Genomic DNA, 115,343 nt, shown 5'->3' with positions numbered 1-115,343 from the left:
ACAAGTAGATAGTGGTGCATACCCACAATTTGCTGGAATTTCAATGGTCGTTGACCGTACTGCACAAAAAGTCTCTGATGTAAAAATCGGTGGTAAAGCGCTTGATTTAAACAAAAAATATAAAGTTTCCGTACCAGACTACTGTGCAGGTGGTGGTGATGGCTATCCCGTATTGAAAAGACACCCAAGTTACGTCAATACTGGTTTTATCGATGCAGAAATGCTGAAAAAATACTTTGAAGAAAACAAAGTATTAGATGCTTCTAAATACGATCCAAAAGATGACATCATCTTCAAATAAGATGACAACAAAAAGCGTCTATGATGCCCCGCAATTTTTTGAGCTATACCAAAAATTGCGGGAAAATCCCCACAGTTTAAATGAGGTCGTAGAAAAACCAACAATGCTTTCACTCTTGCCTACTCTAACAGGAAAAAAACTGTTGGATTTAGGTTGTGGTTGTGGTGAACATTTACAACTTTATTTACAGCACAATGCCCGCTATGTAGTGGGCATTGACCTCTCTGCGAATATGCTTCAACAAGCAGAGCGAAATTTATCAAAATTTGCTAAAAATCGACCGCACTTTGCTCTCTACCAGCTCGCTATGGAACAACTTTCTCAGTTGCCTGAAAATGGGTTCGATGTGATTTGTAGTTCTTTTGCCTTTCATTATATACAAGATTTTCCCCAATTATTGAACGATATCTATCAAAAACTCAATGCCAATGGGTATTTGCTCTTTTCACAGGAACACCCGATTGTGACCTGTTATCAAGGTGGTGAGCGTTGGGAAAAGGATCACAATAAGCAACAAATTGCTTATCGTTTAAATTATTACCGTGACGAAGGTGAACGTGATCGCAATTGGTTTAAGCAGCCATTCAAAACCTATCACCGTACAACTGCTACTATCATCAATAATTTAATTCAAGCAGGTTTCCAAATTGAACAAATCGAAGAACCCATGCTTGCGAATCAACCCAAATGGCAAAATGAATTTAAAGATCTTCAGCATCGCCCTGTATTACTATTTATTAAAGCAAAAAAAATATAAATTTTTTGTAAAAAATACTTGCCAGTTCATTTTTTTTACAGTAATTTGAATAGCAATTAACCAACAAGGAAAATCTCATGACTTTTGAACGCATTACTCATCATCACCATTTAACCTGATTGTCTTTCAGGCGTTTTATGGTGCTTGGAAGAATATGACATCTTCCGAGTGTGCGGCAAAAAGTAGCAAACAATATAAACCTCTCGGGAGCCATTTCGAGAGGTTTTTTTTATAGCAAAATTTCACAACATTAAAATAGGACAATAACATGATAGACAGCACAAGACTTCGCATCGCAATGCAAAAATCAGGACGTTTAAGCCAAGAATCACAAGCCTTATTAAAACAATGCGGTGTAAAAATAAATTTACAGGAACAGCGCTTAATTGCTTACGCTGAAAACATGCCAATTGATATTTTACGCGTACGTGATGATGATATCCCCGGTTTAGTTTTCGATGGCGTCGTTGATCTTGGTATTATCGGCGAAAATGTCTTAGAAGAAGAGGAATTAGCACGCCAAGCAACTGGTGAATTAGTTAATTACCAAAAATTACGCCGCTTAGATTTTGGTGGTTGTCGTTTATCTATCGCCATACCACAAGATGAAACTTACAATGGAATTAGTGATCTCAAAAACGCTCGAATCGCTACCTCTTATCCTCACTTACTCAAACGCTACATGCAACAACAAGGTGTGAATTTTAAACCTTGCTCACTCACAGGATCAGTCGAAGTCGCCCCGCGTGCTGGGCTTGCTGATGCAATTTGTGATCTCGTTTCTTCAGGCGCTACATTAGAAGCAAATGGCTTAAAAGAAGTTGAAGTAATTTATCAATCAAAATCTTGCTTAATTCAGCGTGCAACGCCCCTGCCTCCTGAAAAACAAGCTTTAGTAGATAAATTACTCGTGCGCATTCAAGGTGTACAACAAGCTCGTGAATCTAAATATATTATGTTACATGCAGCAAAAGACAGACTGGAGGAAGTCATTGCTTTATTACCTGGTGCAGAACGCCCGACAATTCTCCCTTTAGCTAATGATGAGAATCGTGTCGCTATGCATATGGTCAGCCAAGAAGCACTATTCTGGGAAACGATGGAACGACTGAAAGAAGCGGGAGCGAGTTCCATTTTAGTCTTACCAATCGAAAAAATGATGGAGTAAAAAGATGCCATTCACTCCATCACAGCAACAATCACTTTTAGCACAAAAAGGCATCGGTACCACCATTTTGAAGCGTTTACAGGAAATGGGACTAGATGATGTCAAACAGCTCGCTCATACTAACCCAGAATTCATTCTCCAAAGAGGTGCTGAAATCACAGGGTCAACCTGTTGGCGTAATAGCCCACAAGCGCGCAAAGCGATTGAAACTGCAGTGAATTGGGCACGAACACAATTAATCAGAGAATAAGTAAGTTACTGATATAGCAAATCACATTAACGAAATTGAAGAGAAAAAAAATGCAGACACACATTTGGAATAATTTGAGTTTTATCGAAAAACAAACCGCTCTTTCTCGCCCCACACAAACCACTGGTGAGCAAATTACGCAGGCTGTGAATGCAATCAAAACCAATGTCATGAACAATGGGGATAAGGCATTGTTTGAACTTGCAGAAAAATTCGACAAGATAAAACTCGAAAACCTTATCATCTCTAAAACACAAATTGAGAAAGCAAGTCAGCGTATTTCTACAGAATTAAAACAAGCCATTCAAACGGCAAAAAGCAACATTGAACGTTTTCACCAAGCACAAAAAAATCAAATAGTAGACATCGAAACTCAAGCGGGAGTGCGCTGCCAAGTTGTCACTCGTCCTATCCAAAAAGTGGGGTTATATATCCCAGGCGGTTCTGCTCCACTTTTTTCAACTGTGTTAATGCTTGCTGTACCAGCACAAATCGCAGGTTGCAAAACGGTCGTGCTTTGCTCACCACCACCGATTGCTGACGAAATTCTTTATACAGCTAATTTATGTGGTATAGAAACTGTTTATGCTATTGGTGGCGCACAGGCAATTTTTGCTCTAGCAAATGGCACTGAAACAGTACAAAAAGTAGATAAAATTTTTGGACCAGGTAATGCATTTGTTACTGAAGCTAAACGCCAAGTACTCCAACAAGGCACCGCCATTGATATGCCAGCAGGTCCTTCTGAAGTACTGGTGATCGCTGATGAATTTGCCGACCCAGACTTTGTCGCCAGTGATCTTCTTTCTCAAGCAGAACATGGTGCGGACTCACAAGTCATTTTAGTCACTAATTGTGAAACTGTAGCAAAACAGACCGCACTTGCTATCGAACAACAACTAACACGCTTACCGAGATCAGAAACTGCACGCAAAGCGCTGTCACACAGCCGTATTTTTATTGCTGAAGATTTGCAACAATGTGTGGAAATTAGCAATGCTTATGCGCCTGAACATCTAGTTGTGCAAGTGGAAAATGCGCGTAATTTACTCCCCTTCTTAGATAATGCAGGTTCAATTTTCTTAGGTGCTTATTCTCCTGAAAGTATGGGCGACTATGCCAGCGGCACTAACCACGTACTGCCAACTTATGGCTACACTCGTACCCATTCCAGTTTAGGTCTAGCCGATTTCAGTAAACGCATGACAGTACAAGAACTCAGTCCACAAGGCTTTAAAAATCTTGCTAACACAGTGATGCTAATGGCAGAGGCTGAGCAATTAGAAGCTCATAAACAAGCAGTGGAAATTCGCTTACAAAAACTAAAATAACGAGAAAATAGGAACACAATATGTCAATTTCACAACTGTCACGTAAAAATATTCAAGCCTTAACGCCCTATCAATCCGCACGTCGTTTGGGGGGGAAAGGCGATATTTGGTTGAATGCGAATGAATACCCAACCTCACCTGATTTTAATTTAACCAATCGCACATTTAACCGTTACCCCGAACCACAACCGCAAGCAGTAATTGAAGGCTATGCAAACTACGCAGGTGTTCAGCCAGAAAATGTGTTAGTCAGCCGTGGTGGCGATGAAAGCATTGAATTGATTATCCGTGCTTTTTGCGAAACCGAAGATAGTGTACTCTACTGCCCACCCACTTATGGGATGTATGCCGTCAGTGCCGAAACTTGTGGTATTGCGTTAAAAACGGTGCCATTGACTACGGATTTTCAGCTCAATTTGCCTGAAATCGAACGCAATCTTGCAGGTGTGAAAGTAGTGTTTGTATGTAGCCCAAATAACCCAACAGGCACACTAGTCAACCGTGCGGATTTGTTAGCCTTATTAGAAATGACACGAGGTAAAGCTATTGTGGTAATTGATGAGGCTTACATTGAATTTTGCCCGCAAGCAACAATGATCTCTGAGCTGAAAAATTATCCCCATCTTGCTATTATCCGTACTCTATCCAAAGCCTTTGCTCTAGCAGGCTTACGTTGTGGTTTCACGCTTGCCAATAAAGCGTTAATCGACGTGCTACAAAAAGTGATCGCTCCTTATCCATTACCCGTACCTGTGGCAGATATTGCAGCACAAGCTTTACAAACAGAAGGCTTGAAAGCGATGCAAAAACGCGTAAAAGAAATTCTGCAAAATCGTACCGCACTTCAAGTTGAATTAAGTAAATTGGCTTGTGTCGAGAAAATTTTTGCAAGTGACGGCAACTATTTATTAGTGAAATTTAAAGATGGACCTAAAATCTTCAAAGCCCTCTGGGATCAAGGCATTATCTTACGTAATCAACATAGTGCTTTAATGTTAGAAAACTGTATTCGTATTACTATTGGTTCACAAAAAGAAAATGAAAAACTTGTAACTTTAATAAAATAATAAATTTTTTCAAAGGTTTTATAAAATGGATAATAAACAAATTAACACAAAGCAATATTTATTAAAAATCACAAAAAATGCTTTATTAGGAATATTATCAGTTATTATCGCTATATTAGCTATTGCTTTTGTAGTAACAATTCTTGAGCAGCGAGAGATTGCTATGAGAGAAATGCAAGGAATAAGTGATAATAGAATGCTTCCTGCATATATGATGATTTTTATAATGGGTATAATATACCTCATAAATTCTATTATTATCATGATCCCATCAATAATTTTTATAATATATAGGAAATTAACCAAAAATTGGAAAAATATTTTTTATGCTTTGATAATTTATATAATCACGTTGTTACTATTCTTTAAATTTGTTCTTCCATTTATTGGTATTTTTCTATTTATATACTATTTTTCTAGTTATGCTTTATATATTCATATAGCTATTGCATTAATTATATTTTGGTTTATGTTACCAAAATTAAATGATTTTTGATAAGGGTAATAATATGACACAACAAGCTATTCTTTTTATCGACCGCGACGGCACGTTAATTGATGAGCCAAAGACAGATTTCCAAATTGACAGTTTAGAAAAATTACAATTTGAACCGAATGTCATTCCAGCGCTGTTGAAGCTCAAACCCTTTTACCGTTTTGTGATGGTTAGCAACCAAGATGGCTTAGGCACGGCTTCTTTCCCACAGGAAAATTTTGACAAACCACATAATGCGATGATGGCGTTCTTTAAATCGCAAGGTATCGAGTTTGATGAGGTGTTAATTTGCCCGCACAAGCCAGAAGACCAGTGCGATTGCCGTAAGCCCCAAACCAAGCTGTTGAAAAAATATATTGATAAAAAACTGTTCGACCCAGCCACCAGTTTTGTAATTGGCGATCGTACGACTGATGTACAACTGGCAGAGAATCTTGGGGTTCGTGCCCTACAATATGATCGTGAAAAACTCAATTGGGATCTGATTGTGGAAAAACTTTTACCAAAACAGACCGCACTTTTAGACCGCAAACTACGCTATGCCGAAGTAGTGCGCACCACCAAAGAAACAGACATCAAAGTACAAGTTTGGTTAGATGAAACTGGCATAAATGAAATCAAAACTGGCGTTGGTTTCTTCGATCATATGCTCGATCAAATCGCTACACACGGCGGTTTTAGAATGAACGTGAACTGCAAAGGCGATTTATGGATCGACGAACACCACACTGTTGAAGACACCGCCCTCGCACTTGGCACAGCCTTAAAACAAGCGCTTGGCGATAAACGCGGCATTCAGCGTTTCGGTTTTGTGTTGCCAATGGACGAATGTAAAGCGGAATGCACGATGGATCTGTCTGGTCGTCCTTATTTCAAATTCAAAGCTAAATTTAAACGCGATAAAGTGGGTGATTTCAGCACTGAAATGACAGAGCATTTTTTCCAGTCGATCGCTTATACCTTAATGGCAACCTTGCACCTGAAAACCAAAGGCGACAACGACCACCACAAAATCGAAAGCCTGTTTAAAGTGTTTGGACGCACGTTAAGACAGTGTATTAAAGTGGAAGGGAATGCATTGCCGAGTAGTAAGGGGGTTTTGTAATAATGAAACTTAACTAAATTCTAGCCATATAACAATTGATAAAAATAAGGAAGAAAAATGCTTGATAAAACCTCATTACAAAGAGCGATCGATTTCTTAACCCAACAAGACATATCAGAAGGAAAAAGTAGATATCACTCCTGTAAAGAATTCTTAGAATTTCTATTATATAACCAAGATGAACTGAAAGAAATAGCCCCATTTAATTATCATTATATTGGAGAAAGATTTGAAAATTATTTATTAAATGGCACATATCATAATAAATTTGAAGATTTCTACTTATTATGTATGAGATTTTTGAGAGAGATTATATTTTACATAAGAAGAAATAAAGATGAGGGTTTCTTTTTAGAATCCGCTTGGAGTTTTTTTGATAATGAAACAATGAATTCATTTGATGATAACAACCACCAATATGTTCACTATATAAGAGAAAAAATGGGAATTGATATTCTTAATTTCTACTTTGGACAAGATGGATTTAAAGCATTTAAAGAATACGGAAAATTCAAGATTGACATTGATAAAAGTAATAAAAACCTTCTGAAAAATAAAGAAAATTTTGAGAAATTTCTTTCTGAAAAAGAAGAAAGTGTAAAAAGGTTAGAAAGTGTATTAAATGAACAAAAAACAGCATTTAACTTTGTAGGCTTATCAAAAGGATTTGAAAACCTTTTAGATAAGAAAATTACTGCAAGAAACTGGACATTCAGATTTTTGATAGGGATAAGCATTGCCTTACTTGCAACGCCCCTAGTTTATATATGTTTATTATTGAATAACCCAGAAATAATTAAAAATCCTGAATTATGGAAACCATTATTACCTTTTATTGGTCTAGAAATTATTTTCTTATATTTCTTCAGAGTTATTCTTAATCACTACAATTCAATTCAAACACAAATAATGCAACTTGAATTAAGGCAATCACTCTGCCAATTTATTCAAAGTTATGCTGATTATGCAAAAGAAATCAAAGAAAAAGATGATATATCTTTAGAGAAATTTGAGAACATTATTTTTAGTAATATCTTATCCGATGGTAATAAAGTACCAGGAACTTTTGATGGAATAGAAACATTAGCTAGTTTAATTAAAGAAATTAGAGGTGGTAAATGAACCGACTAAAAATAATCAACACCGGCTGCGCCAACCTATCCTCAGTCAAATTTGCCTTTGACCGCTTAGGGTATCGCGCAGACATTACCGATAATATCGAGAAAATTAAATCCGCCGATAAATTGATCTTACCCGGTGTGGGTACAGCGAAAGTAGCGATGCAAAATCTAGCGAATTTAGGTTTAATTGAGGTTATCCAAAATCTCAAACAGCCTGTTTTAGGCATCTGTTTGGGGATGCAATTAATGACCGAGTTTTCAGAAGAAGGCAATTTGGAGTTGTTAAAGCTGATGTCTGGCAAAACAGAAAAATTGCCTGATTGTCATCTGCCTTTGCCACATATGGGTTGGAACAAAGTGCATTATTCAACCGATCACCCGCTATTTGCAGAGATTGAGCAAGACAGCTATTTTTATTTTGTGCATAGCTATGGCGTGTTGCCGAATCCACACACGATTGCCACTTGCGACTACGGTGTGCCGTTCTCTGCGGCAATCCAAAATAACAATTTTTATGGCGCACAATTCCACCCTGAGCGTTCTGGCAAGGCGGGGGCGCAGTTTTTGCGTAACTTTGTGGAAAATATTAAATAAGTGCGGTCGATTTTTTAAAAATTTTGCCAATACAGGAAAACATATGAAAACATCACAAATTATCCCCGCCCTTGATTTGATTGACGGTCAAATAGTGCGCCTTTATCAAGGTGATTATGGGCAGAAAACCCTTTATTCCGATAACCCAATTGCCCAATTTCAAGATTATGTGGCACAAGGGGCGAAGCAATTGCATTTAGTGGATCTCACTGGTGCGAAAGATCCCAATAAACGTCAAACTCAACTGATCGGTGAAATTATCCGTGCGGTGAATTGCCCAATTCAAGTGGGTGGCGGTATTCGCAGCGAACAAGATGTAGTGGATTTATTCGCAGCTGGCGCCAATCGAGTGGTGATTGGTTCAACAGCCGTAAAGCAGCCGAATATAGTCAAGCAGTGGTTTAATAAATATGGCGCAGAAAAGTTTGTGCTGGCATTAGATGTAAATATCAACATACAAGGTGAAAAACAAATTGCGATAAGCGGTTGGCAAGAAAATAGTGGTATAACACTAGAAACGTTGATCAGTGATTTTAGTACAGTCGGTTTACAGCACGTTTTATGTACTGATATTTCTAAAGACGGCACATTACAAGGCTCAAATGTTGAGCTTTACCGTGAAATCTGTACACAATTCCCTCATATCATATTTCAATCTTCAGGTGGGATTGGCTCACTTTCTGATATTGAAGCATTAAAAGGTACGGGCGTGGCAGGCGTGATCGTTGGACGTGCGTTGTTAGAAGGAAAATTCAGCGTGCAGGAGGCAATTCAATGTTGGCAAAACGGATAATTCCTTGCTTAGACGTGCGTGATGGTCAAGTAGTCAAAGGCGTACAGTTTCGTAACCATGAAATCATTGGTGATATTGTGCCGCTGGCACAACGTTATGCCGAAGAAAGGGCGGATGAATTGGTATTCTATGATATTACCGCTTCGTCAGACGGTAGAACTATTGATAAAAGTTGGGTTGAACGTGTAGCACAAGTAATCGATATTCCATTCTGCGTGGCTGGTGGTATTAAAAGTGTAGCAGATGCCGAAAAACTCTTTGCGTTTGGTGCTGACAAAATTTCGATAAATTCACCTGCATTAGCTGATCCAAACTTGATCAATCAGTTAGCAGATCGCTTTGGAGTACAGGCAATTGTGGTTGGTATTGACAGCTGGTTTGAAAAACAAACAGGTAAATATTGGGTCAATCAATATACGGGTGATGAAAGTCGCACTCGTCAAACCAATTGGCAATTACTCGATTGGATAAAAGAAGTACAACAGCGCGGTGCGGGGGAAATTGTATTAAATATGATGAACCAAGATGGTGTACGCCAAGGCTATGATATTGCTCAACTTAAATTAGTGAGAAAAGCTTGCTATATTCCATTGATTGCCTCTGGTGGCGCTGGTGAAATGATCCATTTCCGCGATGCCTTTATGGAAGCAAATGTGGATGGTGCATTGGCAGCCAGTGTATTTCATAAGCGAATTATTGATATTGGGGAATTGAAAACATATTTGAATAAAGAAAATATCGAGGTAAGAAAATAATGTGGCAAGGTATATTAAGCCAGTTTTATTCTTCTTTGTATCCATTGTTTGGAATAGTAATAATAGCTATTTTTTTGAAGGCTACTATTATCATTCTCACCAAAAAGAGAAAGAAAAACAAATATATATGCTCTAATTCAAATACCTTCAATAAATTAGAAATACTATCAAAAGCTAAATTTCGAAAATGTTCTTTAATGAATAAGAGTGAATATACATTATATTCTAGATTATCTCATTTATTAGATGTACAGCATGCAAAACAAGGATTCAAGTTATTTTCTCAGGTTTCAATGGGTGAATTTATTCAATCAAATGATCAAAATGCATTTAATCTAATTAACAACAAAAGAGTAGATTTTCTAATCATCGATAAAGATTGTAACCCTATTGTAGTGATTGAATATCAAGGAAGTGGTCATTATCAAAGCAATGCTATCGAACGAGATACAATAAAAAAAGAAAGCTGTCGTCAAGCAAATATCGAATATATCGAATTTAAACAAAACTATGATGAACTTGATTTTCAAAGAATTTCGAAAATATTAAATGTAAATCATCGTATGTTTATAGCAAATGAGGAACTTTATGTTAACAACCCAAATCAATTGGCAAAAAGTCGATAATCTACTCCCTGTGATTATTCAAAATGCTACCACTTGTGAAGTGTTAATGCTCGGTTATATGAACCAAGCAGCGTTAGAAAAAACCTTGACAGAAAAACGCGTCACCTTTTTCTCACGTACTAAAAACCGTTTGTGGACTAAAGGGGAAACTTCAGGACATTTTTTAAATGTAGTGGATATGAGTTTAGATTGTGATAACGATGCGTTGCTTATTTTAGTCAATCCAAGCGGCGAAACTTGCCACACCGGAGCGGAAAGCTGTTTTTATCAGTTTGAAGATTCTGTACAGCCTGATTGGATTTTCTTTAGCAAATTGGAGCGTTTAATCGCTAGTCGTAAAGGCGCAGATCCAACTAGTTCTTACACCGCTCAACTTTATGCCAAAGGCACTAAACGAATCGCACAAAAAGTTGGTGAAGAAGGAGTAGAAACAGCACTTGCCGCGACAGTGAAAGATCGTAATGAAACCATTTGTGAAGCCGCAGATTTAGCTTATCATTTAACAGTCTTACTGCAAGATGCGGAACTGTCGTGGACAGACGTAATCACAAAGCTTAAAGCACGCCATGCAAAATAATTAAAAAAACGACCGCACTTTAAGTTTAAATATGCCTAAAAGTGCGGTCTGCTTTTAGGAAGTTTATTGGCTTAAACTACAATTTTCTTATAGGATATTACTTGCTTTTATGCTATTTTAAAGCCCAAATTTTCTTATTTATTTAGGTCAATTATCATGGAAAAAATCATTATTGATGAAAACCAATTTCTCCGTACCATTTCTCGTATCTCTCACGAAATTATTGAAAAACACCAAAATTTAGATAACCTTGTTATTGTCGGTATTAAGCGCCGTGGCGCAGAGATTGCTGAACTAATTAAAAAGAAAATAGCTGATTTAGCTAAAGTCGAATTACCTTCTATTGATTTAGATATCACTTTTTATCGTGATGATCTTGAATACGCTGAGCCTAATGCGCCCACACCAACCTATAGTGGTGCTTCAAACTTCATCAGCATCCACAATAAAGAAGTTATTTTGGTTGATGACGTGCTCTATACAGGTCGAACCATCCGAGCAGCACTAGATGCATTAGTTGATTTTGGACGTGCTGCAAAAATTGAGCTGGTTATTTTCGTTGATCGGGGACACCGTGAATTGCCAATTCGTGCTGATTATGTTGGCAAAAACGTCCCAACTAGTCGCAGTGAAGAGGTACAAGTACGTACAATAAAATTTGACAATTGCTACGAAGTTGCACTGATTTCACCAGCTAAATAAAGTTTGTGAACCTTTTACAAAATTGATACTCTAACCAATGTCATTTTTAATTAATTAAAATAATGGAATAGATAATGAAAACCATTAATATGAAATCTATTTTCTTCACACTACTCGGATTATTTATGGTTTCAACAACACAAGCTGCTGAACGTGTTGTTGCAACAGTGAATGGTACCCCTATTCTAGAAAGCCAAGTAAAAAAACAAGTAGGTAAAAATGGAGATCGCCAAGCTGCATTAGATAAAGTCATTGACGATATTTTAGTGCAACAAGCTATCGAAAATTCAGGTATCAAAGTGGACTACGCACAAGTAGATCAAATCATTGAAGGTATTGCTGCACAAAATGGTTTAACTTATGGGCAATTACTCGATGCATTAGATTATCAAGGTATTAGTTATAACGCTTATCGTCAACAAATTGCGAACCAAATTTTAATGACAGAAGTGCGTAATCAAGCAATTGGGCAAAGCATTGATGTGACAAGAGAGCAAGTAGAAGCATTGAGCCAACAACTGCTAAATCAAGCAAAAGAAAAAGGCACTGAGAAAAAAGTATCTGCTAAGCAATATGAAGTTCGTCATATTTTATTAAAATTAAACCCATTATTAAATGATACACAAGCAAAAGCACAATTAACTCAAATTCGTGCTGATATTTTAGCTGGCAAAATAACTTTTGCTGATGCTGCACTAACATATTCAAAAGATTATCTTTCTGGAGCCAATGGTGGCAGCTTAGGTTTTGCTTTTCCTGAAACCTATGTTGCGCCATTCCAAAAAACCGTATTAAACAGTAAAAAAGGTGTTATTTCAGCGCCATTTAAAACAGAGTTTGGTTGGCATATTTTAGAAGTAACAGATACACGTGAAAGTGATCGAACAGTTGATGCATATCGCCAAAAAGCCTATGAACAATTAGTGAATGAACAAGTAAAAGGTGTTGAAAATGATTGGGTTAAAGCATTACGTAAACATGCAGATATTCGTTACTTAAAGTAACCACAAATTAATCCTTAAATCCCAGCACATAAGCTGGGATTTTGCTTTATAATAGACCACACTTTTGACACGATGATAAACCCCATAATTGAGAATATATGAATTCAAAAAAACATTTAGGTCATACTGCTCGTAAACGTTTTGGACAAAACTTTTTACATGACAATAATGTAATCCAGAGCATTGTTGCTGCGATCTACCCACAAAAAGATCAATTTCTAGTCGAAATTGGACCGGGATTAGGTGCCTTAACTGAACCCGTGGGTGATTTAGTGGATCATTTGACAGTAGTTGAATTAGACCGTGATTTAGCAGAACGTTTACGTCACCATCCTTTCTTACATCACAAAATTACTGTGATCGAAACTGACGCAATGCAATTCGATTTTGCACGACTTTATCAAGAAGCCAATCTGGCAGAAAAAAAGCAAAAAATACGTGTCTTTGGTAACCTGCCGTACAATATTTCTACTCCATTAATGTTTCACCTGTTTAAATATCATGACTTAATTCAAGATATGCACTTTATGTTGCAAAAAGAGGTCGTGAAACGTTTATGTGCGGGACCAAATAGTAAAGCTTATGGACGTTTAACCATTATGGCACAATATTTTTGCCAAGTGATGCCTGTACTTGAAGTACCACCAACTGCATTCAAGCCTGCGCCTAAAGTTGATTCTGCAGTTGTTCGTTTAGTACCACACAAACAATTACCACATCCAGTGAAAGAGCTATACTGGTTAAACCGTGTATGTAGCCAAGCTTTTAACCAACGCCGTAAAACCCTTCGTAATGCTCTATCGACGCTATTCACGCCCAAACAATTATCAGAATTAAACATTGATTTAACTGCGCGTGCAGAAAATTTATCTATTGCAGATTATGCTCGTTTAGCAAATTGGCTTGCCGATAATCCACCAACAGAGATAAATACAGATCAGTTGATTGAGAACCTAGATGATTAATGAAATAAGTGCGGTGTAAAATGGCGACATATTTAGTAGGTGATTTACAAGGCTGTTATGATGAGTTGCAGCTTCTACTTGAGCAAGTACAATTCGAACCAGATAAAGATCAACTTTATTTAGTTGGAGATCTAGTTGCTCGTGGCGATAAATCACTTGAATGCCTGCGTTTAGTTAAATCTCTGGGTAACTCAGCCAAAACAGTACTAGGTAATCACGATTTACATTTAATTGCTACCGCACTTGGTATCAAACCTATAAAAGCACGTGATCGCGTTGATGAAATCTTCAAGGCAGATGATTTTGATGAACTTATCCATTGGCTGCGCCACCAACCTCTACTCATTCACAATCAACAACTCAATTTTATCATGGTACATGCTGGTATTTCGCCTGATTGGAATCTTAATATGGCAAAACAATGTGCTCATGAAGTAGAGCAAGTACTACAACATGGCGATTATCACTATTTAATTAAAAATATGTATGAAAACCATCCTGAGCGTTGGAATGATAATTTACAAAGTTTAGATCGCCTGCGTTATAGCATTAATGTATTCACTCGCATGCGTTTTTGTTATTGGGATCATCGTTTAGATTTTGCCTGCAAACAGCCACCACAATCTGCACCAGCTGAATTAACACCTTGGTTTAATTTGGATAATCCACTTTATCAAACGACGCCTATTATCTTTGGTCATTGGGCGAGTTTAGTCGATACACTAACACCAACGAATATTTATGCATTAGATACAGGCTGCGTGTGGGGCAATCGTATGACTATGTTACGCTGGGAAGATAAACAATATTTCACACAATCTGCAGTAAAAAATTACAATAGATAGCAACATAGCAACCTATAAAAAATTATGAGCGTCATCTTATCCATATCTCGTTCTTATAACCTATTTTATATAAAATGCCATACCCAAGAAGCAGTGAACTATAATCATATTTTTCTACGATCAGCAAACTGATTGATTTTAATTAATTTTCATAAATCTAACCTCAAAAATATCTGTTTATTTCCCACCCATTTTCGGGTAATCTTGATCAGGTTCATTACGTATAATGAAGCGGATGAACAAAGATGCATATAACATGTTATGTTTATTTATCTACAAGGACAATTCAATGAAAAAACTTCTTGCTACACTTCTAGCTAGTTGTTCAACGATCGCATTTGCGACATCAAACCAGCCAAACTATCACACTGATGTACATACATACGAACTCATTAAATCCTTTAATTTAGCTGTGCCTAAAGGCTCTAAAGGTGAAACCAATCTCTGGGTGCCATTACCTTTTAACAATGAATATCAAGAAGTGAAATCGATTCAGTTTGACGGGAATTATAAAAATGCCTATCTCACTGAAAACAACCAATATGGCGCAAAAACCTTATTTGCTAACTGGGATGAAAATGCCGATAAACGTGATTTAAAAATCAAATTAGTTATTCAAACAAAAGACAGAGAACCAATGGCACAAGGCGCTTTAAAAGATTATCAAGTGCCAGCTCAAATTAATTATTCTGTCGATGTTCTAACATATTTGAAACCAACAACACATATTAAAATAGATGGCATTGTGAAAGAATACGCCGATAAAATCGTGGGCACAGAGAATAATCCATTACATAAAGCTAAATTAATCCACCAATGGATCATCAATAATATGGAGCGCGATAATTCAGTATTAGGCTGCGGTGATGGTGACGTGGAAAAAATTTTAACTGCAGGCATACTTAAAGGCAAATGTACTGATATTAACTCGGTATTTGTCGCATTAGCCCGAGCATCAAACATTCCAGCACGCGAGATTTTTGGAATTCGCTTAGGACAAGCCGTAAAAATGGGCAAATATTCGAAAAGTGCATTTGGTAGTGCGGATACAAATAAATTTGCTAACGTAAGTGGTGGACAACATTGCCGCGCTGAATTCTATTTAGCGGGCTTTGGTTGGGTACCTGTAGATTCAGCAGATGTGACAAAGATGCGTTTAGCAGAGAAAAAAGCAGTCAGTGATCCTGATACACAGGCCGTATCTGATTACTTATTTGGTAACTGGGAAATGAATTGGGTTGGCTTTAACCATGCTCGTGATTTCAATTTGTATCCAACCCCTGAAATCACACCATTGAATAATTTTGGCTATCCTTATGCTGAAATTGGTGGCGACCCATTGAATTTCTTTGATCCAAAAGAGTTCAGCTATGAATTTACTGCAAAAGAATTATAACAAAAGCTTCATTGCAACCTGTGTTACTGCGGTGCTCGCTGCAGTAACTTCTACACTGTGTTGTATTGCACCATTAATTTATCTAATGTTTGGTGTTTCATCTACTTGGTTAGTTAGCTTAAATGAGTTAGATTATTTACGCCTTCCCATGCTCATTTTATCTCTGACTGCCTTTGGTTATGGTTTTTGGCTACTGGTTTTTTCTAACAAAATCATTTGTACTGCTTATATTTCTCGCAAAGGCTTGATTATTTTATACAGCATCGTGTTTGTAATCATATTGTTTTTTCTGCTTTATCCAAACATTTTGCCTTATTTTCTCGAATAAAAGGTTTATTATGAAAAAAATACTTTGCTTATGTCTGCTCCTTTTTCCACTCTTCAATATCAGCTATGCAACACCCTCTGTTTTAAACACAGATGAAAAACAAGTCATGATTCATATTAAAGAAATGACATGCCAGCTTTGTGTTTATTTAGTCAATAAAGAACTGCGCAATATTGAGGGTGTCATTTCTACTAAAGCGAATTTTAAAGATCGCATCGTCAATATCGTGGCAAAAAAAGAAGTAGACAATCAACACTTACTGCAAACGATTAAAAAATTGAAATATACCCCTGATATCATACAGCTCCAACAATAGCTTAAAGTACGGTCGAAATTAATAAAATTTTATGCAACAGAAAACAAAATTGATCAATTCAGCTTCTTGTGAAATATTCAAGATCCCTTTTTATCAATTTGCGCAGATGAAAAAGTTCTGCCCTGCTGATATTGATAAAATCAAAAGCAGTTACAAACAAGAATGGGAAAAATGGAAGTATACTATTTTACAAATATCCAATGCACTTGGTACGCCTTTTACCAAACCTCATATTGAAAGTTGGACCAATGGCTGGCAAGTCAGAGCACATTTTTTCGCTTATTTTAAATATGAATATCAACAAAACTCCGCTGCTATTTTATCGATTATCTTAAATCGACGTCGCCTCTCTATTAGCCTAGATTGGCATTGCTATCGAGCAGATCGTTCACAAATCAAAATTGAACAATACAATCAATGGCTAGAAGCTATCGATCTTGAAAAATATAGCAATTTTGAGCTTTGGCGTGGTGATGAAAGTGAATATGCTGATTTCAAAAAAGCCACTGAATTTCAAGTACAAGAATTAATATTACGTCATGACGACGATTTTTGGTGTATTGGCAAAAATATTGAACAGCAACAGTTAGATTATATTGATATTGTTCAGTTTAGTACTGAAACTATTAAAGAATTATTGCCTTTATATGATCGCTGTCACCAATAATACTCAAAATATTATGAGAATATATTTCCCCTCTAACAGCATACAAACTATATAATCTTTTAACTGCAAATATAACCCGTTATATATCAATAAAGTTGTTTAAAAAAAAATCAAAAAAAGCTAAACTTGAGTCATAAAAACAAGTATTGATTATTTAATGCCCTGAAAGTATTCATTTATACTCAAGAAAATATCTATATTAACTCACATGGTTAGAACAAATTTTATGCAAAAGCCACATCAAACTGATTTTATATCTAAATTACTGTTACCTAAAAGTCATACACGGAAACTCTCTACAATAGCGATTTTTCTCTCTAACATAGCCATTTTACCTCAAATAGCTTATGCCAATTGTCCGACTCCAATAGCAGGAGGTGCAGTGGTACAATCTGGCAGCATCTGTAATTATGTAGGCGATAATTTTAAAGATACAAACCGAGACAATGCGGTAATTGACATAAGTAAAGGTGGTACAGCGACTTTCACTGCACCCCATGTTGATTTACATAAAATTAGATATGGCACTAGTGATGGCACTTATGCAGCTATTTTTTTACGCCCAGAGCAAAGTTTAACTAATACTATTATTTTTGAAGGAGATGTTACAGTGCGTAAAGCAACATCTTCTCGAAGCCCTAGAGATATCATTGTGGGTGGAGGAAATCACCTACATATTAAAGGCAATCTTAATATTTCACATGCAGAAAATGTCAATGGGGGTTCATTATTTGCTTTAAACGCAGATGGTAATTGGGGTAATGATCGTACTGATACCTCAATGATTATTGAGGGTAATGTTATAGCAGACACAGAAGGATCCAGTTTTATTCGAATGGGCAATGGTAAGTATATTTTTAATAAAAATGTCTCATTAAATGCAATCGGGGGGGCAATTAGAGCTTTTGACAATACATCAGGTCAGCTTTTATTCCAAGGAAAAACAACTATTGTGAATGATAAGACGTTCTTGCATATTCCATCTACTGCTACACCAACAATTTTATTTAATCAATTTACTATTACGAACCAAAATGACGAGGAAATTTTTGCTTTAGGTAATGGTAAAACTACTATGAACGGCAATAGTATTTTTAATACACCAAATGCCGATGCGATCAAACTCTATAGTAACGCAACTTTTGAAAATAATGGTCAACTATCAGTAACAAGTAAAGATGGTATTACTATTCATGCTATCCCAGAAGAAAATAGAACAACTATTTTCAATAATTTAGCTCAGGGTACTATAAATACTAATAAGCAAATCATTGTTAATGATGGCACAGGAACACTCGTCATTAATAACCAAGGTAATTTATCTTCAACAGCCGCACTTTTTCAAAATACACAAAATGGTCATATCCATGTGACAAACTCGAATATATTAACAGGCTTTTTAGAGAGTAGTAATACCGATACTCTCAATCTAATGAATAGTGGAAATTGGTATAATACGGCAAACTCTAGATTAGATAATTTGGTTAATACAGGTACAATTACATTTATTTCTCCTAGCAATGATCAACCACTTATGCTTACAACAGATAACTATAGTGGAGGTGGTACTTTGCTCATCAATTCCCATTGGGACGATTTAGGCAATATACTAAATGGGATATCAAAAACAGATGTACTAAAAATTAAAACGATTGATGGCAATGCTATTACTACGATTAAAATCCATGGTAATAAAATAGGTAATATTACTGCAAAAAATCAACAGCAATTTTCAACAAACGTGATTGAAGTAGAAAACGATCACAGCGGTAATTTATTTATTGGAACAGCTGAAACCTACGGCCCCTATGAAGCACAACTTAAACGCGATGGTAATAACTATCGTTGGGCATTACAATCCTTACCAAATATAGAAATCATCAATCAACCTATTGTCGGTTATATACAACAGCCATTCATTAATCGCCAAATGATATACTCACAACTTGGTAAATTACATGAACGCATTGGTGAACAACCTCATTTATTGTTTGATAAAAATGATATTAACAAACGAATCTGGACTCGAGTACGTTATGACTATGATATGTTCCAAGGTAAAAAGTGCTTTGGTACCAAAACACAATCTGGTTTTATCCAATTTGGTCAAGATTTAATGTTCAAGCTAAGTGAAGAAAAAACACAGCAATATACAGGTATTACATTTACTTATGGCTGGGCAAAAAATAGTTTCTTTGATAAATATCGTGCAGAAAACGCTATTGTTACATTAGATAAGTTTACTGGTAGTGCCAAAACAGATATGCTCTCACTTGGTAGCTACCATACTTACTATAGTTCAACGGGTTTATACATCGATACTGTTGGACAAATTTCTTGGCTACAAAACCGTTATCGTAGTCAAAATACGCAAGCTAAACAAAATGGTTATGCTTTTGGCACATCAATAGAAATAGGTAAACCATTTCCATTACTTAATCCAAATATTGCCATTGAACCACAAGCTCAAATCAGCTATCAATCTTTATGACTAAAAAGTTTTAACGATGGCATTAAAACAATACAGAAAAACCATCAAGATAGCTGGATAACTCGCATTGGTACTCGTGTCACATGGAATAACAATAAACAGAACCATGAGCCTATCTTTTATATTAGTGCTAACTTACTTAAAATGTTAAAAGGTGAAAAAAGCCAAATAAAAATTGATAACCAAATAGCAAGTGAACACTTCAGTGATTTAGCCGTAGAATTTGGTCTTGGAGGACAACTTCCACTGACACAAAATCTCACCCTTCACGCCAATATGCATTATATATTAGGTATTCAAGATCGTAATAAAGTCTATCGCAATTCAACGCTTTCACGTGAATCTTACAATAGCTACTTAGGTATTCGCTATACTTGGTAATGAATTTGCGAGTAAAAGCTCTCTATTATCTAATAAAATAATAGAGAGCTCTTATCCCTATCTTAAAAAACTTGCTTGCAAATTAAGAAAAAAATACCACGTATTATAGGATACAAAACAAGCAAATTATTTACTCAAGTACTTCCGCTATCCCACTATTTTTCAGGGAAATAAAAGTATTTAAGCTGTCAATTTTCCCCATTTTACGCTATTCTATGCAGTATTTTCTCAAATAAATTCTTTCCGCAAATTGCGGTTAAAATCATAAGGTAAAACTATGCAAGAACAATACCGTCCCGATTTGATTGAGCCAGAAGTTCAACAATATTGGCAACAAAATAAAACATTTAAAGCGATTAAAGATACAAATAAACCGAAATATTACTGCCTTTCTATGTTCCCTTATCCTTCAGGTCGTCTGCACATGGGACACGTGCGTAACTATACTATTGGCGATGTCGTTTCACGTTATCAACGTATGAATGGTAAAAATGTGTTACAACCAATGGGTTGGGATGCATTTGGTTTACCTGCGGAAGGTGCTGCAATCAAAAATAAAACTGCACCAGCTAAATGGACTTACGAAAACATTGAATATATGAAAAATCAGCTCAAAATTTTAGGCTTTGGTTTTGATTGGGATCGTGAAGTGACAACTTGCAAACCAGAATACTACAAATGGGAGCAATGGTTTTTTACTGAATTATACAAAAAAGGATTAGTGTATAAAAAAACCTCAACCGTAAACTGGTGTCCAAACGATGAAACCGTATTAGCGAATGAACAAGTTCATGAAGGTTGCTGCTGGCGCTGTGATACTCCTGTAGAACAAAAAGAAATCCCACAATGGTTCATTAAAATTACCGACTATGCAGAACAATTATTAGGTAGCTTAGATTATTTACCACAATGGCCAGATCAAGTAAAAACGATGCAACGTAATTGGATCGGTCGTTCTGAAGGGGTGGAAATTACCTTTAAATTAGATGGGTTAGATCAACATTTAACTGTTTATACTACACGTCCCGATACTTTCTTTGGTGTTTCTTATGTCGCAGTTGCGGCAGCACATCCTATTGCAGAGCTTGCGGCTAAAAATAACTCAGAATTAGCCCAATTCATTCAAGATGCAAAAAATACTAAAGTAGCAGAAGCTGAACTGGCTACAATGGAAAAGAAAGGTATGCCAACGGGACTATTCGTCATTCATCCATTAACTGGTGAGAAATTACCCGTTTGGGTCGCAAATTTTGTTTTAATGCATTATGGTACTGGTGCAGTCATGGCAGTCCCAGGACATGATGATCGTGATCATGAGTTTGCACAAAAATATCATTTGGCGATCAAACAAGTGATTGAGCCACTTGATGGCAGTGCATGGGATGTCCAAAAAGCTGCTTTTACTGAATATGGTCGTGTTATTAATTCTGCTGAATTTAATGGTTTAGATTTTGAGACCGCCTTTAATAACATTGCGGCTAAATTAACACAAATGGGAGTGGGTAAAAAGCAAGTAAATTATCGCTTACGCGATTGGGGTGTTTCTCGCCAACGTTACTGGGGAGCACCAATCCCAATGCTCACCTTAGAAAATGGTGATGTCGTGCCTGCACCATTGCAAGATTTACCTATTGTGTTGCCTGAAGACGTGGTCATGGATGGCGTAAAAAGCCCAATTAAAGCCGATCCTGAATGGGCGAAAACAACTTATAATAACCAAATTGCCTTCAAAGAAACCGATACTTTTGATACCTTCATGGAATCCTCTTGGTACTATGCACGCTATACTTCACCTACCTTTGCGGAAGCAATGTTAGATAAAGAAGAAACAAATTATTGGTTACCAGTAGATCAATACATTGGAGGTATCGAACATGCCACAATGCACTTATTATATTTCCGCTTCTTCCATAAATTATTGCGCGATGCAGGTTTTGTCACCAGCGATGAACCCGCAGATAAATTGCTCTGTCAAGGCATGGTATTAGCTGATGCATTCTATTATACCTCACCAACTAATGAGCGTATTTGGGTTTCGCCAACAGAAGTGACCTTAGAGCGTGATGAAAAAGGTCGAATCATTAAAGCATTTGATAAAGAAGGTCGCGAACTTGTGCATTCAGGTATGACCAAAATGTCAAAATCCAAAAATAATGGGATAGACCCACAAGAAATGGTAGAAAAATATGGTGCAGATACCGTTCGTTTATTTATGATGTTTGCTTCACCAGCTGAAATGACATTAGAGTGGCAAGAGTCAGGTGTAGAAGGTGCTAAGCGTTTCCTCGGTCGTTTATGGAATCTCGCTTTTGAATACAACAAAAATCCTGCAGAAACATCTATAGAACCAACCGCACTTTCAGCTAACCAAAAGGCATTACGCCGTGATGTGCATAAAACAATTGCTAAAGTAAGCGATGACATCGGTCGCCGTCAAACATTCAATACTGCAATTGCAGCAATTATGGAGCTAATGAATAAATTAACTAAAGCACCATTAGAAGAAGCACAAGATCGCGCTATTATGGCTGAAGCATTAAGTGCAGTAGTGCGTATGCTTTATCCAATCACACCACATATCTGTTTCCAATTATGGAAAGAATTAGGCAATCAAGAAACTATTGATTTTGCACCTTGGGTGGAAGCAGATGCTACAGCAATGATTGATGATGAAAAATTAGTCGTTGTACAAGTAAATGGTAAAGTACGTGCGAAAGTCACTGTGCCTGCCAACATGGGTGAAGAGGAAATTAAGCAAGTTGCCTTATCAGACAATAATGTAAGTAAGCACTTAGAAGGTTTAACTATTGTAAAAACCATCTATGTACCAGGTAAATTATTTAGCTTTGTCGCGAAATAATTTATGATTTATCTTAACTTTTCCCTCTAGTTTCAGAGGGAAATGAAGGATCTAACTATGTTGAAACAACTGAAACACATTTTGCTCATAACAAGTGTCTGCCTGATAAGCGCTTGTGGTTTTCAATTCCAAAATGGTGGGTTAATTCCGCAAGAATTGCAAACTTTGACTTTAGAAAGTAGTGACCCTTACAGCGAAATGACCATTGTACTAAGAAAGCAGTTGCAGCTAAACAACATTAATTTAGTTGATGCTCAACAAACTATCCCAGTACTACGCTTAAATAAAATCACAATGAGTGACAAAGTCGCGTCGATTTTTAAGCGTGGACGTGAAGCAGAAAAAGTTCTAATTTTAGAAGTAGACGCGATGGTAAAATTGCCAAATCAGGCACCATTCCCAATTTCTGCAAAAGTAAACCGCACTTTCTTTGATAACTCACGTGCCGCTTTAGCTAAATCAGCAGAAAAAGAGGTCATCTGGCATGATATGCGTGAACAAGCTGCACGCCAATTAATTACTAAAATGGTCGCGCTACAACATCAAGTCAAGCCAAAATAATGAATCGTATTTCCACTGAACAACTCGGGTCTTCTCTCCAGCATAGACTGGCAAAGCTCTATTATTTAGTGGGGCAAGATCCTTTATTGCTTAGTGAAAGCCAAGATCTAATCAGCCAAGCCGCCCTGATGCAAGGGTTTGATGAAAAAAATGTCATTTCTGTTGATAGTAACACAAATTGGAATGATTTATTTGAACGCTGCCAATCAATGGGGCTATTCTTCAATAAACAAATTCTCTTCCTCAATTTGCCAGAAAATCTCTCGACAACGTTGCAACAACAGTTGCAAGAACTGATTTCGCTGTTAAATGAAGACATATTACTTGTTTTGCAATTAACCAAGCTGACAAAAACAACGGAAAAACAAAAGTGGTTTATACAAAGTCATGATTACGATCCACAAGCAATCTTAGTCAGCTGCCAAACGCCAAATATTGAACAATTACCACGTTGGATCAGTAATCGTGCTAAAACGATGGGGCTGACGATTGAAGAACAAGCGATTCAATTACTTTGTTATAGCTACGAAAATAATTTACTTGCCTTAAAACAAAGCTTACAACTACTGGCTTTGCTCTATCCTGATAGCAAATTAACTTACCAGAGAGTACAAGCTACTGTTGAGCAATCCTCCGTATTTACGCCGTTTCAATGGGTTGATGCGTTATTAGAAGGTAAAATAAAACGTGCACAGCGTATTCTAATGGGGCTACAAGCTGAAGATGTGCAACCTATTATTTTATTACGTACTTTACAACGTGACTTAATGACATTGTTAGTATTATCAAAACCGCAACATAAAGCACCAATTCGTTCCAACTTACCTGTCCAGCAATTACGAGAACAATTTGATAAATTAAAGGTATGGCAGAATCGACGACCACTATTTAGTCAGGCTTTTCAACGCCTGACTTATAAACAACTTTACCTTATTTTCCAACAACTTGCTCAACTTGAACGTGCAGTAAAACAAGAGTTCAGTCAAGATATTTGGGATAAGTTGGCAGAACTTAGTGTAGTTATTTGTCAGCCAAACAATATGGCATTACTTTCTCACTAAAGAGAGTTTCACTCAATATCCCTCTCAATTTAGACAAAATTTTAATCAATAAAATTAAAATTAAATTGTTTATTTATTCAACAACAAAGGTATAATGCATTGCCTTTTGGCATTTTTTATACAAAATTAAACTATTAATTAAGGATGAACTTATGAAAAAATTATTCGCAGTAATCACTTTATCAGGTATTGCTATGACCGCTTCTGCTGCTGATTTAGCACCAACTTGTGAAAAATACTTCACAGAATATGAAGGCTTCCTTAAAAATGTACCAGCTGAACAAGCGGCTGTGATTAAACAACAATATGATGCTGCAAAACAGCAACTTGCCGCGATGCCAAAAGACATGCAAGAACAAACTTGTAATCAAGCCGTTGAGCAGCTTAAACAAATGAAAGCAGCAATGGGGCAAAAATAGTTTGCTTAAATAACAAACAATATAACCAGTTACTTCTAATTGATAATAATAAACCCTGCTATTGCAGGGTTTATTGATAGGAATAATACCACTATTCTATCGCAGCTTCTGCCAATAAACGTTGGATCAATTTCGCATTTGCTGGTGGAAATTGCCCTGCATCTAACTCACTTTGCGCGAGCCAAAAACCTTCTTGTCCCTCACGTCCAAAAGGTTCCCCAAACCATTCATCCACTAAATAAAAATAAAATGAAATGACTTTGGTAGGATACTCAAACTGAAAACGTTCATATAATTCTGCATGTAAAATATGAATACCAATTTCTTCTTCCAATTCTCGTTTTAGGGCTTGTTGCGGCGTTTCTCCAGTATCGACTTTACCGCCAGGGAATTCCAAAGCTTGTGCAAAATCCTGCCCTTCTAAACGCTGAGTCAAATATATTTGACCGAACTCATTACGAATGATACCAGCAGCCACTTGAACTAATGGTTTTGTCATAGCCACTCCTTAAATTGAAAAAGTGCGGTACTATTTTCAAAAATTCTGCAAAATCAGACCGCACTTTTCATCCCCATTAAAGTTAAACAATAAAATTAATATTTTGCTTTACTGCCATGGCAATGTTTATATTTCTTACCTGAACCACAAGGACAAGGCTCATTACGCCCCACTCTACGTTCACTGACCGATTCATCATTCTGATTATCCTCAGAATTATAATGCATTGCTGCATTTTCACGACGAGCCATTTCTTGGCGCATGCGTTCTGCTTGTTCAACTTCCTCTTGAGTACGCACTTGAACTCGGCTTAAAGTAGTAACAACACTCAGTTTAAGTGCATCAAGCATATCAGTAAACATTTGGAAGCATTCTTTTTTGTATTCTTGTTTTGGATCTTTCTGTGCATAACCACGTAAATGAATCCCACGGCGCAAATGATCCATTGCTGACAGATGCTCTTTCCAAAGCTCATCTAAAGTTTGCAGCATAACCCCTTTCTCAAAGTGACGCATAGTCTGCTCACCAACAATGGCTTCTTTTTGTTTATACTCCGCAACAGCCGCTTCTAATATACGCTGACGTAATGCATCTTCATCAAAATGATTATCTTCTTCTAACCATCTTGCCAGCGGTAAATCTAAAGCAAAGTCCTGTTTCAAACGTTGCTCTAATGCTGGTACATCCCACATTTCCTCCAATGATTGTGGCGGAATATATTGATCAATCACTTGATTAAATACATCTTCACGAATAACATCAATCGTTTCTGAAATATTCTCGTTATCTAATAATGTATTACGCTGTGCATAAATGGCATGACGTTGATCATTTGCCACATCATCAAACTCAAGCAGATTTTTACGTCCATCAAAGTTATGTGCTTCCACTTTAGCTTGAGCTGAAGCAATCACTTTCGTCAACATTTTTGACTCCATGGCTTCACCAGCAGTACTAAATGCTTTACGCATTAAGTTCAATTTACCTTCATTTAAGTAAATACGCATTAAAGCATCATCAAGTGATAAATAGAAGCGTGATGATCCGGGATCACCTTGTCGCCCAGAACGGCCACGTAACTGATTATCAATACGACGTGACTCATGGCGTTCTGTACCAATAATATGCAAACCACCAGCTGCTTTCACAATATCATGACGTTCTTGCCATGCACTATGAATAGCATCTATTTGTTCCTGTGTTGGGTTGTCTAACTTAGCGATTTCCGCTTTCCAGTTACCCCCTAAAACAATATCAGTACCACGACCCGCCATATTTGTCGCGATTGTCACTGCACCAGGATAACCTGCGTTAGCAACAATTTCAGCTTCTTGTGCATGGAATTTTGCATTTAATACATTATGTTTAATCCCTGCTTTTTTCAGCGCATGAGAAAGTAATTCTGATTTTTCAATAGAAACGGTTCCTACTAAAACAGGTTGATTACGCGCAACACAATCTTTGATATCATCAATAATCGCATTAAATTTATATTCTTCATTTTCAAACATAATATCGGTACGATCATCACGAATCATAGGGCGGTTAGTCGGTACGACAATAGTTTCTAAGCCATAAATTTGTTGGAATTCAAAAGCTTCAGTATCCGCTGTCCCTGTCATCCCTGCCAATTTTTCATACAAACGGAAGTAATTTTGGTAAGTAATGGAAGCAACTGTTTGGTTTTCACTTTGAATACGTACACCTTCTTTGGCTTCAATGGCTTGATGCAACCCATCAGACCAACGACGACCAGCCATTGTACGACCAGTGTGTTCATCAACAATGACTATTTCTCCATCTTTTACAATGTAATCAACATCACGCTCAAACAACGTATGCGCACGTAATGCAGCATAAACATGATGTAACAAAGAAATTTTAGAGGGTGAATAAAGTGATTCTTCTGCTGACATTAATCCTTGCGCGGTCAACCACTGCTCAACTTTTTCCTGTCCTCTTTCAGTTAAATGCGCTTGTTTAGTTTTTAAATCTAACGTGAAATCACCATCACCCTGATATTCTTCACTGTCTTCTTTATCCTGCTTAATTAAGTTTGGAATTAACTTATCTACAGTAATATAAAGCTCAGAGCTGTCTTCTGCTTGCCCTGAAATGATTAACGGTGTACGCGCTTCATCAATTAAAATTGAGTCAACTTCATCCACTAAAGCATAGTGCAAATAACGCTGAAAACGTTCTTCAGCAGCATGTGCTAAATTATCACGCAAATAATCAAAGCCTAACTCACTGTTTGTCGCATAAGTCACATCGGCGGCATAGGCTTCACGTTTTTGCTCTGGTGATAGACCTGGTACATTGACACCCACCGTCATCCCTAAGAATTCAAATAATGGACGATTTGTTTCGGCATCTCGACGAGCAAGATAATCATTAACTGTTACGACATGAACACCTTTACCCGTTAGTGCATTTAAATAACACGGCAGCGTTGCTGTTAATGTTTTTCCTTCCCCAGTACGCATTTCAGCAATACAGCGATTTGTTAATACCATACCACCTAATAATTGCACATCAAAATGGCGCATACCTAACACACGCTTGCTCGCTTCACGTACAGTAGCAAAAGCCTCTGGTAGAATTTGCTCTAAGCCTTCACCCTGCGCTAAACGCGCTTTAAACTCATTTGTTTTCGCCTTTAGTTCCTCATCATTTAATGCTTCGAACGCTGGCTCTAATTTATTAATCTTAACTACAATTTTATTTAAACGACGTAAAATACGATCATTACGGCTACCAAAAACTTTTGTGAGAATACTTCTAAGCATAATTTTTTTCTTCTAATTAAAAATAAATAATAAAAACATTCTGTTTCATTTTTTAATAAAAACAGAATTCATACTACAAAGATGGGAGTTAAGAAAAATAAGGGCCCGCTCGAATCGGTGGAACTGAATAGACAAGAACAGCCTCAAAGTGCGGTTCATTTTTTAGAAGGTTTTGTTTTTGTTGAGGAGTAACAGCTGTTTTACGCTGCTGTTGCTGAACTTGTTGAACTAATGCAACAACACGTGAAATTTGTTGTTGAACAAACTGAGGATTTTGATAATTCTCACTCGCGATATTAGATTGATTTGCCAACCCTTGTGCTTCAGGTAATGCCAAAATCGCAATCATACTTAACAGTAATTGCGACCAAAAACTATGCTTACCTTTCGTTAAAATCATCATTACGCCTGCTACCAAAAAATCTTTCGTATTGTAGCGGAAATTCGCTACAATGTCATAGATATTGGGGTAAAAAGTGAGAAAACAAGCCTATGAGATATGAAAAGCCAGTCAATGTGAAAGAATTACTAGAAAATTCCAGTTTAGCCAAAATAATGAAAAAAGGATTGTTTTTAAACGAGCTAAATTTACACTTACAACAACACTTTCCAAAACAATATCAGGGGCTATATAAAGTAGCAAATTTGGAGCAAGATACACTTTATTTAGAAGTTGCGAATGCTATTGTTCGCCAAGCACTTATGTTTCAGCAAAAAAGTTTATTAGCTTTAGTCAATATAAATTATCCTGAAGTAAAAACGATTAAATTTCATATCAATCCAAGTCTACTATCCGTATAATCTAGCCTTGTTAAAACAGCAAAATTGCTAGGCTTCCTCGTCACTTATTTGTTAATTCGATTTTGTTTTCGCGCTGAATACTGCAATTAATTCAGACACTTTGATTCGTCTATCGGGTTGTTGACTAATTGAACGTTGTACTTGAACAGCTTTTAATTTAGCTTTCTGATAAATATCACGTGTAAATGCCGTATCATGATTTGAAATTACAACAGAAATTTTCCGTTCTTCTGCTGTACGTTTTGCTAACTCTGCTAGCGTTTTTTGATGCTGAGAAGAAAACTCATTACCTGCATAACTGGTAAAATTGCTTTCTTGAACTAACGGCGCATAAGGTGGATCGCAATAAATGATGGATTTTTCATCGGCCAGAGAAAAAGTATGCTGAAAATCGGCACAGATAAACTCCGCATTTTGCGCTTTTTGCGCAAAATAACGTAATTCCACTTCAGGAAAATAGTGCCTTTTATAAGAACCAAATGGGACATTAAATTCATTTTTTGAATTGTAACGACATAGCCCATTAAAACCAAAACGATTGAGATATAAGAAAATTACTGAACGCTCAAATGCATCAGTTGAACGATTAAACTGCTCTCGCTGTGCATAATAATACATGCTTGTATTGGCTTCTGGATGAAAAAAAACCACTTTACAAGCTTCAATATAACGTTCCACATCTGCCTTAACCAAATTAAATAAATTAATTAAATCTGGATTAATATCTGCCAAGATATAACGCTCAAAATTTGTATTTAAAAATACTGCTCCTGCACCAACGAAAGGCTCAACTAAGCATTTATTCTTTTTAGGCAATACTTTATTAATTTCTTCTGTTAAACGAAATTTCCCACCTGCCCATTTCAAAAATGGACGGTATTTTATTGCAGGTAATCTAGCATTTTTTTTGAAGCCTAAATGTTTTGCTTTAATAGGCTGTTTTCGACGAGGAGGCATGGATTAATCAACCTGAGTACAACAACGTATCGCGTCTAACACCAGTTGTTGGTCAGTATCTGTTGCGACATAAGCTTTGCCTAATGCTTTCAATAAAATAAAACGTAATTTTCCAGCTAATACTTTTTTATCGCGCATCATATGCGGCAAATAATCTTCTGGTTGCATAATATCAGGCGAAGTTGTTGGTAAATTAGCACGCACAAGCAATTTTTCAAAACGAGCAACATCATCGCGCATTAAATACCCTAATTTCTCTGAAAGCACTGCTGCCATCAGCATGCCTACTGCAACAGCTTCACCATGTAACCAATTTCCATAACCTAAGTGTGTTTCAATTGCATGACCAAAAGTATGTCCTAAATTCAATAATGCACGATCACCTTGCTCAGTTTCATCACGTGCAACAACATCTGCTTTAATTTGGCAACAACGAGCAATACATTGCTGTAAATAAACTTGTTCTAAAGCGACAAGACTATCAATATGTTGCTCTAGCCAATTAAAAAATTCACTATCGAGAATAGCACCATACTTAATCACTTCAGCCAAACCCGCATTGACTTCACGTTTTGGTAGGCTATTTAAGGTTAAAGTATCAACAATTACACAACAAGGCTGATAAAAAGCACCAATCATGTTTTTTCCTAGCTCATGATTTACTGCTGTTTTTCCACCAACTGAAGAGTCCACTTGTGCTAACAATGTAGTTGGAATTTGGATAAAACGAACACCTCGTTGATAACTTGCTGCTGCATAACCAGCAATATCACCAATCACACCACCTCCCAATGCAATAATCGTGGTATCTCTCCCATGATTAGCCTGTAAAAGAGCGGTAAAAATCAAATTCAACGAATCTAAAGTTTTGTATTTTTCCCCATCAGGCAATAATACATTTTCAACTAAGCATCCTTTTTTCTCTAAGATTTCTGTGACTTGGCGAAGGTAATATTGTGCAACTGTTGGGTTAGTCACGATCATCACTTTATCACCCGATTTTAATGGGTAACAATTCTCATCTGACAATAAACCTGCACCAATATAAATTGGATAACGGCGCTCTTTTAACTCAACATTCACACATTGCATTGTTTATCCTATTTTTTAACCATTAAGATTATCAATTAAATCCATAATTTGTGTTGCCATTACTTTTGCACTTTGCTCATCTGTTGGCAAAGTAATATCTGCAATTTCTTCATACAAAGGATTACGAATTTTAGCCAAATCTTCTAATACCTGGCGAGGATCATCTACTTCTTGCAATAACGGGCGTTTTTTATCACGTTGTGTACGCTGATACTGTTTCTCAACTGTCGTTTCTAAATAAATCACGATACCACGTGCAGATAAATGGTTACGATTTTCTTTTGACAATACCGCACCACCACCAGTTGAAAGCACAATACCTTGTCTTTGTGTTAGTTCATTAATAATACGCTCTTCACGCTTACGAAAACCCGCTTCGCCTTCGACATCAAAAATCCAACTGATGTCCGCACCAGCACGTTGCTCAATTTCACCGTCCGAATCCACAAAGTCCATATTTAATAGCTGTGCTAGTTGGCGACCAATTGTGCTTTTTCCAGCGCCCATTGGTCCAATTAAGAAAATATTACGCTTTTCTGCCATCTCTAATTTTTCTTCTTGTTCATTAAAATATTGATAATTATGATCTTTTACAAAATAGAGAAACGACCTAAATCGGTCGCAAAAAGATCACCCAAAAAATAATTTCGATTATCGCAATAAATCACCCTATTTTTCAACCTTCGTGGGCGATTTATTTGCGATATTTACTTGGTTAGAACGAAAGTGCGGTCTATTTTGAGAATTTTTTATCAGGGCGTTTCTGCTCTAACTTCGCCACTGCTTCATTTTGTCTTAAAATATGTGGAGTCACAAAGATAACAAGTTCTCTTTTTTGATGGCGTTCACTTTCTTTACTAAACAAACGTTTTAATACAGGTAAATCACCAAGCACTGGAACTTTGTCTACACCTTTAGTTATCGTATCATGAAATACACCGCCTAAAACAATAGTTTCACCATCTTTTGCAAAAACTTGCGTATTAATTTCTTGTTTATCTATCGAAACAATCTCGCCTTTATCATAAGCCACTCTCGGTCCTAACGAATTTTGACTCACAACCAAATCTAACAAAATAGTGTTATCTTTTGAGATCTGTGGTGTAACATCTAAGCCTAATACGGCCTCACGAAATTCTATAGATTGCGTATTATTCTTGCCACTCGTAATGACATAGGGAATTTCCGTGCCTTGTTTAATACTGGCACTTTTCTTATTTGTCGTCAGCAAGCGCGGGCTAGCGATAATTTCAACATTGTTTTCGCGTTCAAGTGCCGTTAATTCCAGGTCCAATAAGCGCCCATTAATTTTGGCTAATTGTAAAGCAACAGTTCCTGCTGGCGTGACATTCGTTGCAAAATTGACATTGAGATGATCCTGAATATTTACCAATCCATTGCCTTCTAAACTACCTGACACCGAATGCACATTTTGTGTTGGCTCAAACATTCCCCAGCGTACGCCTAACTCTTTTAAGCTCTCATCCGTCATAGTCACAATTCTTGCTTCAATCACAATTTGCTCAACGGGTTTATCCATTTCCATCACTAATTGTTTAATATCTCGGACAGATTCAGCTTGATCTTGGATTAGCAATAAATTACTACGCTCATCAAAGCTGATACTGCCATTCGCCGACAATAAAGAACCATTACCCGTAGTTAATGATTTCATCACTTCTTCTGCCTTAGCAAATTGCAATTTTACTGACGTAGTAACTAAATTAGTCGCGACTGGAGCATTGTCATTTACTACACTGTCAGTTTTAAAGCTGCGGCTTAAATAGTACAACTTGCCTTCTTTGTGTAATTCCAGTTGTTTAATCTTAGCAACAGCGTGTAGAAGCTGATCAAAAGTAGTTTGTTCTAATTGCAGTGATAATGCGCCATCTAATTCATCATCAATGACGAGGTTTTTATTTTGTTGTAATGCCAATTGTTGTAAAGTTTCTACTAACGGAGCTTGCTTCAAGCGAATATAAAAAGTATCACTAGGTTGAGCTACTGCACACCAAACAAAACTTAACCAAAATAGACCGCACTTAATACTAGGCTTAATCCATGTCTGCATATTATCTTCCTAAAGCTTAATGAATAATGTGGCGCTGTCAGTACAACTTTGTTTATTTTTCCAATAAGTAAGAGTGACACCTTGTTTGCTAATTTGCTGAATCAGAAAGCCTTCTGGCGTTAATAGTTGATTAAGAGAAGCACTCTGAAGCTGTTTCCCTGCATTGACAAAAAGCGCTTGCCATTCTGTTTGCTGCTGTAACACCCCAATTAACTTCAATTCATCTAGACTATCCGTTGGGAACAATGCTGACTGTGCAATATTACAAGAAGTAAGTAACATTGATTTTTCGGTTTTCAAAACAACATGTCTCTGCTCTTGTCGTTGAGTTCGATCAAAGGGATCTGCTTGTACACTAAGTGCAAAGCTAAACACAACAAGTGCGGTCAATTTTTGCATTATTTTCACTCCTCTATTGGCTGTAATTGCAACAAAATATCCGCTTGTATTGATCCTCCCTCTACATATTCACTTTTCACTAATTGCAATTTATTAAGTCTTAATTGTGGATACTGAAGTAAAAGTGCGGTTAAAAATTGTTGAAAATCGGCAAAATAGCTTTGAAATTGCAAATTAAGTTGTGGAAAAGAATGAAATGCCCATTCAGTAGAATGCAATATGATTTTGTCAGAATATTGCTGAATATATTGATTTATTTTCACAACTTTATTTGTCAATATTGGAGTTAAAGCAGACTGTGCCATATGTTGTTTTAAACTGGCTAAAATCTGCTGTTTATGCTGTAAATGTTGTGTTTGCTCAGTTAACTCAACTCCAATTTGCCTAATCTGTTGATATTGCTGGCTAATTTGAAATATCGTATATACCCATCCAACAATAACCAAGAGAACAAGTAAAATTGTTCGTCGAATAAAAGATAAACTCAATAGCTTGCCAAATAAAGTATCTGGATTAGTTAAATAGTTCAACATATATGATTTACTCCTCTGCTAATTGCAGCTCAAACTGAAAAGAAATTTGTTGTGACTCGGGTTGAAAATGAGTTAGCTTCACTTGCTTAAACAAGGAATGAGATGAAAGAAACTGATTTAAACGCTCAAATTCTGCCTGACTCACGACATCCCCTGTCAAAATGAGCAACGTAGTCTGCCAATTTAATTCAACTAGCTCCCCTTGCTCTAATGGTAATTTTGCTATGCACTCTAAAAGCATACGGAGCTTTTCTGTAGAGAGTAAAAATGTTTTTTCTTGCACTGCATGACGTTGCCGTAATTGTGACAATTGATAGTTCACTTGTTGCAAAGTTGCAGTAATTTTCTGTAAATTAGCTCGCTCTGATATTTGCTGTTGTGTCAATGATTCAGATAATAATAACAAGGCAAAATTGCCTGCAATGAAGCAAGTGAATACAACGAAAAATTGTATCGCAAATATTATTAAACGTTGCTGATATTGCTTCTGCCGCCAAGGTAATAGATTCAAATGGTATTTCACTTTTTATCCCGTCAAAATTATTTATTGCTTCAAACAACACTGGACAATTGTGTACCCCACAATGCATTGCCTAGCGCAATTACAGGTAAATCGGTATGCAACTCGATCCAATCTGGCGGCACAGCAGTTTGTGAATGACAGTAAACTATCACTTGCTTGGGTCGATGCTCATAACGTTGACAAAATTGGGTATAAAGTGTGATCAAATCTGAATGGGCTTGTTGCAAGACAAGATGTTGATATTTTTGTTCCTCAATAGCAATACAGCCTTGTTCGTCTTGATATAAAAACAATGTCGCTGCGCACTTCACTTGAGGCATGAGAAATTGGAAAGCGCGTAAAATCGTATGTGCTAAATTGTCTAACACGTCAATATTTAGTGCCGATAACTCGGCTAAATATTGTTGCACAATCGACTTTTGAATGGCAAAAAGACTGAGTTGGAAGCCTTGTTGTACTATGCCTGCACAATAATCAAACCAAAGTGTAGATATAGGAATTGATAATTCTTGTTCTAATAGAAAGTGACATTGCTGTTCACATTCTTGATCATTCAATTGTTGTGGTAATAATATACTTTTTGTCCAAATTTGATGAGGCGAAATCGCGGCAACAAAAGATAAACGCGTTTTTTGCTTGCTTTCCAAACAAGCAAGAATCTTATTCTTAGCCTCTGCTAACATTGCTACCTTTGTACAAAATCTATGCGGCTTATGTTGCATATCTAACCAGACAAATTCAACATTGTGTCCACGTTGCCACACACCCACTTGAGTTAAAGTTGTCGAAAATCCCCACATTTCATGCCTCTTCTTTACTGATTATTTACATTTTTGCTGAACTTTTAGCTTTGGATTTAGTCTTGTTATCTTTATACTGTGAATAATTTTTTGAGTTTTTTAATAAACGAGCATTAACCAAGAGAGAATTTTTCGATGCGGATCGCAAAATTAATATTAAGTACCCTATTAACGTTAATTGTATTGGGTTGTGTCGCGGTAGGTGCGGTATATGTCTATTTGAAAGCAGATTTACCTGATGTAGAAAGCCTAAAAACGGTTGAATTACAACAACCTATGCAAATTTATACTGCGGATGGGAAACTTATTGGTGAAGTCGGTGAACAACGCCGTATCCCTGTGCCATTAGCACAAATCCCACAGCCTCTTATCAATGCAGTCCTCGCAACAGAAGATAATCGTTTCTATGATCATCATGGTTTAGATCCTATTGGGATTGCTCGTGCCATTATAGTAGCAGTCACCAAAGGCGGAGCCTCTCAAGGAGCAAGTACGATTACACAGCAGCTAGCGCGTAATTTCTTCTTAACTCCAGAAAAATCTATTGAACGTAAAGCAAAAGAAGCGGTTTTAGCAATTGATATTGAAAATACGCTCACTAAAAATGAAATTTTAGAGCTGTATTTAAATAAAATTTATCTAGGCTATCGCTCTTATGGTGTTGCTGCTGCGGCAAAAACCTATTTTGGTAAAGAGTTAGATCAATTAACCCTATCTGAAATGGCAGTTATTGCAGGTTTACCAAAAGCACCTTCTACAATGAATCCAATCTATTCATTAAAACGGGCGACCGAACGACGTAATATTGTGTTAGGGCGTATGCTGACCACAAAATACATCACGCAAGAAGAATATGATGTAGCAATTAAAGAACCTATTGTTGCGAGTTATCATGGCGCACAAATTGATTTCCGTGCAGATTACGTCACTGAAATGGCACGCCAAGAAATGGTAAGACGCTTTGGTGAAGAAAAAGCCTATACTAGTGGCTTTAAAGTTTACACAACTGTGCTGTCAAAAGATCAAGCAGAAGCACAAAAAGCGCTACGTCATAATTTAATTGATTATGACATGCGTCATGGCTATCGTGGGGGAGCACCACTCTGGCAAAAAGAGGAAACGCCTTGGGAACAAGATCGCATTATTGGATTCTTAAAGAAACTGCCAAATTCTGAACCGCTCTTACCTGCAGCAGTATTAGCTACAAATAAAACAGGCGCGGAATTACTGCTATCCTCTGGTGAAAAAATGATTTTATCAAATAATGCAATGCGCTGGGCAGGTAAAAAAACACCCAAAGTAGGCGATCAAATTTGGGTTCGCCAACGTGATAATGGCGAATGGATTTTAGGGCAAGTGCCAGAAGTAAATTCTGCTTTAGTATCATTAAATAGTGATAATGGTGCTATTGAAGCCTTAGTCGGTGGTTTTAGCTTTGAACAAAGTAAATTTAATCGTGCAACGCAGTCTTTAGTACAAGTCGGCTCCTCAATTAAGCCTTTCATTTATGCTGCCGCATTAGAAAAAGGACTCACCTTATCCAGTGTATTACAGGATTCGCCTTTAGTATTGAAAAAAGCGGGTCAAAAGCCTTGGGCACCTAAAAATTCTCCAAATCGTTTTGACGGTCCAATGCGCTTGCGTGTAGGTCTAGGTTTATCAAAAAATATGATTGCTATTCGTGCAATGCAAATGGTCGGTGTGGAATTTACTGCTGAATTTTTACAACGCTTTGGTTTCAAAAAAGAACAATTCTTTGCTAGTGAGGCATTAGCATTAGGTGCGGCTTCATTCACGCCACTAGAGATGGCTCGAGGTTATGCTGTATTTGATAATGGTGGCTTTTTAATTGAACCTTTTATTATCAACCGTATTTTAGATAACACAGGTAAGGAGATTTTCCTCGCTAATCCCAAAATTGCTTGTATTACTTGTCATGATATTCCTGTGTTATATGGCGAAACAGAAAAATTAGATGCATTCAAAAATTATGATTTAAGCCTGACTGAAAATCTCAATATCGATGTGTCTGATGAAGGAGGTGATGAACTTGGTGATATCATACCAGATATTCCAGATCTACAACCTATTAGCACTAACACAATTGATGAAAGTAATTTACATTTCATGGCAGCGGCTAAAACAGATAATTCAGAAACACAGTATGCTCCACGCGTAATCAGTGGTGAATTAGCCTTTTTAGTGCGTAGTGCTTTAACATCAGCAATTTATGGTGAAGCAGGTAAAAGCTGGGTTGGAACAAGCTGGCGCTTATCCAAAGCATTCAAACGCCAAGATATTGGCGGCAAAACGGGTACAACCAATAATTCTAAAGTCGCTTGGTATGCGGGATTTGGCGCACATTTGACTACAGCGGTTTACGTTGGGTTTGATGATAATAAACGCAACTTAGGTCGTGGCGAAGCAGGTGCTAAAACGGCTATGCCAGCTTGGCAAGCTTACATGCAAGCCAGTTTAGCCGATATCCCTGAACGTAAATTAACACCGCCACCAAATATTGTAGAAAAACGCATTGACACAGGCTCTGGTTTATTAACAGGCAGTGGCGGACGGATTGAATACTTCATCAATGGTACCGAACCTAAACGTACTTACGTTGAAGAACAAGGCTACTACATACCTTCTGATTTTACTAACCCTGATAGTAATTCATCAGTAGGCGACCGAGAAGAACTCTTCTAAAATCTACCGCACTTTTGACAATAAAAGTGCGGTCTCTTTTTTATAATTTCTATTTTTAAGGCAATATTTATGCTCAGTTATCGTCACAGTTTTCATGCAGGTAATCACGCCGATGTATTAAAACACATTGTATTAATGCTAATTATTGAAAATCTCCAATTAAAAGAAAAGGGCTTCTATTATTTAGATACACATGCTGGCGTAGGACGTTATCGCTTATTTAGTGAAGAAGCAGAAAAAACAGCAGAATTTGCCGAAGGTATTGGACGGCTTTGGCAACGTGATGATCTACCCGAAGAAATTGCACGCTATGTTAAAGTAATTAAAAAATTCAATTATGGCGGTAAAGAATTACGTTATTACGCAGGTTCACCATTGATTGCTGCAACGATGCTACGCGCACAAGATCGTGCCTTATTCACTGAATTACACCCTAGCGATTTTCCACTGCTGCGTAACAATTTTAAAGATTTTCAAAATGTGACAAGCAAAAGAGAAAATGGTTTTCAACAATTAAAAGCTACTTTACCCCCAAAAGAAAGACGTGGTTTAGTCTTAATTGATCCACCTTATGAATTAAAAGAAGATTATGATTTAGTGGTGCAGGCTGTCGAGGAAGGTCATAAACGCTTTGCGACGGGCACTTATGCAATTTGGTACCCTGTTGTGTTACGTCAACAAATTAAACGTATGCTACGCAACTTCGAAAATACTGGGATTCGTAAAATCTTACAAATTGAATTAGCTGTTCGTCCAGATAGCGAACAACGCGGAATGACAGCCAGTGGTATGATTGTGATTAATCCACCTTGGACACTTGAACAACAAATGAAAAAAATTCTGCCTTATTTAACTCAAACGCTAGTCCCAGAAGGAACCGGCAGTTGGTCAGTTAGATGGGTAGTGCCAGAATAAGCTATTACCAATTAAACTGATTTACAATGTCATTTTGCTTTATGTTTGTTTATTCGGCAAAATGATGACAGATTTATTGTAATTATGTGAATTTAGAAAGGAATGCAACAATGACAAAACATTATGATTATATTGCTATCGGTGGCGGTAGCGGTGGTATTGCCTCAATCAATCGTGCAGCAAGCTACGGCAAAAAATGTGCCATCATCGAAGCTAAACATTTGGGTGGTACTTGCGTCAATGTGGGCTGTGTGCCAAAGAAAGTCATGTGGTATGGCGCACAAGTAGCTGAAGCAATCCATCTTTATGCGCCAGATTATGGTTTCGATCTGAATGTGAATAAATTTGACTTTGCCAAATTAGTTGAAAACCGACAAGCTTATATTAGTCGTATTCATACTTCTTACAATAATATTTTAGCCAAAAATAATGTTGATGTTATTCAAGGATTTGCTAAGTTTGTTAATGCTAATACAGTAGAAGTGAATGGCGAACACATTACAGCGGATCATATTTTAATCGCCACGGGTGGTCGCCCAAGCCGCCCAAACATTGTGGGTGCAGAATATGGAATCGATTCTGATGGTGTATTTGCATTAACACAATTACCAAAACGTGTTGCTGTTGTTGGTGCAGGTTATATCGCCGTTGAACTTGCTGGTGTAATGAATAGTTTTGGAGTTGAAACCCATCTATTTGTCCGTCAGCATGCACCATTACGTCATTTTGATCCACTCATCGTAGACACATTATTAGAAGTCATGGCACAAGATGGTATCCATCTGCATACCCATGCTATTCCAAAACAAATCATAAAAAATGCAGACGGTTCATTAAACTTACAACTTGAAGATGGACGGACACAAGAAGTCGATTGCTTAATTTGGGCAATTGGTCGCCACCCTGCAACAGATGTAATTAACTTAGCTGTGACAGGGGTAAAAACTAACGAACGTGGATTTATTAAAGTAGATAAATATCAAAATACGAATATAAAAGGTATATATGCTGTCGGTGACATTATTGAAGGAGGTATTGAATTAACTCCTGTCGCCGTTGCTGCGGGTCGCCGTTTATCTGAGCGCTTATTCAATAATAAGCCAAATGAACATTTAGACTATAATTTGGTACCAACCGTCGTATTTAGCCACCCGCCAATTGGTACAGTGGGACTAACAGAGCCACAAGCAATTGAACAATACGGTGCAGAAAATGTAAAAATTTATAAATCAGCTTTCACGCCAATGTATAGTGCTGTTACACAGCATCGTCAACCTTGCCGTATGAAGCTAGTTTGTGTAGGTAAAGAAGAAAAAATCGTTGGTTTACACGGAATTGGCTTTGGCGTAGATGAAATGATTCAGGGTTTTGCTGTCGCCATTAAAATGGGGGCAACTAAAACAGACTTTGATAATACCGTTGCAATTCATCCAACGGGTTCGGAAGAATTTGTGACCATGCGTTAACACAAAAAACTACTCAAATTAAAAGGCGATATAAATCAATCAAATATCGCCTTTTTAATGAAATTTAGTAAAAATCGACCGCACTTTAGCATATCAAGCTAAGCAATCTTCTCTTTATAATGCTGACGACAAACGGATAAATAGCTGTCATTACCACCAATTTGAATTTGCGCACCATCACGCACAACTTCTCCCTGCGCATTTAAACGCAACACGAAATTAGCTTTACGTCCGCAATAACAAATGGTTTTAAGCTCTTCTAATTGATCTGCCCATGCAAGTAAGTACTGACTTCCCTCAAATAACTCTGCTTGAAAATCGGTACGCAAACCATAGCACAATACAGGAATATTAAATTTATCCACCACTTCACTGAGCTGGTGAACCTGTGCCTTAGTTAAAAATTGGGCTTCATCTACTAAAATACAATTAAGCTTTTCACGTGTTAAATGTTGTTCTATTTCAGCAAGCAAATTGCTTTCTTTATGAAAAAGCTGCGCATCCTGACTAATGCCAATACGTGAGGTCACTTTGCCTACCCCAAAACGATCATCAATTGCCGCAGTGTAAACAAGCGTATTCATATTTCGTTCTTGATAGTTATATGAAGATTGCAATAAGGTCGTCGATTTCCCTGCATTCATCGTCGAATAATAAAAATAGAGCTTTGCCATATGATTCCCGTTGTTATTTTAGTGCCCATTTCCAAAGATAATAAAAAATTGTGCCCGTTAAAGGCGGTAATACCGCTAACATCAAAATGCCAAAAGTTGTCCCACCACCGACTAAACTTCCAGCAATAGTCAAATAATCCATGAGCAGCTCTGTCGGCATTGTAAACACAACTATTGCAATTAATACTAGCATCAAAACACAGCCTACCCCTGCCGCATGTATTGCTTTTAATTTATTTTGTTCCATGTTCATTCCTTCTGAATTAACTTGTTGTGATTGGAGATAAAGTTGTCATTGCCCAACGTGGTTTAACTTCAATAGCAAGATCTTGTTGTTCACCTTGTTTCAAACGTAAAAAACCAGTATAAGCAATCATCGCCCCATTATCGGTACAAAATTGAGGCTGTGGGTAAAAGACTTCGCCGTTGAGCTGCTGCATTAATTCTGCCAACTGTTGACGCAACTGTTTATTTGCACTCACCCCCCCCGCAATCACTAAACGTGTGAATCCCGTTTCTTTTAAGGCACGGCGGCATTTAATCGCTAAAGTATCTACCACCGCTTGCTGGAAAGCATAAGCAATATCCGCTTTCGTTTGTTCTGTCAGTTCACCTTCTTCCTTGACCGCTTGTGTAATCGTATTTGCGGCGAAGGTTTTCAATCCTGAAAAACTAAAATCTAAGCCTGGATGATCTGTCATAGGACGCGGAAAAATAAAACGATCAGGATTTCCCTTTTGTGCTAAACCTGAAAGTGCTGCACCTCCAGGATAATCCAGCCCTAACAATTTTGCTGTTTTATCAAAAGCTTCTCCTGCCGCATCATCAATAGACTCACCTAATAATTGATACTGTCCTACTGCATCTACTCTGACTAACTGGGTATGCCCACCAGAAACTAATAATGCAATAAAAGGAAATTGCGGTACATTTTCTTCTAACATTGGCGCCAATAAATGCCCCTCCATATGATGAACACCAATCGCAGGTACATTCCATGCATAAGCTAAGGATCTCGCAATGGTGGATCCTACTAATAATGCACCAACTAAGCCAGGGCCTGCTGTATAAGCAATACCATCAATATCTTCTGCACTTAAGTTTGCTTCAGCTAACGCGGCTTGAATTAGAGGCGCTGTTTTACGAATATGATCACGTGAGGCAAGTTCTGGTACTACCCCACCATAATCTGCATGCAATGCAATTTGGGTATACAGTTGATTAGCTACTAACCCTTTTTCTTCATCATAAATCGCAACTCCTGTTTCATCACAAGAGGTTTCAATGCCTAATACTCGCATTTGTTTTTCCTTTCTGCTTCTTTTTGTGGCGAGATTTTACCTTGTTTATTATTCTTTCACCAGTTTGGGTAATGATTTTTACAGAAAAGAGCAAACTTCCCTTTGCTTTTAAGCGAAAAGTAGATTAAAATTGCGACCTTTATTGAATAAGCCGTTTATTCCAAACGGTAAAAATAAATTAGCAATTGCAAAATTAATTCCATTGAGGTGATTGGCTTATGCCTGTAATTAAAGTACGTGAAAACGAATCATTTGACGTTGCATTACGTCGTTTTAAACGCTCTTGCGAAAAAGCTGGTATTTTAGCGGAAGTTCGCAGCCGTGAATTTTATGAAAAACCAACGACTATCCGTAAACGTGAAAATGCAACTCGTGCTAAACGTCACGCAAAACGCGTTGCACGTGAAAATGCACGCAATACGCGTTTATACTAATACTTAATACAGTATTTAAAACTCGAGTTATACAAACCGTGAAACCGCTAGGTATCACGGTTTTGTTTCATTCAATAAGCTCCATTTTACCTCTTAACTGAAAGGGCACAAACTTGATGAAAGGCTCAATTCCACGCACATTTATTGATGATCTGCTAGCCAAAACAGATATCGTGGAGCTTATCAATGCCCGAGTAAAGCTCAAAAAAGCAGGTCGTGATTACCAAGCTTGTTGCCCATTTCATCACGAAAAAACCCCTTCATTTACCGTTAGTCAAAAAAAACAGTTTTATCATTGTTTTGGTTGTGGCGCCCACGGCAATGCAATTTCATTTTTAATGGAATATGATAAATTAGAGTTTGTGGAAGCAATTGAAGAATTAGCTGGCATGCTAGGTCTTGAAATCCCACGTGAAAATAAACCTCAATTCAACGGTAAGCAAATAAACTACCAAACTAAGCGCAATTTGTATGAATTAATGCAAGAAATTGCACAATTCTATCAACAACAGTTAACACAACATATTCCCGCCCAAAGTTATTTGCAACAACGTGGCTTATCCTCCGATGTGATTGAACGTTTTCAAATTGGTTTTGTGCCAAATACTTTCGATTCGGTTTTACAGCGCTTTGGTAAAACAAAAGAAGATCAACAAAAACTCTTTGAGCTTGGCATGCTCTCACGTAACGATCGCGGCGATATTTATGATCGTTTTCGTCATCGGGTGATGTTCCCAATTCGAGATCGTCGTGGTAGAACTATTGCGTTTGGTGGGCGCGTTTTGAATGATGACAAGCCAAAATATTTAAACTCACCTGAAAGTGCCACATATCATAAAGGTAACGAGCTTTATGGCTTATTTGAAGCATTACAAAGTAACGAAAGCCCTGACATGCTACTAGTTGTTGAAGGTTATATGGATGTGGTTGCATTAGCTCAATTTGGCATAAATTACGCTGTTGCTTCCCTTGGTACTGCCACTACTGCGGAACAAATCCAATTATTATTTCGTTCAACTGAACAAGCTATTTGCTGTTACGATGGTGATCGTGCAGGACGTGAAGCCGCTTGGCGTGCTTTTGAAAATGCGCTACCTTATTTGGAAGACGGCAGACAACTCAAATTTATTTTCCTACCTGATGGTGAAGATCCCGATTCGTTTATTCGCCAATATGGTAAAACAGGTTTTGAAGACTACATTCAAAAAGCACAATCACTGAGTGAGTTTTTATTCTCTAGTCTTGCACCACAGGTAGATTTCTCAACCAAAGAAGGCAAAACAAAACTCGCAGCATTAGCTGTACCTTTAATCAAAAAAATTCCGGGTGAAATGTTACGTTTATCATTACGTAATACCCTAGCACAAAAACTAGGAATTTTAGACCAAACACAATTGGAGAGCATGCTCCCTACTTATACTGAAGTGAAAATCAACACTCAACCAAAAACTGTTAAACGTACGCCAATGCGTTTACTCATAGGATTATTACTACAAAATCCAGAACTCGCCCAACTCGTTCCTAATCTGGTGCCATTAAAAGTACTGAATGAATCAGGTCTTGAATTATTTGAAAAACTGACCGCACTTTGCCAAGAAAAAGTGGGTATTACCACAGGGCAAATCTTGGAGTATTGGCGAGATACGGAACATAGCAAGGCCCTTGAAATTTTGGCTGTTTGGGATCATCTTGTAGAAGATGAAAAAATTGAAGAAACATTTAAAGACACATTACGTTATTTCTATTTTCAACTTATTGAACGTGAAATAGATTCATTAATTGCCAAAGATCGCTCAGAAGGACTAAGTCTGGATGAACGACAAAAGTTAACGCAATTATTATTGAAAAAACAACAAAAGGCATAGTTAATCTATTATAACAATGATAAAATCAGACGTATTTTATCTTCATAACTACTCAATCAAGGCGGATATATTATTATGGATCAAAATCCACAATCTCAATTGAAATTGTTAATCGCACAAGGCAAAGAACAAGGCTATCTCACTTATGCAGAGGTGAACGATCACCTGCCTGAAGAGCTCGTGGATGCAGAACAAATTGAAGATATTATTCAGATGATCAACGATATGGGTATTCAAGTGCTAGAAACTGCACCTGATGCAGATGATCTGATGTTAAATGAAGCAATTGCTGACGAAGATGCAGTGGAAGAAGCAACACAAGTGCTATCCAGTGTTGAAGCTGAAATTGGACGCACAACTGACCCTGTACGTATGTATATGCGTGAAATGGGTAGCGTAGAACTCCTTACTCGCGAAGGTGAAATTGATATTGCGAAACGTATTGAAGAAGGGATCAATGAAGTACAAAGCGCAATTGCCTTCTATCCTGAAGCGATTAGCTATTTACTTGAACAATATGATCTCGTCGAAGAAGGCGGTGTCCGTTTAGCTGATTTAATTACAGGTTTTGTTGATCCTAATGCAATGACGGAAGGAGAAGTTGCTGAAATTGAAGAATCTTATGATGAGGATGAAGATTCAAGTAACGTCACCGTAGAGATCAATGATGATGAGGAGGAAGAGGAAGAAGAAAGTGAAGAAACAAGCTCAAGCGATGACAGCGACTCTGATAATTCAATTGATCCCGAAGTTGCCCGTGAAAAATTCTTAGAATTAAGAACTCAGCATGGCAAAACAATGGCATTCATTGAAAAACATGGTCGTACAAGTAAAAAATCAAAAGATCAAATCCAAGCATTAGCTGATGTTTTCACTCAATTCCGCTTAGTCCCGAAACAATTTGATATGCTTGTTAACTTAATGAGCAACATGATGCGTTCTGTACGCTTACAAGAACGTAGTATTCAAAAAATTGTTGTTGATAAAGCAAAAATGCCAAAAGAACAATTCCAAAAAGTGTTCGTTGGGCATGAAAACCAAGATACTTGGTTAGTCAAAGCCTTGTCATCAAGTAAAACATGGTCAGAAAAGTTGGCTAAACACGAAGCAGAAATTCGTTATCACATTCAAAATATTCTGGAAATTGAAAGCCAAACAAACCTTACCGTACAACAAATTCGTGAAGTTTGTGAACGTATTGCGGCAGGCGAATTAAAAGCGCGCCGTGCCAAAAAAGAAATGGTTGAAGCTAACTTACGTTTAGTGATTTCAATTGCTAAAAAATATACTAACCGTGGCTTACAATTTTTAGATCTGATCCAAGAAGGTAACATTGGTTTAATGAAGGCGGTTGATAAATTTGAATATCGTCGTGGTTATAAATTCTCAACTTATGCAACTTGGTGGATTCGTCAAGCCATCACACGTTCTATCGCAGACCAAGCAAGAACGATCCGTATTCCTGTACATATGATCGAAACAATTAATAAATTAAATCGTATTTCGCGTCAAATGTTACAAGAAATGGGACGTGAAGCTTCACCAGAAGAACTAGCAGAACGTATGGGTATGCCAGAAGATAAAATTCGTAAGGTATTAAAAATTGCGAAAGAACCAATTTCAATGGAAACGCCAATTGGTGATGATGATGATTCACATTTAGGAGATTTCATTGAAGATTCAACACTTGAGCTGCCATTAGATTCTGCTACAGCACAAAGTCTAAAAGTTGCAACCCATGAAGTACTTGAAGGTTTAACACCACGTGAAGCGAAAGTATTACGTATGCGTTTTGGTATTGATATGAATACTGACCATACTTTAGAAGAAGTTGGTAAACAATTTGATGTCACACGTGAGCGTATCCGTCAAATCGAAGCTAAAGCGTTACGTAAACTCCGTCATCCGAGTCGTTCCGAGACATTAAGAAGTTTCTTAGACGAATAATATTAAAGATTCAAAGGCTGTTAATAAAATTAACAGCTTTTTTGTTTAAATTTAAAACATGCGACAGCCAAGTCCTAGACTTTATTATAAGATTTCTCTATAATTCCCAATTTTTCAATTCATAAGACCGCCCCCATAGCTCAGTCGGTCAGAGCAGTCGACTCATAATCGATTGGTCACAGGTTCAAGTCCTGTTGGGGGCACCATTTTCTACTCAACTCTTTTTACTACTCTGCTTCAAAGCAAATATACATAAACGCATTGACTCATGTTATAAAAATACATTGCCGATTAATGGTTGAATCATCACATTGATTATTTCCTTAGCTCACTATTTGAAATTAAAGTTAACATCCGAAATTTGTATATATTTAAAGCTATATTGTTATATTCATGTTAAACTCTATTACAGTGTTTTGTATAAGGCATGTACTTATTGGTGAAAAACAGCGTACATAAATGATTACAAAAACACTTTTTTATTCAATATTTGATTTTAGTTTTTATTGACTTACGCATAGAGGAGAAAAATATGGGGTGGATTTCAGCTATTATCGTAGGCGCTTTAATTGGTTGGATTGCAGAAAAAGTCATGAAAAGTGACATGGGTCTGTTAATGAACATCATCATCGGTATTATAGGTTCATCACTTGGTCGTTGGGTATTTGGTGATCTACTTGATATCGGTTCTGCTCATACTGCTGGCAGCTTTACAATGTCAGGCTTACTATTTGGTGTATTAGGCGCAAGCTTACTTATCTTTATCTTAAGATATCTCAAAATAATGAAATAAATTAACTCATTTTTTACACTGTATTCCAGCTAAATAAGCTAAAACTTAAATGTTGGAATACAGTATTATTAACATTGCCTGCACAGTCTTTCTTTTTTCCTAACAACAACTCCGTGTCTACTTGAATACTGATATTGTGTTATCCAACATGCGATAGTTGTTTTAGGTCAATGAAAATATTTGTGATGATTTTCAAGATAGAAGCCAATTACTTGTTATTTGAAGCATTGGATATATTTGGGCATAAGAAACTGCCTCTTAGTCAGTTGAATATAAAGCCAAGTTTTGAGAGGCAGATCAATAAGAACCTTAATATGAATACTGTTTAAAAATCAATCTCTAAAATTATTAAATTGAAAAGGTTGTCCTAGTTCTGCATTCTTCACTAACTGAATCGTCGCTTGTAAATCATCTCTTGATTTACCCGTCACACGTACTTGATCACCTTGAATCTGTGTTTGGACTTTCAATTTAGCGTCCTTAATTAGCTTAGTAATTTTCTTCGCCATCTCAGTTTCAATCCCTTGTTTTAACTTAATTTCTTTACTATAAGTTTTACCACTGTGTTCATACTCAGTTGGAATAGCTAATGAGCTAGAATCGATACCACGTTTAATACAAGCATTACGCAAAATATCAACTAACTGTTCAACTTGAAAATCTGATTCACTAGAAACTTTAATCGTTTCACTCTTTTCGTTTAGCTCAATTGCCGCTTGCACATTACGAAAATCCCAACGATTTGTTAAATCACGATTTGCATTGTCTACTGCATTGCGTACTTCATGTAAAGTAATTTCAGACACAATATCAAAAGAAGGCATGATTATTTACTCCTTAGTTAATCGATCATTCGCACTCAATAAACACAAAAGTGCACTAAAGTCTGCGAAGTTTACCACAATTTGCGCTTGTTGTTGCACTTTTGGTTTGGCATGCAATGCAACCCCTAATCCAGCTACTGTCAGCATGGCTAAATCATTCGCACCATCACCAATAGCAACTGTATTGTCTGGCGTAATCTCATATTGTTGTGCTAATTGCTGCAATGTTGTAGCTTTATATTCCGCATCAACCACACGACCTTTGACTTCACCAGTTAATATTCCATCTTGGATTTCAAACTGATTTGACACTGTATAATCAAGCTTTAAGATTGCTCTTAAATAATCTGTAAAATAAGTGAATCCACCAGACGCAATTGCCGTTTTCCAACCATATTGTTGTAACTGATTAATGGTTTCCACTAATCCTGGCATTAAAGGTAAATTTTCTCTAACTTGTACTAAAATCTGTTCTGATGCGCCTTTTAACGTAGCTACACGACGACGCAAACTTTGCTCAAAATCCAATTCGCCACACATTGCTTGCGCTGTGATTGAGGAAACTAACTCGCCTGTACCCGCTAATTTTGCTATTTCGTCAATACATTCAATTTGAATCGCAGTGGAATCCATATCCATCACCAACAAACCAGCTTGTTTTAAACGTGGAACAAAATCAATTTGTGCAAGATCTAAACTAAGTTCATGCGCATAAGTGAGCCACTGTGCTTGCCATGTTCCTTGTAATAGCACAACAGTATTGTATAAAACAGTCCAGCCATCTAAAATAACAAAATTTTCACCGCATTTTTGCTGAAATTGTTGTAATCGCGCATAATTTAAATCTGCTCCATACAAAATAAATTTTGTCTGACCCATAGTTGGTCTTTCATCGGCTAAAAATGTTGTTGGGAATTGAGGGAAATATTGAGTAATGGTTGCAAGATTTTGTGTTTGCATAGAAAATCCTGTAAATTGTGATTTAAAATAAAGTGGTTGTATTCTAGCTTATTTACTTATCTTTAGGAAAAAAGAACTTGCATTTAGCCAAAGAAAAACTGATTAAACTTACCATGATCATCTCGATCATTTTATTTTGTGTCGCCACTATTGCGGTCATTTTATTTGGGGTACAACAATTTAAAATTGGTTCACAATTAGCGAGTGTTAATCAGGTATCCAACTTATCGCATTTATTAGTACGTCAACAAGCAAACTTATTTTCTATGTTGCTCGTGAACAATGTGAGTACGGAAAAATTGAACGAAAATTTAAATTCTTTCGCTAAAGAAGAATTTGTACTTGATGCTTCTATTTACGCGAATAATGGCGAATTATTAGCACAAACTAACCAATCTAAAGACTTACGCTCAACTTTAGGTTTAGCTAGTCAAACGCAACAAGACGATGATAGCAATACCCAGCAAATTGTTGAACCTATTTATTCTTCTAATGGTATCGAAGGTTTCTTACGCGTCACCTTCGATGCTAAATATGGTAAAACGACACAAAACAAAATCGATCAAATTTTTCACCAGCTCTACGGCGAACTGATTATTGTTTTTCTCGCTGGTATATTACTCGCTAGCTCAGTACATTATTTTTTAAGTCATTATCGTAGAGCATACCGCACAAAAACTGATACCAAACCGTCTCGCATCTTAAAACCCGTGAAAAATACATTACACTACCATCGTCGCCGTAAACGTTTTAATAAATAACACCAAAGCGCATCATTCACAGAAAAAAGGCAATAAAAAACCGCAACTTCAACTAAAGTGCGGTTTTATATATTTAAAAGTCAAAAATTATGCTAATTTTTTGATTTGTGCAGATAATTTAGCTTTGTGGTTCGCTGCTTTGTTCACGTGAATTAAACCTTTAGAAGCCATTCTATCTACAACTTTTTGCATTTCTACAAATGCTGCTTCTGCTACTGATTTATCACCTGCTGCTACTGCTGCGTAAACTTTTTTAATGTAAGTACGCATCATTGAGCGTTGACTTGCATTGTGCTGACGGCGTTTTTCTGATTGAATCGCACGTTTTTTAGCTGACTTGATATTAGCCAAGGTCAAACTCCTAAAATTATTTGTTAGTAAACGAGATAAATTAAAGGCGTAAAATATGCCTATTTTCTATGCTTTTGTCAATGACTAATTTGGCGTTGTCACTGAAAATTTGTTATTGGTTTCGGTGAGACACAACCGAAAGTTTTCGCATCGTTATATCAATTAAGCACGCTTAAGATGGCTCACCAAACGATGTGGGCGAGATTTTAGCAGTTTTTTTACATAGAATATAGCGTAAAAACGAAATTTCTATACAATTAAGTAAAATTTATTCAGACAACCAAGCCGAGTACATTATTTTGAGCAAAGGATTATTAAAATCAGGCATTGTGGTCAGTTCAATGACTTTATTATCACGTATTTTAGGCTTAATACGAGATGTTGTTATCGCGAATTTATTAGGGGCAGGCGTTGCCGCAGATGTTTTTTTATTCGCCAATAAAATTCCCAATTTTCTCCGTCGTCTCTTTGCAGAAGGTGCATTCTCACAAGCCTTTGTTCCCGTCCTTGCCGAATACCAAAAATCGGGCGATATTGATAAAACACGAGAATTTATCGGTAAAGTATCTGGCACTTTGGGTGGATTAGTGTCAATCGTGACACTCTTTGCAATGATTTTTTCTCCACTTGTTGCAGCTATTTTTGGAACTGGTTGGTTTTTAGATTGGCTTAATGATGGAGCTAATGCAGTCAAATTTGAACAAGCTTCATTATTATTAAAAGTGACGTTTCCTTACTTGTGGTTTGTCACTTTTGTTGCCTTATCCGGTGCTATTCTCAATACTATTGGTAAATTTGGTGTGATGTCTTTTTCACCAGTTCTGCTCAATATTGCCATGATTTGTACCGCTCTTTTCCTTGCACCACGTATGAATAATCCTGATCTCGCTCTCGCAATTGGAATCTTTCTCGGTGGTTTACTGCAATTTTTATTCCAAATTCCTTTTTTAAAACAAGCAGGTCTATTAGTAAAACCCAAGTGGGCTTGGCATGATGAAGGGGTAAAAAAAATCCGTACACTGATGATCCCCGCGTTGTTTGGAGTATCTGTTAGTCAAATAAATTTATTATTAGATACCTTAATCGCCAGCTTCTTAATGACAGGTTCTATCAGTTGGCTTTACTATTCTGATCGTTTATTAGAGTTCCCATTAGGGCTATTTGGTATCGCTATTTCGACTGTCATTCTGCCAACACTGGCGCGTCAGCATGTCAATCGCAGCGAGAATGGTGAACAAAGTAATCAAGATTTTCGCAACACGATGGATTGGGGCGTACGTATGATCTTATTACTTGGCATCCCTGCGATGGTTGGTATTGCTATCCTCGCTCAACCATTATTACTTGTGCTCTTTATGCGAGGTAATTTTGGTTTAAACGATGTACAAGCAGCTTCACTTTCATTGTGGGCGTTTAATATGGGCTTACTGAGTTTTATGTTAATTAAAATCCTCGCCAATGGTTACTATGCACGTCAAGATACTAAAACTCCCGTTAAAATTGGTATTATTGCGATGATTAGCAACATGGGCTTTAACCTACTTGCTATTCCTTTTAGCTATGTAGGATTAGCCATGGCATCGGCAATATCAGCAACATTGAATGCTTACTTACTCTATCGTGGTTTAGCTAAACAAGAGATCTATCATTTTAGTCGCAAAAGTGCGGTCTTTTTTGGCAAAGTTTTGTTTGCAGCAGCAGCCATGGGAGGACTAGTTTGGTATAACACACCAAACCTACTCGAATGGCATGCAATGAACTTTTTGACTCGCATACATTGGCTAGTTTGGCTAATTGGTTTAGCCATCCTTGTTTACTTTGGCACACTTGTTCTGCTTGGCATTCGCAAACAACATTTATTCAGCAAGGGATAAGCATAAAAAAATATCGCCTATTTAATGAATTTATGCTTATAATGTCCGGATTATTTTGGCTTATAAATTTCGAACGGATAACGATTTCAATGCGACTGATTCGTGGCATTCATAATTTACCTAAAAATTTATCAGGTTGTGCACTAACAATTGGCAATTTCGATGGTGTTCATCTTGGCCACCAAGCCATTTTGCGTCATTTACAGCAAAAAGCAGAGCAATTAAATTTGCCAGTCATCGTCATGTTATTCGAGCCTCAGCCACGAGAATATTTTACAGGTGAAACAGTGCCAGCTCGTTTAATGCGTTTACGTGATAAATTACATTATCTTGCCGAAGCGGGCGTTGACTACGTCATGTGCATTCGATTTAATCAAACATTTGCCCAACAAAGTGCACAAGATTTTATCCAAGATTGGCTAGTAAACAAGCTAAAAGTGAAATTTTTAAGCATTGGAGATGATTTTCGTTTTGGCGTCAAACGACAAGGAGATTTCCACTTATTACAACAAGCAGGCCAACAATTTGGCTTTATAGTTGAAGATAATCATAGTTTTTGTCTTGAGCAATTACGCATTAGCAGCACAGCTATCCGAGAAGCTCTCGCTAATGATGAGTTGGTCCGCGCTGCCGCTATGCTAGGCAGACCCTATTGTATTTTAGGACGTGTTGTACATGGTAATAAACTCGGACGAACTATTGGTTTTCCAACAGCCAACATTCCTTTACACCGTCAAGTCAATCCTGTTAAAGGCGTGTATGCGGTTAAAGTGCGGTTAAAAAATGAAAAAATTTACCGAGGTGTTGCCAATATAGGTAAACGCCCCACTATCAATGGAGTCGTACAGCTTTTAGAAACTCATCTTTTTGATTTTAAAGGTGATATTTACGGACAATGTCTTGAAGTGGAATTTTGCCACAAAATCCGCAACGAAGTTAAGTTTCCTTCTTTTGACGCATTAAAACAACAAATTGCTCAAGATGTAGAAACCGCAAAACAATTTTTCAGAACACAACATATAAAAGATTAGTTAATTTTATTAATTGGGATATCACAATGACAGTTGATTATAAAAACACTCTTAACCTGCCAGAAACAGGTTTTCCTATGCGTGGTGATTTGGCCAAACGAGAGCCAAACATGTTAAAAAATTGGTATGAAAAAGATCTCTACCAAAAAATTCGCCAAGCATCAAAAGGCAAAAAATCCTTTATTCTGCACGATGGTCCTCCCTACGCAAACGGCACCATTCATATTGGTCACGCAGTTAATAAAATTCTAAAAGATATCATTGTTAAATCTAAAACCGCACTAGGTTATGACTCACCTTACATTCCAGGTTGGGATTGCCATGGCTTACCAATTGAATTAAAAGTTGAAGGTATTGTTGGTAAACCAAATGAAAAAATCTCTGCTGCAGAATTCCGTGAGGAATGCCGTAAATATGCGGCTGAGCAAGTTGAAGGTCAGAAAAAAGATTTCATCCGTTTAGGCGTGTTAGGTGATTGGGATAATCCATACTTGACGATGAATTTCAATACTGAAGCGAATATCATTCGTGCTTTTGGTAAAGCAGTCGAAAACGGACACTTATATAAAGGTTCAAAACCTGTTCATTGGTGTTTAGATTGTGCCTCATCGCTTGCTGAAGCAGAAGTAGAATATGAAGATAAAGTATCGCCTTCTATTTATGTACGTTTTAATGCCGTTGACCCTACTGAAGTAGAAGCAAAATTTAATGCACTAGGTAAAGGTTCAGGTAAAATTTCTGCAGTAATCTGGACAACAACACCTTGGACAATTCCATCGAATCGAGCAATTGCATTACATGAAAACCTAGACTATCAATTAGTTCAATTTAATGATGAGCGCGTCATTTTAGCTAAAGATTTAGTCGAAGATGTTACTAAAGCGGCAGGTATTGAACAATTTAGCCTATTGGGCGAAGCTAAAGGAAAAGAGCTTGAATGGCTACGCTTCAATCACCCATTCTATCAATTCAGCGTACCATTTATTTTAGGCGATCATGTAACCACTGATGGCGGTACTGGTTTAGTTCATACCGCACCAGACCATGGTCACGACGACTATGTTATCGCAATGAAAAATGGTATTGAAATAGCGGGTTTGATTGGTAATGATGGCTTATTTAAAGCAGATGTTCCCTTCTTTGCGGGTAAAGGCGTATTCGAATCTAACGATCTTGTTGTAGCAAAACTCCAAGAAGTCGGTGCAATGTTAAAATTCAGCAAAATCAAGCATAGCTATCCACATTGCTGGCGCCATAAAACACCAATTATTTTCCGTGCAACACCACAATGGTTTATTGGTATGGAAAAACAAGGTTTACGTCAACAAGCCCTAAGCGAAATCCAAAAAGTACGTTGGATTCCAGATTGGGGTCAAGCGCGTATTGAAAAAATGGTGGAGAATCGTCCAGACTGGTGTATTTCACGCCAACGTACTTGGGGAGTACCCGTCGCCTTATTTATCCATAAAGAAACTGAGCAATTACATCCACGCACGGTTGAACTAGTAGAAGAAGTCGCAAAACGCGTAGAACAAAAAGGTATCCAAGCATGGTGGGATTTAGATCCTGCCGAATTATTAGGCGCAGATGCAGAACACTACAGTAAAGTGCCTGATACACTAGATGTCTGGTTTGATTCAGGATCAACCTATTTCTCGGTTGTCAAAGATCGCCCTGAATTTAATAATCAAGAAGCAGATATGTATCTCGAAGGCTCCGACCAACACCGCGGTTGGTTTATGTCCTCATTAATGTTATCTACCGCAACGGATAATAAAGCGCCATATAAACAAGTGTTAACGCATGGCTTCACAGTGGATGGACAAGGTCGCAAGATGTCAAAATCTATCGGCAATATCGTTACACCACAAGAAGTAATGGACAAATTTGGTGGTGATATTTTGCGTTTATGGGTTGCTTCGACGGATTACACAGGCGAAATTTCCGTATCAGATGAAATTTTAAAACGTGCTGCCGATGCTTACCGCCGTATTCGTAATACAGCACGTTTCTTGTTAGCAAACTTGAATGGTTTTGACCCGCAACGTGATTTAGTCAAACCAGAAGACATGATGGTATTAGATCGCTGGGCAGTAGATTGTGCCTTGCAAGCACAGAAAGAAATTAAAGACGCTTATGATAATTACCAATTCCATGCTGTGATTCAGCGTTTAATGAAATTCTGTTCTATCGAAATGGGTTCATTCTACTTAGATATTATTAAAGATCGCCAATATACAACAAAAGCTGACAGTTTAGCACGCCGTAGCTGCCAAACCGCATTATGGCATATTGCAGAAGCGTTAGTTCGTTGGATTGCACCAGTGCTGTCATTTACTGCAGATGAAATCTGGCAATATATTCCAGGAGAACGTAATGAGTTTGTTTTCACCGAAGAATTTTATGATGGCTTATTTGCTCTAGATGCGAATGAAGACATGAATGACGCTTATTGGCAAAAAGTGATTACACTACGCAATGAAATTAACTGTGTGTTAGAACAAGCTCGTAATGACAAAGTAATCGGTGCTGCCTTAGAAGCTGAAGTGACTATCTATGCGAATGAAACTTACGCTGAATTATTAAATCAATTACAAAACGAATTACGTTTTGTTTTAATCACCTCAAAAGCAGAGGTCAAACCATTAGCAGAGGCTGATGTTGCAGAAGGTGGTATAAAAGGGTTAGCAGTTAAAGTTATTCGCTCGCAAGCTGAAAAATGTCCACGTTGTTGGCATTATTCAAACACTATTGGTACACATACAAATCATCCAACATTATGTTCACGTTGTATTGAAAATGTGGAAGGTGAGGGCGAACTAAGACAATTTGCTTAACTCAAGGAAGCGCGAATTAAGCGTTCCTATTTATCAAATCTATGCAAAATCTTATCAGGGCGAACATCAAGTTCGCCCGTGCAATTTTGAATATTTTTAAAGGTACTTATGACACAAACCAAAACAGGACTTTCTTTTTTATGGCTAAGTGTAATTGCTTTCATACTTGATTTAGGCACAAAATACCTTATCGTGCAAAATTTCACTTTGTATGAAAGTATTAACATTCTTCCTTTCTTTAATTTAACTTATGTACGCAATTATGGTGCGGCATTTAGTTTTTTAGCAGAACATTGTGGCTGGCAAAAATACCTTTTTATTGTACTCGCTTGCGTCATTTCTTTAATGCTAATCTACTTTCTCTACAAAAATGAGGCTACACAAAAAATACAAAATAGCGCTTATGCTCTAATTATCGGTGGCGCGCTTGGTAATATGGCAGATCGAGCCTACCATGGTTTTGTGGTTGATTTCTTTGATTTTTATTGGGATATCTATCACTATCCGGTATTTAATGTTGCTGATATTGCGATTTCAATAGGCGCAGGTCTGTTAATTTTAGACGCAATAAAAAATCGTAATGAATCAGAACCTAAACCAAAACAAGAAGACAAATAAGGGAAAATAATGAAAATTATTTTAGCTAATCCACGTGGTTTCTGTGCAGGTGTTGACCGTGCCATTAGCATTGTTGAGTCGGCACTGGAAATTCACGGTTCACCTATTTATGTGCGTCATGAAGTAGTACATAACCGCTTCGTCGTCAATGGATTACGTGAACGTGGTGCGATCTTCGTCGAAGAACTCAATGAAGTTCCAGATGGCGCGATTGTTATTTTCTCTGCCCATGGTGTTTCACAAGCTGTGCGCCAAGAAGCCAAAAAGCGCAACCTAAAAGTCTTTGATGCCACTTGTCCATTAGTCACCAAAGTACATATGCAAGTTGCTCGTGCGAGTCGTAAAGGTACCAAAGCGATTCTAATTGGTCATGAAGGTCACCCTGAAGTGGAAGGCACAATGGGACAATATGACAACCAAGAAGGTGGTATTTTTTTAGTCGAAAGTGTAGAAGATATTGCTAAACTGAATTTAAAAAATGATGAAGATTTAACTTTTATGACACAAACGACATTATCTATTGATGATACCAGTGAAGTAATCGAAGTCTTAAAACAAAAATACCCTGCTATTCAAGGTCCACGCAAAAACGATATTTGTTATGCCACCACCAACCGTCAGCAAGCTGTACGTGAATTGGCTCAACAATCTGATCTAGTCATTGTCGTCGGCTCAAAAAACTCTTCAAACTCAAATCGTTTGGCAGAATTAGCCTCTCGTATGGGGGTCAGCTCAAAACTGATTGATGATGCTGATGATATTGATCCACAATGGCTAAGCAACGTGAAAACAATCGGCATTACAGCAGGTGCGTCTGCACCCGAAGTGTTAGTTCAATCAGTCGTAAAGCGGCTACAACAATTAGGCGTAACTTGCGTAGAAGAACTACAAGGCTGTGAAGAAAACACAGTATTTGAAGTACCAAGAGAATTACGCATTACAGAAGTGAATTAAGCATTACAGAAGCGAATTAAGCATAAAGCTAGAACAATGTTCTAGCTTTTTTATTTTCTCTTTTTTGCTTTCTAAAAATGTGTTCTACGATCTAGATCGCAAAAGTGCGGTCGATTTTTTGCAAGTTTTCCGATTTTCATAAAAATGCCCCTCTGTTGAGATTATTCAACAAATCATTTTTAACCTCACAACTTCACAAGGAAAACTTATGAAATTTAATTCAATTCTCATCGCATTTCTCACATTCACCTCCGTTTTTACGAGTTCAAGCCTGCTGGCTGAGCCTAAACATGATACAAAAGTACGAAATACACAAATCATGCCAGTCACACCTGTCCAAGTTGAATCCCCTCCGAGCATAAGTAAAGTCAATGTCAATAGCGCCACTGCTGCTGAATTACAACAAGCATTGATTGGTATTGGTACGAAAAAAGCAGAAGCCATCATTCAATATCGTGAAGCACATGGACCTTTCAGCATGGCAGAACAATTACTTGAAGTACAAGGCATTGGTAAAGCAATACTAGAGAAAAACAAAGATCGCTTACTCTTCTAATTCTCTATTCTATGGCTTATAGCGGAATCCATCGGTTCCGCTTATTTACACTTTTGGCTTATTTACTAGAAAAGCGTATAATTTCTTCACCTTTTCTTAACATATAGGATGTTAAATGAAACAAAAAATCGTACTCGCAACTGGAAACCAAGGTAAAGTCAAAGAAATGGCTGATGTACTGGCAGATTTTGGTTTTGAAGTCATTGCGCAAACAGATTTAAATATTGAAAGCCCAGAAGAAACAGGGCTCACTTTTGTTGAAAATGCCTTATTAAAAGCACGCCATGCCAGTAGAATCGCTGGTCTACCAGCAATTGCTGACGATTCAGGCTTAGTTGTCAAAGCATTAGCTGGCGCACCAGGTTTATATTCAGCACGCTACGCGGGCGTAGATGATGATACAGCGGATGCCCAAAATCGTGCTAAGTTATTAAGCGAGCTTACCAATGTTACCCAAACTGAACGCCAAGCCAAATTTGTGAGTTGTATTGTCATGCTACAACATGAAGCCGATCCTTCGCCAATTATTGCCGAAGGCGAATGCATTGGAGAAATTGCATTAGCAGAAAAAGGCAACAACGGTTTTGGCTATGATAGTGTATTTTTTAGCCCAGAAGTCAATTGTACTTTTGCTGAATTAGAAACGGAGCAAAAGAAAAAAATTTCTCACCGTGCAAAAGCTTTATCAGTGTTAAAAAATAAACTCACGATAATAGGCGGTTAAGCTTAAGTAACAGCTTACATGTGACAAAATACTGTCTGTTTCTATTCTCACTATACCTAATGTTGCGTTATCATTTGATTTATAGTATTGCTTAGCAAAAAGCGACAGTATTGAATTTGTGGTACTTACTAGTATACCAGCAACTGATAACAACCTTTGCTGGCTGCGATCAATAAAGAGATGAAATATGTATGCGGTGATAACAGTCTCAATCGTACACAATTAGCAGAAGGTATAAAAATCATATAGTACTAGTAAAAAATGATAGAAATTCGACCGCACTTTTCCATCTCTGACAATCTCAAATTAAGGACAAATTATGCTTATTACAACTACACCGAATGTTGAAGGCAAACAAATCACGGAATATAAACAAGTAGTTTTTGGCGAAGTGGTCGCTGGCTCAAACTTTATTCGCGACTTCTTTGCGGGTATTACGGATATTTTAGGTGGTCGCTCTGGTGCGTACGAATCTAAAATCACTAAAGCGCGTCAAGAAGCACTGGAAGAAATGCAAAAAAATGCACAACGTTTAGGTGCAAATGCGATTGTCGGCGTTGAAGTGAATTACACTTCAATTAGCGGTGATGGCAAAAGCATGTTTATGATTGTCGCCAGTGGCACAGCAGTAGTGGTACGCTAAGTGAATCTGGTACTCCCGCCCTTAAGCCTATATATTCACATTCCTTGGTGTGTGCAGAAATGCCCATATTGTGATTTTAACTCACACGCCCAAAAAGGGGAGATTCCTGAGCAAGAGTATATACAGCATTTATTACAAGATCTCAGCCAAGATCTTGTTCGCTTTTCTACCAGCATTCAACAACGTAAATTGCATTCCATCTTTATTGGCGGTGGTACACCTAGTTTATTCTCTGCGCAAAGTATTCATTACTTATTAAGTGAAATTGAAAAACGTATTCCATTTGAACAGGACATTGAAATCACCCTAGAAGCCAATCCGGGAACGGCAGAAGCAGAACGATTTAAGGGCTATGTACAAGCAGGCGTGACTCGTATCTCAATGGGAATCCAAAGTTTCAATGATGATAAATTACAGCGTTTAGGACGAATTCATAATGCAGCTGAAGCCAAAAGTGCGGTCAGTTTTGCTAAAGTTTCAGGACTCAATAGTTTTAATCTTGATCTTATGCATGGCTTACCAAACCAAAATTTAACAGAAGCCCTTGATGATTTAAAACAAGCGATTGCATTAGCGCCGCCTCACTTATCTTGGTACCAGCTCACGATTGAGCCGAATACGATGTTTGCCTATCGCCCACCGGTTTTACCTGATGATGATGAACTTTGGGACATCTTTGAACAAGGACACCAATTATTAATAGTAGCAGGATATGAACAATACGAAACGTCTGCTTATGCAAAAGCAGGCTTTCAATGTAAACACAATTTGAATTATTGGCGTTTTGGTGACTATCTCGCAATTGGCTGTGGTGCACATGGTAAAGTCAGTTTTGAACATGGTGATATTATTCGTTACTCTAAAACCAAACACCCTAAAGGCTACATGCGAGGTGAATATTTGTATGAAGAAAAACATGTTGGTGTAGAAGATCGTGCATTCGAATTTTTCATGAACCGCTTTCGTTTATTAGAAGCAGTACCTAAAATAGCACTTCAACAGTTCACTGGATTAGCGCAACATACTGTCGAACCACAAATCAATTGGGCGCTTTCTAAGCATTATATTGAACAATCCCCTGACTATTGGAAAATCACAGAACAAGGTAAATTATTCTTAAATGAATTGCTGGAACAATTTTTACCTCAATAGACTTGTTAATCCCAATGAATAGGATTAAAGTAGAGCGTTATTACAATACACGCAAACGATTACGTCACATACCTTATCAGTAAAAAAGTCATTCATTACAACAATATTAGGTTAATTATTTACTAAAAAAGGATTAAAAATGAATCAACTTGAAATGAAAAAACAAGCGGCAAGAGCAGCACTACAATATGTTAAACCAGATACGATTGTCGGTGTTGGCAGTGGCTCAACAGTAAATTGTTTCATTGAAGCCTTAGGTTCGATGAAAGATCAAATTAAAGGCGCAGTTGCTGCATCTAAATCCTCCGAACAATTATTAAAACAACAAGGTATTGAAGTATTTAGTGCAAATGAAGTTTCAGGGTTAGATATCTATGTTGATGGTGCTGATGAAGTTAATCCACAAAAAATGATGATTAAAGGTGGGGGCGCAGCGCTTACTCGAGAAAAAATTGTCGCAGCACTCGCTAAAACATTCATTTGTATCGTCGATCAAAGCAAACAAGTGGATGTATTAGGTTCAACCTTTCCATTACCCGTAGAAGTTATTCCTATGGCTCGCTCCCAAGTAGCTCGCAAGCTAGTGGCATTAGGTGGGTCGCCAGAATATCGCGAAGGTGTTGTCACCGACAATGGCAATGTCATTTTAGATGTGCATCATTTTTTGATCATGAGTCCAATGGCAATGGAAAAAGAATTAAACAACGTTGCAGGTGTAGTGACCAACGGTATTTTTGCCCTTCGTCCAGCAGATATTATTATTGTTGGCACACCTGATGGCACGAAAATTATCGAATAACAAAATAAATACAAAAGGAAAGCAAATATGACAAACAAAGTATCACTTGATAAATCAAAAATTAAATTCTTACTGTTAGAAGGTGTACATCCAAGTGCTATTGAGGTATTACAAACAGCGGGCTATACCAATATTGAATATCACAAAAAAGCGCTTGATGATGATGAATTAAAAGAAGCAATTAAAGATGCTCATTTTGTTGGTATTCGCTCACGCACATTTTTGACCGCAGATGTGCTTGCGCATGCACAAAAGTTAATTGCAATTGGTTGCTTCTGCATTGGTACTAATCAAGTAGATTTAAATGCCGCAAAATTACGTGGAATTCCTGTTTTTAACGCCCCTTTCTCTAATACGCGTTCTGTTGCGGAATTAGTCTTAGGCGAAATTTTGCTGTTAATGCGTAATGTGCCACAAGCCAATGCCGAAGTGCATCGTGGTATTTGGAATAAATCAGCAGAGGGCTCACATGAAGTACGGGGCAAAAAATTAGGTATCGTAGGCTATGGTCATATTGGTTCGCAATTAAGTGTTATCGCAGAGTCACTGGGTATGCGTGTTTTCTTTTATGATATTGAAAATAAATTACCCTTAGGCAATGCACAACAAGTGCGCACATTAGAAGAGTTACTTGCTATGAGTGATGTTGTGTCATTACATGTACCAGAAAATGCCTCAACCAAGAATTTAATTAGTGCCGAGCGTATTGCACAGCTAAAAGATGGCTCAATCTTAATCAATGCTGCGCGTGGTACTGTAGTCGACATTGATGCCTTAGCTCAAGCCTTATCCTCTGGCAAAATTCGTGGTGCTGCATTAGATGTTTTTCCTGAAGAACCCGCGTCAATTCAAGAAGAATTTGTTTCACCATTACGTGCATTCGATAATGTGATTTTAACTCCACATATCGGTGGTTCAACTTCAGAAGCACAAGAAAATATTGGTGCAGAAGTTTCTGGTAAATTTGTTAAATACTCTGACAATGGCTCAACGCTCTCTGCAGTTAATTTCCCTGAGGTTTCTCTGCCAGAACACGGTGGGACGAAGCGTCTACTTCATATTCACCATAATCGCCCAGGTGTATTAAATAAAATCAACCAAGTGTTTGTTGATGCTAACGTCAACATCGCAGCACAATATCTACAAACTGATCCAGCTATTGGTTATGTGGTTATTGATGTTGAAACCGAAGATACGAATGGATTATTAAATCAGTTAAAAGATATTGAAGGTACCATTCGTGCACGTGTATTATTTTAAATAATCCTTTCAACTCACATCAGGGCAGTGCTTAACTGCCCAATTTACCTTTCACAAAACCCAAATGACCACTTCAGTTTGCCGTTACGGTTTATTCTCATATTCTGTGTTATAATTAAACTCAATTTTGCCTCCTATTTTGTGACTCTTTTCATAGCAAGGTATATTGATGAAAAAATTTTTTAGCTTGTTACTTACACTCGCCTTGATTGCCTCTGGCGCAGGTTTGTATTTTTATTATCAACTTGAACAGTTTGCTAATCAGCCAGTTCAAGTTGAACAAGATCAATTACTTTCAGTGCAACGTGGCACAACTGGGCAAAAATTGGCACAATTACTTGAGCAAGAGAAATTACTAGCAGATGCGAGTCTATTGCCTTATTTATTAAAATTAAATCCGCAACTGAATAAAATAAAAGCTGGTACCTACGCCTTAAATGACGTAAAAACAGTAAAGGATTTATTACATGTGTTGAATGTGGGCAAAGAAGCCCAATTGAGCATTCAATTCATTGAAGGCGATACTTTCAAAACATGGCGTAAAACATTAGAAAAGACACCGCATTTAGTGCAGACCTTAGCCAATAAAAGCGACGATGAAATCTTTGGTTTGTTAGATATCCCCGACTTTGCTAAAGCTATTTATGAATGGCGTAACCTCGATGGCTGGCTCTATCCTGATACTTATCACTACACACCGAATTCAACAGATTTAGCCTTACTAAAGCGCGCGGCCGATCGCATGAAAAAAGCCCTTGATCAAGCTTGGCAACAACGTGATAAAGACTTACCACTCGATAATCCTTATGAAATGCTTATTCTCGCCTCTATTGTAGAAAAAGAAACGGCTATTGCCGCTGAACGAGGTAAAGTTGCTTCTGTCTTTATCAACCGTTTAAACAAGAAAATGCGCTTACAAACTGATCCTACTGTCATCTATGGTATGGGAGAAAACTATGATGGCAATATTCGTAAAAAAGATTTAGAAACACTGACTGCTTACAACACTTATCTCATTGATGGCTTACCCCCAACACCAATTGCGATGCCAAGTGAAAGTGCGTTAATGGCAGTTGCTAAACCAGAAAAAACTGATTTTTTATATTTTGTCGCAGATGGCACAGGGGGGCATAAATTCAGCCGAACCTTAGCAGAACATAATCGCGCAGTACAAGAATACTTGCGTTGGTATCGCAGTCAGAAAAATGGAAAATAATATGAGAACAGGTAAATTTATTGTACTGGAAGGCATAGAAGGGGCGGGAAAAACCACAGCGCGTGACAGCATTGTTGCCGCACTTAACGCCCATGGCATTCAAAATATTGTGTTTACACGCGAACCCGGTGGTACCCCATTAGCAGAAAAGTTACGCCAGCTGATTAAGCATGAAACCAAAGAACCAGTGACGGATAAAGCTGAACTATTAATGTTGTATGCTGCACGTATTCAATTAGTCGAAAATGTGATCAAACCTGCATTAGCAGCAGGGAAATGGGTGATTGGTGATCGCCATGATATGTCATCACAAGCGTATCAAGGTGGCGGTCGTCAACTCGACAAGACTCTGCTTACCACCTTGAAGCAAACAGTATTAGGTGAATTTGAGCCAGATTTAACCATCTATTTAGATATTGATCCAGTGTTAGGACTCAGTCGAGCAAGAGGGCGCGGTGCACTTGATCGTATTGAACAACAAAATCTTGACTTCTTCCAACGTACTCGCCAACGTTATTTAGAACTGGTTGAGCAAAATCCTAAAGCAATTACAATCAATGCAGCACAAGATATTGCTCAAGTCAGCATAGCAGTACAAAGTGCGGTCAAAAATTGGCTAATTTCACAAGAAAAAGGCAACTAAATGGCTTACTACCCTTGGCTTGAAACTGACTATCAACAAACTATTCGTGCGTTTCAACAACAGCATGGTCATCATGCTCTGCTGTTTAAAGCAGAACAAGGTTTAGGGGTTGAGCAACTTTTACATCGACTCGGACAATGGATCATGTGTCAACAGCCACAAGATCAACAACCTTGTGGGCATTGCCATAGCTGCCATTTATTCCAAGCAAACAACCACCCTGATATTTACTCCCTTGAACCCATCGAAAATAAAGATATTGGCGTGGATCAAGTACGTGAAATTAGCGAAAAAATTAATCAGCATGCCCAACAACATGGCAACAAATTAATCTATATAAAAGGGGTTGAACGCTTAACTGAAGCAGCGGCTAACGCTATTTTAAAAACCCTTGAAGAACCTCGCCCACAAACTTATTTTTTATTACAAGCTGATGCAGCAGCAACAATCATGCCAACAATTTATAGTCGTTGCCAAGTCAGCTTAATCAAACCACCTGCCAAAGAAGTTGCGCTGAATTGGCTGCAACAACAAAGTGCGATCGATATTTCGCAAATTCAGACCGCACTTCGTATCAGCTATGGTCGTCCGTTGCTAGCATTAACGGTCTTACAACAAGGGTTATTAGAGAAACGGCGAGAGTTTTTGCGCCAATTTTGGCTATTTTATCGTAAATGTTCACCACTTGAATTACTGCCCCATTTTGAAAAAGAACTGGTTTTCCAACAACTTGACTGGCTATTAGCATTTTTAGCTGATGCATTAAAAGCGAAATTACAAATTAATCAGCATTGGATTTGCCAAGACTTAGCGGCTGGTATCACTCAATTTAGTGCACAACACAGCCCGCAAGCGTTATTAAACGCCAATCAAATTATACAAAAAGTGCGCACCGACTTAGCGCAAATTAATGCCGTTAACCAAGAATTAATTTTACTTGACGGCTTAACTCGATTAATTACTGATGTATTTGAAGGATAAAAACCAAAATGTTTATTGTTGATTCGCATTGCCACTTAGATGCGCTAGATTACGAAAATTTACATGACAATATTGCTGATGTCGTCAATAAAGCCAATGCACGAGATGTTAAACATTTACTTGCTGTCGGTGTTACTTTAACTCGCTTTGAACAAATTTATGCTGACTTAGCTAAATTTAACAACGTGTCTTTAGCTTGCGGCGTACACCCACTCAACTTAGATGAAGAAGCTTTTGATTACCATAAATTACTCAAGTTAGCACAAGACCCAAAAGTGATTGCCATTGGTGAAACGGGTTTGGACTATTACTACAGTGCTGATAATAAAGCCTTACAACAACAAATTTTTGCACAACAAATTCAAATTGCAAATCAATTAAACAAACCTGTCATTGTACATACTCGTAGTGCCCGCGAAGACACTATTGCGATTTTAGCTGAAAATCAAGTAACGCAATGTGGCGGTGTACTCCATTGCTTCACTGAAAACTGGGAAATGGCAAAGCAAGGCTTAGATCTCGGTTTATATATTTCACTTTCTGGTATCATTACATTTAAAAATGCGGAAGAACTGCGTGAAGTTGCACGCCAAGTCCCGCTAGATCGTTTATTAGTAGAAACGGATTCACCTTATTTAGCGCCAGTACCTTATCGCGGCAAACAAAATCAACCCGCCTATGTACGCGAAGTGTGTGAATATGTAGCAACCTTAAAAGGCGTATCCTTTGAGCAATTTGCCCAAATCACTACACAAAACTTTGAACGTTTATTCAAAATTAATGTACAATAAATAAGCTATTTACTGGTTAAGGAAGATATGATGCGAAAGTTTTTTAAATTCTTTTTTCTCACTGTAATTTTTGTCTTTCACTTATTCTTATTCGCCACTGTCAATTTTGTTACGCCAAGCTATGATGTAACAAAAGTTACTGGCGTTGAAGTTAAACGAGTGGATAAAGATGGACCGATTACCAAAGCAAACCCAGCTGATGGTCCAACACGTGATGTCTATTTCATTAATACACAGCACCAAGATGGCAAAATCATGGTCTACCGTAATGAAGACACACGTTGGGGCTTTCCATTTTATTTTAAATTTGGTTCAGCCAATTTACATGCTCAAGCTGAAGCATTAGGGAAAGAAGACAAAACTGTTCAGATCAAATACTATGGTTGGCGCTTAGTCATGTTTGACGAATTCCGCAACGCAGTCAGTATTAAAGCACTCGATGAGGCAGACAGTGCAAGCCATCCTATTTTAGCTTATATATTATATTTCTTATTGCTTATTACACTTTTCTTTTCTATCCAGTTTGTACGTGGCTGGTTTGATAGCGAAAATTAGCTGATTTTTCCTCTCTTCACGCGGTTTAATAATCATTTAAACCGCGCCCCTCCTTGTTCTATTTTAAATCATCAAAACAGAGATATTTTATGAGTTTATTTGAGGCAATCTTAAGTTTAGGCATATTAATTGTGATTAGTGCGGTAATTTCTTCCGCTGAAATGTCCCTTGCTGGCGCACGTAAACTGAAATTACAGAATTTAGTTAATGAAGGAGACGAACGTGCTGCACTAGTGCTTGCCCTACAAGCCCAACCGGGACGTTTTATTACCGTTGTACAAATTGGATTAAACATGGTCGCAATTTTAGGCGGAATTATTGGTGAAAGTGCCATCCGCCCTTATTTAAAAAATGCATTAGCGACTCAAATAGCACCAGCATGGCTAGAAAGTACTGCTTCTTGGCTAGCTTTCGCGCTTGTTACCTCCGCATTTATTCTATTAGCAGATCTGGTGCCAAAACGCCTTGCCATGATTAACCCAGAAAAAGTGGCATTACGCACAGTACGTATCATGTCAGTGTGTATTTTTATCTTAAAACCATTAGTTTGGATCTTCGACTCTATTGCCAATAATTTCTTCAAGTTATTCCGTATTTCCACTATTCGCGAAGAAAATATGACACCAGAAGATATTGTTGCCATTGTCGGTGCGGGCGCAGAAGCTGGCGTAGTCAAAGCACAAGAACATTATCTGATTGAAAACATTTTTGATATGCAACAAAGAACCGTCACCTCCACCATGACTACTCGTGAAAATATCGTGTTTTTAGACCGCGCTTTTGATCGCCAAGCTGTACTAGATACCCTAACTAAAAACTCACATTCTAAACTTTTAATCTGCGATAACGGTTTAGATCGTATTTTAGGTTATGTGGAATCTCACACTTTACTGACAATGTATCTACAAGTTGAAAAAGGCGTTTCACTGACTGATAATCGCCTATTACGCAAAGCCTTGTTTGTACCTGATACGCTCTCTTTATTTGAAGTCTTAGAATTATTCAAATCGACAGGTGAAGATTTTGCCGTGATTGTAAATGAATATGCATTAGTTGTTGGGCTCATCACATTAAATGATGTCATGAGCATTGTCATGGGAGAACTTGTTTCCAATGAAGAAGAACAAATTGTACGCCGCGATGAAGACTCTTGGTTAATTGATGGTGCAACACCATTAGAAGATGTCATGCGAGCATTAGATTTAGATAGTTTTCCAGGACAAGAAAACTACGAAACTATCAGCGGCTTTATGATGTATATGTTACGTAAAATTCCTAAAAAAACCGACTTTGTGCTCTATGATCAATATAAGTTTGAAATTATTGATACGGAGAATGTAAAAATTGATCAATTATTAGTATCACTACGCAAAGATCGCGAACAACCCCCTCAATAAAAGTGCTCTAACCAAATAATCATACGCTTAAAAACAGGCGGAATAACTATATCCGCCTGCCGACACCATCAAAAAACGTCACTCTATTTTTGCTATTAGCTAGGAATGAATATGGCTAAAATGCTTGCACTATTTGTAGAATATAGCAATCCAATTCACGAACTTAATGCCAACAACCGTTTTAATCGCATCTTCTACCAAATCAGACAAACGTTCCACAACTGCTACTACAGTACATGAGTCAAATTGATACAGGCTATATGCGGGGATTTAGCTTTCAAACACAAACCAATTAAGCTATTGCACAAAAAGAACAGACAGAAACAACGAAAAAAGAGATAATAAGAATTATTCCGCCAAAGTGCGGTCTAATGTGGTCGATTTATTCATTCACTATCTGGACTAACTATGAACGCAACTTATCCAAATTCAATAAAAACGCACCGCACTTTGCTCTTCCCGATTTTCTTTTTCGTCGCTATCAACTTATTTATCTTCAGCTTATCTCGCTTAGGACTTGCACTGTGGCAAGCAGATCGAATTAACGCAGCTGATGGCTGGTTGGCATTATTCTTACAAGGTGTCCGTATTGATATCGTTTCGCTCTGCTATTTATTTGGTGTGCCAGCCTTACTTACTGTATTACTTTATCACCACAACTCACTCGGATGTATTTGGCAAAAAATACTCAGAGTTTGGCTTACTTGCGGTAGTGTTTTTATTCTTTTTATGGAAATCGCCACGCCCGCTTTCATCGAAACCTATGATTTTCGTCCTAACCGTTTATTCATCGAATATCTTATCTACCCCAAAGAAGTCTTTAGCATGCTGATGGAAGGACATTTACTGGCAATGGTAATCAGCCTCACTGTCACTGTTCTCGCAACAGTTTTATATTGGAAGCTAGCAGGTTGGGCGGTACAACATCTTTCCTCACCGAGTTGGAAATTCCGTCCAATAATCGCTTTAGTTGTCATTGCTGTGGCATTCATTGGCGCACGCTCAACCTTCGCTCATCGTGGTATTAATCCAGCCATGGTGGCATTTTCATCTGATGCCTTAGTCAATTCATTAGTCCTCAATTCTGGTTATTCTGTGATCTATGCAGCACAGCAATTAAAAGATGAGGATAATTCTTCTGCGTTGTACGGCAAAATGGAAACAGAAGAAATGTTACGCATTGTAAAACAAAGTCGTGGTCGTCCAGAAAGTGACTATATTTCTAGTCAGTTCCCCACATTAACGATGAACCACGCCACTTATCAAGGCAAACCTAAAAATATTGTGATTGTGTTAGAGGAAAGTCTCGGTGCCCAATTTATTGGCAGTTTAGGGGGCTTACCGCTTTCGCCAGAATTTGACAAATTAGCACAAGAGAGTTGGTTATTTGAAAATTTATATGCTACTGGGACACGCTCAGTACGTGGAATTGAAGCTATTACCGCAGGTTTCACCCCAACACCAGCTCGTGCCGTTGTCAAACTCAACAACAGTCAACATGGCTTTTTCACGATTGCGGAATTACTCTCAAAACAAGGTTATCATACTTCCTTCATCTATGGCGGCGAGAAACATTTTGATAACATGGCAAGCTTCTTCTACGGCAATGGTTTCCAACAAATCATTGACGAAAAAGACTATGTTAACCCGAAATTCCAAGCAACTTGGGGGATGAGCGACGAAGATTTGTTTGATAAAGCTCACGAAACTTTCACTAAGTTACACAATGAAGGCAAACCTTTCTTTAGTTTAGTATTTAGTTCAAGTAACCATGATCCTTTTGAATTTCCAGATGGCAAAATCGAACTCTATGAGCAACCTAAGCAAACACGTAAAAATGCAGCAAAATATGCAGACTATGCAATAGGTCATTTCTTCCGCCTCGCCAAACAATCTAACTATTGGCAAGATACGCTATTCTTAGTTATCGCAGACCATGATTCACGTGTGGGTGGTGCCGCATTAGTCCCAATTAAACACTTTCATATCCCAGCATTATTTATTGGCGAAGGTATTGACGCAAAACGCGATCCTCGTTTAGTCAGCCAAATCGATATGCCAACAACATTACTCTCCCTTGCAGGGGTGAGCGGTCAATACCCAATGATCGGCTACGATTTGACTCAAGATGTCAATCCAAACCGTGCATTTATGCAATATGATCAAACCCAAGCAATGATGAAAGGATCAGATGTGGTTATTTTAACCCCAAAAGTAGAACCGCGTGGTTATACATATGATCGCCAAACTGGGGAATTTACTGAAAAAATGCTACCTGAATCGCTTAAAAAAGAAGCATTAGCCCATGCACTGTTAGGCAGTTATTTATATAAGAATAGGTTATATAAATCAGAAGACAAAAATTAATCAAAAATAGGGATAGTTATCGGCTATCCCGCACTTTAAAGCTCAAATTACATACAAAAAATAAGAATAGGCAGAAAAAATCGCAATAACAGGATAATTGCATATTATTTTATTTCATTTTTCAGCACAAAAAGTGATATAAATAGCAGGATTATAAATAAAATAAGAGGGGAAAAATGTTAACACCAATTCAAAATTTTCTAAAACAAGAAGCCGCTGGCGGTATTTTATTATTTATTTTTGCAACTTTAGCGATTATTTTAGCCAACACACCATTAAGTGATTTATATTTTAGCTTTTTACAAACACCTGTGAGTGTCCAAATTGGCGCTTTTATCATCAACAAACCCCTATTAATGTGGGTAAATGATGGTTTAATGGCTGTCTTTTTTATGTTAGTGGGTATGGAAGTTAAACGTGAACTATTAGAAGGTTCATTATCAAGCTACCAACGTGCAATTTTCCCAGCGATTGCAGCCATCGGTGGTATGGTGATTCCGGCAGTCATTTTTGTTTTATTCAATTCGGGACATCCTGAATATCAAGAAGGTTGGGCTATCCCAATGGCAACGGATATTGCTTTTGCTTTAGGTGTCGTTGCCTTACTAGGTAAACGCGTTCCTTTAGCCCTTAAAATTTTCTTGCTTGCCTTAGCGATTATTGATGACTTAGGCGCTATCGTTGTCATCGCCTTGTTCTTCTCCCATGATCTAAGTCCACAAGCTTTTCTCTTTGCTGGTGTTGCCGTAGCTATCCTCGTTACCATGAACCGTTTAAAAATCACGGCATTATCCGCTTATGGTATTGTGGGAATTATCCTCTGGGCATCAGTATTAAAATCAGGCGTACACGCCACATTAGCTGGCGTTATCATCGGCTTTTGTATTCCACTTAACGGTAAAAAAGGCGAGCGTCCATTAGATGATTTTGAGCATACTCTTTCACCTTGGAGCGCATTTGCGATCTTGCCATTATTCGCTTTCTGTAACGCAGGGGTATCGCTACTTGGCATGGGTATAGACAACCTCACTTCTACATTACCTGTGGGAATCGCGCTTGGTCTTTTATTAGGTAAGCCGTTAGGTATCTTCTCATTCTGTTTTATTGCAGTAAAACTTGGGATTGCAAAATTATCTGAGGGCATTAACTTTAAACAAATTTTTGCCGTATCAGTACTCTGTGGTATTGGTTTCACGATGTCAATGTTCCTCGCAGGGCTTGCTTTTGGTGGTGAAACCAGTAATGAAAATGTCACTGCATTAGCTCGTCTAGGTATTCTGATGGGTTCAGGTCTATCTGCACTTTTAGGCTACTTCTTATTAAAACTATGTACCAAAAATACCCCAGAAGCAGAAGCCTAACTCAAGACTTTAACTAACACATTCGCCGCCACAACAAAATTGTTGTGGCGCTTTATTATTGCAACTTTCATTGAATTTATTGTAAAAACAGAAAGCATTTCGCATTCGCAAATTAGCTGTAAATCTACGCAAACAATTTGTGGAAAAATTGGAAACAGCAACGAATCAATCCGAGCGTACTTCAAGCTAAACTAAGTGACTTAAAAGATTGTGAACAATCAAATTACGTTAGGCAGGATATCGGCTCATTTATTAAACTATTGACGATAGCATCATTATTCGAATCATTGCAGTGAGCAAACACAAACAGAATATCACATAGCATAATGCAGCGATCAGATTATAGAAAAATAGCGGCATTATCTGCTATTTTTTGTTATCCTTAGAACAATTTTGCGTGCTATGGACAATATTTATGACAAACCAAACAAATCTAGAACAAAACCAATCCTTTCCGCAGCAATCACAACCAACAACAAACGAAGAAACCACTCATTTTGGTTTTAAAACGGTTGCTAAATCAGAAAAACAAAAAATGGTTGCCAATGTTTTTCATTCCGTTGCCGACAAATACGATCTGATGAATGATTTACTCTCTTTTGGTATTCATCGTGTTTGGAAACGTTTTACAATTGATTGTAGCGGTGTTCGCAAAGGGCATAAAGTGTTAGATCTGGCTGGCGGTACTGGTGATTTTACCGCTAAATTCTCACGTATCGTCGGTGAAACGGGCGAAGTAATACTAGCAGATATTAACGACTCAATGTTGCGTGTTGGGCGTGAAAAACTACGTAATCTTGGTGTCGTTGGTAATGTCAATTATGTACAAGCCAATGCCGAAGCACTTCCTTTTCCCGATAATACTTTTGACTGTGTGATCATCAGTTTTGGTTTACGTAACGTAACAGATAAAGATAAAGCACTACGTTCCATGTTCCGCGTATTAAAACCGGGTGGTCGCCTATTAGTCCTTGAATTTTCTAAACCTATTTTAGATCCACTCAGCAAAATTTATCATTTCTATTCTTTCAATATTCTGCCCAAAATTGGTGAAGTCGTCGTAAATGATGGCGATAGCTATCGTTATTTAGCGGAATCGATCAGAATGCATCCAGAACAAGATATTCTTAAACAAATGATGAACGATGCTGGTTTTGAGCAAGTCAGTTACTACAATTTAAGTGCAGGTATCGTCGCATTACATCGGGGTTATAAATTCTAAAGATAGAGGTGACAATAATGAACTCTCGAATAAAAAACCACTCAAAATTAGTCTTGTTCTTATTAGCACTTGATGTGCTTATCCAAATAGCCCAATTATGGTTAAATACAAAACTGAATGATGGCATTGATTTATTCCTAGAAGGCAAAAGAAGCCAAGCATTAAAATTGCAGCTTGATCAATTAGTCCAGTTCAATAACTTGCTTTATTACAGCAAGATAATCAGTTTCATCATATTGGGTATTGTCATACTTAGCTGGATTTATCGCGCTCATCGCTTTGTGCATACTCGTGTTGACGCAGTAAACATCAAATTTACCGATGCAGCTTGTGTAGTCTATTTCTTTATTCCTATCGCGAATTTATTCATGCCTTATAAAGCAATGAAAGAAACGTGGTTAGCCAGCCAATATCCAGATTCATGGCGTAATAAACCTACTCCAATCACCCTTGTCATCTGGTGGACACTGTGGTTACTCTATCTTAACCTTGCTATCCTAATTCCACCTGTTTGGTTCGAATTTCAAACCTTAGCATTGGTTCAAGAAATGACACTTATGACAAATACCATTAGTGTATTATCTATCTTATTGTCTGGTGTTTTCGCATTAATTGTGCTCCAAATTGAACATATACAAAGTAAATATGCCGCAGAACCAACGCAAAATTCACCAACACAACCGCCTAACAATGTTTTAGTGAGTTAATGCCAATGAAAACTTTATCTATTTTTCAACAGCTCATGCTACCACAACTGATTAATGGTACATTAGAAAGGGTATTAAATTACCTTATTCAGCGCACTGATGATTGTGAACCGTACTTGCGCAAACTGAATCACAAAATATTACAAGTCAAATTACAAAAATTCGACTTACCATTCTATTTCATCTTCTCACCACAACGCATTGATTTACTCAACCAATATGAAGGCGAAAGTGACTGTGCTATTGATATTGCACCAAATTTACTCCTGCATCTGCCCAAGAAAGCCCAACTTAGCCAATTTATCAATGATAGGTCTATTCTGTTACAAGGTGATTTACAAGTATTGCAAGACTTCGTTGCACTCATCGAATTTTTAGAAAAAGATCCTGCTGAATTGCTATCACGTTATATTGGAGATGTGCCAGCACAAAGTGCAGTCGATTTTTTAAACAAATTACGTCACATCATGCAACATAAACTGTCGCAAAGCCAGCAATTTTGGGGAGAACGCTTAACTGAAGAATGGCAAGTCATCTCACCAAGCTTGGCAATTGCAGATTTTTGTGATCAAGTCAAAATATTAGAAAAAGACACCGCACTTTTAGAGCAAAAGATCAATAAACTCTGTGCACAGGTGCCTAATAAGATGGATAAGCAATGCATTTAAACGACATCAAACATCTATATAAAATTATCAAAACCTTTTTAACTTATGGGATTGATGAAGTATTACCACACAATCGCTACACTCGCCCAATTCGTTGTTGGCGTAACAGCTTATTTTGGCTACGCAACCAACATCAAGATAAATCCTTTGGCTTACGCTTACGCCTTGCATTACAAGAACTCGGTCCCGTTTGGATCAAATTAGGGCAAATGCTTTCTACTCGTCGCGACTTATTTCCCGCAGAAATTGCCGACGAATTGGCTTTATTACAAGATCGAGTTGATGCTTTTGATGGCAAAATTGCTCGTCAACAAATTGAACAAGCACTTGGTGCCCCATTAACAACGTGGTTTGAAGACTTTGATGAAAATGCGTTAGCTTCTGCCTCGATTGCACAAGTGCATACTGCAAAATTCAAACAAAACGGACCGCACTTAAATGCACACTTAGCAGGCAAAGAAGTGGTGATTAAAGTCTTACATCCTGATATTCAGCAAATGATCGATTCCGATCTCAGCTTAATGTACAAACTGGCTAGTTGGATTCCTCGTTTAAATACAGAAGGACGCCGCTTACGCCCAGTCGAAGTCGTGCGAGAATATGAAAAAACGTTGCGTGATGAGCTCGATCTACGCCGTGAAATGGCAAATGCAATTCAACTGCGTGCTAACTTTGAAAACAGCCCAATGCTATATATACCAGAAATGTATCAGCAATTCTGCCATCAAAATGTGATTGTCATGGAGCGTATTTATGGTATTCCTGTATCAAACATCGCTGAATTAGAAGCGAATGGTACAAATATGAAATTACTCGCTGAACGTGGCGTACAAGTCTTCTTTACTCAAGTATTTCGAGATAGTTTCTTCCACGCAGACATGCATCCCGGCAATATTTTTGTCAATCCAAATCACCCAGAAAACCCACAATACATTGGTATAGATTGTGGCATTGTTGGACGTTTAAATGACCATGATAAACGCTATTTAGCCGAAAGCTTTGTTGCCTTTTTTAATCGCGATTACCGCCGCGTGGCACAAATGCATATCGAATCAGGTTGGACGCCAAAAGAGACTAATATTGATGATTTTGAACAGGCATTCCGTGAAGTATGTGAACCCATCTTCGCTAAGCCACTGTCCGAAATTTCCTTCGGTCATGTGCTAGTAAACCTATTCAATGTCGCGCGTGAATATAATATGGAAGTTCAACCACAATTAGTCTTGTTACAAAAAACATTACTGTATATTGAAGGTTTAGGCAGACAACTTTATCCACAGCTTGATTTATGGGATACCGCCAAACCTTTTTTACAAAAATGGTTAGATGAGCAAATGGGGATTAAAGCTTTTGCCAAGTCGGTCAAACAAAAGCTACCTTATTGGCGTGAGCACTTTGTTGATCTGCCAGAAAATGTCATGGAGGCATTAGAACAACAAAAAGTCATTGCTCAACAATTAACGTCACTCAATCAAACATTAAAACAAAAACAGCATAAAAACGGCTTGACATCATTTTTACTTGGTTTGGCTTGTGGCATTGCCTTTTGGTTACTCACAACTCTCTTGAGCTGATCAAGCTCAACAAAATATAAAATAATGTGAATTGGCTATTGTTCAAAAGCACTAAAACCGCTATATTCACGAACGTTCATTTTTTAAAACAAAAGAAGGAAAAAATATGGGTGGTATCAGTATTTGGCAACTACTTATCGTCGTTGCAATCGTCGTTTTATTATTTGGTACAAAAAAATTAAGAACGCTTGGCTCTGATTTAGGTGAATCAGTAAAAGGCTTCAAAAAAGCAATGGCAGATGAATCAAAAGATGCAGAATTCAAATCCTTAAAAGATGAAAGCGAAACTGCCGCAAACACTGAAAAAGCAAAAGATAAAGAACAAGCATAATGTTTGATATTGGTTTCTCTGAACTCTTTCTCATTCTTGTCATAGGCTTAGTTGTACTTGGTCCTAAACGTCTACCTGTTGCGATTCGTACTGTCATGGGTTGGGTCGCAACTATTCGAGGCTTAGCATCAAATGTACAAAATGAGTTAAAGCAAGAACTGAAATTGCAAGAACTACAGGAGAGTATAAAAAAAGCAGAAGAATTCAATTTAAAACAACTCTCACCTGATTTAAGTCAAACTGTCGAAGAGCTGAAAGCTTCTGCTGAAAAAATGCGTGCAGAACTCGAACAAAAAGCAGCAGAAACTAATACGACAATTGAACAACAAATCAAACAAATGAAAACAGCGGCAGAACAGTCAGTACAATCTTCTGAACTAAACGATATTGAATTGACAGAACATCAACAAGCTGAACTCTCTCCTGCTGAGCAAGCCGAATTAGCTGAAGAAAATGATGCGATGGCTCATATTCAGCAATATTATCCTGATGATGATAATGAATCTGTGCTTGCAGCTGAACTTAAACCTCAAACTGAAATTCAAGATAAGAAAGCATAATGAGCGTTGAAGAATCTCAACCTTTGATCAGCCACTTAATGGAACTACGTGATCGCTTATTGCGAGCGATCATTTTTGTAGCAGTAGTATTCTGCGGGCTAGTTTATTTTGCCAATGATATTTATAACTTTGTTGCTTCACCATTGGTAGAAGTGTTGCCATCAGGTGCCAGTATGATTGCAACCAATATTGCGACACCATTTTTTACTCCAATTAAATTAACCGCCGTTGTGGCTGTGTTTATTTCAGTCCCCTATTTGTTATATCAACTGTGGGCGTTTGTGGCACCCGCGTTATATCAACACGAAAAACGCCTTATTTATCCACTCCTATTTTCCAGTACATTATTATTCTATTTAGGTGTAGCTTTCGCTTATTATGTGGTGTTTCCATTAGTGTTTGGTTTTCTCACTAAAACTGCACCAACTGGTGTTGCTATCGCAACTGATATCAGTAGTTATTTAGATTTTGTGTTAACTATTTTTCTTGCCTTTGGTGTTTGTTTTGAGGTGCCTATCGCTATTATTTTACTTTGCTGGACAGGCGTCACTACACCGGAAGATTTAAAAGCAAAACGCCCCTATATTATTGTGGCAGCATTTGTTATCGGTATGCTACTCACACCACCAGACATTTTTTCGCAAACTTTACTCGCTATCCCAATGTGGTTATTATTTGAGTTAGGAGTGATTTTTGCACGTTTTTATCGTCCGAAAGACGACGCTGAAAATCCACAAATACATCAGTAAAAGGGGCAATCGCCCCTTTTTCTCATTAGTAAGGAGTAAATATGACTCAACAAATTTTTACAGGTTTCCCCCAACGCCGTTTACGTCGTATGCGTAAACAAGACTTTAGCCGTCGCTTGATGGCAGAAAATAAATTAACAGCCGATGATCTTATCTACCCTGTATTTATTCTCGAAGGTGAGAACTATCGTGAGCCTGTGCCTTCTATGCCCGGTGTTGAGCGTTTAACTATCGATCAACTGTTAATCGAAGCTGAATTATTAGTCAAATATGGTGTTCCCGTAATTGCCCTTTTCCCCGTAATTGAACAACAAAAAAAATCCTTAATGGCGGAAGAAGCTTACAACCCTAATGGTCTAGTGCAACGTGCAGTAAAAGCCTTAAAAGCAAAATTTCCGACCCAACTTGGTGTATTAACTGATATCGCACTTGATCCTTATACTATTCATGGTCAAGATGGCATTATTGATGAAAAAGGTTATGTGTTAAACGATATCACGAGTGACATCTTAGTGAAACAAGCGCTTTCCCATGCTCAGGCTGGTGCTGATATCGTCGCGCCAAGTGATATGATGGATGGTCGAATTGGTAAAATTCGTCATGCACTTGAACAAAATGGCTTCATCAACACATTAATTATGGCGTATTCTGCTAAATATGCCTCTCACTATTATGGTCCATTTCGCGATGCAGTAGGCTCTGCGGCTAATCTAAAAGGTGGTGATAAAAAAACTTATCAACTTGACCCAGCTAATAGTGATGAAGGTTTACAAGAAGTTGCTTTAGATCTACAAGAGGGGGCAGATATGGTCATGGTTAAACCGGGTATGCCTTATTTAGATTTAGTTTATCGCGTAAAAACACATTTTGGTGTGCCAACTTTTGCCTATCAAGTTTCAGGCGAATACGCGATGCACCAAGCCGCAATTCAAAATGGTTGGCTGAAAGAAAAAGAATGTATCATCGAATCACTTCTTTGCTTCAAACGTGCAGGCGCAGATGGAATCTTAACTTACTACGCCAAACAAGTCGCAGAATGGCTTTACTTAGAACAGCAGCATCAATAAGTAATAGTAATAGCAATATCAACGTCTAAATAAAAGTGCGGTCAAAACTTTTCAAATTTCGACCGCACTTTTTCAAACCCCATCTTTAAATTTATATCCCTTACTCACACCTAAAATTTGAATCACATTTTCACAATAACAATGATGCCACTGTCTCTTTGTCATCTTCACCAGCCCTAATGCATTCTTTAATTTCCTAACAACGTCTAATTTTTAAACAAAGAATAATGATAAATCATAATAAATACTCATTTAAATTAGATAATATCTAATTTAGTCCCGTAAAAAGCATAGGTAAAACCAACAAAAAAGTGTAAAATACTTAAGCATCATAAAGGAAACATGATGCGTTGTTTTATTAATTATAAAAGGAACTTTACAATGAAAAAATCTATACTCAACGTGAGCCTATTAGTGGGTTTATCTACTCTATTTGTCGCTTGTGGAAGTCATCATCATGCACAGGCAAAACAGAAACCACAAACTTCCCCTCAAACAAATAATTCAACTCAATCTCAACAGCCTTCGCAAACAGATACACAATCTGATCAGCGCAATAATCAGCCGCAAAATCCCCCGCCACCTGCTCCTGATAGCGAACAAACTCCCCCAAGCATGCTTGATGACTCGGTCAAAACAGAGAATGATTCTCATGATACTCAATCTATGAATGAAAATACTCAACCCAATACGGAGCAACAGTCAGAACAACAAGCAGGTTCCAATGATATGGGAACCCAACAGCAACAAGATGAAAATACGAATAGACCTAAACGCGAAGTTCCACCACGAGAGGATATGCTTTCTAAACCTGTACTATTAAATGATGAAACATTACAAGCGAATTGGGAGGCTGGAGCATGTGACTCTATCAACAACTGTTATCCTAATGAAGAAAAACCCAATAGTATAACTATTAAGAGTTCAGAAAATGCTTCTGAAGCAACGACAATCTCGCTTAATTTCGGTGAAAATACAGATGAACAGAAAAATTACAAATTCACTTTATTGGGTGAAAATGGTACGGGAGCTGTTTACTATGGTCATCGCTCCGATCAACATCAGCAGGAAAATGAAAAATTATCAGAAATAGTTTATGGCAAAAATACTGACCTCATTAATAAAAATGCTCTACCATCAACATATAGTGCAAAATATCAAAAAACTAATGGATTTATTTATATGCCATTCTTAACAGATCAAAACATGCCAACCCCTAGTTATGCGGATATTTATCTAACGTATAAAAATGGGAAAGCAGAAGGAAAAATAATTAAATCGAATGAATCAGATCCTCTATTTAACATTAATAATGCAAGTAAAAATGTTGATAATACAGATACACTAACTATCACACCAACAAATAATAATCCAGATCTTCAATCAGAAGATAAGGCTATATTTACTATTTACTTTCTAAATTCTGCAAAAGAAAAAAACGATCGCAAATATATAGCAGGCTCTGGTTCAGGAAACAAATGGACAGGTATCCTTGTTGCAGAAAAACAAGACACCAATTCTACAACAACACCAAAAGCCCCTTAAATAAAATATCATTGATAGCCTAAGCTTTAGCTTAGGCTATTTTTTAGGCATTAAAAAGTAAGGTAAGAATAGAATATTAGCATGGAAACTTGCGCCAATAATAAGATCGATAAAACGATGTGATAACATAAAGCCCAAGCTATAGCTCAAGTATTACCCATAAGCAAAATGAATCGATTGTCTCATTCCTCTTGTTCATCATAGAAAAGTGCGGTCAAAATTTTCCAAATTTCGACCGCACTTTCTCTTTGTATAGATTCAGTGAGTAATTAAGCTTCAATCCCTTCAAACATAGCTGTACTTAAATAACGTTCAGATGCAGAAGGCAGAATGACCACAATCAGCTTATCAGCAAATTCAGGTAATTTGGCTAAACGATCTGCGGCGGCAACTGCCGCACCAGAAGAAATGCCCGCTAGAATGCCTTCTTCTGCCATTAAACGGCGTGCAGTTTCAAGCGCTTCCTCGCTACTAACTGTTTCAACACGATCAACTAAACTCAGATCTAAGTTTTGTGGGATAAAACCCGCCCCAATACCCTGAATTTTATGCGGTGCGGGTTGTGGTTCTTCGCCAGCTAAAGTTTGTGTAATAACCGGCGATTCCGCAGGTTCAACTGCAACAGAAACAATTTGCTTGCCTTGCTCTAATTTAATATAACGGCTAGTACCCGTAATTGTGCCACCTGTACCCACACCTGCGACTAATACATCAATTTTTCCTTCCGTATCACGCCAAATTTCAGGTCCAGTTGTTTGTTGATGAATTGCAGGGTTAGCTGGATTCTCAAACTGCTTTAACATGATATAACGGTTGGGATCAGAAGCGACAATTTCTTCCGCCTTAGCAATTGCGCCTTTCATCCCTTTAGCACCTTCAGTCAACACTAAATTTACGCCTAAACCACGTAATAAACGCTTACGTTCCGCACTCATGGTTTCTGGCATAGTCAAGGTGATTTTATAACCACGCGCAGCTGCGACATAAGCCAGCGCAATGCCTGTATTACCACTCGTCGCATCTACAATTTCCTTATCTTGCGTAAGCTGCCCGTCTTTTTCCGCCTGCCACACCATATTCGCACCAATACGGCATTTGACACTAAAGCTAGGATTACGTCCTTCGACTTTAACTACAATATTGCCATTTTGACCGAAATGTTTCAGGCGTACTAATGGCGTATTGCCAATTGAATAAGAATTATCTGCGTAAATAGTCATCTTGTTTTCCCTTTTTGTTCAATCCATTGAAAATGATGTGTTAAATATAGGCTATTTCTAACATAAGTTTACGCCCCCTAAAAATAGCCATTTGCTATATTTTATAACTAAATACTATTTCACAAGTTGTGAACCTGTAGCACTTAATTCCGTTCCTGTATTAACTGCTGATACTTGCTTATGCAATGCTAAACGATCACGGAAATGCTCAACCCACATCGCAGTCGCACCACAAACCGCTACAGGAATCACCACTAAATTGACTAATGGAATAAAAGTACACAGCATCACTAAGCCACCAAAAGTTAAACTTAAAGCCCGTTTATCAGCAAGCTCCGCTTTCATCACAAAAAACGGCACTTTATGATTATCAAAAGGATAGTCACAATACTGAATCGCCATCATCCATGCGGTAAAGGCTGTTGTAATGACTGGGATAATACTTTGTCCTAAAAAAGGAATAAATCCTAATAAAAACAAAACAATCAACTTAGGTAAACTGTACATTAGCTTTTGCCATTCACGCGCTAACATACGGGGAATATCCTTAACAAAATCCCATGCGCTTCCTTCAATAATACTTTCACCCGTCAACATTTTTTCTACTTTTTCCGCTAATAAACCATTAAATGGGGCAGCGATGAAACCAGACAGTGCAGTAAAAATAAAATAGAAAAAGATCAAAATCATTAAAATTGACAGCACGAGTAAAATCGCACTCAACCAACTTAGCCATTCAGGAATGTAATTCATCACGCTATCAATCATGCGCTCAATTTGAGTAATGAACAACCAAAATAAGCCTGTCAGTAATACAATATTTAACAAAATTGGCATGACGACAAAACGACGCAGCCCTTTTTGGCGAATTAAATGCCAGCCCATCATAAAATAATGGATACCTTGTTTCACTTCAGATTGTTGTAACATCATCACTCCCAGTAAATTTATAAAGCAGTTAGGATACAAAGTGCGCTGAAAAAAATCAATTTCCCAGTGTTTTGTTCACAGTTGTTCCCGTTTCAAAACATAATGAAAAATGCAAATGAATAACTCTCGTCTATCAACAAGCATATCCATCTCCTCTTTTTACATGCAAAAATTATGCAATAAATAATAGAAAATCCACTTTTTCATCATACTTCAATACCGCTGTTCGAACAGATGAATTTTAGCTATTTTCCAATGAAAATCTTCAAACAACAAATGTTCAACAAGCCTTAGAAAATATGATAAGCTTATGCCAATTTTATCCTTTTAATAATGGCGAGGAATGGGTAATGGATTTAAATACAATTTTAATTATTTTAGGCATTATCGCTTTAGTTATCTTAGTGGTACATGGACTGTGGGCAAACCGCCGCGAAAGATCACAATACTTTAAAAGCGCAAATACCTTTACTCGAGATTCTCGTTTAAGAGAACCACCAACTCATATCCAATCGCCAAACACTACAGAAGTCAATTCAACAGACTCAAATACAGCAGGAACAAATAGTACTGGTACTGTATCAACCCCTGCACCATCGTCTACACAACCAAGTCATGTTGCGACGCAAACCGAACCTACGCCAGAACAACATGCTTTTACTTTTGAAGCAGAACAGCAACTTGCTCATGAACAACAAGCCGTCGAGCAAGCTGTCGAAAATATTAAAATCAGCCTTCCTAATCCTGAACAACCTATTTACCAAGCGAGTGTTGAGCCAATTTCACAAACCCCATCCCCTGCCTTAACAACTATTGCAGAAGTAGAAAACTATGCTGATCAGGAAGATGGGATCGATACCCATTCTGATGAATTACGCCAACAATTAGCTGAACTTGCACAACAATCACCTTCTGTCACTCTTGCCTCATTACGAGAAGAAAGCGAAATGGCTGAAGAAAAACGCCATGAAACTAAAGTTGAATCCAAATCAGAGCCAAAAGAGCCTGCTTCTTTTGTGATGATGTATGTCGTCGCGCCTGAGAATTATGAATTCCAAGGGGCAAAATTAGCTAAAATCCTTGATGAATTAGGTTTCTTATTTGGTGAACATAATATTTATCATCGCCATGCGGATTTAAGCGTTAATAGCCCTGTCTTATTTAGCGTGGCAAATATTCAGCAACCTGGGACTTTTGATTACAATATGTACGATTTCTCAACTGTTGGTATTGCATTATTTATGCAGTTACCTTCTGAAGGAAATGATTTAATGAATTTACGTATGATGATCCGCGCAGCGAAAAGTATCGCAGAAGAACTTGGCGGCTTTGTATTAACAGATAAACAAGAAATGTTTGATGATCAAGCTGAACAAGCTTATTTAGCACGGGTTAGATAATCGCAAAATTTACTCAAAAGTGACCGCACTTTTATGGCTTCTCAACAAGTAAGTTCGTCTTAAAAACATTTAAATTAATCTTATTTCATACACCATGTTAGAAAAAGCAGACTACTAGTCTGCTTTTTTACTTTTAATATCTCTTTCTGACTGTCTATTTTTAATCTGAAACGCATGAATAACTCAAATGGCTTTAATTACTCATTCTTTTTGCGCGCTTTTATTTTTTAATTTACGCCATACCTTATCTTCTTGCCCACGCCATAAACGTTGAATGTTATCATGATGGCGATAAATTAATAAACAGCAAACCAACGCCACAGGAAAAGTAAATTCGGGCTTAAACCACCAAACATAAAAAGGCACTAGAAGCGCCGTTAATACTGCACTTAAAGAAGAATAACCGCTGATTAAAAAGACAAGTAACCAAGTGCCTAACATTGAGCCAGCGACTCCCCATGAAATAGGTGCAATTGCGCCAAATGCAGTTGCAACGCCTTTACCACCTTTAAACCTAAAAAAAATAGGGAAAATATGCCCTAAACAGGCACCTAACGCGACCATGCCTAGTTCAAAGTGAGTTAAGCCTAAATAATAGCCTAACCACACAGGTAACATGCCTTTTAGCATATCAAATAACAACACACTTAACGCAATCCAACGTCCACCAATACGCAAAACATTAGTTGCACCGGGGTTATTTGAACCACTATTTCTTGGATCAGGCAAACCAGCTAAACGACATAACAAAATCGCACTTGAAACGGAGCCTAATAAATAGGCAATGACCATATAGAAAATCGCGAACAGGCTCATTGGTTAGTCCTTGGGGATGGCAAAAGATGAAAAATATGTTCGTCTATTGTACATAAACTTGATAGCATAAGCCTACTATATTTTTCGATTAGAAGGAATAAATGAATGATTGATCACATTTTCATTGAAGAACTGACTGTTTTCGCTCAAATTGGGGTATATGATTGGGAACAACAAATTAAACAAAAACTAGTTTTTGATATTGAAATGGCTTGGGATAGCCAAAAAGCCGCTGCAACAGACGATGTGCAATATTGTTTAAATTATGCCGAAGTCAGTGAGTTTATTATTAATTATGTCCAAGCTAAACCTTTTCTTCTTATTGAACGTGTTGCCTACGAAGTAGCAGAACAATTACAACAACGCTTTGGCATTCAAGGGTTGCGCTTAAAATTAAGTAAACCTAAAGCTGTCGCCCAAGCAAAAAATGTTGGCATTATCATTAAACGTGGTAATTTATGAGAAAAAAGCAGGGATATGGTTATTTTTGCTTGATTTTAGCCACTCTGTTTTGGGGTGGTAACTATCTTTTTGGCAAAATACTGAGTAATGATATTGTGCCAATTGTCTTAAATTATACACGCTGGCTGCCTGCCGCTTTTATTTTACTCTTTCTCTTTGGCAAGAACTTACCCACATATTTTCCACTTATTCGGCAAAATTGGTTAATTTTGACCGCACTTGCCTTATTAGGCATCGTGATTTTCCCCGTCTTTCTATATCAAGGTTTGCAGACAACCACTGCGCTGAATGCCAGTATTTATCTTGCGGTTGTCCCTATCGTTGTCCTATTTTTGAACCGTTTAATCTTTGCTGATCCAATTCGCCCTATGAGCTTATTTGGTGCGATAACCAGCCTTGTGGGTGTCCTCTGGCTGCTCAGTCATGGTGAACTCAGACGTTTATACCAACTAGCTATTAACCAAGGTGATTTATGGGCAATCGGCTCTGCGCTGAGTTGGGCACTTTATTGCTGTATTATTCGATTAAAACCTGTCAGCTTGCCTAATGCAATGATGTTAACTGCACAAGTCAGCGTTGCAATGTTACTTTTCACACCCGTTTTTATTTGGCAATACTTACAACTAGACCACAATTTCATCTCAAAGCTGAATAGCCATCAATACTGGATTATCAGTTATTTAATTATCGGTCCCTCCATTCTTTCTTACGCGCTCTGGAATTATGGCATTTCAATTGTTGGTGGCGCAAAAGGCGCAGCTTTCACTAATGCAACCCCTTTATTTGCGGCAATATTCGGTATTTTAGTTCTAAATGAACAGCTACATACTTATCATATCGTCAGTGCTTGCTTGATTGTGATTGGATTGTGGCTGTGTAATAGAAAGGCACGAGATGAGGAGATAATATAAACGACTCATTTGATATATTAAATGACGATCATAAACAGATAAAACCTGGCCTAATCAATAATCAAATCGTTAAATCTCAACACACACTGTTAAAAATCAGCAAAATAAGTCTTAATAACAAACAAAATTACAACCAAGCAACTTTGCCATCTCTAAATTGTGGTTCATCCCCTTTTTCATAGGGATTATAATGGTTTTGCTTACAACCAAACTCTTTCAAAAATATGATTTGATTAGTTTCAGTCCATTCAATAAGTGACATGCCATCAAACGCTTCTACCTTGCCATTATCCATCTTATCTTTAAAACACCATTCCACAACCGTTTGATTCCCGTAGTGAAAATATTGTTTAATCGTCCAACTTAGTACTTTGCCTCGTTGGTTCCACTCTTCGAACCAATGTTTAAGTATTTTTCGATTACTATATTGCGGTCCCCAACTTTCGATGTAGATCACCTCCTCTGCAAAAATTTGGGCGATACCTAAATCTTTTTGCTGTAACCACATCTCAAACCATAATTGAATTCTTTTTTCACGCTCTTTCAACATATTTCACACCAATTTATTCTAGAGGAATCATGACAACAACAGTAACTGCTCTAATTCTGTAATTTCTAATGTGGGCAACAAAGTTGCTTGTGGAAAATCACTCATCGATTTACCTGATACGTTAATCCAAGCTGCTTGACAGCGAGCTTGAATAGCCCCTTTCACATCCGCAATTAAGTTATCTCCGACATGTAAAATTTCTTGCGGTTGAATACCAAATTGTTGTGCAGTTTGCTGAAAAAGATCGGAATGCGGTTTAGCTCTCCCCTGTTCACCACCACGCAACACCAAATCAAATTGTGGTAAACCAATACGTGATGGCTCAACATTGCCGTTAGTAATCGCGACTAACGGATATTTTTCTTTCAAAGCATTTAACACTTGCTGACTTTGTGTCGGCACATCAATTTTATGGCGCCATTCAATAAAAAGTGTCATAGCATTTCGGCAAATTTGTTCAATTTCTACCGCACTTTTGTGATAAAACGTTAATAATTGACGTAAAGTTTCAATTCGCCAAGCCACTACGTCTTCACAGCCTACTGGGTCTTGCTGTTCAACAGTAAGCTTCCAAGTTTGCCATTCAGCTTGGGAGAACTGAAGCTGACTTTCTTGTCTGACTTTTTCTAAAAAATGCGCTTCAGCTAAACGAATCACTTCAGTGTTATCATAAAGGGTATCATCTAAATCAAAACTGATTAATTTAAAAGGATGGAAAGTGCGGTAGAATTTCATGGAATTTTCCTATTTTTTACGTTTAGCACGAGGGTGCGCAGAGTCATATACATCGGCAAGATGTTGAAAATTCAGGTGAGTATAAATTTGAGTGGTCGATAAATTACTGTGTCCTAACAACTCTTGTACCGCACGTAAGTCTGAACTGGCTTCTAGCATGTGCGTAGCGAAAGAATGACGTAGTTTATGTGGATTTAAATGGCTATTTAATCCCTGTTTAATCCGCCACACTTCTAAACGTTTTTGAATTGCGCGGTGTGTTAAACGGTTTCCCAACTGGCTGACAAATAACGCTTCATCTTTTGGATTAAACAGCACTCTTACTTTCAACCATTGTTGAATGGCATTGGAAGCATAACGCCCAAAAGGTACAATGCGCTCTTTATTTCCCTTACCAATCACACGTACCTCACGCACTCGAGTATTAATACTGTTTAAATTCAATCCCTGTAGCTCTGACAAACGTAATCCAGAACTATATAACAACTCTAACATTGCGCGATCACGAATATCAATCGGCTCTTTACTGTCATTAGTCAGTAATTTTTGCACTTGTTCTGCATCAATATTTTTCGGCAAATGACGACCTTGTTTCGGCGCTGAAATTCCAGTTGCAGGATTGACTTTCAATTGGCCTTGCTGCACTAAATAAGATAAAAATTTACGTAACGCAGATAAACGTAATGCCAAGCTTTTCTCATGTAAACCTTCTTTCTTACTCTGTGCCAAAATAAAACGTACTACGCTTGGCGACACGGATTGCCAACTTGTGATGCCATTTTCAAGTAACATTTCAACAATACGCTTAAGTTGACGTTGATAATTACTTAAAGTATGCGGGCTTACTTGACGCTCAATACGCAGATAATTCCAATATTTTTCTAACTGTATTTGCATATGAACAAACTCTCTTTAATCCTGTTTAAACCTAGTCACTAACGTTTAAAATTATTGACCCAACGTCCTAAATGTAACTCAACAATATCAACCAAATGTTTCAAAAATTCAGTATCTTGTCCATTATGAAAATGACGTTCATCTCGCGCCGCAAACAGCAAAAGTGCGGTCGGTTTTTGTCGAGTTTTGCTGCCCAATAAACAACAAGCCACCGAACCAATCGGAAATTCCTCTGGCAAAAATAGCATGGTTTTTTCTTTATGTGTCATTTGCCCTAAATAAAAACGGCGCAAACCAAAACGTTCCAAACGTACTATTTCAAACGCTTTGCGATCTAACCAAACCGCCTCACTCAGACTTGAACGTTTTTCCCATTCATCCGTAAATAACAAGATTTTGGCTTGTTGTAATTCAAATTTCTTTACCCATTGATTGAGTTTATGAATACCTTGTGCAAGATTATTTGCCTGAGAAAGTTGTTGCTGAAGCGGTAATAATCCCAGAAAAATATCACTATTTTGAATCGCTAACTGAGTAAATTTGGCTAATTCTGCCTCAAGTTCTTTAATACGCTGGCGCTGGCGTTCAAGTTGTAATTCGATAAGGGAAAGCGTGTTTTTTTGTGAACAATGTAGATTGAGATGATCGAGCAACTCAGGATGATCGAGAAAAAAATCAGGATGTTGAGTTAAGTAATCCGCTATTTGATCATGAGTTAGGTTTTGCATAGTGTTTATTTACCTGTTGTTTCGCTTACGGAGCAACTTACTTTTACTTATCAGCTTGATATATTGTGCTTTTTTCTCAGCAATATTTAAATTTTAGCTTTTACTTTTTCTATTCTTAAAGAAAAGTAAACGAAGGGAGAAAAAATATCCCCATATAAGTTCCCCGAATGTAGCACGCATTTTTAGGCAAGTTAGACTGCGTAGTATTCAGTGCGAAGACAGCTCACTTTATGTAAACAAATGCATTTGGAATGAGGAAAAGGAACTTAGCTAGGATGTATTGGCTTCGCCTACTTTTGTTCTGTGCAAGCAAAAAAGCAGGTCGCTCATTCAAACAAAATATGATGTGATAACGAAAAAATATAGCTATATTTTTCACTAAAAATCACAGTAAAAAGCAAAACCTTTCTATAACCTTATCACACCATCATACACATGTGTTGCTTCGCCAGTCATAAATAACGGCTTACCAACACCTTCCCATTCAATCAATAAACTCCCACCGGGTAAATCAACTTGTACTTTGTTGTCTAATAAACCTTGCATAATACCTACAGCAACTGCCGCACAGGCACCACTGCCACAAGCTTGAGTTTCGCCGGCACCACGTTCATAAACACGTAATTTAATATGCTTCCGACTCACAACTTGCATAAACCCAGCATTAACACGTTCTGGAAAGCGTTCATGCTTTTCTAACAATGGACCTAATTGTTCAACATTTGCTGTTTGAATATCTTCGACTTGGACCACACAATGTGGATTGCCCATTGAAACGGCACCACAAAGGACGGTTTGGATATTCGTACGTAAAATATAGTTTTTTTCAAATTTATTTGCAGTAAAAGGGATTTTTGCAGGTTCCCAAATAGGTTCACCCATATTGATACGCACTTGATCATTTTCCAGCACATTAAGAACCATTTTGCCAGTCTGCGTACTCACGGAAATTTCTTTTTTATCAGTTAACCCCTTTAAAAGCACAAAACGTGCAAAACAACGCGCCCCATTACCACATTGTGCGACTTCACTGCCATCTGCATTAAAAATACGATAATGAAAATCTAAATCAGGATCATAAGGTGGTTCGACGACTAACATCTGATCAAAACCGATGCCACGATGACGATCAGCTAATCGCTTAATTGTTTCTACCGAGAAATATAAGTTTTGAGTTACTGCATCGACCACAACAAAATCATTGCCTAAACCGTGCATTTTGGAAAATTGCATTTTCCTATCCTTTATAAAAACTGTTAATTGCTTGCATTATAACAGTCAGGAAAAATCAGTAAACAGAACGCAGAATTTCAAGTGCAGAATATTGTGTTATCCGAGATCAATTATTGGAAAATCAAATTTGTTCTTAAAACGTTATCCTGTTCAAATTCTAGTACCTTTTTGTTGTATAGTTAGCGAATAACATAATACAAACTACGCTAATATGTTATTTGCCACTTAAAGATTAAAAATACATCAAAATTTAATCTAAACTATTAAAAAATAAAATTTAATAGGTATTTCTTAAAATATTCTTTATTTCCCCTTGAAAAATCAAAAAATGCGCTTATTTAATCCTTGTGAATCGAGGGGATATTGCCCTCCAACTTAACAGAGAAGCAAAAGAGGAAATGGAATATGAATATCGAAAAATTTACCACAAAATTTCAACAAGCTATTAGCGAAGCACAATCTCTAGCGATTGGCAAAGATAATCAATTTATTGAACCAGTTCATTTATTAACCGCATTATTAAACCAACAAGATGGCTCTGTTGCTCCAATTTTAACCGCAGCAGGCGCAAATCTCGCTTTATTACGCAATGAATTACATGCCGAGCTGAATCGTTTACCGCAAGTATCTGGTAACGGTGGTGATGTACAAGTTTCACGTAGCTTAATCAATTTATTAAACCTTTGCGATAAACTCGCACAGCAACGCCAAGACAAGTTTATCTCTTCTGAACTGTTTTTATTAGCCGCATTAGAAGACAAAACATTAGGTGAAATCTTCAAAAAGAGCGGTGTCAAAAAAGAAAATTTACAACAAGCAATTCAGCAAGTACGTGGAGGTCAAAATGTCAATGATCAAAATGCGGAAGAAAGCCGCCAAGCATTAGATAAATATACGATTGATCTCACCGCGCGCGCTGAAAGTGGCAAACTTGATCCAGTGATTGGACGTGATGAAGAAATCCGTCGTGCTATCCAAGTACTACAACGCCGTACCAAAAATAATCCTGTGTTAATTGGTGAGCCAGGTGTCGGTAAAACGGCAATTGTTGAGGGCTTAGCACAGCGTATCGTCAATGGTGAAGTACCAGAGGGCTTGAAAAATAAACGTGTGTTGTCATTAGATATGGGAGCATTAATTGCAGGTGCTAAATATCGTGGTGAGTTTGAAGAACGTTTAAAAGCAGTATTAAACGAACTGGCTAAAGAAGAAGGACGCGTCATTTTATTCATCGATGAAATTCACACAATGGTTGGCGCAGGTAAAACTGATGGTGCAATGGATGCAGGTAATCTGCTTAAACCAAGTTTAGCACGCGGTGAATTACATTGTGTGGGTGCAACTACATTAGATGAATATCGTCAATATATTGAGAAAGATGCGGCACTTGAGCGTCGTTTCCAAAAAGTATTTGTCGGTGAACCAACAGTAGAAGATACCATTGCCATTTTACGTGGACTAAAAGAACGTTATGAAATCCATCATCATGTACAAATTACCGATCCAGCAATTGTGGCAGCAGCAACGCTTTCCCACCGTTATATTTCTGATCGCCAATTGCCAGATAAAGCTATTGATTTAATCGATGAAGCTGCATCAAGTATCCGTATGGAAATCGATTCTAAACCGCAGCCATTAGATCGTCTAGAACGCCGTATTATTCAGTTGAAATTGGAACAACAAGCATTACAAAAAGAAGATGATGAAGCGAGTCGTAAACGTTTAGATATGCTTGAAAAAGAATTAAGCGAGAAAGAACGTGAATATGCAGAGCTAGAAGAAGTATGGAAAGCTGAAAAAGCTGCACTTTCAGGCACACAGCACATTAAAGCAGAGTTAGACAATGCCAAAATCCAAATGGAACAAGCCCGTCGTGCCAGTGATTTTGCTAAAATGTCAGAATTACAATACGGCGTGATTCCAGCATTAGAAAAACAACTTGCTCAAGCTGAATCGGCTGAAGGTAAAGAAATGACCTTGTTACGTTATCGTGTGACGGATGAAGAAATTGCAGAAGTCCTGTCACGTGCAACAGGTATCCCAGTTGCGAAAATGATGGAAGGTGAAAAAGAAAAACTACTACGTATGGAAGAAGAATTGCACAAACGCGTAATTGGACAACATGAGGCAATTGAAGCTGTTGCAAACGCGATTCGCCGCAGCCGTGCTGGCTTATCCGATCCAAATCGTCCAATTGGTTCGTTCTTATTCTTAGGACCAACAGGGGTTGGTAAAACTGAATTATGTAAAACGCTAGCCAATTTCTTGTTCGACGATGAAAATGCAATGGTCCGCATTGATATGTCTGAATTTATGGAAAAACATAGCGTTTCTCGCTTAGTCGGTGCGCCTCCGGGTTATGTTGGCTATGAAGAAGGGGGATATTTAACTGAAGCAGTGCGTCGCCGCCCTTACTCTGTCATTTTGTTAGATGAGGTTGAAAAAGCACATCATGATGTATTTAACATTTTATTACAAGTGTTAGATGATGGTCGCTTAACTGATGGTCAAGGTCGTACAGTCGATTTCCGTAATACCGTTGTGATTATGACGTCGAACTTAGGCTCACACTTAATTCAAGAAAATAAAGAGTTGGATTACGACAGCATGAAAGAGCTCGTCATGTCGGTGGTAGGACAACATTTCCGCCCAGAGTTCATTAACCGTATTGATGAAACTGTGGTATTCCACTCATTAGGCAAAGAAAACATTCGTGCAATTGCAACAATCCAATTGACACGTTTAATCAAGCGTATGGAAAGTCATGGTTATCAATTGCATTTCACCAATGCCTGCTTAGACTTCATTGGTGAGGTTGGTTATGATCCAATTTATGGCGCAAGACCATTAAAACGAGCAATTCAACAAGAAATTGAAAACCCATTGGCACAACAAATTCTATCAGGCAAACTGTTGCCAAATAAAATTGTCACTATTGACTATGTTGATGGAAAAATTGTTGCCAATCAATAAGTTGCTTATAGCAAGTACTAGCCCAATGCCAACACATTGGGCTTTTTTGCTCAAGTGCGGTCTATTTTAACAAAATTTCTGTAATGAATTGCCTAATCTTTCGTCTAATTCAATAGATTCTTTAATCAGATAATTCGTTACAACTATCATAAGGAGAAACAACATGAAAAAAATCTTCACATTACTAGCGACACTATTCGTATCAATGCAAACTTTTGCTGTAGAGTTTAAACCTTTTGAGCAGGCTGCCTTTGAAAGTGCACTACAAATGAACAAACCTGTCTTAATTGATGTATATGCCGATTGGTGCCCAACTTGTAAACGTCAATTAAAAGTTTTAGAACCGATGTTACAAGAAGAACAGTTCAACGATTACACCGTATTTAAAGTTGATTATGATGAACAAAAAGATGCATTAAAAAATTTCCAAGTCACTCGTCAAAGCACTTTAATTCTGTTTAATGAAGGAAAAGAGTTACGTCGTAGTATTGCAGAAACAAACGAAACACGTTTACGTCAATTTATTACTCTCTCTGAATAACTTGGAGTCGCTTATATGGATATTAGCTTAACAGTATTAGCACTCAGTTTGTTGGCAGGATTATTAACGACACTTTCACCTTGCGTTTTGCCTATTTTGCCGATTGTCGCCTCCTCAGCAATGGCAAAACGTAAAATTGGTTTATTTACTCTTGCGTTTGGGATGGCAATTTCTTTCACGCTTGTTGGTACAGTTATTGCCTCTATCGGATTGGCACTGGGTTTAAATAGTGAATATTTACGCTACGGTGCGGCAATATTAATGTTGTTGGTTGCGCTTTGGTTACTCAGCAGTCGCCTACAAGCTATTTTTAGTCGTTATACTTCAGCATTAAGCGGTCGTGGCGAAGCATGGTTAAGTGGTTTTAATCCAGAATCTGCCACTGGGCAATTTCTAGTTGGTTTATTGTTAGGCATTGTTTGGGCACCTTGTATTGGTCCAACTCTAGGTGCGGCAATTGCACTTGCCAGTCAAGGAGAAGCACTTGCTAGCGTCGCTTTAGTCATGGTGATTTTTAGTTTAGGTGCTGTCATTCCATTAATTGCGATTGGCTTACTTTCACGTCAATTTTTCCGTGAAAAACGCGAAAAACTGGCTGATGCAGGACAGAAAGGGCGTAAAATCATGGGCTGGAGTTTACTGGCGGTTGGTTTACTAGTGTTAACAGGATTTGATAAACAAATTGAAATTTGGTTAGTCGAATTAAGCCCTGCTTGGTTAACTGACTTAACTACCCGCTTCTAAATTAGAGGTTCAAAGTGCGGTAGAAAATGCAAAAATTTCACATAAATACTTCCTACTAATGCAAAATCAGGGTAGACATCATGTCTACCTTTGTTTTATTTTAATTAACGTATCCTTTTAGGCGATCTATTCTCAGGAAACTAATAACTCAATCACATGAAAAAGGCAAACCTACTGGTTTGCCTCTACATTGAAATATTAATCCTACTATCAGTTCGGCAATTATTCTACAGTTAATTTTTTACCATCGAAGCTCATTGTTTGAACTGAAGTTAATGGTTTACCACCATCAGTCTCACCACCGATTAATAATACTTTGTTATTGTAAGAAACCGCTAGACCATAACCAATGTTAGCTGGAAGCTCACCTACAATTTTCCAGTTACCGCTTTTCGCATCCAATGCATACACATCTTTGTGGTAAGTTTTCTTCAAGCCGCCTGTGCGGTGTGCATCCATGATACCTTTTTCATAGTTTGCAAGTGCACCTGGGAAGTTTGCACCACCAGTCACAATATAGTGACCATGAGTATATCCACCCATACCACCAGCGATACCATCTTGTTTGTCATAACCTTTTGGTGCTGGTAAATCACCGAGTTTTTTCCAAGTGACGCCATCTTTGCCAATTGTTCCAATTGCGCTACCTGGTGAACGTAAACCTGCTTTCACTTCACCATTAACAACTAACAATTTACCCTCTTTAATTGCAACTGCTGCACCTGCACGACCTGAATATGGGAAATAACCTTCATTACGCCATACATTGTTTGCTGGCTCATAACTGATGATTTCTGGTGAAAAGAAAAAGTCTTGTGCACGTAAATTGAAATAAGGATCAAAAATTGCTTTTTCTTTCTCTTTATCGCCACCTGCTGCTTTTACATCTTGGAATAAACCATTCCAAATTTCATGGTTTACCCCACCAACGAAATAAATTTTGCTACCATCTGCTGCAACACTTGCACCAACTGAGGTTGAACGTGGTGAACGAGTTGGTAATTTCATCCAAGTGTTATCTGCTGGGTTGTACTCATAAGCATCATTAATGATTTGATTTTTTGCAACATCAGTATCTTGGAAGCCACCAAATACATAAAGTTTACCATTTACACCTGCAGCAACTGGTTGATTACGTTTACCGCCTGGGAATTCAGCAATTTCCTTCCATTCTTTTGGATCTTTAAGATTTAATGAATAGAATTTAGTTGTGCCAGTGCCACCTAAACCAACATAAACAGTATCACCAACTAATGCACCCGCCCCCGCTTTGATTCCTTCTGGTAAATCTGGGTATTGTCCTGCCTGTGCGGCGAAAGCAGTCGCTGCTAGAGCTGCAAATAAAGCTGTTTTTGTAAATTTCATTTTATTACCTCAATTAGTTAGGTTAGTAAGAATGAATACCTATTCAGATACAACATTGAATGGCAAGTTTTTAAGTTAAAGCCAGCCAAATTTGACTGGCTTTGAATTCCATTTCTTCAAGCCATTAAGGCATCAGAAGATTTGGTATAAAGGTGATAATTTGTGGGAAAATAGTAATCAATATTAGTGTGACAAAAATTGGCACTAAGAATGGCAGAACCCCCTTCGCCACAGTACTGACTGGCATATTACCTACACGAGCAACCACGAATAACGCCATCCCCATTGGTGGAGTTAAAATACCAATCATCATATTCAATGTAGTCATTACACCAAAGAAGATTAAATCAATACCAAAATGAACTGCAATTGGGATCAACATTGGTAGTACTAAGAATTGCAATGCTAATGCATCAATGAACATACCTAAGAATAAGAGTAATAGGTTGATCATTACTAACACGGTTGTTGGTGAATTTGCCACTGCCACAAAAACTTCTGCGATCTTCATTGCAACTTGTTCACGTGCAATCATGTCACCAAAGAAAGTGACAGTCATCACCATAAGTGCAGTTACCCCTGTAATTGCCATTGCTTCCACACAGCTTTTAAATAGCATTTTGAGGTTTAACTCTTTATATACAAACATACCAATGATGATTGAATAGAAGGCAGCAATTACCGCAGCTTCAGTTGGGGTAAATAAACCTGAGAAGATACCACCGATAATGAGTAACGGTGTTAACACTGCCCAAATTGCTTTCTTAAATGCTTGGCAACGTTGTTCTAAGGTCGCTTTTGGTGTTCTCGGATAACCACGTTTCTTAGCCACATAGTAGTTCATGGTCATCAACGCAATCGTCACTAACACACCCGGCACGAAGCCTGCAATGAATAATTTAGCAATTGATTGGTTAGCAATAACACCATAGATAATCATCGCAATACTTGGTGGAACAAGTGGACCGATAATACAAGAGGCAGCAGTAATACCACCACAAATATCGTCATCATATCCAGCATCACGCATTGCTTTAATTTCTAATTGACCTAAACCACCCGCATCGGCTAACGCTGACCCTGACATGCCAGAGAAAATTAAACTGGCACCGATATTAACATGTCCCATACCACCACGATAATGACCGAGTAATGCACGTGCAAAATCAAAAATACGCTCTGTGATTCCACCTGTATTCATTAAAATACCAGTCAAAATAAAGAACGGTACACTTAATAATGGGAAGCTATTTAAACTGTCTGTTAGTTTTGTTGAAGCAGAGTTAACAATATTCCAGCGTGTCATCGCAAAATAAAGCAAGGTTGCAATAAATAATGACCAACCTACTGGTGTACCCACAAACATAATGATAAGCCAAACTACCAAAGTGATATAAACGGCATCACTACCGAATTTCACATAATTAGAAATGCGTAGTACTTTATACCAATCTGGCTCAATAAATAAAATAGTAAAAATAATGATCGCACTGATGACAAATACAATGACAGGAATATAACTTAATTTATTTCTATAGTTTTCAACTTGTGCTTGGAAAAAGCGGAATAACATTAAACAAGAAATAAATGGCAACGCAGCATACATCCATTTTTCATAAACGATCGTCTCTCTGCCGAGCAAATCAGAAACGAAAGCCGTTAAAGCTTCCATTTTAAAACTGGAATCAAACCAAACTTTAAAGCCTAAATGAATGAAAATAATGATTGAAATAAAAATGAGAATTTGTACAAAAGAGTTTGTGATTCTTCTCACTTTTTCAGGCATAAAATTGGTTAAAAAATCAATATAAACGTGTTGTTGGCTACGAATACCCATACTGATACCCAATAAGCCGACATAGATAAATAGCAATCTTGCGAGTTCTTCACTCCAAATAAACGGGGAATGAAAAATTTGACGAGCAACGATTTGTGCCAACAGAATCAAAAAGATTCCGATGAACATTACGCCACCAATCCATTCTTCTAATTTATTTATTATTTTCATAGATACCTCAACAACCCAATAAAAATGAACCTTATCCCTTAAGGCACAGGGATAAGGTTACTCACATTTATTTAGTTAAATTAGAAATTTCTTCTACAGCCATTTTACCGACTTCACCATTTTTCTTGAGATACTCATCATAGTACGGAGTAAGTGCTGCTTTGAATGGTTTTAGATCTGGCATTGTTACTGTTACACCTTGACCTTTGAAGAATTCAACTAAGCTATTTTCACCATCAACGAAGAGTTTAGTGTGGAACTCTGCCGCTTTAGCTGCTGCATCTTTAACCACTTTTTGTAAATCTGCTGGCAAATCAGCCATTGTTTCATTACTGACAAGATAAAGCTGATCATTTAAGATGTGGTTAGTTAATGCTAAGTATTTTTGCACTTCATAGAATTTTTGTGCTTGGATTGTTGGTAATGGGTTCTCTTGACCATCAACAGAGTTAGTTTGAAGCGCTAAATAAACTTCTGAGAATGCCATTGGCGTTGGTGCTGCACCAACATATTTAGCATATGCAAGGTTAGTCGCCGCGTTAGGTACGCGTAATTTTAAGCCTTTCATATCTTCAATGCTATTGATTGCACGGTTAGAGGTTGTTTGGCGAGTACCGTTATAAGCAACAGATAACACTTCTACGTTTAACTCTTTATCGATTTTTTTCAATAAAGCTTGACCAAATTTTGTTTCTAACAATGCTTTTTTCGATGTTTCAAAATTTGGAATCATATAAGGTAACGCAAATACTTCTGCTTCAGGGAAGTAAATTTGGAAACGTGCTGACTCACCTAATGTAAAATCTAGTGCACCGTCTTTTAATTGTTTGATCATTACACGGTCATCGCCTAATTGTGCGCTAGGGAAAATCGCGATTTCAATTTTGCCATTAGATTTTTCTTTCACTTCTTTAGCAAAAAATTCTACTGCTTTATATTCGTTTGAGCTTGGACCCGCAACCATACCGAATTTAAGATCGTAATCTGCTGCAAATACAGAAGCTGAAACGCCTAAACATAAAGATGCGAGTAGTAGTTTTTTAAATTTCATTATGAGTTCTCCTCTATTGGTTACGTTGGGATTACGTTAAAGTGACGATGAAATAAATTTCACACGTTTGCATTCTAAAGTGAAAAAACTATTTTTTATATAGAAAATGAAGTTTTATTTCATAAATGATAGGTACGTCACAAAATTGAACATTTCCCATGACTAAAACTGAGTAAAATGTTTACCAAAAAATTGTGTTTTATATAATGTTTGGAGTTTTATTTCAAAATAGGTAGTAGAGCCATGTTAAGTGATCAAGATATTTTTCAGCGCTATCAAACAAAAGCGAGCGAATTTACAAAACAAGCGGATATCAGTTTAATTGGCCACTCATTATTTGATATGTGGGGTGATTTACCTACGGGCACACCGACATTAGCTAATCAAACAGTCGCAAATTTAGGCATTTCAGGCGTGAGTGCGCGACAATACCTCGATGTGATTGTTAAAGCTAAACATATCGCACATTTAGGCAAGCATGTTTTCCTCTTCTTGGGTGTCAACGATATTTGTAAAGAAAAAGATTACTCACCTGCTAAAGTGATGGAGTGGCTAAATCAAATTCTTGCTCATTTATATCTCATTGCCCCACATTCACACTACTATCTATTAGAAGCCACGCCAGTGAATAATATTGCTACTGTCACTAATGCTCAAATCAATAAGCTAAATGCTTACTTAAAAGCACATTGTCCTGCAAATGTTACTTATATCGAAACACAGCAAGCATTTCGTAATGGTGAGCATAAATTAGATCTCACTTTATGCACAGATGGCTTGCATTTTAATCAAAAAGGCTATCAAGTACTGACTGAATTACTCGAAAAATATTTACAACAATAAACTTAAAAAAGATGTCTTAAATTGAAAAAATAAGTACTTAAATAACCCACAAAATACTTGTGTGTAAATATGCGACAGAGATCGCAAATTTTCATTATTTTAGTTGTTATTTTTTTATTCTAAGATTAATCTATACAAATTGGAGTCAATCTTCTTTTGACGAAATTAGACTGGAGTTAACATGTCAAAATTATCACATCAACAAATTTTAGAACAAATCAAATATGGATTAATTGCCTCTTGCCAACCTGTCGATGATGGCCCAATGGACTCACCTGAAATTGTTGCTGCTATGGCACAAGCCTCTGTGATTGGCGGTGCCGCTGGTTTACGTATCGAAGGTATTGAAAATCTCAAAGCAACTCGTCAAGTTGTTAATGTTCCTATCATTGGTATTGTCAAGCGTGATCTTGATGATAGCCCTGTTCGTATCAGCCCATTTTTACAAGATATCGATGATTTAGCTGCGGCAGGTGCAGATATTATTGCTTTTGATGGAACTGACCGTATCCGTCCAACAACACGTGAAGCTATTGTAAAACGAATTAAAGAATTAGGCTGCTTAGCGATGGCAGATTGTTCTAATTTCGAAGAAGGAATGTACTGCCAAAATCTAGGGGTAGAAATCATTGGTAGTACAATGTCTGGTTATACTGGCGGTGAAGTACCCGCCGAACCAGATTATCAGCTTGTTAAAGATTTAAATGCGGCTGGCTGTCGTGTCATGGCAGAAGGTCGCTACAATACACCTGAATTAGCTAAAGTAGCGATTGAAATTGGTGCATACTCTGTCACTGTAGGATCTGCATTAACTCGCTTAGAACATATTGTCAGCTGGTTTGCTGATGCAGTGAAATCAGCCAAATAATCGATTTGAGTAGAAAGGAGAAATTATGCGTTGTTTAGCATTAGATATTGGTGGCACAAAAATTGCTTCAGCCATTGTCATTGACGGCAAAATCGAGCAACGCCAGCAAATCTCTACCCCACAAGCGGATGCAGCAAATGCAATGCACGATACCTTAGCGCAGATTTTAACTCAATATGCGGGGCAATTTGATTATGTTGCAGTCGCTTCAACAGGCATTATTAATAATGGTATCTTAACCGCACTGAATCCAAAGAATTTAGGGGGATTAGCTGAATTTCCACTAAAACAAAGTATTGCACGTCATACCGATAAACCTATTGGTTTACTCAACGATGTGCAAGCCGCAGCTTGTGCAGAGTACAAAGACGAAGATAAAAATACTGTACAAAATTTCGTCTTTATCACTGTTTCAACGGGCGTCGGTGGCGGTATCATTTTAGAGCGTCATTTGCTCACTGAGCCTAACGGTGTCGCAGGTCATATTGGTCACACCTTAGCAGATCCGAATGGTCCAGTCTGTGGTTGTGGTCGTGTAGGCTGTGTAGAAGCCGTTGCAGCTGGGCGTGCAATTGAAGCAGTATCTAGCCAATGGAATCCGCCTTGCACACCTAAAGAAGCATTTGAGTTATTTAGAAAAAATGATGAAAAAGCGACCGCACTTATTCAACGTTCAGCCAAAGCTATCTCGCATTTAATTGCAGATTTAGTCATTGGTTTAGATGTGCAAAAAGTGGTCGTCGGTGGCAGTGTTGGATTAGCTGAAGGTTATCTACCTTTAGTACAGCAATATTTACACGAAATGCCACATTTTTATCATTGTACAGTAGAGCAAGCTCGTTATGGACAAGACGCTGGTTTGATTGGCGCTGCTTGGTGGGTAGCAGATTGTCTACAACAAGGTATCAGTTTGAAATAGGAGAAGATTATGTTTATTGGTGATTTAACTCGCGATGACTTTAGATTAGGTCTACCTAAGGCGATCGTTGAAGTTTGTGAATATTTAAAAACCTTAGATTTAACAGCGTTAGAAACCGGTCGTCATGATATTACGGATCAAATTTATATGAACGTGATGGCATTTGATACAGCCGCTGCTGAAAGCAAACAAGCCGAATTACATCGTCAATATATTGATGTACAAGTACTCATTTCTGGTAAAGAAAACATCGAATATAGCGTTGCTTATCCAACACTTGCAAACTATACCGACTATGATGAGAAAGATGATTACCAACTTACACCAGAAATTGAGTATAAGAGCACATTAACATTAAAACCAAACATGTTTGTCGTGTTCTTACCTTATGAACCGCATAAACCCGGCTGTAATGTGGATAACCAAGTAGTCAGTCTGAAAAAACTTGTCGTGAAAGTGCCAGTAGAATTATTGTAATTTTGACCGTACTTTTAAGGAGCCTCTATGTTAATCAGTGGAAAAATTTTAGATACTATTGGTGCGCTACACGATAGCCTCACCAAAACAGAAAAAAGAATTGCCGCAACTATTCTTGCATCGCCTGATTTACTCAGTCAGTCTTCTCTTTCTGATATTGCGAAACATCTTGACGTCGGAGAAGCAACATTTATTCGTTTCTGCCGTACACTCGGTTTCAGAGGCTTCACTGACTTTAAATTAGAGCTTGCAATTGAATTAGCAACCAGAGAAAAGCAATACCATTCTCTACTCGACACCGATATTTCATCTTCAGATGATCCAAGAAGTATTGCGGCTAAATTACAAAGCACCATCACGAATGTTCTCTCAGAAACAGTGAATTTATTAGATTTCAATGAATTAGAAACCGTTGTCAACCTGATGATGAAAGCAAAACGTATTTTCTTATTTGGTGTTGGCTCCTCTGGTATTACAGCAGAAGATGCTAAAAATAAATTTATGCGTATTGGCTTACAAGTGGATTCAACTTCGAATAACCACTTTATGTATATGCAAGCTGCACTGATGCAAAAAGGCGATGTCGTTATTGGCATTAGTCACTCAGGTTATTCTAAAGAAGTAATTCAAGCACTCAATATTGCGAAAAAAAATGAAGCGACCACCATCGCTATCACACATAACCTACGTTCACCAATTACCCACGCTGCTGACCATGTGTTGATTAATGGCAATCGTCAAGGGCAATTACAAGGTGACTCAATGGGAACAAAAATTGCTCAACTTTTTGTCTTAGATTTGATTTACACTTTAATCGTCCAAGCGACTGAAGATAAAGCAACTAAAACGAAGCAAAAAACAGTTAATGTCATTTTAGAACAACGTGTTAAATAACACATTTATAGGAGTATCCAATGAAAAACTTAAAAGGTATCTTCAGTGCATTGTTAGTTTCTTTCAACGCTGATGGTTCAATCAACGAAAAAGGCTTACGCGAAATCGTTCGTTATAATATCGACAAAATGAAAGTCGATGGTCTTTATGTTGGTGGTAGTACAGGTGAAAACTTCATGCTTTCAACGGAAGAGAAAAAAGAGATCTTCCGTATTGCGAAAGATGAAGCAAAAGATCAAATCGCCTTAATTGCACAAGTAGGTAGTGTTAACTTACAAGAAGCAATTGAACTAGGTAAATATGCAACAGAATTAGGTTATGACAGCTTATCTGCCGTGACACCATTTTACTACAAATTCAGTTTCCCAGAGATCAAACACTACTACGACAGTATTATTGAAGCAACGGGTAACTACATGATCGTTTACTCAATTCCATTCTTAACTGGCGTCAACATCGGTGTTGAGCAATTTGGTGAACTTTATAAAAACCCTAAAGTATTGGGTGTGAAATTCACTGCGGGCGACTTCTATTTATTAGAGCGCCTGAAAAAAGCTTACCCAAATCACTTAATCTGGGCTGGTTTCGACGAAATGATGTTACCTGCGGCAGCATTAGGTGTTGATGGTGCAATCGGCAGTACATTCAACGTAAACGGCGTTCGTGCACGTCAAATCTTTGAATTAACGCAAGCAGGTAAATTACAAGAAGCGCTTGAAATTCAACATGTGACTAACGATTTAATCGAAGGTATCTTATCTAACGGTTTATATTTAACTATCAAAGAATTATTAAAACTGGATGGTGTTGAATCAGGCTACTGCCGTGAACCAATGACAAAAGAATTAACGCCAGAGAAAGTCGCTTTCGCAAAAGAATTAAAAGCTAAATTCCTTTCTTAATTTTGTCAAAAACTGACCGCACTTTTTGATACAGACAAGTGCGTTATGACTGATAAAAAAACCGCTTAAACAGTTATTTAAGCGGTTTTATTTTTCTCTTACAAATAAGGTTGTGCCCAATCTAAAAAAGTTTGTTCATCAATCACTTGCACACCAAGCTCATTCGCTTTTGCCAGTTTCGAACCCGCACTTTCGCCAGCTACTACTAAATCCGTTTTCGCTGATACACTACCGCTGACTTTTGCGCCTAAACGTTGCAATAATGCTTTCGCTTCAGTGCGCCCCATTTGGCTTAAAGTTCCCGTTAACACGACTGTTTTCTCTTTAAATGGACTTTCATCTACTTCTTTGAGTTCAACAGTATCCCAATGAATACCCTGTGCCAATAGATCATCAACAACCGCAACATTATGCGGCTCTCGCCAAAATACAAAAATGCGATTGGCAACAACTTCGCCCACATCTTGTACCTCTTGTAATTGTTCAAGTGTTGCCTCTTTTAACGCTACTAATGTCTTGAAATAATTAGCTAAATTTAAAGCTGTTGCTTCGCCAACTTCGCGAATGCCTAACGCAAAAATAAAACGAGCTAATGTGGTTTTTTTCGCTTTTTCTAAACTCGCTATCGCATTTTGGGCTGATTTCGGTCCCATGCGCTCTAAACGCATTAATGTGGTGAGATCCAACTTAAATAAATCAGCTGGCGTGTGAATCTGCTCACGATCAACAAGCTGTTCAATTAATTTGGCACCCACACCATCAATATCCATCGCTTTACGCGACACAAAATGTTTTAACGCTTCTTTGCGTTGAGCCGCACAAAACAATCCACCTGTACAACGCGCCACTGCTTCCCCTTCAATTCGTGTAATCACAGAATTACACACAGGACAATTTTGAGGAAAAACAATCGGCTCTGCATTTGCTGGACGCTTATCATGTACCACCCCAATAATTTGTGGAATCACATCACCTGCACGGCGAATAATTACCGTATCGCCAATAGCAATATCTAAACGTTCAATTTCATCCCCATTATGTAAAGTAGCATTACTCACTGTCACACCTGCCACAAACACTGGCGCTAATTTTGCTACTGGTGTAATCGCTCCAGTCCTTCCGACTTGAAATTCAACGCTATTTAATACGGTAAGTTCTTCTTGTGCAGGGAATTTATACGCAATTGCCCAACGCGGCGCTTTAGAAACAAAACCCAACTCTGTTTGTAAAGCAATCTCATTAACTTTAATCACTGTACCATCAATGTCATAACCTAAAGCACTGCGCTTTTGCATAATGATGCGGTAAAAATCTAACACCTGTTCAACACCATGACATAACTGAATTTCCGTATTTACTGGAATCCCTATCGCCCTAAGCCATTGTAAACGCTCAAAATGTGTCGCTGGTAACTCAATACCTTCCGCTATCCCAATACCATAAGCATTAAGTACTAATGGACGTTGGCTAGTAATTTTAGGATCTAATTGGCGTAATGAACCCGCCGCTGCATTACGTGGATTAGCAAAAGTTTTTTCTCCTTTTGCTAATGCCTTTTCATTTAATATCTCAAACCCAGCCTGCGGCATAAAGACTTCACCGCGCACTTCTAAACGATGTGGCGGCTGATCAGTTAACAATTGCAAAGGAATATTACGAATAGTGCGGATATTAGAGGTAATGTCTTCACCCGTTGTACCATCACCACGAGTAGCCGCTTGTACTAATTTACCATCTACATACAAAATACTCACAGCCAATCCGTCCAACTTGGGTTCGCAGCAAAAAGTTAATTGTTCTGGCGATAGGATCAGACGCTCATCAATGCGTTTAACAAATGCCCTAAACTCTTCATCTGAAAAAGCATTATCTAAGGATAACATTGGTATTTCATGTTTCACTTCGGCAAAACCAGACAAAGGTTTAGCGCCAACACGCTGCGTTGGCGAGTCTACTGTCACTAACTCAGGATATTGTTTTTCAAGATTTTTTAGTTGATGAAATAAACGATCATATTCTGCATCAGGAATTTGTGGATTATCTAATACATGATATTGATATTCATGATGGCGTAAGCTATTACGTAGTTGTTCTAATTCGAGTTTAATACTTTCTGTCATATAAAATCCTGATAAAAATGACCGCACTTAAGTGCTTACTAAAGTGCGGTCAATTCTACAATATTTTTTTATTTACGCCTATTTAAGGGATAAATATCATGACAAGTAAATCTAAAAATAACTGTCTTTTCTAATCTGTAAACCAAACCAATGTTGCCATCCGACCAGTTTGCCGTTCTCGACGATAAGAGAAAAATTTATTCTGTTCAGTGAATGTACAATATTCACCACCGCTGATTTGCGTTATACCTAACCTATTTAAACGCTGTGTAGCTAATAAATATAAATCCGCTAAATATTTATTTAGTGCCTGAGGATCTGGTGTGAAAGCAAGTTCTGCTGTCGGCTCTCGTGCACAAAACCGTTCGACAACGTCTTGACCAACTTGAAATTTAGTTGGACCAATAGCGGGACCAAGCCACGCGATGATTTGTGACGGAGGACAACGAAATTGCGCTACAGTTTGTTCTAAAACACCATCACATAAACCACGCCATCCTGCATGTACTGCTGCTACTTCATCACCTTGTTGAGAAGCCAACAAGACAGGTAAACAATCAGCTGTCATGACAAGACAGACTTGATTTGGCTGGTCAGTATAAACCGCATCTGCGGCAAGATTTGAAGTATTGGTTATAGGTAACTTGATTACCTTTGTGCTATGAATCTGCTCTAAAAAAACAGGCAGTTGCGGCAACTGTAACTTTTCAACCAGTAAAGTGCGGTTAGTTTTTACCGAATTTTGCTCATCACCAACATGCGTACCTAAATTGAGACTGTCGTAAGGTGGCTGACTCACACCGCCTTGTCTTAAAGTACTAAATCCATGCACATTTTTTGGTACTGACCAATCAGGTTTAAGCACTTTCATTTACTTACCTTGCTTAATAATCTAAATCGTCTTTATGTAGCTGATAATCTGCTTTCAACACATCGACTAATTGCACAAAATCTGTAGGCAATGGCGCATGCCATTCCATGAGTTCTCCCGTAATAGGATGTGCTAAACGTAACATAATCGCATGCAATGCTTGACGCTTAAATTCACGTAACACGGTCATTAACTCATCACTCGCATGCTTTGGTGGGCGCGGACGACCACCATAAGTTTGATCACCTAATAATGGATGTGCAATATGAGCCATGTGTACACGAATTTGGTGAGTACGCCCTGTTTCAAGGCGTAAGCGTAAACGCGTGTAATTACGAAAACGCTCCATAATACGATAATGAGTCAACGCAGGTTTACCCATTGGATGTACTGCCATTTGCGTCCGCTTAGTTGGATGGCGCGCCATTGGCTGATCAACCAAACCACCTTTGGTCATAATGCCACAAGCGATCGCCTCATATTCACGGGTGATTTTACGCTTTTGCAAATCACGTACTAACTGTGTTTGCGCTGGGATAGTCTTTGCCACAACCATTAATCCTGTCGTATCTTTATCTAAACGATGTACAATCCCAGCACGTGGTACTTCAGCAATTTGCGGATAATGATATAACAGTGCGTTTAACACTGTTCCCGATGGATTTCCAGCGCCGGGATGAACTACAAAATCTTTGGGTTTATTAATCACTAAAATATCATCATCTTCATACACAATATTAAGCGGTAAATTTTCAGGTTCAAAGCGAGTATCATCTTCAATTTCAACGGTAATTTCGACTTGTTCGCCACCATAAACTTTGGTGCGAGGAACATTTGTAAGCTGACCATTGACAAAGACTAACCCCGCTTCAATCCAAGTTTTTAAGCGCGAACGTGAGTAGTCAGGGAACAATTCAGCTAAAGTCTGGTCTAAACGTTGTCCCATTTGAGATAGCTGAACTTCAGCCGACAAGGTAATTTGTGCCATAAAGAAAAAAATCCGTTAATGAAGTTTGCTTATTTAATAATGTTATATACAATACTGGGTCATTGTAACTCATTTATCATTGCTCGTAAAAATAAGGATTATCTAATGCGTAAATTAAAATCGTTCACGCTTATTGCTTTAACCGCATTTGCTGTGAGTGCTTGTTCAGGCTCTAAAGATGTTGAACAACGCCCAGAACAAGAGCTGTATAATGTCGGTCAAACTTACTTACAAGATGGCGATTATTCACAAGCTATTCGTTATTTAAATGCACTACATACGCGTTTTCCTGGCAGTAGTTATAGCGAGCAAACCTTATTAAACTTAATCTATGCGAATTATAAAACGCAAGATTATACGCAAACCTTAGTATTAGCTGACCGCTTCTTACAACAATATCCAACGAGCCGCAATTTAGATTATGTCCTTTATATGGCAGGCTTAACTAACTCCGCATTAAGCGACAATTATATCCAAGACTTATTTAATGTGGATCGAGCCACACGTGAAAGCACATCAATTAAAGCAGCATTTGCTAATTTCCAAACACTTGTACAGCATTTTCCCAATAGCCCTTATGCACAAGATGCATTAGCACGTATGGCATATATCAAAGCAAGTTTAGCGCGTCATGAATTATCAATTGCTAAATTTTATGCTAAACGTGATGCCCATGTTGCTGTAGCGAATCGCGTCGTTGGGATGTTACAGCAATATCCAGATGCACAAGCCACTTACGAAGCATTACCATTAATGCAAGCCGCTTATGAAAAAATGAATCTAAAAGAACTCGCTGCACAAACTGCAACTATTATTGAAGCGAATAAAGGTAGAACATTTGCTGAAGTAGAAAAATCAGCAGAACCTAACGTATTGTTAAAGCAATAAATGCGATACAAACAAAAAGAGGATATGTTTAAATATCCTTTTTTTATGCGTTATCCTACTAAAATTTGAGCTAATGGCATATCCCAACTTTCTATTGGCAATTGCTCAACTTGTTGACATTTATGTGCCAATCCAACAGGAATAAAAGACTTCTGCTGCCAATCCTGTAAAGTTCGATCATAAAAACCGCCGCCCATACCAAGCCGATTGCCTTGTAGATCAAATGCGACTAAAGGGACAAAAATAATATCCATCTCACACAATGGTAATACTTGCTGCACATTTAATTTTGGCTGCCAAATACCCAATACATTTTTATGCATCGATGTGTCTGGTTGATACGCTAAAAATAACAAATGTCCTGGGCAAAATGGATGTAATACCGGTAAAAACACATTTTTTCCCTGTTGCCATAAACATTCAATTAACAATCGAGTCGAAATTTCGCCATCACAAGCGAAATATAAGGCAATATTTTGCGCTTTTTTTTGTTCAATTAATTGTAATGCTTGTTCTGTGATAGCAATTTCTGCTTGTTGTTGTTCAAGTGCGGTCAATTTTTGGCGAATTTGCCGAATTTGGCGACGGATTTGTTGACGTAGAAAAGAATGAGTATTCATTGAAATAAATAAAATGAAGAACCCGAGATGCCGCTGTAGGCGACAGTCCTTGAACCCAACGGTTCAAGGGAATCAGTTATAACTATTTTTAGGCTTCTTAGTAAAACTAAGCATGCACACCAACAATTAGAAACCAATTCATAATATAAAAGTATCGGCTCAGGGACATAACCCACTGGCAAACACCTCAGGTAATCTTTGTTTTATACTAACGTAATTTAGCCTTATTGACTAGCGATAATTCGCTATCTGTTTATTGAACCAACTAAATTATCCATTAACTGTTCGACTTTTGTGTCAAAATACTTTCTAATGAATGGTCAAGCTGTTGGATTCTTGTTTTAAGTAAATCTTCAATTGATGTCGTTTTCTGCTGCTCCTGCAATAATTCGTAACTTAAATTTAACGCCACAATAGATAAAACACGTTCTAATTGTAAAATACCCGTACGCTCTTTCATTTCTGATACACGTAAATCAAGCGCTTTTGCTGCCTGTTTTAAAGCCTCGTGCTGTTCTTCTGGGCAATTTAAACGCAAAACCTGCCCAAGCACAGGTAATTCAATACTTTTAGACGACATCTCGCCTCCATTCAGCTTAATTATTTTGCACGTTATTATGCCATAGCTAAAAAAATCCGTCTAATTATTGGTTGCGTAGCGCGAGAGTGGTAAACTGACATCACTTATTTAACCATAATTATAAGGACAAAATAGATGTTGTCTTATTCAGAATTTTCCCAACACTTAAAAAGTGCTGGCATCACACTTTCCAGCGCAGAACTGCATGGTTTTTTAAGTGGTTTAGTCTGTGGTGGTGTCACAGATCAAAGTTGGCAACCGCTCTTATTCCAATTTACTAATGAAAATCATGCTTACCCACATGCATTGTTACAAGAAGTGGTCCAATTATATCAACACATTCGTGAAAAATTAGCCGACATTGATGGGTTTGATTTTGAACTATGGCTACCCGAAAATGAAGATGATGTCTTTAGCCGCGCCGATAGTTTATCTGAATGGGCAAATCATTTCTTATTAGGTCTAGGATTGGCGCAACCTAAATTAGATAAAGAAAAAGGTGATATTGGTGAAGCACTAGACGATTTACATGATATTTGCCAATTAGGTTATGACGAAAACGATGACAAAGAAGAATTGAGTGAAGCCTTAGAAGAAATTATCGAATACGTGCGTACTATTGCCTGCTTATTATTTACTCATTTTCAGCCAGCACAAGCTGAACAAAAACCCGTATTACACTAATCCAAATAACAAGGAGAATAAACATGGATTTAGCTTATATGGCTGCGCTTCCTCAGCAAGAATTTATTGAACGCCGTAATAAAGTATTTGCACAAATGCAAGATGATTCCGTCTTTATCGTCTTTTCTGAAATCGAAAAACGCCGTAGTAATGATTGTGCTTATCCATTTCGTCAAGATAGCTATTTTTGGTACTTAACTGGTTTTAATGAGCCAAATTCCGTGCTTATCCTCAGTAAAAAAGCAGGTGAACAAGCAAGTAGCATTTTCGTTCGCCCTTCTGATCCATTGCGAGAAACATGGGATGGTCGCCGTTTAGGTGTTACTAATGCACCAGCTAAACTTGTTGTAAATCACGCCTTTTCAATCGACGACTTCAGCAGCGAATTTGCTAAAATTGCCGCAAATACTAACACACTTTATCACTTAGCAGAACTCCATACTTGGGGTGACGAATTATTAACACAAAGTGCGGTCAATTTCAGCCGAGTTTTATGCTGGAAAGCAATGCTTGATGAAATGCGCTTATTTAAGTCAGAAAATGAAATTGCACTTATGCAACAAGCAGGGCAAATCAGTGCACTTGCTCATATTCGTGCAATGCAAAAAACTCGTCCAAATCGCTTAGAATATGAAATTGAGCATGAAATTTTGCATGAGTTTAGCCGCTTTGGCGCACGTAACCCCTCATACAATTCAATCATTGCTGGTGGTGAAAATGCTTGCATTTTGCATTACACTGAAAATGATATGCCTTTAAAAGAGGGCGATTTAGTGTTAATTGATGCAGGCTGTGAATTTGCAATGTATGCAGGTGATATTACCAGAACATTCCCTGTCAATGGCAAATTCAGCCAAGCACAGCGCGAAATCTATGACATCGTATTAAATGCACAAAAACGCGCTATTGAACTTCTTATACCGGGTAATTCAATCCAACAAGCAAATGACGAAGTTGTACGGATTAAAGTTGAAGGTTTAGTTAAGCTAGGCATTTTACAAGGTGATATCGATGAACTAATTGAAACCGAAGCCTACCGTGAATTTTATATGCACGGTTTAGGGCATTGGTTAGGTTTAGATGTACATGATGTTGGTAGTTATACTAAAGATCAAGACAATAACAATCGTAATAGTAAAGTACGTGATCGTCCATTAGAAATTGGCATGGTGCTTACTGTTGAACCGGGCTTATACATTTCAGAAAAATCCAATGTACCAGAACAATACAAAGGTATTGGAATACGTATTGAAGATAACTTATTAATTACAGAATATGGTAATAAAAATCTAACGAGCGCAGTACCAAAAGAAATTGAAGATATTGAGAATTTAATGGCAAGTAAATAACAGGATAGCGCAATGTCTCAAGAAACAAACTACGATGTCATTATTGTCGGTGGCGCAATGACGGGAGCCACATTGGCTCTAGCGCTCAGCGATCAAACTGCTGGTAAAATCAAAATTGCTGTTTTAGAAAAGCAAGTTTCACACCAACATCAACAACGTGGTTTTGATGCTCGTTGCATTGCGTTATCTGATGGTAGTTGCCAACGTTTAGCGCAAATCAATTTGCCAACTGGACAAACACTTTGGCAACAATTCCAACCCATTATTACACCTATCAAAAAAATCCATGTTTCAGATAAAGGTCATAGTGGTTTGACTGAATTCAGCGCTCAAGAGTTCCATTTATCTCAACTGGGAGCAGTCATAGAATTGCAGGCAACAGGACGAATTTTACTCAATGCAATTCATCAATATCCTAACATTAATTACTTCGCACCAGTCGATATTACACAGATTGAACATGATACAGAACAAGTGAAAATTTCACTTAAAAATGACCGCACTTTAAGTACAAAACTACTTATCGGTGCAGATGGTACACAATCATTAGTCGCAAGTTCAGTCAATATTTCACAAAATTTAGTCCGTCAATATCATCAAACTGCTATCATCACAAATGTATTACCACAACAAGCACATCAATATCGCGCTTTTGAACGCTTTACTGATGAAGGTCCTCTTGCTCTTTTGCCCATGCCAAATAACTTAATGTCTCTCGTTTGGTGTGTACAAGATCCTGAACCATTAATACGATGTGACGAAGCACAGTTTCTTCTTGCACTGCAACATCGTTTTGGCTGGCGTCTAGGTAAATTATTGCAATGTGGGCAACGTTTTACTTATCCACTTAATTTATATCAAGCAGAACAACATATTCAGCCTCGTATTGCGCTAATCGGCAACGCAGCACAAACATTACACCCTATTGCAGGACAAGGCTTTAATCTTGGCATTCGTGATGTGATGCAATTAGCCAGCCTTGTCGCTACAAAATATCAGCAACAACAAGATATTGGTGCTTATCAAAATTTAATTCCCTATGCAATCGAACGGCAGCAAGATCAACAACAAATCATCAATTTAACTGATGGTTTACTATCTATTTTTGCGAATAACTTACTGCCATTACAAATTAGTCGTACATTAGGTTTGATGGCGCTTTCACAATCACGTTTATTACGTCAATATTTCGCCAAACCAACTTTAGGATGGAAATAACATGAAAACATTTGATCTTGCCATTATTGGTGGTGGAATGGTCGGCTTAGCGTTAGCAGCAAGCCTTGAAAAACAGCCATTACGTATCGCTCTTATTGAAGCGTTTCCCAGCAAAGTGAGTATTGCCACGGTGACAAACCGTGTTAGTGCCCTCAATCTCGCAAGCCAAAAACTCTTAACAGAACTTAATGTATGGCAACAACTCATCCACCTGCGTGCGACCGAATATAATTCAATGTATGTTTGGGAAAAAGATAGTTTTGCTAATATCCAATTTAATACGCAAGGTCTAGGTATTTCTCATCTGGGACATATTGTAGAAAATCACTTAATTCAGCATTGCTTATGGGAAAAAGTGAAACAGCAGAAAAATGTAGAGATTATTACCGCACTTCCACAAAAGCTAGGTATCACAGAAAGCAATGCAATTCTTACTTTAAATAATGATCAAATTTTATCAGCAAAACTGATTATTGGTGCAGATGGCGCAAATTCTTGGCTGCGAAAGCAAGCAAATATTCCACTAATTTTTCGCGACTACGGACATCATGCCTTAGTCTGTAATGTCGAAACAACTGAGCCACATCAACACTGTGCAAGACAAGTTTTCGCTAAAGACAGTATTTTAGCCTTTTTACCTTTACATCAAGATAATTGGAGCTCAATTGTATGGTCATTACCAGCTGAACAAGCAAAACAATTAGCAACATGTGATGAACAAGAATTTAATCACACACTTTCTACTGCTTTTGATATGCACTTGGGCTTATGCAAACTACAAAGTGATCGTAAAACCGTTCAACTGACTGCTCGCTACGCACGTGATTTTGCAGTAAACAGAATCGTATTGCTCGGTGATGCCGCTCATACCATTCATCCATTAGCGGGATTAGGTGTCAATTTAGGCTTTCAAGATGTCGTCACGCTATCTAATATTCTCCAAGAAAATCTCAATCTTGGCGTTGATATCGGTAAATATCGCCATTTACGAAGCTATGAACGCCAACGTAAAAAAGAAGCGATTAAAATGCTAATTGCAATGCAAGGCTTAAAAGATCTGTTTACTGGCGAAAATCCAATTAAAAAACTAGTTAGAGGTATTGGATTAAGTGCAACAGACAAACTAGATTTTGTAAAAACAGAATTAATGAAACAAGCACTAGGTTTGTGAAAAGATCGTAGTATAAAGTTATCAATTATAACGGTATTTTTAACGCAATAATAAAATACAATAAATGCTTTACACCACACAACATAGACTAGAACAAAATTGTTCAAAATACAGGCTGTTATAATTAACTGTATTCAACAACTTGAAACAATAGCTGATTGTAGCTCATTCCAATTATGATCAAAATTTAATTACTATAAAAAATTTCTCATTGGATTACCTAAATACCTTGAAATTTTAAAAACTAATTTGGATAGATAAGTCTTTTCACATAACAGATTTTCGTATTCAATTAAAATAGAAAGGAACCTAATTTAGGATTAGAATAAATATGATATTAGTAGATGGCAGGGGCGGAGAGGCTCGAACTCCCAACACCCGGTTTTGGAGACCGGTGCTCTACCAATTGAACTACGCCCCTAGAAAGAAAGCGAAATTTAATTCGCTTAATTAAGTGGCGGAACGGACGGGACTCGAACCCGCGACCCCCTGCGTGACAGGCAGGTATTCTAACCAGCTGAACTACCGCTCCGCAAAATTGATATTTGGTAGTGACCTACTCTCACATGGGGATACCCCACACTACCATCGGCGTTACAACATTTCACTTCTGAGTTCGGCATGGATTCAGGTGGTTCTGCTGCACTATTGCTACCAAAAAATTCTATTTTGTTAATTCACTTCTTCTAAAATGAATTAACAAAATAATACCTGGCGGTGTCCTACTCTCACATGGGGATACCCCACACTACCATCGGCGTTACAGCGTTTCACTTCTAAGTTCGGCATGGAATTAGGTGGGTCCACTGC

The 115,343-nt window shown here is 37.7% G+C and carries 113 protein-coding genes, 3 tRNA genes, 2 rRNA genes, 1 other RNA gene, 1 pseudogene and 1 other annotated feature (1 of these 121 running past the window's edge); of the genes and pseudogenes, 82 read left to right on the top strand and 38 right to left on the bottom strand.

Going from position 1 to position 115,343, the window contains the following annotated elements; all coding sequences use genetic code 11:
- The 27 genes and pseudogenes from ushA to ACFSAV_RS02165 form a co-directional block, all read left to right on the top strand.
- A protein-coding gene (ushA, locus tag ACFSAV_RS02295) for a bifunctional UDP-sugar hydrolase/5'-nucleotidase UshA (RefSeq protein WP_379095742.1) crosses the window boundary here: on the top strand, positions 1-301 show its 3' portion. Its footprint begins 1,349 nt before the window's first position; only the last 301 of its 1,650 coding nucleotides appear in the window; the start codon falls outside the window, past its left edge; it ends in the stop codon at positions 299-301.
- A gap of 1 nt (position 302) precedes the next feature.
- The gene (locus ACFSAV_RS02290; RefSeq protein ID WP_379096451.1) at positions 303-1,058 is read left to right on the top strand and encodes a class I SAM-dependent DNA methyltransferase; all 756 of its coding nucleotides are present in this window, start codon (positions 303-305) and stop codon (positions 1,056-1,058) included.
- Between the two features lie 97 nt (positions 1,059-1,155).
- Positions 1,156-1,291 (top strand) — a sequence feature (His leader region).
- 35 nt (positions 1,292-1,326) lie between these two features.
- Complete coding sequence (gene hisG, locus ACFSAV_RS02285) at positions 1,327-2,226, top strand: ATP phosphoribosyltransferase (RefSeq protein ID WP_379095739.1); 900 nt, start codon at positions 1,327-1,329, stop codon at positions 2,224-2,226.
- Positions 2,227-2,230: 4 nt separating this feature from the next.
- Positions 2,231-2,476, top strand: a complete 246-nt coding sequence (locus ACFSAV_RS02280; RefSeq protein WP_379095737.1) for a recombinase RecA — start codon at positions 2,231-2,233, stop codon at positions 2,474-2,476.
- A 50-nt stretch (positions 2,477-2,526) separates the two neighbouring features.
- On the top strand, positions 2,527-3,807 hold the full coding sequence (hisD, locus tag ACFSAV_RS02275; protein ID WP_379095734.1) for a histidinol dehydrogenase: 1,281 nt from the start codon (positions 2,527-2,529) through the stop codon (positions 3,805-3,807).
- A 20-nt stretch (positions 3,808-3,827) separates the two neighbouring features.
- On the top strand, positions 3,828-4,874 hold the full coding sequence (hisC, locus tag ACFSAV_RS02270) for a histidinol-phosphate transaminase (protein WP_379095731.1): 1,047 nt from the start codon (positions 3,828-3,830) through the stop codon (positions 4,872-4,874).
- Between the two features lie 25 nt (positions 4,875-4,899).
- The gene (locus tag ACFSAV_RS02265) at positions 4,900-5,370 is read left to right on the top strand and encodes a hypothetical protein (RefSeq protein ID WP_379095729.1); all 471 of its coding nucleotides are present in this window, start codon (positions 4,900-4,902) and stop codon (positions 5,368-5,370) included.
- A gap of 13 nt (positions 5,371-5,383) precedes the next feature.
- Positions 5,384-6,475 carry a bifunctional histidinol-phosphatase/imidazoleglycerol-phosphate dehydratase HisB gene (hisB, locus tag ACFSAV_RS02260; protein WP_379095726.1) on the top strand — a complete coding sequence of 364 codons (1,092 nt, stop codon included), beginning with the start codon at positions 5,384-5,386 and terminating at the stop codon, positions 6,473-6,475.
- A 57-nt stretch (positions 6,476-6,532) separates the two neighbouring features.
- On the top strand, positions 6,533-7,597 hold the full coding sequence (locus ACFSAV_RS02255; protein ID WP_379095724.1) for a hypothetical protein: 1,065 nt from the start codon (positions 6,533-6,535) through the stop codon (positions 7,595-7,597).
- On the top strand, positions 7,594-8,190 hold the full coding sequence (hisH, locus tag ACFSAV_RS02250; RefSeq protein ID WP_379095721.1) for an imidazole glycerol phosphate synthase subunit HisH: 597 nt from the start codon (positions 7,594-7,596) through the stop codon (positions 8,188-8,190). Before ACFSAV_RS02255 ends, hisH begins: the two co-directional genes overlap by 4 nt.
- 43 nt (positions 8,191-8,233) lie before the next feature.
- Positions 8,234-8,983: a 1-(5-phosphoribosyl)-5-[(5-phosphoribosylamino)methylideneamino]imidazole-4-carboxamide isomerase gene (gene hisA, locus ACFSAV_RS02245; protein ID WP_379095718.1), complete on the top strand. Its 750-nt coding sequence runs from the start codon at positions 8,234-8,236 to the stop codon at positions 8,981-8,983.
- The gene (gene hisF, locus ACFSAV_RS02240; RefSeq protein ID WP_379095715.1) at positions 8,965-9,738 is read left to right on the top strand and encodes an imidazole glycerol phosphate synthase subunit HisF; all 774 of its coding nucleotides are present in this window, start codon (positions 8,965-8,967) and stop codon (positions 9,736-9,738) included. Before hisA ends, hisF begins: the two co-directional genes overlap by 19 nt.
- Positions 9,738-10,364, top strand: a complete 627-nt coding sequence (locus ACFSAV_RS02235; protein ID WP_379095712.1) for a DUF2726 domain-containing protein — start codon at positions 9,738-9,740, stop codon at positions 10,362-10,364. Before hisF ends, ACFSAV_RS02235 begins: the two co-directional genes overlap by 1 nt.
- Entirely contained in the window at positions 10,327-10,941 is a 615-nt protein-coding gene (gene hisIE, locus ACFSAV_RS02230) for a bifunctional phosphoribosyl-AMP cyclohydrolase/phosphoribosyl-ATP diphosphatase HisIE (RefSeq protein WP_379095709.1), read from the top strand. The genes ACFSAV_RS02235 and hisIE overlap by 38 nt, the downstream gene beginning before the upstream one ends.
- Before the next feature lie 156 nt (positions 10,942-11,097).
- A complete protein-coding gene (gene pyrR, locus ACFSAV_RS02225; protein ID WP_379095706.1) occupies positions 11,098-11,643 on the top strand; it encodes a bifunctional pyr operon transcriptional regulator/uracil phosphoribosyltransferase PyrR in 546 nt (181 codons plus the stop codon).
- A gap of 74 nt (positions 11,644-11,717) precedes the next feature.
- On the top strand, positions 11,718-12,647 hold the full coding sequence (locus ACFSAV_RS02220; RefSeq protein WP_379095703.1) for a peptidylprolyl isomerase: 930 nt from the start codon (positions 11,718-11,720) through the stop codon (positions 12,645-12,647).
- A 98-nt stretch (positions 12,648-12,745) separates the two neighbouring features.
- Positions 12,746-13,612 (top strand): 16S rRNA (adenine(1518)-N(6)/adenine(1519)-N(6))-dimethyltransferase RsmA, encoded by an 867-nt coding sequence (gene rsmA / locus ACFSAV_RS02215; RefSeq protein WP_379095701.1) that lies wholly within the window; start codon positions 12,746-12,748, stop codon positions 13,610-13,612.
- Between the two features lie 20 nt (positions 13,613-13,632).
- The gene (apaH, locus tag ACFSAV_RS02210; protein ID WP_379095699.1) at positions 13,633-14,457 is read left to right on the top strand and encodes a bis(5'-nucleosyl)-tetraphosphatase (symmetrical) ApaH; all 825 of its coding nucleotides are present in this window, start codon (positions 13,633-13,635) and stop codon (positions 14,455-14,457) included.
- Positions 14,458-14,746: 289 nt separating this feature from the next.
- Positions 14,747-15,853, top strand: coding sequence for a transglutaminase-like domain-containing protein (locus ACFSAV_RS02205; RefSeq protein WP_379095696.1), 1,107 nt, complete (start codon positions 14,747-14,749; stop codon positions 15,851-15,853).
- On the top strand, positions 15,828-16,181 hold the full coding sequence (locus ACFSAV_RS02200) for a mercuric transporter MerT family protein (RefSeq protein WP_379095694.1): 354 nt from the start codon (positions 15,828-15,830) through the stop codon (positions 16,179-16,181). Before ACFSAV_RS02205 ends, ACFSAV_RS02200 begins: the two co-directional genes overlap by 26 nt.
- A 10-nt stretch (positions 16,182-16,191) precedes the next feature.
- A complete protein-coding gene (locus tag ACFSAV_RS02195) occupies positions 16,192-16,497 on the top strand; it encodes a heavy-metal-associated domain-containing protein (RefSeq protein WP_379095693.1) in 306 nt (101 codons plus the stop codon).
- Between the two features lie 31 nt (positions 16,498-16,528).
- Positions 16,529-17,164 (top strand): HI_0552 family protein, encoded by a 636-nt coding sequence (locus tag ACFSAV_RS02190; RefSeq protein ID WP_101774451.1) that lies wholly within the window; start codon positions 16,529-16,531, stop codon positions 17,162-17,164.
- 208 nt (positions 17,165-17,372) lie between these two features.
- Positions 17,373-20,036, top strand: a pseudogene (locus ACFSAV_RS02185) (autotransporter outer membrane beta-barrel domain-containing protein).
- A gap of 277 nt (positions 20,037-20,313) precedes the next feature.
- On the top strand, positions 20,314-22,896 hold the full coding sequence (leuS, locus tag ACFSAV_RS02180; RefSeq protein ID WP_379095690.1) for a leucine--tRNA ligase: 2,583 nt from the start codon (positions 20,314-20,316) through the stop codon (positions 22,894-22,896).
- Positions 22,897-22,953: 57 nt separating this feature from the next.
- Positions 22,954-23,457 carry an LPS-assembly lipoprotein LptE gene (locus tag ACFSAV_RS02175; protein ID WP_101774448.1) on the top strand — a complete coding sequence of 168 codons (504 nt, stop codon included), beginning with the start codon at positions 22,954-22,956 and terminating at the stop codon, positions 23,455-23,457.
- Entirely contained in the window at positions 23,457-24,518 is a 1,062-nt protein-coding gene (holA, locus tag ACFSAV_RS02170) for a DNA polymerase III subunit delta (protein ID WP_379095687.1), read from the top strand. Before ACFSAV_RS02175 ends, holA begins: the two co-directional genes overlap by 1 nt.
- A gap of 152 nt (positions 24,519-24,670) precedes the next feature.
- Positions 24,671-24,937: a DUF5339 domain-containing protein gene (locus tag ACFSAV_RS02165; protein ID WP_101774446.1), complete on the top strand. Its 267-nt coding sequence runs from the start codon at positions 24,671-24,673 to the stop codon at positions 24,935-24,937.
- A gap of 91 nt (positions 24,938-25,028) precedes the next feature.
- Here ACFSAV_RS02165 and mutT read toward each other — a convergent pair whose 3' ends face one another.
- From mutT to secM, 3 genes are all read right to left on the bottom strand, one after another.
- Positions 25,029-25,436: an 8-oxo-dGTP diphosphatase MutT gene (gene mutT, locus ACFSAV_RS02160; protein WP_379095684.1), complete on the bottom strand. Its 408-nt coding sequence runs from the start codon at positions 25,434-25,436 to the stop codon at positions 25,029-25,031.
- A gap of 95 nt (positions 25,437-25,531) precedes the next feature.
- On the bottom strand, positions 25,532-28,225 hold the full coding sequence (gene secA / locus ACFSAV_RS02155) for a preprotein translocase subunit SecA (protein ID WP_379095681.1): 2,694 nt from the start codon (positions 28,223-28,225) through the stop codon (positions 25,532-25,534).
- An 88-nt stretch (positions 28,226-28,313) separates the two neighbouring features.
- Complete coding sequence (gene secM, locus ACFSAV_RS02150; RefSeq protein WP_379095679.1) at positions 28,314-28,628, bottom strand: secA translation cis-regulator SecM; 315 nt, start codon at positions 28,626-28,628, stop codon at positions 28,314-28,316.
- A gap of 89 nt (positions 28,629-28,717) precedes the next feature.
- On the opposite strand from secM, the gene ACFSAV_RS02145 reads away from it, so the two are divergent.
- The gene (locus tag ACFSAV_RS02145; RefSeq protein ID WP_379095676.1) at positions 28,718-29,026 is read left to right on the top strand and encodes a DciA family protein; all 309 of its coding nucleotides are present in this window, start codon (positions 28,718-28,720) and stop codon (positions 29,024-29,026) included.
- A 51-nt stretch (positions 29,027-29,077) separates the two neighbouring features.
- Here ACFSAV_RS02145 and ACFSAV_RS02140 read toward each other — a convergent pair whose 3' ends face one another.
- The 8 genes from ACFSAV_RS02140 to ACFSAV_RS02105 all read right to left on the bottom strand — a co-directional run bounded on the left by ACFSAV_RS02140 (position 29,078) and on the right by ACFSAV_RS02105 (position 35,401).
- Entirely contained in the window at positions 29,078-29,983 is a 906-nt protein-coding gene (locus ACFSAV_RS02140; protein ID WP_379095673.1) for a Dam family site-specific DNA-(adenine-N6)-methyltransferase, read from the bottom strand.
- A gap of 3 nt (positions 29,984-29,986) precedes the next feature.
- Positions 29,987-31,075, bottom strand: coding sequence for a 3-dehydroquinate synthase (gene aroB, locus ACFSAV_RS02135; RefSeq protein ID WP_379095670.1), 1,089 nt, complete (start codon positions 31,073-31,075; stop codon positions 29,987-29,989).
- Between the two features lie 15 nt (positions 31,076-31,090).
- On the bottom strand, positions 31,091-31,618 hold the full coding sequence (gene aroK, locus ACFSAV_RS02130; RefSeq protein ID WP_046339606.1) for a shikimate kinase AroK: 528 nt from the start codon (positions 31,616-31,618) through the stop codon (positions 31,091-31,093).
- A 190-nt stretch (positions 31,619-31,808) separates the two neighbouring features.
- Positions 31,809-33,146 carry a type IV pilus secretin PilQ gene (locus ACFSAV_RS02125; protein WP_379095668.1) on the bottom strand — a complete coding sequence of 446 codons (1,338 nt, stop codon included), beginning with the start codon at positions 33,144-33,146 and terminating at the stop codon, positions 31,809-31,811.
- Between the two features lie 9 nt (positions 33,147-33,155).
- Positions 33,156-33,545 (bottom strand): pilus assembly protein PilP, encoded by a 390-nt coding sequence (locus tag ACFSAV_RS02120; RefSeq protein ID WP_101774438.1) that lies wholly within the window; start codon positions 33,543-33,545, stop codon positions 33,156-33,158.
- 5 nt (positions 33,546-33,550) lie between these two features.
- Complete coding sequence (locus tag ACFSAV_RS02115) at positions 33,551-34,078, bottom strand: hypothetical protein (protein ID WP_379095666.1); 528 nt, start codon at positions 34,076-34,078, stop codon at positions 33,551-33,553.
- A gap of 7 nt (positions 34,079-34,085) precedes the next feature.
- Entirely contained in the window at positions 34,086-34,601 is a 516-nt protein-coding gene (locus tag ACFSAV_RS02110; protein ID WP_101774436.1) for a PilN domain-containing protein, read from the bottom strand.
- Between the two features lie 29 nt (positions 34,602-34,630).
- Positions 34,631-35,401: a competence protein ComA gene (locus tag ACFSAV_RS02105; RefSeq protein WP_379095663.1), complete on the bottom strand. Its 771-nt coding sequence runs from the start codon at positions 35,399-35,401 to the stop codon at positions 34,631-34,633.
- A 135-nt stretch (positions 35,402-35,536) separates the two neighbouring features.
- Here ACFSAV_RS02105 and ACFSAV_RS02100 point away from each other — a divergent pair, with 135 nt between their 5' ends.
- The 3 genes from ACFSAV_RS02100 to gorA all read left to right on the top strand — a co-directional run bounded on the left by ACFSAV_RS02100 (position 35,537) and on the right by gorA (position 40,485).
- Positions 35,537-38,104 (top strand): penicillin-binding protein 1A, encoded by a 2,568-nt coding sequence (locus tag ACFSAV_RS02100; RefSeq protein ID WP_101774434.1) that lies wholly within the window; start codon positions 35,537-35,539, stop codon positions 38,102-38,104.
- A gap of 69 nt (positions 38,105-38,173) precedes the next feature.
- Positions 38,174-39,019 carry a 23S rRNA (adenine(2030)-N(6))-methyltransferase RlmJ gene (locus ACFSAV_RS02095; protein WP_379095659.1) on the top strand — a complete coding sequence of 282 codons (846 nt, stop codon included), beginning with the start codon at positions 38,174-38,176 and terminating at the stop codon, positions 39,017-39,019.
- A gap of 110 nt (positions 39,020-39,129) precedes the next feature.
- The gene (gene gorA, locus ACFSAV_RS02090; protein ID WP_379095656.1) at positions 39,130-40,485 is read left to right on the top strand and encodes a glutathione-disulfide reductase; all 1,356 of its coding nucleotides are present in this window, start codon (positions 39,130-39,132) and stop codon (positions 40,483-40,485) included.
- Between the two features lie 98 nt (positions 40,486-40,583).
- On the opposite strand, the gene ACFSAV_RS02085 is transcribed toward gorA, so the two are convergent.
- The 3 genes from ACFSAV_RS02085 to tsaD are packed head-to-tail and all read right to left on the bottom strand — an operon-like array spanning position 40,584 to position 42,460.
- Positions 40,584-41,159, bottom strand: coding sequence for a thymidine kinase (locus tag ACFSAV_RS02085; RefSeq protein WP_101774431.1), 576 nt, complete (start codon positions 41,157-41,159; stop codon positions 40,584-40,586).
- A gap of 13 nt (positions 41,160-41,172) precedes the next feature.
- Positions 41,173-41,406, bottom strand: coding sequence for a hypothetical protein (locus ACFSAV_RS02080; protein ID WP_379095653.1), 234 nt, complete (start codon positions 41,404-41,406; stop codon positions 41,173-41,175).
- A gap of 16 nt (positions 41,407-41,422) precedes the next feature.
- On the bottom strand, positions 41,423-42,460 hold the full coding sequence (gene tsaD / locus ACFSAV_RS02075; protein ID WP_379095650.1) for a tRNA (adenosine(37)-N6)-threonylcarbamoyltransferase complex transferase subunit TsaD: 1,038 nt from the start codon (positions 42,458-42,460) through the stop codon (positions 41,423-41,425).
- Between the two features lie 218 nt (positions 42,461-42,678).
- On the opposite strand from tsaD, the gene rpsU reads away from it, so the two are divergent.
- From rpsU to ACFSAV_RS02050, 5 genes are all read left to right on the top strand, one after another.
- On the top strand, positions 42,679-42,894 hold the full coding sequence (gene rpsU / locus ACFSAV_RS02070) for a 30S ribosomal protein S21 (RefSeq protein WP_005717672.1): 216 nt from the start codon (positions 42,679-42,681) through the stop codon (positions 42,892-42,894).
- Between the two features lie 116 nt (positions 42,895-43,010).
- Positions 43,011-44,759, top strand: coding sequence for a DNA primase (gene dnaG, locus ACFSAV_RS02065; protein WP_379096448.1), 1,749 nt, complete (start codon positions 43,011-43,013; stop codon positions 44,757-44,759).
- Positions 44,760-44,834: 75 nt separating this feature from the next.
- Positions 44,835-46,706 (top strand): RNA polymerase sigma factor RpoD, encoded by a 1,872-nt coding sequence (gene rpoD, locus ACFSAV_RS02060; RefSeq protein ID WP_379095647.1) that lies wholly within the window; start codon positions 44,835-44,837, stop codon positions 46,704-46,706.
- A gap of 129 nt (positions 46,707-46,835) precedes the next feature.
- Positions 46,836-46,912, top strand: a tRNA-Ile gene (locus ACFSAV_RS02055).
- A gap of 326 nt (positions 46,913-47,238) precedes the next feature.
- Positions 47,239-47,499 (top strand): GlsB/YeaQ/YmgE family stress response membrane protein, encoded by a 261-nt coding sequence (locus ACFSAV_RS02050; RefSeq protein ID WP_101774426.1) that lies wholly within the window; start codon positions 47,239-47,241, stop codon positions 47,497-47,499.
- A gap of 332 nt (positions 47,500-47,831) precedes the next feature.
- Here ACFSAV_RS02050 and ACFSAV_RS02045 read toward each other — a convergent pair whose 3' ends face one another.
- Together ACFSAV_RS02045 and serB are read right to left on the bottom strand one after the other, a co-directional pair.
- A complete protein-coding gene (locus tag ACFSAV_RS02045) occupies positions 47,832-48,323 on the bottom strand; it encodes a YajQ family cyclic di-GMP-binding protein (RefSeq protein WP_101774425.1) in 492 nt (163 codons plus the stop codon).
- 6 nt (positions 48,324-48,329) lie between these two features.
- Positions 48,330-49,283 (bottom strand): phosphoserine phosphatase, encoded by a 954-nt coding sequence (gene serB / locus ACFSAV_RS02040; RefSeq protein WP_379095643.1) that lies wholly within the window; start codon positions 49,281-49,283, stop codon positions 48,330-48,332.
- Positions 49,284-49,360: 77 nt separating this feature from the next.
- On the opposite strand from serB, the gene ACFSAV_RS02035 reads away from it, so the two are divergent.
- Complete coding sequence (locus tag ACFSAV_RS02035) at positions 49,361-50,044, top strand: YtjB family periplasmic protein (RefSeq protein ID WP_379095640.1); 684 nt, start codon at positions 49,361-49,363, stop codon at positions 50,042-50,044.
- Positions 50,045-50,131: 87 nt separating this feature from the next.
- On the opposite strand, the gene rpsT is transcribed toward ACFSAV_RS02035, so the two are convergent.
- Complete coding sequence (gene rpsT, locus ACFSAV_RS02030) at positions 50,132-50,395, bottom strand: 30S ribosomal protein S20 (protein WP_101774422.1); 264 nt, start codon at positions 50,393-50,395, stop codon at positions 50,132-50,134.
- Positions 50,396-50,694: 299 nt separating this feature from the next.
- On the opposite strand from rpsT, the gene murJ reads away from it, so the two are divergent.
- From murJ to ACFSAV_RS01890, 28 genes are all read left to right on the top strand, one after another.
- A complete protein-coding gene (gene murJ, locus ACFSAV_RS02025) occupies positions 50,695-52,269 on the top strand; it encodes a murein biosynthesis integral membrane protein MurJ (RefSeq protein ID WP_101774421.1) in 1,575 nt (524 codons plus the stop codon).
- A gap of 89 nt (positions 52,270-52,358) precedes the next feature.
- Entirely contained in the window at positions 52,359-53,300 is a 942-nt protein-coding gene (gene ribF / locus ACFSAV_RS02020) for a bifunctional riboflavin kinase/FAD synthetase (protein WP_379095636.1), read from the top strand.
- Positions 53,301-53,326: 26 nt separating this feature from the next.
- Positions 53,327-56,137 (top strand): isoleucine--tRNA ligase, encoded by a 2,811-nt coding sequence (ileS, locus tag ACFSAV_RS02015; protein ID WP_379095633.1) that lies wholly within the window; start codon positions 53,327-53,329, stop codon positions 56,135-56,137.
- 108 nt (positions 56,138-56,245) lie between these two features.
- The gene (lspA, locus tag ACFSAV_RS02010; RefSeq protein ID WP_101774418.1) at positions 56,246-56,755 is read left to right on the top strand and encodes a signal peptidase II; all 510 of its coding nucleotides are present in this window, start codon (positions 56,246-56,248) and stop codon (positions 56,753-56,755) included.
- A gap of 9 nt (positions 56,756-56,764) precedes the next feature.
- A complete protein-coding gene (ispH, locus tag ACFSAV_RS02005; protein WP_379095629.1) occupies positions 56,765-57,709 on the top strand; it encodes a 4-hydroxy-3-methylbut-2-enyl diphosphate reductase in 945 nt (314 codons plus the stop codon).
- 208 nt (positions 57,710-57,917) lie between these two features.
- Entirely contained in the window at positions 57,918-58,265 is a 348-nt protein-coding gene (locus tag ACFSAV_RS02000; protein ID WP_379095626.1) for a ComEA family DNA-binding protein, read from the top strand.
- Between the two features lie 115 nt (positions 58,266-58,380).
- Positions 58,381-58,989: an RdgB/HAM1 family non-canonical purine NTP pyrophosphatase gene (rdgB, locus tag ACFSAV_RS01995; RefSeq protein ID WP_379095623.1), complete on the top strand. Its 609-nt coding sequence runs from the start codon at positions 58,381-58,383 to the stop codon at positions 58,987-58,989.
- 319 nt (positions 58,990-59,308) lie between these two features.
- Positions 59,309-59,632, top strand: a complete 324-nt coding sequence (locus ACFSAV_RS01990) for a YbjQ family protein (RefSeq protein WP_379095620.1) — start codon at positions 59,309-59,311, stop codon at positions 59,630-59,632.
- On the top strand, positions 59,633-60,784 hold the full coding sequence (gene hemW, locus ACFSAV_RS01985) for a radical SAM family heme chaperone HemW (RefSeq protein WP_379095617.1): 1,152 nt from the start codon (positions 59,633-59,635) through the stop codon (positions 60,782-60,784).
- A 139-nt stretch (positions 60,785-60,923) separates the two neighbouring features.
- Complete coding sequence (gene rpiA, locus ACFSAV_RS01980; RefSeq protein WP_379095614.1) at positions 60,924-61,583, top strand: ribose-5-phosphate isomerase RpiA; 660 nt, start codon at positions 60,924-60,926, stop codon at positions 61,581-61,583.
- 27 nt (positions 61,584-61,610) lie between these two features.
- Entirely contained in the window at positions 61,611-62,843 is a 1,233-nt protein-coding gene (gene serA, locus ACFSAV_RS01975) for a phosphoglycerate dehydrogenase (protein WP_101774411.1), read from the top strand.
- Between the two features lie 169 nt (positions 62,844-63,012).
- A complete protein-coding gene (mltG, locus tag ACFSAV_RS01970; protein ID WP_379095611.1) occupies positions 63,013-64,059 on the top strand; it encodes an endolytic transglycosylase MltG in 1,047 nt (348 codons plus the stop codon).
- A gap of 1 nt (position 64,060) precedes the next feature.
- Positions 64,061-64,702 carry a dTMP kinase gene (tmk, locus tag ACFSAV_RS01965; RefSeq protein ID WP_379095608.1) on the top strand — a complete coding sequence of 214 codons (642 nt, stop codon included), beginning with the start codon at positions 64,061-64,063 and terminating at the stop codon, positions 64,700-64,702.
- Positions 64,703-65,683: a DNA polymerase III subunit delta' gene (locus ACFSAV_RS01960; protein WP_379095605.1), complete on the top strand. Its 981-nt coding sequence runs from the start codon at positions 64,703-64,705 to the stop codon at positions 65,681-65,683.
- An 8-nt stretch (positions 65,684-65,691) separates the two neighbouring features.
- Positions 65,692-66,474, top strand: a complete 783-nt coding sequence (locus ACFSAV_RS01955; protein WP_379095602.1) for a YchF/TatD family DNA exonuclease — start codon at positions 65,692-65,694, stop codon at positions 66,472-66,474.
- Positions 66,475-66,504: 30 nt separating this feature from the next.
- Positions 66,505-67,029, top strand: coding sequence for a DUF1523 family protein (locus tag ACFSAV_RS01950; RefSeq protein ID WP_101774406.1), 525 nt, complete (start codon positions 66,505-66,507; stop codon positions 67,027-67,029).
- 89 nt (positions 67,030-67,118) lie between these two features.
- Positions 67,119-68,426, top strand: a complete 1,308-nt coding sequence (gene paeA, locus ACFSAV_RS01945) for a polyamine export protein PaeA (protein ID WP_379095599.1) — start codon at positions 67,119-67,121, stop codon at positions 68,424-68,426.
- A gap of 408 nt (positions 68,427-68,834) precedes the next feature.
- Positions 68,835-70,793, top strand: a complete 1,959-nt coding sequence (locus ACFSAV_RS01940) for an LTA synthase family protein (protein ID WP_379095596.1) — start codon at positions 68,835-68,837, stop codon at positions 70,791-70,793.
- 176 nt (positions 70,794-70,969) lie between these two features.
- Positions 70,970-72,154, top strand: a complete 1,185-nt coding sequence (gene nhaA, locus ACFSAV_RS01935) for a Na+/H+ antiporter NhaA (protein ID WP_379095593.1) — start codon at positions 70,970-70,972, stop codon at positions 72,152-72,154.
- 415 nt (positions 72,155-72,569) lie between these two features.
- Entirely contained in the window at positions 72,570-73,376 is an 807-nt protein-coding gene (gene ubiE, locus ACFSAV_RS01930; RefSeq protein ID WP_379095591.1) for a bifunctional demethylmenaquinone methyltransferase/2-methoxy-6-polyprenyl-1,4-benzoquinol methylase UbiE, read from the top strand.
- 17 nt (positions 73,377-73,393) lie between these two features.
- Complete coding sequence (locus tag ACFSAV_RS01925) at positions 73,394-74,083, top strand: DUF4328 domain-containing protein (RefSeq protein WP_379095588.1); 690 nt, start codon at positions 73,394-73,396, stop codon at positions 74,081-74,083.
- A complete protein-coding gene (locus ACFSAV_RS01920; protein ID WP_379095585.1) occupies positions 74,083-74,751 on the top strand; it encodes a ubiquinone biosynthesis accessory factor UbiJ in 669 nt (222 codons plus the stop codon). Before ACFSAV_RS01925 ends, ACFSAV_RS01920 begins: the two co-directional genes overlap by 1 nt.
- Positions 74,742-76,325, top strand: coding sequence for a ubiquinone biosynthesis regulatory protein kinase UbiB (gene ubiB, locus ACFSAV_RS01915; protein WP_379095582.1), 1,584 nt, complete (start codon positions 74,742-74,744; stop codon positions 76,323-76,325). The genes ACFSAV_RS01920 and ubiB overlap by 10 nt, the downstream gene beginning before the upstream one ends.
- Positions 76,326-76,431: 106 nt before the next feature.
- Positions 76,432-76,656, top strand: coding sequence for a Sec-independent protein translocase subunit TatA (gene tatA, locus ACFSAV_RS01910; RefSeq protein ID WP_101774399.1), 225 nt, complete (start codon positions 76,432-76,434; stop codon positions 76,654-76,656).
- The gene (tatB, locus tag ACFSAV_RS01905) at positions 76,656-77,216 is read left to right on the top strand and encodes a Sec-independent protein translocase protein TatB (protein WP_379095579.1); all 561 of its coding nucleotides are present in this window, start codon (positions 76,656-76,658) and stop codon (positions 77,214-77,216) included. Before tatA ends, tatB begins: the two co-directional genes overlap by 1 nt.
- The gene (gene tatC / locus ACFSAV_RS01900; protein ID WP_101774397.1) at positions 77,216-77,965 is read left to right on the top strand and encodes a twin-arginine translocase subunit TatC; all 750 of its coding nucleotides are present in this window, start codon (positions 77,216-77,218) and stop codon (positions 77,963-77,965) included. The genes tatB and tatC overlap by 1 nt, the downstream gene beginning before the upstream one ends.
- A 41-nt stretch (positions 77,966-78,006) precedes the next feature.
- Positions 78,007-79,032 (top strand): porphobilinogen synthase, encoded by a 1,026-nt coding sequence (gene hemB / locus ACFSAV_RS01895; RefSeq protein WP_379095576.1) that lies wholly within the window; start codon positions 78,007-78,009, stop codon positions 79,030-79,032.
- Positions 79,033-79,413: 381 nt separating this feature from the next.
- Positions 79,414-80,577 (top strand): hypothetical protein, encoded by a 1,164-nt coding sequence (locus tag ACFSAV_RS01890; RefSeq protein ID WP_379095573.1) that lies wholly within the window; start codon positions 79,414-79,416, stop codon positions 80,575-80,577.
- A 269-nt stretch (positions 80,578-80,846) separates the two neighbouring features.
- On the opposite strand, the gene cysK is transcribed toward ACFSAV_RS01890, so the two are convergent.
- Positions 80,847-81,797, bottom strand: a complete 951-nt coding sequence (cysK, locus tag ACFSAV_RS01885) for a cysteine synthase A (RefSeq protein ID WP_379095569.1) — start codon at positions 81,795-81,797, stop codon at positions 80,847-80,849.
- Positions 81,798-81,911: 114 nt separating this feature from the next.
- Positions 81,912-82,727 (bottom strand): sulfate transporter CysZ, encoded by an 816-nt coding sequence (gene cysZ, locus ACFSAV_RS01880; RefSeq protein ID WP_379095566.1) that lies wholly within the window; start codon positions 82,725-82,727, stop codon positions 81,912-81,914.
- 350 nt (positions 82,728-83,077) lie between these two features.
- Here cysZ and zipA point away from each other — a divergent pair, with 350 nt between their 5' ends.
- The gene (gene zipA / locus ACFSAV_RS01875) at positions 83,078-84,127 is read left to right on the top strand and encodes a cell division protein ZipA (RefSeq protein WP_379095563.1); all 1,050 of its coding nucleotides are present in this window, start codon (positions 83,078-83,080) and stop codon (positions 84,125-84,127) included.
- A 201-nt stretch (positions 84,128-84,328) separates the two neighbouring features.
- On the opposite strand, the gene plsY is transcribed toward zipA, so the two are convergent.
- Positions 84,329-84,943 carry a glycerol-3-phosphate 1-O-acyltransferase PlsY gene (gene plsY, locus ACFSAV_RS01870; protein ID WP_379095560.1) on the bottom strand — a complete coding sequence of 205 codons (615 nt, stop codon included), beginning with the start codon at positions 84,941-84,943 and terminating at the stop codon, positions 84,329-84,331.
- A 105-nt stretch (positions 84,944-85,048) separates the two neighbouring features.
- On the opposite strand from plsY, the gene folB reads away from it, so the two are divergent.
- Both folB and ACFSAV_RS01860 read left to right on the top strand, forming a co-directional pair.
- Complete coding sequence (gene folB / locus ACFSAV_RS01865) at positions 85,049-85,405, top strand: dihydroneopterin aldolase (RefSeq protein ID WP_379095557.1); 357 nt, start codon at positions 85,049-85,051, stop codon at positions 85,403-85,405.
- The gene (locus tag ACFSAV_RS01860; RefSeq protein WP_379095554.1) at positions 85,402-86,316 is read left to right on the top strand and encodes a DMT family transporter; all 915 of its coding nucleotides are present in this window, start codon (positions 85,402-85,404) and stop codon (positions 86,314-86,316) included. Before folB ends, ACFSAV_RS01860 begins: the two co-directional genes overlap by 4 nt.
- Positions 86,317-86,443: 127 nt before the next feature.
- Here ACFSAV_RS01860 and ACFSAV_RS01855 read toward each other — a convergent pair whose 3' ends face one another.
- The 5 genes from ACFSAV_RS01855 to dapF form a co-directional block, all read right to left on the bottom strand.
- Complete coding sequence (locus ACFSAV_RS01855) at positions 86,444-86,866, bottom strand: nuclear transport factor 2 family protein (RefSeq protein ID WP_174674035.1); 423 nt, start codon at positions 86,864-86,866, stop codon at positions 86,444-86,446.
- Between the two features lie 27 nt (positions 86,867-86,893).
- Positions 86,894-87,601: an HAD-IA family hydrolase gene (locus tag ACFSAV_RS01850; RefSeq protein WP_379095551.1), complete on the bottom strand. Its 708-nt coding sequence runs from the start codon at positions 87,599-87,601 to the stop codon at positions 86,894-86,896.
- A 9-nt stretch (positions 87,602-87,610) separates the two neighbouring features.
- Positions 87,611-88,498, bottom strand: a complete 888-nt coding sequence (gene xerC / locus ACFSAV_RS01845; RefSeq protein ID WP_379095548.1) for a tyrosine recombinase XerC — start codon at positions 88,496-88,498, stop codon at positions 87,611-87,613.
- Between the two features lie 38 nt (positions 88,499-88,536).
- The gene (locus ACFSAV_RS01840) at positions 88,537-89,226 is read right to left on the bottom strand and encodes a DUF484 family protein (protein ID WP_379095544.1); all 690 of its coding nucleotides are present in this window, start codon (positions 89,224-89,226) and stop codon (positions 88,537-88,539) included.
- A gap of 408 nt (positions 89,227-89,634) precedes the next feature.
- A complete protein-coding gene (dapF, locus tag ACFSAV_RS01835) occupies positions 89,635-90,459 on the bottom strand; it encodes a diaminopimelate epimerase (RefSeq protein ID WP_379095541.1) in 825 nt (274 codons plus the stop codon).
- Positions 90,460-90,864: 405 nt separating this feature from the next.
- Between dapF and clpB the strand changes: the two genes are divergently transcribed.
- The 3 genes from clpB (at position 90,865) to ACFSAV_RS01820 (ending at position 94,717) form a co-directional block, all read left to right on the top strand.
- Positions 90,865-93,432: an ATP-dependent chaperone ClpB gene (gene clpB, locus ACFSAV_RS01830; protein ID WP_379095538.1), complete on the top strand. Its 2,568-nt coding sequence runs from the start codon at positions 90,865-90,867 to the stop codon at positions 93,430-93,432.
- A gap of 163 nt (positions 93,433-93,595) precedes the next feature.
- Entirely contained in the window at positions 93,596-93,973 is a 378-nt protein-coding gene (locus ACFSAV_RS01825) for a thioredoxin family protein (RefSeq protein WP_101774384.1), read from the top strand.
- A gap of 15 nt (positions 93,974-93,988) precedes the next feature.
- Positions 93,989-94,717 carry a cytochrome c biogenesis CcdA family protein gene (locus ACFSAV_RS01820; RefSeq protein ID WP_101774383.1) on the top strand — a complete coding sequence of 243 codons (729 nt, stop codon included), beginning with the start codon at positions 93,989-93,991 and terminating at the stop codon, positions 94,715-94,717.
- 222 nt (positions 94,718-94,939) lie between these two features.
- On the opposite strand, the gene ACFSAV_RS01815 is transcribed toward ACFSAV_RS01820, so the two are convergent.
- The 3 genes from ACFSAV_RS01815 to ACFSAV_RS01805 form a co-directional block, all read right to left on the bottom strand.
- The gene (locus ACFSAV_RS01815; RefSeq protein WP_101774382.1) at positions 94,940-96,082 is read right to left on the bottom strand and encodes an N-acetylneuraminate epimerase; all 1,143 of its coding nucleotides are present in this window, start codon (positions 96,080-96,082) and stop codon (positions 94,940-94,942) included.
- Positions 96,083-96,206: 124 nt separating this feature from the next.
- Entirely contained in the window at positions 96,207-98,090 is a 1,884-nt protein-coding gene (locus ACFSAV_RS01810) for a TRAP transporter large permease (RefSeq protein ID WP_379095533.1), read from the bottom strand.
- 67 nt (positions 98,091-98,157) lie between these two features.
- Entirely contained in the window at positions 98,158-99,141 is a 984-nt protein-coding gene (locus tag ACFSAV_RS01805) for a sialic acid TRAP transporter substrate-binding protein SiaP (RefSeq protein WP_101774380.1), read from the bottom strand.
- A 243-nt stretch (positions 99,142-99,384) separates the two neighbouring features.
- On the opposite strand from ACFSAV_RS01805, the gene ACFSAV_RS01800 reads away from it, so the two are divergent.
- From ACFSAV_RS01800 to nanA, 6 genes are all read left to right on the top strand, one after another.
- Positions 99,385-99,984 carry an SGNH/GDSL hydrolase family protein gene (locus tag ACFSAV_RS01800; RefSeq protein ID WP_379095529.1) on the top strand — a complete coding sequence of 200 codons (600 nt, stop codon included), beginning with the start codon at positions 99,385-99,387 and terminating at the stop codon, positions 99,982-99,984.
- A gap of 181 nt (positions 99,985-100,165) precedes the next feature.
- Complete coding sequence (locus ACFSAV_RS01795; protein ID WP_101774378.1) at positions 100,166-100,852, top strand: N-acetylmannosamine-6-phosphate 2-epimerase; 687 nt, start codon at positions 100,166-100,168, stop codon at positions 100,850-100,852.
- Between the two features lie 25 nt (positions 100,853-100,877).
- Positions 100,878-101,771 (top strand): N-acetylmannosamine kinase, encoded by an 894-nt coding sequence (locus ACFSAV_RS01790; RefSeq protein WP_101774377.1) that lies wholly within the window; start codon positions 100,878-100,880, stop codon positions 101,769-101,771.
- Positions 101,772-101,780: 9 nt separating this feature from the next.
- A complete protein-coding gene (nanQ, locus tag ACFSAV_RS01785; protein WP_101774376.1) occupies positions 101,781-102,248 on the top strand; it encodes an N-acetylneuraminate anomerase in 468 nt (155 codons plus the stop codon).
- A 27-nt stretch (positions 102,249-102,275) separates the two neighbouring features.
- Positions 102,276-103,142: a MurR/RpiR family transcriptional regulator gene (locus ACFSAV_RS01780; RefSeq protein WP_101774375.1), complete on the top strand. Its 867-nt coding sequence runs from the start codon at positions 102,276-102,278 to the stop codon at positions 103,140-103,142.
- 20 nt (positions 103,143-103,162) lie between these two features.
- On the top strand, positions 103,163-104,044 hold the full coding sequence (nanA, locus tag ACFSAV_RS01775) for an N-acetylneuraminate lyase (RefSeq protein WP_379095523.1): 882 nt from the start codon (positions 103,163-103,165) through the stop codon (positions 104,042-104,044).
- 98 nt (positions 104,045-104,142) lie between these two features.
- On the opposite strand, the gene ligA is transcribed toward nanA, so the two are convergent.
- The 3 genes from ligA to rluD all read right to left on the bottom strand — a co-directional run bounded on the left by ligA (position 104,143) and on the right by rluD (position 108,023).
- Positions 104,143-106,164, bottom strand: coding sequence for an NAD-dependent DNA ligase LigA (ligA, locus tag ACFSAV_RS01770; protein WP_379095519.1), 2,022 nt, complete (start codon positions 106,162-106,164; stop codon positions 104,143-104,145).
- Between the two features lie 130 nt (positions 106,165-106,294).
- Positions 106,295-107,035, bottom strand: coding sequence for a peptidoglycan editing factor PgeF (pgeF, locus tag ACFSAV_RS01765; protein ID WP_379095515.1), 741 nt, complete (start codon positions 107,033-107,035; stop codon positions 106,295-106,297).
- Positions 107,036-107,048: 13 nt separating this feature from the next.
- The gene (rluD, locus tag ACFSAV_RS01760; RefSeq protein ID WP_379095512.1) at positions 107,049-108,023 is read right to left on the bottom strand and encodes a 23S rRNA pseudouridine(1911/1915/1917) synthase RluD; all 975 of its coding nucleotides are present in this window, start codon (positions 108,021-108,023) and stop codon (positions 107,049-107,051) included.
- Between the two features lie 105 nt (positions 108,024-108,128).
- On the opposite strand from rluD, the gene ACFSAV_RS01755 reads away from it, so the two are divergent.
- A complete protein-coding gene (locus ACFSAV_RS01755) occupies positions 108,129-108,911 on the top strand; it encodes an outer membrane protein assembly factor BamD (RefSeq protein WP_379095509.1) in 783 nt (260 codons plus the stop codon).
- A gap of 50 nt (positions 108,912-108,961) precedes the next feature.
- Here ACFSAV_RS01755 and ACFSAV_RS01750 read toward each other — a convergent pair whose 3' ends face one another.
- From ACFSAV_RS01750 to ACFSAV_RS01740, 3 genes are all read right to left on the bottom strand, one after another.
- Positions 108,962-109,531 carry a 5-formyltetrahydrofolate cyclo-ligase gene (locus ACFSAV_RS01750; RefSeq protein ID WP_379095506.1) on the bottom strand — a complete coding sequence of 190 codons (570 nt, stop codon included), beginning with the start codon at positions 109,529-109,531 and terminating at the stop codon, positions 108,962-108,964.
- A 15-nt stretch (positions 109,532-109,546) separates the two neighbouring features.
- Positions 109,547-109,728: non-coding RNA, 6S RNA (gene ssrS, locus ACFSAV_RS01745), on the bottom strand.
- 80 nt (positions 109,729-109,808) lie between these two features.
- Entirely contained in the window at positions 109,809-110,111 is a 303-nt protein-coding gene (locus ACFSAV_RS01740) for a cell division protein ZapA (protein ID WP_101774369.1), read from the bottom strand.
- A gap of 135 nt (positions 110,112-110,246) precedes the next feature.
- On the opposite strand from ACFSAV_RS01740, the gene ACFSAV_RS01735 reads away from it, so the two are divergent.
- From ACFSAV_RS01735 to ACFSAV_RS01720, 4 genes are read left to right on the top strand one after another with little or no spacing between them, the layout of a single operon-like run.
- The gene (locus tag ACFSAV_RS01735) at positions 110,247-110,795 is read left to right on the top strand and encodes a YecA/YgfB family protein (protein ID WP_379095503.1); all 549 of its coding nucleotides are present in this window, start codon (positions 110,247-110,249) and stop codon (positions 110,793-110,795) included.
- Positions 110,796-110,818: 23 nt separating this feature from the next.
- The gene (gene pepP, locus ACFSAV_RS01730) at positions 110,819-112,144 is read left to right on the top strand and encodes a Xaa-Pro aminopeptidase (protein ID WP_379095500.1); all 1,326 of its coding nucleotides are present in this window, start codon (positions 110,819-110,821) and stop codon (positions 112,142-112,144) included.
- 12 nt (positions 112,145-112,156) lie between these two features.
- The gene (gene ubiH, locus ACFSAV_RS01725) at positions 112,157-113,362 is read left to right on the top strand and encodes a 2-octaprenyl-6-methoxyphenyl hydroxylase (RefSeq protein WP_379095497.1); all 1,206 of its coding nucleotides are present in this window, start codon (positions 112,157-112,159) and stop codon (positions 113,360-113,362) included.
- Position 113,363: 1 nt separating this feature from the next.
- The gene (locus tag ACFSAV_RS01720) at positions 113,364-114,533 is read left to right on the top strand and encodes an FAD-dependent monooxygenase (protein WP_101774365.1); all 1,170 of its coding nucleotides are present in this window, start codon (positions 113,364-113,366) and stop codon (positions 114,531-114,533) included.
- 345 nt (positions 114,534-114,878) lie between these two features.
- On the opposite strand, the gene ACFSAV_RS01715 is transcribed toward ACFSAV_RS01720, so the two are convergent.
- The 4 genes from ACFSAV_RS01715 to rrf (ACFSAV_RS01700) form a co-directional block, all read right to left on the bottom strand.
- Positions 114,879-114,954 (bottom strand) — tRNA-Trp (locus tag ACFSAV_RS01715).
- A gap of 34 nt (positions 114,955-114,988) precedes the next feature.
- Positions 114,989-115,065, bottom strand: a tRNA-Asp gene (locus ACFSAV_RS01710).
- 11 nt (positions 115,066-115,076) lie between these two features.
- Positions 115,077-115,192, bottom strand: a 5S ribosomal RNA gene (gene rrf, locus ACFSAV_RS01705).
- A gap of 50 nt (positions 115,193-115,242) precedes the next feature.
- Positions 115,243-115,343, bottom strand: a 5S ribosomal RNA gene (gene rrf / locus ACFSAV_RS01700); the annotation flags it as partial.

The organism is Pasteurella oralis (genome assembly GCF_042681465.1).
In the GTDB taxonomy this organism is placed as follows: domain Bacteria; phylum Pseudomonadota; class Gammaproteobacteria; order Enterobacterales; family Pasteurellaceae; genus Pasteurella; species Pasteurella oralis.
This window is presented reverse-complemented; position numbering and strand designations above follow the sequence as displayed.

What these genes read in the sequence shown, in the direction of transcription:
- ACFSAV_RS01800 (WP_379095529.1), top strand. Translation starts at nt 99,385, where the DNA reads ATGTTAAGTGATCAAGATATTTTTCAGCGCTATCAAACAAAAGCGAGC.
- ACFSAV_RS01815 (WP_101774382.1), bottom strand. Translation starts at nt 96,082, where the DNA reads ATGAAATTTACAAAAACAGCTTTATTTGCAGCTCTAGCAGCGACTGCT.
- pyrR (WP_379095706.1), top strand. Translation starts at nt 11,098, where the DNA reads ATGGAAAAAATCATTATTGATGAAAACCAATTTCTCCGTACCATTTCT.
- hisIE (WP_379095709.1), top strand. Translation starts at nt 10,327, where the DNA reads ATGTTAACAACCCAAATCAATTGGCAAAAAGTCGATAATCTACTCCCT.
- rsmA (WP_379095701.1), top strand. Translation starts at nt 12,746, where the DNA reads ATGAATTCAAAAAAACATTTAGGTCATACTGCTCGTAAACGTTTTGGA.
- cysZ (WP_379095566.1), bottom strand. Translation starts at nt 82,727, where the DNA reads ATGTTACAACAATCTGAAGTGAAACAAGGTATCCATTATTTTATGATG.
- ACFSAV_RS02125 (WP_379095668.1), bottom strand. Translation starts at nt 33,146, where the DNA reads ATGCAGACATGGATTAAGCCTAGTATTAAGTGCGGTCTATTTTGGTTA.
- ACFSAV_RS01780 (WP_101774375.1), top strand. Translation starts at nt 102,276, where the DNA reads ATGTTAATCAGTGGAAAAATTTTAGATACTATTGGTGCGCTACACGAT.
- tmk (WP_379095608.1), top strand. Translation starts at nt 64,061, where the DNA reads ATGAGAACAGGTAAATTTATTGTACTGGAAGGCATAGAAGGGGCGGGA.
- ACFSAV_RS02265 (WP_379095729.1), top strand. Translation starts at nt 4,900, where the DNA reads ATGGATAATAAACAAATTAACACAAAGCAATATTTATTAAAAATCACA.
- tatC (WP_101774397.1), top strand. Translation starts at nt 77,216, where the DNA reads ATGAGCGTTGAAGAATCTCAACCTTTGATCAGCCACTTAATGGAACTA.
- ACFSAV_RS02220 (WP_379095703.1), top strand. Translation starts at nt 11,718, where the DNA reads ATGAAAACCATTAATATGAAATCTATTTTCTTCACACTACTCGGATTA.
- ACFSAV_RS02120 (WP_101774438.1), bottom strand. Translation starts at nt 33,545, where the DNA reads ATGCAAAAATTGACCGCACTTGTTGTGTTTAGCTTTGCACTTAGTGTA.
- pgeF (WP_379095515.1), bottom strand. Translation starts at nt 107,035, where the DNA reads ATGAAAGTGCTTAAACCTGATTGGTCAGTACCAAAAAATGTGCATGGA.
- serB (WP_379095643.1), bottom strand. Translation starts at nt 49,283, where the DNA reads ATGCAAACACAAAATCTTGCAACCATTACTCAATATTTCCCTCAATTC.
- mltG (WP_379095611.1), top strand. Translation starts at nt 63,013, where the DNA reads ATGAAAAAATTTTTTAGCTTGTTACTTACACTCGCCTTGATTGCCTCT.
- ACFSAV_RS01750 (WP_379095506.1), bottom strand. Translation starts at nt 109,531, where the DNA reads ATGAATACTCATTCTTTTCTACGTCAACAAATCCGTCGCCAAATTCGG.
- ACFSAV_RS01790 (WP_101774377.1), top strand. Translation starts at nt 100,878, where the DNA reads ATGCGTTGTTTAGCATTAGATATTGGTGGCACAAAAATTGCTTCAGCC.
- ACFSAV_RS02140 (WP_379095673.1), bottom strand. Translation starts at nt 29,983, where the DNA reads ATGCCTCCTCGTCGAAAACAGCCTATTAAAGCAAAACATTTAGGCTTC.
- ACFSAV_RS01810 (WP_379095533.1), bottom strand. Translation starts at nt 98,090, where the DNA reads ATGAAAATAATAAATAAATTAGAAGAATGGATTGGTGGCGTAATGTTC.
- cysK (WP_379095569.1), bottom strand. Translation starts at nt 81,797, where the DNA reads ATGACTATTTACGCAGATAATTCTTATTCAATTGGCAATACGCCATTA.
- ACFSAV_RS02095 (WP_379095659.1), top strand. Translation starts at nt 38,174, where the DNA reads ATGCTCAGTTATCGTCACAGTTTTCATGCAGGTAATCACGCCGATGTA.
- hisH (WP_379095721.1), top strand. Translation starts at nt 7,594, where the DNA reads ATGAACCGACTAAAAATAATCAACACCGGCTGCGCCAACCTATCCTCA.
- lspA (WP_101774418.1), top strand. Translation starts at nt 56,246, where the DNA reads ATGACACAAACCAAAACAGGACTTTCTTTTTTATGGCTAAGTGTAATT.
- ACFSAV_RS01925 (WP_379095588.1), top strand. Translation starts at nt 73,394, where the DNA reads ATGAACTCTCGAATAAAAAACCACTCAAAATTAGTCTTGTTCTTATTA.
- ACFSAV_RS02105 (WP_379095663.1), bottom strand. Translation starts at nt 35,401, where the DNA reads ATGTGGGGATTTTCGACAACTTTAACTCAAGTGGGTGTGTGGCAACGT.
- ACFSAV_RS01735 (WP_379095503.1), top strand. Translation starts at nt 110,247, where the DNA reads ATGTTGTCTTATTCAGAATTTTCCCAACACTTAAAAAGTGCTGGCATC.
- ACFSAV_RS01850 (WP_379095551.1), bottom strand. Translation starts at nt 87,601, where the DNA reads ATGAAATTCTACCGCACTTTCCATCCTTTTAAATTAATCAGTTTTGAT.
- holA (WP_379095687.1), top strand. Translation starts at nt 23,457, where the DNA reads ATGAATCGTATTTCCACTGAACAACTCGGGTCTTCTCTCCAGCATAGA.
- ACFSAV_RS02205 (WP_379095696.1), top strand. Translation starts at nt 14,747, where the DNA reads ATGAAAAAACTTCTTGCTACACTTCTAGCTAGTTGTTCAACGATCGCA.
- apaH (WP_379095699.1), top strand. Translation starts at nt 13,633, where the DNA reads ATGGCGACATATTTAGTAGGTGATTTACAAGGCTGTTATGATGAGTTG.
- ACFSAV_RS01740 (WP_101774369.1), bottom strand. Translation starts at nt 110,111, where the DNA reads ATGTCGTCTAAAAGTATTGAATTACCTGTGCTTGGGCAGGTTTTGCGT.
- ACFSAV_RS02100 (WP_101774434.1), top strand. Translation starts at nt 35,537, where the DNA reads ATGCGGATCGCAAAATTAATATTAAGTACCCTATTAACGTTAATTGTA.
- ACFSAV_RS01820 (WP_101774383.1), top strand. Translation starts at nt 93,989, where the DNA reads ATGGATATTAGCTTAACAGTATTAGCACTCAGTTTGTTGGCAGGATTA.
- ACFSAV_RS02145 (WP_379095676.1), top strand. Translation starts at nt 28,718, where the DNA reads ATGAGATATGAAAAGCCAGTCAATGTGAAAGAATTACTAGAAAATTCC.
- ACFSAV_RS02080 (WP_379095653.1), bottom strand. Translation starts at nt 41,406, where the DNA reads ATGGAACAAAATAAATTAAAAGCAATACATGCGGCAGGGGTAGGCTGT.
- hisG (WP_379095739.1), top strand. Translation starts at nt 1,327, where the DNA reads ATGATAGACAGCACAAGACTTCGCATCGCAATGCAAAAATCAGGACGT.
- secA (WP_379095681.1), bottom strand. Translation starts at nt 28,225, where the DNA reads ATGCTTAGAAGTATTCTCACAAAAGTTTTTGGTAGCCGTAATGATCGT.
- ACFSAV_RS02115 (WP_379095666.1), bottom strand. Translation starts at nt 34,078, where the DNA reads ATGTTGAACTATTTAACTAATCCAGATACTTTATTTGGCAAGCTATTG.
- hisA (WP_379095718.1), top strand. Translation starts at nt 8,234, where the DNA reads ATGAAAACATCACAAATTATCCCCGCCCTTGATTTGATTGACGGTCAA.
- hisB (WP_379095726.1), top strand. Translation starts at nt 5,384, where the DNA reads ATGACACAACAAGCTATTCTTTTTATCGACCGCGACGGCACGTTAATT.
- nanA (WP_379095523.1), top strand. Translation starts at nt 103,163, where the DNA reads ATGAAAAACTTAAAAGGTATCTTCAGTGCATTGTTAGTTTCTTTCAAC.
- ACFSAV_RS02165 (WP_101774446.1), top strand. Translation starts at nt 24,671, where the DNA reads ATGAAAAAATTATTCGCAGTAATCACTTTATCAGGTATTGCTATGACC.
- rpsU (WP_005717672.1), top strand. Translation starts at nt 42,679, where the DNA reads ATGCCTGTAATTAAAGTACGTGAAAACGAATCATTTGACGTTGCATTA.
- pepP (WP_379095500.1), top strand. Translation starts at nt 110,819, where the DNA reads ATGGATTTAGCTTATATGGCTGCGCTTCCTCAGCAAGAATTTATTGAA.
- zipA (WP_379095563.1), top strand. Translation starts at nt 83,078, where the DNA reads ATGGATTTAAATACAATTTTAATTATTTTAGGCATTATCGCTTTAGTT.
- hisC (WP_379095731.1), top strand. Translation starts at nt 3,828, where the DNA reads ATGTCAATTTCACAACTGTCACGTAAAAATATTCAAGCCTTAACGCCC.
- ileS (WP_379095633.1), top strand. Translation starts at nt 53,327, where the DNA reads ATGACAGTTGATTATAAAAACACTCTTAACCTGCCAGAAACAGGTTTT.
- ACFSAV_RS02085 (WP_101774431.1), bottom strand. Translation starts at nt 41,159, where the DNA reads ATGGCAAAGCTCTATTTTTATTATTCGACGATGAATGCAGGGAAATCG.
- ACFSAV_RS02280 (WP_379095737.1), top strand. Translation starts at nt 2,231, where the DNA reads ATGCCATTCACTCCATCACAGCAACAATCACTTTTAGCACAAAAAGGC.
- ispH (WP_379095629.1), top strand. Translation starts at nt 56,765, where the DNA reads ATGAAAATTATTTTAGCTAATCCACGTGGTTTCTGTGCAGGTGTTGAC.
- paeA (WP_379095599.1), top strand. Translation starts at nt 67,119, where the DNA reads ATGAGTTTATTTGAGGCAATCTTAAGTTTAGGCATATTAATTGTGATT.
- ACFSAV_RS01950 (WP_101774406.1), top strand. Translation starts at nt 66,505, where the DNA reads ATGCGAAAGTTTTTTAAATTCTTTTTTCTCACTGTAATTTTTGTCTTT.
- hemB (WP_379095576.1), top strand. Translation starts at nt 78,007, where the DNA reads ATGACTCAACAAATTTTTACAGGTTTCCCCCAACGCCGTTTACGTCGT.
- ACFSAV_RS02000 (WP_379095626.1), top strand. Translation starts at nt 57,918, where the DNA reads ATGAAATTTAATTCAATTCTCATCGCATTTCTCACATTCACCTCCGTT.
- ACFSAV_RS01920 (WP_379095585.1), top strand. Translation starts at nt 74,083, where the DNA reads ATGCCAATGAAAACTTTATCTATTTTTCAACAGCTCATGCTACCACAA.
- hisF (WP_379095715.1), top strand. Translation starts at nt 8,965, where the DNA reads ATGTTGGCAAAACGGATAATTCCTTGCTTAGACGTGCGTGATGGTCAA.
- hisD (WP_379095734.1), top strand. Translation starts at nt 2,527, where the DNA reads ATGCAGACACACATTTGGAATAATTTGAGTTTTATCGAAAAACAAACC.
- ligA (WP_379095519.1), bottom strand. Translation starts at nt 106,164, where the DNA reads ATGACAGAAAGTATTAAACTCGAATTAGAACAACTACGTAATAGCTTA.
- ACFSAV_RS02255 (WP_379095724.1), top strand. Translation starts at nt 6,533, where the DNA reads ATGCTTGATAAAACCTCATTACAAAGAGCGATCGATTTCTTAACCCAA.
- aroK (WP_046339606.1), bottom strand. Translation starts at nt 31,618, where the DNA reads ATGGCAGAAAAGCGTAATATTTTCTTAATTGGACCAATGGGCGCTGGA.
- nhaA (WP_379095593.1), top strand. Translation starts at nt 70,970, where the DNA reads ATGTTAACACCAATTCAAAATTTTCTAAAACAAGAAGCCGCTGGCGGT.
- gorA (WP_379095656.1), top strand. Translation starts at nt 39,130, where the DNA reads ATGACAAAACATTATGATTATATTGCTATCGGTGGCGGTAGCGGTGGT.
- ACFSAV_RS01840 (WP_379095544.1), bottom strand. Translation starts at nt 89,226, where the DNA reads ATGCAAAACCTAACTCATGATCAAATAGCGGATTACTTAACTCAACAT.
- ACFSAV_RS01805 (WP_101774380.1), bottom strand. Translation starts at nt 99,141, where the DNA reads ATGAAATTTAAAAAACTACTACTCGCATCTTTATGTTTAGGCGTTTCA.
- secM (WP_379095679.1), bottom strand. Translation starts at nt 28,628, where the DNA reads ATGATGATTTTAACGAAAGGTAAGCATAGTTTTTGGTCGCAATTACTG.
- tatA (WP_101774399.1), top strand. Translation starts at nt 76,432, where the DNA reads ATGGGTGGTATCAGTATTTGGCAACTACTTATCGTCGTTGCAATCGTC.
- ACFSAV_RS01825 (WP_101774384.1), top strand. Translation starts at nt 93,596, where the DNA reads ATGAAAAAAATCTTCACATTACTAGCGACACTATTCGTATCAATGCAA.
- ACFSAV_RS01755 (WP_379095509.1), top strand. Translation starts at nt 108,129, where the DNA reads ATGCGTAAATTAAAATCGTTCACGCTTATTGCTTTAACCGCATTTGCT.
- ACFSAV_RS01890 (WP_379095573.1), top strand. Translation starts at nt 79,414, where the DNA reads ATGAAAAAATCTATACTCAACGTGAGCCTATTAGTGGGTTTATCTACT.
- ACFSAV_RS02190 (WP_101774451.1), top strand. Translation starts at nt 16,529, where the DNA reads ATGCAACAGAAAACAAAATTGATCAATTCAGCTTCTTGTGAAATATTC.
- ACFSAV_RS01955 (WP_379095602.1), top strand. Translation starts at nt 65,692, where the DNA reads ATGTTTATTGTTGATTCGCATTGCCACTTAGATGCGCTAGATTACGAA.
- ACFSAV_RS02175 (WP_101774448.1), top strand. Translation starts at nt 22,954, where the DNA reads ATGTTGAAACAACTGAAACACATTTTGCTCATAACAAGTGTCTGCCTG.
- clpB (WP_379095538.1), top strand. Translation starts at nt 90,865, where the DNA reads ATGAATATCGAAAAATTTACCACAAAATTTCAACAAGCTATTAGCGAA.
- ubiB (WP_379095582.1), top strand. Translation starts at nt 74,742, where the DNA reads ATGCATTTAAACGACATCAAACATCTATATAAAATTATCAAAACCTTT.
- plsY (WP_379095560.1), bottom strand. Translation starts at nt 84,943, where the DNA reads ATGAGCCTGTTCGCGATTTTCTATATGGTCATTGCCTATTTATTAGGC.
- tatB (WP_379095579.1), top strand. Translation starts at nt 76,656, where the DNA reads ATGTTTGATATTGGTTTCTCTGAACTCTTTCTCATTCTTGTCATAGGC.
- ACFSAV_RS01795 (WP_101774378.1), top strand. Translation starts at nt 100,166, where the DNA reads ATGTCAAAATTATCACATCAACAAATTTTAGAACAAATCAAATATGGA.
- rpiA (WP_379095614.1), top strand. Translation starts at nt 60,924, where the DNA reads ATGAATCAACTTGAAATGAAAAAACAAGCGGCAAGAGCAGCACTACAA.
- dnaG (WP_379096448.1), top strand. Translation starts at nt 43,011, where the DNA reads ATGAAAGGCTCAATTCCACGCACATTTATTGATGATCTGCTAGCCAAA.
- ACFSAV_RS01855 (WP_174674035.1), bottom strand. Translation starts at nt 86,866, where the DNA reads ATGTTGAAAGAGCGTGAAAAAAGAATTCAATTATGGTTTGAGATGTGG.
- ACFSAV_RS01720 (WP_101774365.1), top strand. Translation starts at nt 113,364, where the DNA reads ATGAAAACATTTGATCTTGCCATTATTGGTGGTGGAATGGTCGGCTTA.
- ACFSAV_RS01960 (WP_379095605.1), top strand. Translation starts at nt 64,703, where the DNA reads ATGGCTTACTACCCTTGGCTTGAAACTGACTATCAACAAACTATTCGT.
- ACFSAV_RS02290 (WP_379096451.1), top strand. Translation starts at nt 303, where the DNA reads ATGACAACAAAAAGCGTCTATGATGCCCCGCAATTTTTTGAGCTATAC.
- dapF (WP_379095541.1), bottom strand. Translation starts at nt 90,459, where the DNA reads ATGCAATTTTCCAAAATGCACGGTTTAGGCAATGATTTTGTTGTGGTC.
- aroB (WP_379095670.1), bottom strand. Translation starts at nt 31,075, where the DNA reads ATGCAATGTGTGAATGTTGAGTTAAAAGAGCGCCGTTATCCAATTTAT.
- ribF (WP_379095636.1), top strand. Translation starts at nt 52,359, where the DNA reads ATGCGACTGATTCGTGGCATTCATAATTTACCTAAAAATTTATCAGGT.
- leuS (WP_379095690.1), top strand. Translation starts at nt 20,314, where the DNA reads ATGCAAGAACAATACCGTCCCGATTTGATTGAGCCAGAAGTTCAACAA.
- rluD (WP_379095512.1), bottom strand. Translation starts at nt 108,023, where the DNA reads ATGGCACAAATTACCTTGTCGGCTGAAGTTCAGCTATCTCAAATGGGA.
- nanQ (WP_101774376.1), top strand. Translation starts at nt 101,781, where the DNA reads ATGTTTATTGGTGATTTAACTCGCGATGACTTTAGATTAGGTCTACCT.
- ACFSAV_RS02050 (WP_101774426.1), top strand. Translation starts at nt 47,239, where the DNA reads ATGGGGTGGATTTCAGCTATTATCGTAGGCGCTTTAATTGGTTGGATT.
- rdgB (WP_379095623.1), top strand. Translation starts at nt 58,381, where the DNA reads ATGAAACAAAAAATCGTACTCGCAACTGGAAACCAAGGTAAAGTCAAA.
- ACFSAV_RS02045 (WP_101774425.1), bottom strand. Translation starts at nt 48,323, where the DNA reads ATGCCTTCTTTTGATATTGTGTCTGAAATTACTTTACATGAAGTACGC.
- ACFSAV_RS01860 (WP_379095554.1), top strand. Translation starts at nt 85,402, where the DNA reads ATGAGAAAAAAGCAGGGATATGGTTATTTTTGCTTGATTTTAGCCACT.
- ubiE (WP_379095591.1), top strand. Translation starts at nt 72,570, where the DNA reads ATGACAAACCAAACAAATCTAGAACAAAACCAATCCTTTCCGCAGCAA.
- ACFSAV_RS02235 (WP_379095712.1), top strand. Translation starts at nt 9,738, where the DNA reads ATGTGGCAAGGTATATTAAGCCAGTTTTATTCTTCTTTGTATCCATTG.
- mutT (WP_379095684.1), bottom strand. Translation starts at nt 25,436, where the DNA reads ATGACAAAACCATTAGTTCAAGTGGCTGCTGGTATCATTCGTAATGAG.
- ACFSAV_RS01940 (WP_379095596.1), top strand. Translation starts at nt 68,835, where the DNA reads ATGAACGCAACTTATCCAAATTCAATAAAAACGCACCGCACTTTGCTC.
- ACFSAV_RS01990 (WP_379095620.1), top strand. Translation starts at nt 59,309, where the DNA reads ATGCTTATTACAACTACACCGAATGTTGAAGGCAAACAAATCACGGAA.
- ACFSAV_RS02200 (WP_379095694.1), top strand. Translation starts at nt 15,828, where the DNA reads ATGAATTTACTGCAAAAGAATTATAACAAAAGCTTCATTGCAACCTGT.
- xerC (WP_379095548.1), bottom strand. Translation starts at nt 88,498, where the DNA reads ATGCAAATACAGTTAGAAAAATATTGGAATTATCTGCGTATTGAGCGT.
- ACFSAV_RS02195 (WP_379095693.1), top strand. Translation starts at nt 16,192, where the DNA reads ATGAAAAAAATACTTTGCTTATGTCTGCTCCTTTTTCCACTCTTCAAT.
- ubiH (WP_379095497.1), top strand. Translation starts at nt 112,157, where the DNA reads ATGTCTCAAGAAACAAACTACGATGTCATTATTGTCGGTGGCGCAATG.
- folB (WP_379095557.1), top strand. Translation starts at nt 85,049, where the DNA reads ATGATTGATCACATTTTCATTGAAGAACTGACTGTTTTCGCTCAAATT.
- tsaD (WP_379095650.1), bottom strand. Translation starts at nt 42,460, where the DNA reads ATGCGAGTATTAGGCATTGAAACCTCTTGTGATGAAACAGGAGTTGCG.
- serA (WP_101774411.1), top strand. Translation starts at nt 61,611, where the DNA reads ATGACAAACAAAGTATCACTTGATAAATCAAAAATTAAATTCTTACTG.
- rpoD (WP_379095647.1), top strand. Translation starts at nt 44,835, where the DNA reads ATGGATCAAAATCCACAATCTCAATTGAAATTGTTAATCGCACAAGGC.